This window comes from Scopulibacillus daqui (assembly GCF_016908855.1).
Lineage (GTDB): Bacteria > Bacillota > Bacilli > Bacillales > Sporolactobacillaceae > Scopulibacillus_A > Scopulibacillus_A daqui.
This window is the reverse complement of record NZ_JAFBER010000008.1, coordinates 1-113,773: the sequence shown is the minus strand read 5'-3', so window position 1 is coordinate 113,773 and position 113,773 is coordinate 1. Positions and strand designations below refer to the sequence as shown.

The following is a 113,773-nucleotide window of genomic DNA, read 5'->3' as shown; positions in this document are numbered from 1 at the left end:
ATATTATTACATCATCAATATAAATCAACGGGATATCAGTTGGGTTAAGGAGTAGAAGCTATTACTCCTACCCCAACATTTGACGTAGAACCAAAAATCAATAGGACATCAGTTAGATTTAGGGCAGGAGCTATGACTCCTGCCCTTACTTTTGAAATAAGCTTGTCTCTTACTCTTACTTCCACCAGCGGTCAAACATTGTCGCGGGCAATTGCCGTTTATGTTCAGAAGCTATGTATCGCTTTTCAATCTTTTCGGCAATGTTTTTGGAAACTTCTTTTCCTTCAAGATAGTTATCAATATCTTCATAAGTGAGGCCAAGTTCAAATTCATCAGTTTGCCCTGGCTTTTCATCCAGGAGGTCAGCAGTAGGCGTTTTTAAATACAAGCTTTCCGGGGCGCCGAGTTCTTGTAACAATGATCGGCCTTGCCTTTTAGTCAGGCCGGACAAAGGCAGGATATCCGCACCGCCGTCGCCGTATTTTGTGAAGAAACCCGTCACTGCTTCTGCGGCATGGTCTGTGCCAATAACGAGCAGGTTATGCTGGCCCCCGATAGCATATTGGGCAATCATTCGCATTCTAGCCTTTACATTGCCCTTATTAAAGTCAGTGAGCTTTTCTTTCATTGCTTCCGGAAAGTACCTTTCAAAAGCATCAACAGGTGAGGCAATATTAAATTCAACTGCTTCGTCTGCCTCTATAAAGCTGAGTGCCTTTTGAGCGTCACTTTCATCATGCTGGGTGCCATATGGAAGACGTACAGCAATAAATTTTGCATCATAACCTTCATTTCTGCATTCTTCAACCGCCAATTGTGCAAGTCTCCCTGCAAGCGTAGAATCTTGCCCCCCGCTGATGCCGAGAACAAATCCTTTTGCTTTTGATTGTTTTAAGTAATCCTTTAAAAATTGAATCCGTTTGCGAATCTCTGCTTTCGGATCAATAGATTTTTGGACGTTTAAAGCTTTCATAATGTCTTCTTGCAGCGACATATTTAAAACCTCCTATTGATATAATGAGTGACTCTTAATATATTCATAACAGGATTCAGGGAGCAGATACCGCGGTTCTCCGCCGCGCGAGAACTCTTCTCGGATGTATGAGGAAGATATCTCCATAGCAAGCCCTTTATCGATGAGATGAAATCTTGTACCGTCATCATGGTTTCTTAACAGCGGTGAATGGGAAATGGTTTTTAACATATCGATGCCATCCCGAGCCATCACAATAAATTTATTATTCGCGATCAGCTCTTCAGCAAATTTCCATTCTCCATTAGCTATATCAACTAATAAATCAGCACCCATGATGAAAAATAGTTCATCTTCTGGATACTCTTTCTTAAAGTGCTCCATTGTATAATAAGTGTAGATTTCCCAAGCGTTTTGATGTAATTCATAGTCATTAGCCGTAAATTTAGGATTATCGGCTATCGCAAGTTTAATCATGTTCCAACGGTGTTCGTCAGCCGTTTTCATTGTTTTATCCGTACGATTGCTTGAGCAAGGCAAGAAGATAACTTTATTTAATTTGCAGCGGTGTGCAATTGTGCTTGCCGTCCACAAATGAACATTCGTAATAGGGTCAAAACTGCTTCCGTATATTCCGATTTTAGCCATTGGACAGTCCCCCTTATTTTAACCTTTTTCTTATCCGGGTCCAATAAATTGCTTTTATATCTGTCTTTTCAACGTGATTGATATCATTTTTGGCTTAACTGTGCGATTTTTTCTTTAACCTCATCAATTTTCTTCATTTTGTTGTCCCAGCATGTTTGGCTTAAATCAACCGGGTATTCTTCTGGATTCAATATTCGTTTGTATTCATCCCATAAAATAGTAAGGTTTTCTTTTACATAGTCTTGAATATCTTGAAGATCCGGACATTCATAGACCAGCTCTCCGTTAGAAAAAATATCTTGATGAAGTTCTCTTGCTTCGAAATCTGTAACGAATTTGCTGATAAAGGTATGAGTAGGGTGAAACATTTTCAGTCGATCTTCTTCCTGAGGTTGTTCATATTCCATTGCAATATAATCGCCCTCGGATTTATCATTATGTGTATTAATAATGCGGTAGACTTTTTTCAGTCCCGGTGTTGAAACCTTTTCCGGATTCGCGCTGATTTTGATAGTATCGGCCATATCGCCATTGTCATCTTCAATCGCTACAAGCTTATAAACGGCGCCAAGAGCCGGCTGATCATAGGCGGTGATTAACTTTGTCCCTACACCCCAAATATCAATTTTGGCGCCTTGGGATTTTAAATGCATAATCGTTTGTTCATCCAAATCATTTGATGCAATAATTTTTGTATCTTTAAAACCAGCCTTATCAAGCATTTTCCTGGCTTCCTTAGACAAATAAGCTAAATCTCCGCTGTCAAGGCGAATCGCTTTGAAATTGATTTTATCTCCAAGTTCTTGAGCAACTTTAATCGCAGCAGGTACGCCGGACTTTAAAGTATCATAAGTATCAACGAGAAAGACACAATCTTTATGGCAGCTGGCATATTTACGGAAGGCTGTATATTCATCCCGATAAACTTGAACCATTGCGTGAGCATGAGTGCCTGATACCGGAATGCCGAACATTTTTCCTGCCCTCACATTAGAAGTGGCATCAAAACCGCCAATGTATGCTGCTCTTGCTCCCCATAAAGCGGCATCCATTTCTTGTGCTCTTCTGGATCCGAATTCAATGGCCATTTGGTCTCCGATAACTTGCTTAATGCGAGAAGCCTTTGTTGCGATGAGCGTTTGATAATTAATGATATTTAGAATCGCTGTTTCAATCAGCTGGGCTTCAACAAGCGGGGCTTCAACACGCAAAATAGGTTCATTGCCGAAAACAAGTTCGCCTTCTTTCATTGAACGGATGGTGCCGGTAAAACGGAGTTCTTTTAAATAATTCAAAAACTCATCGGGATAACCTAATTCATCCCTTAGATATTCAATATCTTCCTCTGTAAAACGCAAATTTTTCAGGTACTCAATAACTCTTTCAAGACCGGCAAAGACGGCATAGCCGTTTTTAAAAGGCAAGCGGCGGAAATAGACTTCAAAGACTGCTTTTCTGTTATGCATATTGTCTGACCAATAGGCCTCTGACATATTGATTTGATAGAGATCAGTATGAAGAGCCGTTCCATCATCTAGATACCTTTTATTCATTGATATACCCCCGATTCATATCACTTTAGCGTTTAAACAATGTTTAAAATGATCTAATGCCCATTGATGGCCTTCCTTGTTAAAGCTTGCGACTGCTTTTTCATGAATAACAATAGAAAAACCTTTATTATAGGCATCAACAGCAGTGTGCAATACACATATATCAGTGCAGCATCCTATGAGGTGAACCTTTGTGATGCCTCTTTCACGTAATTTCATGTCCAAGTCTGTCCCTGCAAAAGCACTGTAACGTGTTTTATCCATCCAGTAAACATTGCTCTTCTCCTTATATTTTCCATATAGTGTGCCCAGCATGCCGTATAATTCCCTGCCTTTTGTGCCTTCAATATTATGCGGCGGGTATAATTTGTTCTCGGGATGATACTTGTCATCTTTCTTATGGCAATCGACAGCAAAGACAACATAATCGCCGCTCTCAATAAATTGCCTCGTAATAGAGGTTATTTCCGTCTCTATTCTTTGTCCTGGTTCGCCGCATGTTAAAGCGCCTTCTTGGTCAATAAAATCATTTGTATAATCAATAACAATTAATGCTTTTTCCATCTTAACCCCTCCAGAAAATGATTAGACTAATAGCGCGCGGTATAAATGGGTTTAACAATATCCATATCGATAAAACGGTACAATTGTGTTGGTTTCTTCGATGTTCTAGTTGTTGTTTGACCTTTGGCTTCTTCTAAAAATGGCAGTGTTTTAATTTTTCGTGCAAATGCCTGGTCACTCGAAATCGCCGGGTCATTGGAGACTGTCAGAAGCACCGCTTGCAATTCAGAATAGGTGAAAAGCTCCGGCAAAAAGTTTTTTGCCGCGGTTGTTTGCAGCAAGTCATTTTTTATCATTTTGAAAGCATCTGAAACAATCATTTTATGATCAAAGGCCAAATCCATTTGCTTAATGTCATTTAATGAAAAAAGTTCAACCTCGGCCGCGTCATCATTCGCTTTTCTATCGGCCAAAAAGTGTTCTGGGACAACGGCATAATGGGCATTTGATATAATCCAGCCGCGGGGATCTCTTCCCGGTGTATCATAAACACCGAAGTGCTTAAGATGGACATGGCGGACACCGGTTTCTTCTTCAAGCTCCCGTTTGGCTGCTTCAAAAGCTGTTTCGTTCGGTTGGACAAACCCTCCAGGCAGCGCCCATTTATTTGCTTCAATATTAGGATTGCATTCTGAATCGGTTTTCGAACGCTTAATAAGCATTAATTTGAGTGTCATTTTGGGCGGCTTATAATTCGCAGTCTGACTGGTAATGGTAAAGACAGCAATATCAGATGTATAACCGTCCGGTGTTTTGTATTTGCTCGGATTATACTGTTTAAGGGCATCCTGGTTTGCCATTGATCTTCCTCCTGCCGTTCATGTTAGTACAAATGCGGAATTAATATTTAACAAAATGTTAATTGTTAAATGCATTATAACCGATTTTGATGATAATTAAAAGATAATTCCCAAAAATTTTTATAAGCATTTTTGAGCAAATGATTCAACAATCATAAGCGAAATTTGATAAGGTTAAACTATCCTTTAGTAACTTTTTAGGAGGGATTCGTGTGATCAAAGGCTTATCCGATCGTGTTGTTTTACATAACGGTGTTGAAATGCCCCGATTCGGGCTGGGGGTCTATAAAGCACAAGAAGGCAAGGAAGTCGTTAATGCGATTAAGGCAGCCGTAAATGCCGGCTACCGAAGCATTGATACAGCGGCTTTTTATCAAAATGAATCAGGCGTTGGCGAAGCGATTAAAGCCGTCGATGTTCCTAGGGAAGAATTATTTATTACGACAAAAGTATGGAATGACAGACAAGGGTATGAATCAACATTGTCTGCGTTTAAAGAAAGCCGTGAAAAGCTCGGCTTAGACTATATTGATCTTTATCTTGTTCATTGGCCTGTGGGAGGCAAATATAAAGAAACTTGGCGCGCGCTTGAAAAACTTTATAAAGAGGGCTACGTTAGGGCGATTGGTGTTTGCAACTTTAAGCCTCATCATTTAAAAGACTTGCTGGCCGATTGTGAATATAAACCTGTCGTTAATCAGATTGAGCTGCATCCGCGGCTGACTCAAGAGGAAACACGCGCTTTTTGTCATGATCATCAAATCAAGATTGAAGCCTGGAGTCCATTGATGAGAGGGCGTATTTTTGATCACCCGGTCTTAACAGACATAGCTAAGAAATACGGCAAGGCACCTGCACAAGTCATTTTGCGGTGGGATTTGCAGCATGACTTCATTACCATTCCAAAATCCGTTCATGAACATCGGATTAAAGAAAATGCGGATATCTTTGATTTTGAATTAACGCAAGGCGAAATGGACCGCATTGATGCCTTAAACAATAATGAACGGACAGGCCCTGATCCTGATGAATTTGTATAATTGATATAAAATCATTTAAGGGTATATATCGTACAAATGAAGGCATTTCCTTCTTATTTTGAAGGGGGTGCCTTTTTAATTTGCAAAAGTTGTGATAAGAATAACGGCAATGAACAAGGTCATATTAAAGAAGAAAGGAGGGACCTGAAAAATGAGCAATCCGAGAAGACATCCGGGACATTTTGCTCCGCATCATCTTGGGGAACAACCAAGAGCTGCTCACAGCAACAAAGGAAAGAAAATGGCCAACAAAACCGATGAAGAACCGAATTATATTCCTCCAAAAGGGAAGTAGGGGGTGAATATATGGATAAGAAGAAACAGCATGAAAAAGAAAAAAATGAACCGACAATGGCCGCTGGCTTAGATGATGATGAAGAGTTAAGCACAAGTGCTTCAGAAGAAGAAGTTGATAAGGGTGAATATACGCGCGTTATTCGGCTGACTGAAGATGCTGATATGGCGCCTGAATAAAACCTAAAGCGTCCGTAATAACGGATGCTTTAGGTTTTAAATGTTTCAATGAATTTTTCAGCAGCTTTTGAAAGATGGTTATCATTGCGCCACATGACAACAGGTTCCGATTGAAGAGATGTTTTGCTCGATAATTCTAAGATGCGCAAATGATGATTATAAGCCATGTGAAATTCAGATTTAGGAATAATTGTGATGCCGACACCCGCAGTCACAAGTGCTATAACGGTTGATACATCAGGGCATTCTGCGATCACGTTTGGCTTGAAACCTGATTCATAACACTCCTTAAAGAGGCTCTCAAACATACTTGTCCCTTTAATTCTTTTGAGCATAAGGATTGGGTAAGGAGCAATGTCTTTTAATTCAATCTTGTTTGAGAGGAAATTGGCCTGCCATTTAGCTGGCACAACAACAATAAAAGGTTCTTTTGGGAGCCTTTTGATTTGAAAATGCTGCGAATCAACGGGAAGCCGTGCAACGGCAACTTCAATATCTCTGTTTTCAAGCAGCTCTTCTAAATAATAAGTATCTCCTTGATAAATTCTGAAATACAGATCGGGGTGGGCCTCCCTTAATTGCTGTATACGATCAGGAATATAGGACATGCATGCAGACGCCGCACCTATCGATAAAGTCCCTCGAACGCCTTCGCCAAGCTCTTGGATCTCGCTTTTTGTCTCGTCCATCAAATTTAATAAATGGACCGCCCGTTGATAAAGAATTTTTCCGGCTTGAGTCAGTTCAAGCTTTTTAGCATGGCGGATGATTAAGGCAGTTCCTAATTCTTTTTCTAAGGCTTTAAGCGATTGGCTGAGCGGCGGCTGCGCCATATGAAGAATTTTGGCTGCCCGTGTAATTTGTCCCTCTTCGACTATTGTTCGAAAATAATGAAGTTGTTTGATATCCATAAAAAGCCACGTCCTGATTTATTTATATATTTTATATATGCAAATATTATTATATAGATATTTTTCATATTCTTAAACCTTTGATACGATAAAAATGCGGAATTGAAAAAGAGATGGGATGATATTCATGCGGATTATTGTTGGCATATCTGGTGCGACTGGCGCCGTTTTGGGCATTCGCATTCTGGAATTTCTTCGCACAGCAAATATTGAAACACATCTAATTATTTCAAAATGGGGAAAGGTCAACATTGGACTGGAAACACCGTATTCTGTTTCTGAAGTTGAACAGCTTGCCAGTTTCGTTTATGACCCGGGAAATCAAGCCGCAAGTATATCAAGCGGTTCGTTTCGGGCTGACGGCATGATCGTCGCCCCATGCAGCATGAAGTCACTGGCATCGATTAGAACGGGTCTTGCAGATAATTTATTAACTCGGGCGGCTGATGTGATTTTAAAAGAGAGAAAGAAATTGGTCCTTTTAACACGTGAGATGCCATTGAATGATATCCATTTAGAAAATATGCTGGCTTTATCAAGAATGGGCGCCACCATTCTTCCGCCTGCGCCTGCCTTTTACAATAAGCCTGAGACGATTGACGATATTGTCAATCACATTGCTGTGAGAACGTTAGATCAATTTGGCATTGATAGTCCGGAAGCAATAAGGTGGAACGGCATTCGGAACAAATAACGCGAATGATGAGGAGGGACATGTATGGCTTATCGAGATTTTAGAGACTTTCTAAAGACATTAGAAAATGAAGGCCAACTGTTGAATATTAATGAAGAAGTGATGCCGGAGCCGGATCTGGGTTCGGCGGCGAGGGCTATTAGTAATTTGGGAGATAAAACTCCGGCACTGTTATTTAATCGCATTAATGGGTATCATAACGCCCGGATTGCTATGAATGTCATTGGCTCATGGCCTAACCATGCTTTGATGATGGGACTGCCGAAAAATACACCGCTTAAAGAACAATTTTTTGAATTTGCCAAAAGGTACGGCCAATTTCCAGTGCCTGTTCAAAGAGAAGAGACAGCGCCGTTTCAAGAAGTTGAAATCACAGATGATATTAATTTATTTGATATTCTGCCATTGTTCCGCCTAAACCAAAGCGACGGCGGATTCTATATTGATAAAGCGGTGGTTGTTTCCTGTGATGTGGAAGACCCTGATCACTTCGGGAAGCAAAATGTAGGGATCTATCGCCTCCAAGTCAAAGGGAAAGACCGTCTCGGCATTCAGCCGGTACCGCAGCATGATATTGCGATACATCTCCGCCAAGCAGAAGAACGCGGAGAAAATTTAAAGGTTGCGATTGCCTTAGGAAATGAACCCGTCATTACGACAGTAGCGGCAACGCCATTATTATACGATCAATCCGAATACGAAATGGCAGGCGCTATTCAAGGGGAACCCTATAAAATCGTAAAAGCCAAAGACACCGACTTGGATCTCCCATGGGGAGCAGAAGTCGTTCTTGAAGGAGAAATTATCGCCGGAGAGCGGGAGTTTGAAGGTCCATTTGGTGAATTTACCGGCCATTATTCAGGCGGACGCAGTATGCCGATAATAAAAATTAACCGTGTTTGCCATCGCAAGAATCCAATTTTTGAATATTTATACTTAGGCATGCCATGGACCGAAATCGATTATATGATGGGGCTTAATACATGTGTGCCGCTCTATCAGCAACTTAAAGAGGCATTTCCAAATGAAATTGTTGCAGTTAACGCTATGTATACTCACGGCCTTTTAGCTATTATTTCAACAAAAAGCAGATACGGCGGTTTTGCAAAAGCGGTCGGCATGCGTGCTTTAACAACACCTCATGGATTGGGCTACTGCAAAATGGTCATTGTCGTTGATGAGGACGTTGATCCGTTCAATTTACCGCAGGTGATGTGGGCGCTATCAACAAAAATGCATGCGAAACATGACGCCGTTATCATTCCTGACTTATCTGTTCTTCCTCTTGATCCGGGCTCTGAGCCTGCCGGCATCACGCACAAAATGATTTTGGATGCGACAACTCCAACAGCACCTGAGACTAGAGGCCATTACTCACAACCGTTAGATTCGCCTTTGGAAACAGAAAAATGGGAGAAAATCCTAAAGGTCATGCTGAATAAATAGAAGGAGAGTGTTAGGAATGAAAACTTGCCCGCGATGTGAATCGAAAAAGACAGAAACGGTATCACAGTCACCGGTAAAAGGCGCTTGGGAAGTCTATTTATGCCCGGTTTGTATGTTCACTTGGCGCTCATCTGAACCTGAGAGCATTACAAATCCTGAAAAATATAACAAAGCTTTTAAAGTTGACCCGCAAGATATCCCGCATGCAGCTAAAGTGCCGCCTGTTCCAGAAAAAAGAGCATAACACGATTGAGTTTAAGCTAGTCTTGGAAAAGGCTGGCTTAAACAATAAAGTGTAACTTTCATCAGCGGGGGCTCATCCCCGACTGACGGTTAGTGAAAGCTTTGCGACCGGGATAAGGAATAGAAAGGATTGAAAGTCTTGAGTTTGAATGCAAAGCAACTTCCTGCGAACCTATATGAATTGCTAAATGGAGAAAACCTCGCCGATAAACAGCATGAAGCGATGATGCTGTTAACAATGGATGAAAGCATGTGGCCGCATACCGCTATGATCAGCGTCGGAGAAATCATAGCTATAACGCCAGAAAGGCTGAAACTTAGTCTATGGCCTAATACAACGACAACAAATAATATCATAAGAACAGGTAAGGCAGCTTTTGTTGTGTTTTTTGATGGGGCTGCTCATTATGTCAAGCTTTCCTTAGAAAAACTCCCGGAATTAAAAGGGGCAAAATACCATCGCGAACGTTTTGCCGCAGATATCGTTTCTTATAAGGGCGACATGGCCAAATATGCGGCAATCACTTCGGGCATCCAAATTGAACTTAAGGACCCTGACACGGTGATCAAACGCTGGGAGGAAACGATTGCAGAATTAAAATATTAAAAAGTAACCCGTTAAAATTGGGTTACCCTTTTTTTATAACCTTATATTCTTCATGTGAAAGGACAGTCCGCGGCTCGAGATTTAATTCATTGAAATTATCCATGCAGGTGAGATCCGCAATCACTGTATTATTAAATACAGAAATAACCTTAGCTTGTAAGCCGTTCCAAAATTCAATAAGATCGTTTATTTCAGCCTTTTGCATGTTGATTCGCCCCTTTAAAATTATTCCTGCCCACACTCTATACCCTTTTTTGAAAGAGTTGAAACATGGTTTCATAAAAACTTTAGCAAAAAATGTATATTTAATAAAGGGGTTTCATAGCAAAACAATAGGACTCACTAAGCGGTGAGTCCTAAATGTATTATTCAATTTCTAATGTATTGTCGGGTTTAGGATATTTCGGCCCTCTTATTTCAAGAATACCATTGTGATACCTTGCCCGTGTTTTTTGTTTGTAAATGCTGTATGGTAAAGCAACAATGCGCTCAGCCCTCTGGAATCTTCGTTCTCTCCGAAAGAAGTTATTGACATCGTTATTTTCTTCTGTTTGCTGCTCATCCACAACAGATATTCTTAGGCGGTCGCCCAGCGGTTCAATATGAATGTTTTCTTTATTAACGCCGGGAATTTCTGCTTTTACAACCCACTCTGAATCCGTTTCGTATAAATCAACGGGGAAGTACGACATAAATGGTGCTGCCGCCTGCTGGAAAAAAGCATCTATTGAGTCGAGAATGCTTCTATGCGGCTCATTTGCAAAAAAGTTGTCGAATTTCTTTATAAAATCATGTGGAAAACCGCTTGCTGGTTTGTCAGGAAGATGATTGTTATTATTATCCATGGTTATCCTCCCTTGTGATAAGTTTCTCAACAATATCTTATGGGAAGAGGATAATTTTGGTATGGGCAATGCCCTAATATAAACTTCGAATGGGTACGTCATCAGGCAGCTTAAAAGGGTTTTCTTTATTTATGCGATCATAGAACATCATGCCGTTTAGATGGTCAATTTCATGCTGAATGACAATCGATGCATAATCTTTTAACTTTATTTCTAACATTTTGCCGTTTTCATCATAAGCCTTTACTTTAATTCGTTCGTACCTGGGAACAAAACCGGGGACGCTGCGGTCAACAGACAAGCACCCTTCGCCTTGCGGCAGATATATCATACTGACCGAATGGCTGATGATTTTAGGATTAACTAACGCATATTTGTGCAGCCGGCCTTTTTCATCGTTGAAGTAAGCTGTAAACATGCGCTTATTTAAGCCGAGCTGATTGGCTGAGAGTCCAACTCCCGGCCTCAATTGATATCGTTCAGCCAATTCCGGATCCTGGCTATCTTTCAGAAATTGCATCATATTAAATAATATTTGCTTATCTTCCTCTGAAGGGGGAACAGGCACTTCATCCGTTACCGTTCGCAAAATCGGGTTTCCTTCTCGGACAATATCCTTCATTGTGAGCATATTTTTCCCTCCTTTTGCCTATAAATCAATAAAAACATCATCCTGAGATTATAAAATGCCTGATCATTAGCAATCATAATTAATGATGTTTATGATGATGAACTGAATGATTGGGGAGAAACAGACTTTGTTAAGCCTTTTAAATCTCTTAAAAAAACATTATCTTATAGTGATCGGCATCATGCTTCTTTTATTATACTTGTCTCCTTATGTCATTTTGGGAGAAGATGCTCATATCAGGGTCCATGACAATCTTGATTCCAATGTGGCATGGTATAAAGTGCTTGCTGACAGCGGCAAATTATTCGGCGGCGTTCATGAAAAAATCCCCAACATTATGAATGGCCTTTCAAGGAATTCGCTTGAACCAGACTTTAATATACTGGTTCTTCTTTATTTCATTTTTAAACCGTTTACAGCCTATGTGATGAATGAATTCTTGATGCGTTTTCTTGCTTTTTTCGGCATGTATTTACTGTTGAAAAGGCATTTTATCAAAGAAGATAAATATTTAATCATTGTTGCCGGGACGGCGCTTGCTTTTGCGGTTTTGCCTTTCTGGCCATCCGGCGGCGGATCAATTGCCGGTCTGCCTCTTGCGCTTTATGCCTTTTTAAATATTAGAAACAGGCAAGGCTCAAAGATTGATTGGTTAATCGTGATTTTACTTCCATTTTATGCGAGTTTCGTGTTAAGTTTTGCGTTTTTTTTAGCTTGTATGGGCGTCTTTGGGCTTATTGACTGGATCAAAACGAGGCGGTTTCATTATTCATTTTTTTCAGCTATCGTGATCATGACTATTGTATTTTTATTTGTAAACTATCGCATTATTTATGAAATGTTTTTCAGCCCGGAATTTATATCGCATAGGGAAGCCTTTAACCGAGGCAATTGGAGTGCTGTTATTTCATTAGCGATTGCTATTGGTGTTTTTATTTTTGGACAGACTCATGTTATTCGTCTGACGCACTATATTGTGCTGCCGGCTATTATCGCGGCTTTTATCATCGCTCACAGAAAAAAGGTTAATGTCCGTTTGTTAAAATATTTATTTTTGCTTAATCTGCTTTTTTCATTCATTTTTGGGTTGTATTGTTGGGGCGGGCTAAAAAAAATAAAGGAAAAATGGAGTATTTTTGAAACCTTTAATTTCGGCCGCTTTCATTTTCTTGAGCCGCCGGTTTGGTATATTTGTTTTGCTTTGGCATTGATCGTTATTTGGCAGTCGACCAAAAAATTTGGGAAACCCATTGCGCTGTCCCTTCTTTGTGCTCAAATTATTCTTTTGTTTTTGTTTAATGACGAATTAAAGTACCGTTATTTCCATTACCCGTCATACGCTGAATTTTATTCAAAGCCTTTGTTTCAAGACATCAAGAAATATATAGGGAAGGATCCGGCCGATTACCGGGTCGTCAGCATTGGCATTCATCCGAGCATTGCTCAATATAACGGCTTTTATACTTTGGATGGTTACGTGGTCAGCTACCCGTTGGCGTATAAGAAAAATTTCAGGGAAATTATTGCCCCAGAACTGGCAAAAAACCAGTCAATCAGAAGATATTTTGACAATTGGGGGAGCCGCGCTTATATCTTTACAGCAGAACTGGGCAAGCATTATATGTATGATGGCGGACGAAAAAAGATTCATCATCTCGATCTTAACACAGACGCATTAAAGCGAATGGGCGGGAGCTATATTCTATCAGCTGTCCGGATTCTGAATGCCAAGGAGGAGAGGTTAACCCTTTTAAGATCATTTCAGAATAAAGCATCGCCTTGGAAAATTTATTTGTATAAAGTGGAATAGCTGTTAAACGGAAAGAGCATGACAGTCTGAAAAAAGTTTTATATTTTCTATTGTATTTGCTAATCATAAGAATAATATAAACACTTAGGGCCAATTGGGGAGAGCACATGATACAGCGGACTTGTAAAAGTCTTTTAAGGAGGATATGAACATGGAAGAACAAGAGCAAATTTTGCAGCGTGCCATCGATGCTGCAGAGCAGGCGCGGCAATCGTGCGAGAAAGCCAAATTAAAGGGAGATCCCCGTCTGATTGAAAAAGCCGAAAAGCAATCGCATGAAGCACAAATGCTTCTTCTAAAAGCAACAACTCAGTGTGAAGGGGATGACTCTATTCAGGAAATAAAGAAAGCGAAGGATGAGCTGGCGGAATTGCAATTTTCAATGCTGGATCTAAAAGAGGAATAATGAAAAAGCTGACTGTGAAGGTACAGTCAGCTTTTTCATTAATAAGCCAAGCTAAATAGCCCTTTAATATGTGACAAGTAGCGAACATTACTAGCTTCTTTCATAAGGGATGCCGGAAGTCCTTTAAGCGGTGTAGAGTTGCCGCCGATAATAGCAACGGCGTCTTTGCGTCCTAAGCTTGCAAGCGTTCCGGAATTGACAAACTTAAATGATTCAAATGCTTTGTTTTCTAAGTATGCGTATAAATTGTAGCCGATAAGCTCGCCCATTTGCCAAGCAATCTGTGCAGTTGGCGGATAAGGACGGTCATTCGGGCCAAAGAAAACAGCGCTGTCGCCAGCTACAAATACATCTTTGTGCGACGTTGATTGCAAGTATTCATTAACTGTTGCCCGTCCGCGGTTTACTTCAAGGCCTGATTCACCTATTAGAGGATTACCTTGTACACCGCCTGTCCAAACGAATGTATTGGCTTTAATTTTTTGGCCGTCTTTTAATTCAATCACATTGCCGTTAACTTTTGTAACAGGAAGCCCAGTTAGGAACTTCACACCGCGTGCTTCAAGACTTGTTTGGGCACGCTCGATTAATTCATCCGGTAAAACAGGAAGGATTTTTGGACCTGCTTCAACAAGCATCAATTTCACGTCTTCAGGATTGATGCCGTATTTTTTCGCAAGCTTAGGCATTTCATCAGCGATTTCGCCAACGAGTTCAACGCCGGTGAGTCCGCCGCCGCCAATGAGAATAGCGGCATCTGCTTCATCTTTTGTTTCAGCGTATTTGCGAATTTTTTCGTTAATATGGTTAAATATCTTGTTTGCGTCATCCGCAGATTTTAATACCATGCTGTTTTCTTCTAGTCCCGGAATGCCGAAATAAGCTGTTTGGCTTCCTAAGGCCACAACGAGTGCATCATAAGTTAATGTTGTGTTATCAGATAGTTTTACTTCTTTGTTGTCTACAGAAAATGATTCAACTTTAGCGATTTTAAGATCAATATCTTTTCCTTTGAAAAGTTTCTCTAATGGCAGTGCAATCGCCTGCTCAGAAACATTCCCTGCTGCGAGGCGGTGCAATTCTGTGATGATTTGGTGTGTCGGATACTGATTAACGACTGTTACTTTGGCTTCTGATTGGCTGAAATATTTGCGTACATTTAGAGCAGCAAGAACGCCGCCGTAACCAGCGCCTAAGATGACAATTTGTTTTGACATAGTATTATCTCCCGTCTTTTTCTAATTAAGTATCGAAAATAAATTATTTGTTGTTTTCACGAGCTGCAGAGATTTGAAGATAAGCATTAATGAAACGGAAGAGTTTCTGTACTTGCGGGTCTTTGATCATTTTAATCAGACCAAAGAGACCGATCACTTCATTGCTAACCTCTGCGCGGTCTTTTGCTTCGATAGCTGTTGCTGCGATGTTTTTCACCGAATCTTTCACCGGATCGGCAATTTCTTTAATTGCGCCTACAGTATCATTCTTTAATACTTCGTCGGTAGTGAGTGATTGAGCAAGATCATAAGTCTTAGTTAGAATGTTGACGAGTTCAGTCAACTTTGGAAGCTGCTCGACTAAGACAGTTAAAGATTCCTGAACTTCAGGTTTTAACAGCTGGTCAAGCACATCAAGTTGTTTTAGGTTTGCAGACGAATTAACTGCTTCTTGTTCAGGTTTTGCCTGAGTAATTGTTTCTGACATATCCGATTCTCCTCTACGTTAAGCACAGCTTAAATTTTGGAAGTTTAAGGGGCTTCCAAGGACCTCTGAAGACTTAATAGTTCATAAAAAATCTTGTGAAGGACTTCACAAGCATCCATAAAAAATAATATACCTAATTTTATAAACTATCAATACTTCTGCTTGATTTTACAAGAAAAGGGATAACAGCGGAAAGCAAAAAATGGTTCATTTAAAAGTTTTTCTCTTCCTATTTAATTGTGAACCTGCGCGCTGATGCCCAGCGGCCCGGCATCTGTTTTTCTATATTTTCCCTAATGCTGTATACCCGTACAGCTGGCCTTTCCGCTTACATTAGGGAAAACTTAGGCATTTGAGCCAGGTTAGACTGTTCTGTAAAATAATAAATAACATGAGATCAGAAAAAGGTGTTTGTATGCAAAATGTTATAGTCATAGGAGCAGGTATTCTTGGCGCCTCGGCAGGTTATCATCTTGCTAAAGGCGGGGCAAACGTTACGATAGTTGACCGTCAAGACCCGGGCCAGGCCACAGACGCTGCTGCAGGGATTGTCTGTCCCTGGCTTTCGCAAAGGCGGAATCAAGCCTGGTATCGGCTGGCAAAAGGCGGGGCAAGATATTATCCGGAACTGATTAAAGAGCTTGAAGCATGCGGCGAAACTGATACAGGGTACGCGCGGGTTGGCGCAATAAGTATTCATCAAGATGAACAAAAGTTAGAAAAGATGGTGGAAAGAGCGATAAAACGCCGCCAAGACGCACCGGAAATCGGCGAAATCACTCAACTGACGCCTGAGGAAACACGGGCATTGTTTCCGCTGTTAGCCGAAGGATACGGCTCTGTACATGTCAGCGGGGCGGCGAGAGTCAATGGACGCGCCCTGTGCCGGTCTCTGATACATGCCGCTGAAAAATACGGGGCTTCTGTGATTCGCGGGCATGCTGAAATCGTCTGCAAAAATAATGAGCTAACAGGTGTTAAGGTGGACGGTGAGATACTGGCTGCCGATAAAGCGGTCATTACAGCAGGTGCTTGGGCGAAAGACCTTGTTAAGCCATTAGGAATACATTTTCTGGTGACGTCACAGAAAGCGCAAATCGTTCATCTTCATTTGCCCAATACTGATACAAGCCAATGGCCGGTTGTTATGCCGCCGAATGACCAGTACCTCTTAGCCTTTGACGGCGGCCGGATAGTGGCGGGCGCTACACACGAAAATGATGCCGGACTTGATTGCCGGGTGACAGCGGGCGGACTTCATGAAATCTTTGATAAAGCTTTTGCTGCTGCGCCGGGATTGGCTGACAGTACAGTAATAGAAACGAGAGTAGGATTCCGTCCGTTCACCCCGGGATTTCTGCCTGTCATTGGTGAGCTGCCGGGATATAAGGGGATATTAGCTGCCAATGGACTGGGCGCTTCAGGACTGACAGTCGGACCTTATTTAGGAGCTGAGCTGGCGAAACTTGCTCTTGGCGAACCATTAGAAATTAATCTTAGTGACTATGATGTGGCTGGAGCTATCGAAGGAAAATCCAGCGCTAAATAATGCCCTGTTTACCATTAGGTTAAAACAGCCGGATTCACGCCTTTTTACGAGGATATCAGGCTGTTTTATTTGATGTTCTTCGATTATGGCAATCCTTTCTTCCGGGCAAGCGCTGTCTTTGACATCTGCGCGTGAACGCCTTTCCGTCTTATTAACGGTTTTGATTTAAAGTAAGAGAATAAATAACAGCCAATAATGACGATTGCACTCCCGAAGACCTGTATCCATGTCATTTGCTCTCCTAATAATAGAAAAGCTAAGACAGCTGTAAAAATTGGATTGAAATTCAAGAAAATGCCCGAAGCTGAGGCGCCTAATTTTTGGACCCCTATATTCCAAAATACCATGCATAGGACTGTAGAGACGACGCCTGTGTATAAAAGGGATTCAATAAAAGAAGCGTTAATATGTGATATTGTAAAATCAGACAAATTAAATGGAAGAAGAAATATAAGCCCGAATAGGCCAGAGTATAATGTCGACATCATGGGCGATGTCTTTGTCGTTGCCCATCTTGAACACACTGAATATATCCCCCATATGCCGACAGCTGCCAGCATCCATAAGTCGCCTTCATTAAAATGCAGTGAAAGTAAAAGGTCTATGTTTCCTTTGGAGAGAACAAGAATAACGCCAGAAAATGACAGAATCATAGATACAGCCTGCAAAATATTTATTTTTTCTTTTAAGAATAAGAAAGAAAAAGCAGCGATTGAAATGGCATTTAATGTTGAGATTAATCCGACATTAGTTGCGGTTGTCCTTTCCAATGCCCAAAATTGAAAAAGATTGAATAGGACAACCCCCGTGATGCCCATGAATGCTAAGGGAAGAATGGCATCTCTTGGCGGTAAGATCCGTTTTTCTTTTCGCCATACAATGGGAAAAAGACAAACAACGGCAATGATCCATCTTAAGCTCGTTAAGGTTGCCGGCGAAGCGTGGCCAACCAGCGACTTTCCAACGACAAAGTTTCCTCCCCATAATAGGCTTGTTAACAGCAGCAATAAATAATAGAAAATCTCCATGGACCTGACTCCTTTTCATATGTCGCTCAAAAATGAAAAACATTGAAACTGCAAGGTGCAATGAATTAGAATGGTTATATATTTTTTAAATAATTTTAACACTTTACGATGTTTTGTTTTGTTGAATAACATAAATTCAAAATAAAATTAAACAAATGATATTAAAAATTTAGTTATCTTCATTTTCTTGGGCGAAAAAGCGCTGTTTTTCGAAGATTTGAAAGGGGAGAATAAAGCTGGAATCATTCGTAAGCAAAGAATTGGATGATGTTGACATTCAAATTTTAGATGCGCTGCAAAAAGAGGCGCAATTAAGCAATGTGGAGCTGGCACGGCGTTTAAACTTATCTCCGCCGGCCACGCATGCCAGGGTAAAAAGATTAGCCGGCAACGGTTTTATTGACCGCCAAGTGGCCATTTTAAATCGAGAAAAGCTTGGTTTCGATCTGTTATGTTTTATTTTTGTGAGTACGAATATTCATCAAGCTGAAAAGCTCGAAGTGTTGGAGAAAGAATTAAAGTCTATGCCGGAAGTATTGGAGTGTTATTGTTTAACGGGGGATTATGACTATCTTTTAAAAGTTGCAAACAAAGATCGGAAGGAATTAGAGGCGTTCATCAGGAAATTAAACAGGCTTGGCATCACAAGAATTCAAACAAGCTTGGCACTAAGGGAAATCAAATATTCAACGGTTCTGCCAATAAATGAACCTCATCATCCCTATGACTAATAAATAAGCGGCCTGCTCCGGGGACGGCTGCTTTGATAATAAATAATGTGATGTTGCGAAAAAGCACTTTTTTGGATACATTTATCTAAAGAGGTGCTTTTTGGTTAACTATTAAAATACCGTCATTAATTAATAGAATGATGATTTTGTTTATACGTAAGTTACAAAATTGACGGGGGGTGGGGAAAGCGATGCAAGAACCGCAACAAAGGATTTCGCCGAATGCGGTAAAGGTGTGGCGGATCAAATCTGCCATAGAATGTGTCATTGGATTTTGCATATTAGGAGTGCTGTTATATCTGCACAATCATTATCATTGGCCAAATTGGACAGCAGTGGTTCTTTATGCTCTTGTCGTTTCAGCCTTGTTTTATTACGCTGGAGAAATATTATTTTTTCCTGTTTACCGTCAACGGACTTGGCGATATGAGATTGATGAGAATTACATTCAATTAAAACACGGAGCATGGAAAAAAACACACTTAATGATCCCAATGACAAAGGTTCAATTTGTGAATACAAGACAGGGGCCGCTGCTGCGCCAATACGGCTTGGCTGCAATCGAGATTGGGACGATGGCCTCGACCCATAAAATACCGGCTATCCCGGAAAGAGAAGCGGAAGAGCTGCGGTCGAGTATCGCATTTTTAGCGAAAGTGACTGAATCTGATGAAGAGATAGGAGTTTCATTAAATAATGAACAAAGTTCGTAACGATATGCATAAAGCCCGGCGAATGCATCCGTTCTGGATAATTTCTTCAATCTTTGCTTCCGCTAAGGAATTTCTTGTCCCATCTGTCATGGTTTTTATGATTCACATGGGCTCAGATTCTATCATTATGAATCTTGTAAAATTCGGATTGATTCTCTATTTGATTTACGTTGTGATTTCCGTATGGCTGCACTGGCGGCGTTTTAAGTATTATTTTACAGATAAAGAATTGTATATTCATGAAGGACGTTTCATTGTGGAGAAGCGTATTATTCCATTAGAGCGCATTCAAAATGTCCAACAGAATACTTCCTTTTTTCATCGAATATTCAACCTTACGTCTCTTACCCTTAATACCGGGGCGAGTGGTAATGAGTCTTCTGTCAATCTTGAAATGATTACTCGTCAGGAGGCTGTGCGAATACAAGATTATTTGAACTCTCGTGCCGGAAATAAAAAAGAGCAGCCGGGCGAAGAACATTCAGCAGATGACGCTTTACGAAAGGTTCATTATGAGATGACGTGGAAGCAAATGATGGCAGCGTCCTTCACATCATTAAGTTTATTTGCGCCTGCTCTTGTGCTGTTCGCCCTTTATTCTAAAATAGATGATTTATTTTCCATCGAGGGGTATATAAGCGAGATGATTCATTTCTTTGGAAAGTCATGGTATTTATCGGCATTCGGCGCTGCAGTTCTGTTGGCTGTCATGATATTTCTTTCGATGGGAAAGAACTGTATTCAATATGGACTATTACGAGTAACGTCGGATCAACAGCGGATTTATATTGAAAAGGGGGTTTTTAACCGTACTGAATTTTCAATTTCAAAGAAGAAAGTGCAAGCCATTAAGTTTAGTCAAACTTTTCTGCAAAGATGGTTTGGTTTTGCAAAGGTTGAACTTGTGAGTGCCGGCGGTGTCGGAAAAGAAGAAATCGAAGTCGCAAGTACAATTTTTCCCTTTATCGCTAAAAAGGAAGCTTGGCCGTTATTATCAGAAATCCTTCCATTAATTGAATTTAAATCAGAAATGACAAAACTGCCAAGATCCTCCCTTTTTGTCAAACTATTGCGTCCAAGCTATTTATGGATCATTGGGACTATAGCAGTGCTATACTTTTGGCCGTTATTATGGTATATCTCGCCTGCGTTGTTGATTTTTATTGTTATTTATCGTATTTTGAACTATTTTAACAGTTATTATGTCCTGAACGGGCCTTATATTCAACTTCAAACAGGTGCCTTTTCAACTGAATTATTTTTAACGACACGAAGAAAAATTGAGGAATTAGAAGTCAGTGACTCATGGCTGCAGCGTGCATTTGGTCTTGCTTCCTTGAAAATATCAACACGGGCCAAGCCCATCCATGTGTCAGCCATTTCCGATATTCCTAAAGAAATGGCAATCAAATATTACAAGTGGTACGCCAACCGGTGATCGGGTATTTTTACTATATTTAGAACAAATCAATAAAAAGTATAAAAGGCCGGTATTTTGTCCGACCTTTTATAACGAAACCATGCTATCATTTGGCTCAGCAAAAATGATCCTTAGAATTTGGATTAGACATGCCAAACAGCGGGCGAAGGTAAAGCGCTGCATAAGATCCGATCAAAGCCATGATCATCCAAACCCACCCATGGAGGCTGAATGATGATATGCCGCTGAAGTAGGCGCCAATGTTGCAGCCGAAGGCAAGCCTTGCGCCATAACCCATAAGCAGGCCGCCGATAATAGCGGCAAGAGCCCGGCGCAATGTGATTTTTTTCAAAAGGAATAAGCCGCCGAGTGTTGAGGCTAGAAAGGCGCCAATAAGGATGCCGAAGTCCAAAACACTTGTGGAGTCGGTGAATATGGATTGGTGAAGGCTGGCCGCCCGGCCGCCTGACCAATAACCCCATTGCGATACATCAATACCCAAAGCGCTTGCGATTTTTGATCCCCATAATGCAAATCCTGAAGTGATTCCCCATGGTGATCGTCTAACCATTAGAACAGCAGCATTAAGTACAGCTAATACAATCGCTGCGATCCATAACGGCCATGATCCGCGGAAAATCCGTTTCCATCCTGAGGCTGTCGGCAAAGGCTTGACCCTTGGCGGCCGCCGTTTCTTTTCAATCCATAGTGTCAACAATGTTATGAACCCAAATATTATGATTTGAACGGCCCATGCTCCGAAATATCCAAGGCCGGTGCTTGTTGCAAGAGAAATTGGCTTAAATGACGGCATCTGATTGACCCAGAAGTCGAAATGCCAAGCGCCGATGACGGATCCTGCGATAAAGGCGATTAAAGTCAAAAACATTTCCGAACGGCCGCCGCCAACAGCGTAAAGGGTGCCGGAAGCACAGCCGCCGCCCAGCTGCATGCCTATGCCAAAGATAAAAGCACCGAAAATTAAGCTCGTGCCAACTGGGGAAACATCTCCTTTCGGGTGACCGCCGAAGAAGCTGATGCCTGTCGAAAGGATAATGGCAAATAAAGTACTGGAAATGACCAGCATTAACATATGAGCTCTGATTCCCTCACCGTTGCCTACTGACAAAAGTCTGCGAAATGCTGATGTAAATCCGAATCTCGCATGAAATAATGTATAGCCTAATAACAAGCCAATCCAAAGCAGTATACCTTGCCTTATGCCGCCGATTGAAATAGAAAAAAAGCTTAAAATGATAGTAATCAGTGCAGCGGCAATAATTAACATCGTTTGCGGAGAACCAAGGCTGTTCGTTTGCTTTTTTATCGGCTGTTGTTCTTGATGCTTCTGCAAATGATGATGAACGGCTGCCAATTAAATCACCCCATTCCTATGAAATTAGTAGGATTTAATATTTTATACCATCATACACGATTTTGTGTCAATAATAAATAATTATCTTCGTTCGAAAATAGGGAAAATTTTTTCGGGTGGCCAGGCTGGGAGATTACAGAGAAGCGGCCCCTCCCCAAATATGGAAACGAGCCGCCTCAACACCTCTGCGTCTTTAAAATCTTAGACCTTTATATCTGCTTCTTTTTCATTCAGTTTGGCTTTACTTCGTGACGGTGAAAATCTTGGAAAACCAACCAATATGGAGATAGAGCCGCAAATCCCAATAAGAATAGGGTAAAAGGAATAAGCCATGATGCTTACGGGCGAAATAGAGGCTAATCCAGCGGCAGCCAGAAGCTGTGCGCCATAAGGGATAAAGCCTTGCCAGCAGCACGAGAAAATATCCAATAAGCTTGCTGACTTTCGCGGGTCAATCTGATATTTATCTGAAATATTTTTCGCCAAAGGCCCCGCGATAATAATTGAAATGGTGTTATTGGCTGTAGACAAGTTTGTCAGGCTGACCAATCCTGCAATACTAAATTCAGCACCTTTTTTCGATTTAATTTTGCGCGTCACAATATATAACAGGTAGTCTATGCCGCCGTTATAACGGATGATTTCTACTGTACCGCCGATCAAAATAGCCAGCATCGCCATGGTTTGCATGTTCGTGACGCCGTCGCCGATTTTTTGTAAAAGGCTTAGCCAATGGTAGCTGCCATTAAATAATCCGATTGCACCGGCAAAAATAATGCCTCCAGTTAATACAATCATCACGTTCACGCCGCACAATGCGGCAATTAATACAGCCAAATAAGGCAGAGTCTCCAAAATATTAAAATGATGCTTAGCTACTTCTGCATGGCCGCCCATTGTTAAGAAGGCCAAGATGACAATGGTTATAATAGCTGCCGGCAGAACGATAAAGAAATTGGTTTTAAATTTATCACGCATCTGCGTATTTTGGGTACGAACAGCCGCAATCGTTGTATCGGAAATAATGGACAAGTTATCGCCGAACATGGCTCCGCCAATCACAGCTGCCATTGACAAAGCTATTGAGATGTCGGTCTGGTGGCTGATACCGATGCCAATCGGCGCTAGCGCAACGATTGTTCCCATTGAAGTCCCCATAGACAAAGAAATGAAACAGCCTATAACAAATAAGCCGACTATGAGAAGGTTTTGCGGCAAAATCGACAGCGTTAAATTGACTGTGGATTCAACAGCACCCATGCCTTTAGCCACTTCTGAAAAAGCGCCTGCTAATAGGAAAATAATCACCATTAAAATAATATTAGGATGACCGGCGCCTTTACAAAAAATTTCAACCTTATCATTCAAAGGAGCCTTCCGATTCATAGTCAAAGCAACGCCCGCCGCAATAAGAATGGCTACAATGACCGGCATTTTATTAAAATCGCCGGATATGATGCCTGTCCCGAGAAATAAAACTAAAAATATAATAAAAGGCAGCAGTGCTATAGGATTTCCCTTGCTTTTTTCCATTCATCATCACCTCTCTGATCATGTTGTCTTCTATGCAGGTTTGAGAGGCCATATAAAAAAGACCTCATCTTGCCAATAAGAAGAGGTCTTATAAAGTATATAAGAAACACTCTTCTTATCTTCCAAGCCTTGAGCTTGCTGGATTTGGCACAGCACTCTCTATGGAGTCCGCTGCCGAGACTTCATCGGGCCAGTCCCTCTGTCTCTCTTGATAAGAAGATGAATTGTTAAGATATTCAAAAAGTTAGAAGAAAGTGACTTGCTTTTTCTGCTTGAAAACAAATGATGATTTCATTTTTACTATCTTACAATAAAGCGTTTAAGCCGGATTGTCAATGGAAAAATTTTCATGTTCAAAAAGATTTATTGTCTTTCATACTTATTTCTTATCTGTTTTAAAAAAGTTAAGAGAAATATATAAAGTGCTGGGAAATCTAGTATAATAGAAAATAAGCTGAACAAGTACATAGGTTATGAGATCAGGTGCTCCATGCTTTGCTTGGAGCTTAAAAGGGAAGTTTGGTGAAAATCCAGCGCGGTCCCGCCACTGTGAATGGGAAGCAGTCTAAGAACGCCACTGTATGATAAGCGCTTAGTCATTATTGAGCGCCATATGGGAAGGTTTAGGCTGCGATGACCATGAGCCAGGAGACCTGCCTGATTTCAGAACACCAATGGCCTACGCGGATAGGGGAGGTGTTGTTTAGAACAGGGCGCATGGTCTGATGATAATCGGATTTTCTTCTGTTTAAAACACACGGCACATCTCCGGTAAGCAGGGAGATGTTTTTTTCATGTCTTTAAAAGAAAATAGGAGGGATTTCAGTGAAAAAAAGATTGCTGGCATTTTTCTTAACATTGATGGTCATCCTTGGCGTATTAGCCGGATGCGGAACAACAAATCAGGATCAAAAGGCCGATAAAAGCAGTCAAGGGCCAAAACAAGAACAAACGGCCTTTCCGGTAACGATCAAAGATGGCCTTGGCGAAAACGTAACGATTAAGCATAAGCCGAAAAGAATTGTTTCAATCATTCCGAGCAATACGGAAATTGCCTTTGATTTAGGTCTAGGCAAGCAAATTGTCGGTGTGTCCGATTTTGATAATTATCCTAAAGCCGCTCTTAAAAAGACTAAAATCGGCGGCCAAAAAATGAATGTAGAAAAGATTATCTCATTGAAACCAGATCTCGTCTTAGCCCATGCCTCGTCAGCGAACAGCAGCCGTGACGGTATAAAGCAGCTTCGCGAAGCGGGTATTCCAGTCCTTATTGTCAATGATGCGGAAAGCTTTAATCAAGTCTATCAATCTATTCAAATGATTGGAAAGGCGACAGGGACAAGCCATAAGGCCGATCAAATCATCAGCGATATGAAAGCCAAAGTGGCGTCTATTAAAGAAAAGGCGAATAAAGTGCCAAAAGATAAAGAGAAAAAAGTCTATATTGAGATTTCTCCGGCACCGGATATTTATACGGCCGGTCAAGGCACCTTCATGAATGAAATGCTGAATCTCATTCATGCGAAAAATATTGCTGCTGACAAAAAAGGCTGGGTCAAGTTATCAGATGAATCTATTGTTAAGGAAAACCCGGATGTTATTTTAGCAACATACGATCAAAAAAGTGCTGTTAAGAACTTGTTGAAACGTTCAGGATGGGGCAACGTGGCAGCGGTTAAAAACAAGCAAGTCTATAGTGTGAACAGTGATCTTGTGAATCGTCCTGGGCCGCGATTAGTGGACGGCTTAGAACAAATGGCACAAGTGATTTACCCTGATGCATTTAAGAAATAAGCCCGGCTTAGAAACGGCCGCCGGTATTTGCGGCGGTTATCAAATGTTGTGTGAGCAGCTTATTGATGAAGCCGGAACAGATACAGGGGAGATAAATAAAAAGGTTCATGGTTTGGGACTTATTCCAGCTGTCACCCGCTTTCAACTAAATAAAAGAACCATCAGGTCAACAGGGGCTGTGCATCCCAAAACAGGGTTGCCGGCCGTCCCTATTGAAGGTTATGAGGTTCATCTCGGCAGAACAGATCCGCTTGATGCCAATATGACTGGGACTCCCTTTGTGTTGTTAGAAGCCGGCAAAACTGATGGCGTTTGTATTGATCAGGGGAGAATCATCGGCACTTATTTTCATCATCTATTTCATAATGATGAATGGCGGACAGTATGGCTGAACAAGCTCCGCAAGAAAAACGGCTTGCCGGAGCGTCCGTATCATCAGTCTCGCCGATCGGGTGAAAATTCATTTGATCAGCTGGCAAGACATGCAGAAGCTCATTTAGATATTGATTATTTAATCGATTTGGCTGTCAAAAGGGAGAACATTTGACGAAAAAATGGCTTGAGCGATAATCATCGGCTTGTGTTTTTACGGCATTTCCCATTCATCAAGCCATTAACCTCAGCAATAGAAATATCCGTCGGGTTATTCAAGTTCATTAACGGTTGGTTTGATGTGAGCGCTGCCTTTTTCTCATATCGGGATCGGGATAAGCGTCTGGCATTTAGGCATCCATTTAAATGTCCCGAGTCCTAATCTTGCTTCACAAGCGATTAGCGTTATAAAGAGACAGCTGCCTCTTTCCCAGGAAATAAATGAATTGTGTCGAAACAGTTAAGAGAGAGTCAATTTGGCGATTGAGAGGGAGCGGCTTACGGAGAATAGAAAGATATTGCAAATTATAGGCGGCTGGCGTTGCCAAAATGCAGCGAAAAGCGGGCTAGAGTCAATGTGGTCTGATTTGGAACCCGCAGCAAATTTAAGGATATAAATAGACAAGAGGTGATCAAATGAAAATTTATACTCGAACCGGCGATAAAGGGAAAACAGGGCTGATCGGCGGAAGGGTTGACAAGGATGATGTCCGTGTTGAAGCTTATGGCACTATTGATGAAGTGAACAGCTTTGTCGGCAAGGCGATGACAGAGCTTGATAGAGAGCGATTTCAGGATGTATTAGCAGATCTTGAAAGCATTCAGCATGAATTGTTTGATTGCGGCGGTGATTTAGCCAATGTAACGTCCCATCGTGTTTATAAGCTAAAAAAGGAATCTATTGATGAATTGGAAAAACGAATTGATCAATTTATTGAAGAAGCGCCTGATGTCGAGCGGTTTATTCTTCCCGGCGGCACAAGCGCAGCGGCAACGATTCATATTGCAAGAACAGTGACAAGGCGTGCAGAACGCTTGATCGTTAAATTAATGAAGACGAGCGATGAAGCGCCGCCGTTAGTACTCGCTTATATTAACCGGTTATCGGATTACTTCTTTGCCTTAGCCAGAGTCATTAATTTCAGGTTAAATGTCAAAGATGTTGAATACGTTCGCAGCGCTAAAGTGTTCAGGGACGGCAAACGAAAGGATAAGGAATATTAAGCGAAGCGCCGGGCAGAAAAACATTTGTTTTTAGTGAAAGGTACCGAACCGCTTTTTTAACACAGCTGACATTAAATCATTTGGAATAAGCATATTTTGCTGCATCCCCTGAGGTTCTTATTTTATCGCCCCTGAAAAGGAAGTTTGCTTTGATACGTTATAGATTTTTCGCTTCTGCTGATTGATAACGGTTGATGCCGGGATTTCTCTGCTGTTTAAAATCCCGGCAGTTTCAATAGTTATAATCCTTCCAAGGCCTTCATTTTTCATAGTTTCACTCATCATAGAATGGCTTTTCGGAAACCCTCTAACCTCTGTCCCAAATTCATCATGACCCTATTTAATTAATAAAGGCAAAAAAAAAGAGGGCTGTTGATTAGCCCAAAAGAATGTATATTGAACGGCGGGGGAAAACCGTTGTAGTTATAGTCTGGCCAAGTTTCATAGATTTATACATAAAAAATAAGATTTATTGAGACGCGCGTTCAATCATTGATCATAATGATACTTACACATGTGATATATTGGGATATATAGCTCGTATACGGTTAACAAGCCCCTTAGATGCAAAAAATATATATGAGTTAAGTTTTGTACATAAAGGAGTTATTGCTTTGACAAACCATCATTCAACGGAGAAAAGGAAATCTGAACATATAGACATTGCTTTGACGAAACAAGTGTCAGGGCGGGGGATAACGACCGGATTGGAAAATTATCGGTTCATTCATCAAGCGTTGCCGGAAATTAATTTTAACGATATCGATATTTCAACGGCATTTTTAAACAAAAAAATGAAAGCGCCCCTCGTGCTGAGTTCGATGACCGGCGGAACGGAAAGAGCTTGGAAAATTAATTTAAATTTGGCTGCCGCAGCTGAAAAAAGAGGCTGGGCGGTCGGTACCGGCTCTGTCCGTGCCGCTTTTGAAAACCCCGAGCTTTCTTATACATACAATATGAGGAAAGCGGCACCGTCTATCCCGATTTTTGCAAACCTGGGTGCCGTTCAATTAAATAAAGGATATGGCATAGATGAGTGCCGCCGTACTGTAGATATTGTACAAGCGGATGCACTTGTGCTGCACCTTAACAGCATGCAAGAAGTCTTTCAAACAGAAGGTGATACAGACTTTAGTCATTTACTGGAAAAGATTGAAAATATTTGTATGGCCCTTGGAGTTCCTGTAGGCATTAAGGAAGTAGGTATGGGCATTAACGGACAGCTGGCTAAGCAATTGTTTGAATCCGGTGTGTCATTTGTTGATGTTGCAGGCGCGGGCGGAACGTCTTGGATTCAAGTTGAAAAGTTTCGTTCAAAAGATCCTATCCGCATTCAGGCTGCTGAAGCATTCTATGATTGGGGCATTCCTACTTCGGAATGTATTGTCAGTGTGCGGGAGCATATCTCTGAAAGCAAAAAAACATTGATTGCAAGCGGAGGGCTGTCAACAGGCGTTGATGCTGCAAAAGCCATAGCATTGGGTGCTGACCTGGCGGGGTTTGGCAGATCGATTTTACGGGATGCCGCCGAATCTGAAGAAGCCCTTGACCAGACCCTTGAACGAATTGAAATGGAACTTAAAATTGCAATGTTTGGCATCGGCGTTAAGAATATAGCATCGCTGAAATCAACTCCTCTTATAAAAAAGATTGTTTAAAAGCCGCCCTTATTGGAAAGGATTGTGATTAAAATGTTAGTTTAGCAATCTTTTTCGAAAGAGGTGAATATTTATGGCAACGCATACTGTGCGTTTAATAGGCTTTATATTTCTTGTCATTGGCATTGTCGGATATTTTGTTCCGTTTGAAGGGCTTTTCTCACTAACGTTAAACCACAATATGGTGCATTTGCTTTCTGGTCTCATTATGCTGTTGAGCACGAGCAGCGAAGCGCGCAGCTCATTATCCGCAAAAGTCTTCGGCGGTCTTTACCTGCTGATGTTTTTGGCGGGTCTATTTACCCAAAACATGATGGGTATGAGGCTGCTTCCGGCCGATACAATTATGCATTTCATTATAGCTTGCGTCTTATTGTTTGCCGGCTTTAAATCAGCTGGCCTTACAAGAAATAAAACCAAAGATACTTCTATGTAATAAAATAATCTGGCTGGCCTCTTTCTCATCTTGAGAAGAGGCTTTTGTTGATGATTGAGATATATCCCTTGAAATCTGCCTTTGTTTGGGAATGCATCCCATTTTATATTAACCCTTTTAAAAATAAACTTCTCTATGTTATGATATTAAAAGATCTTGCTATTAAACATTTAGATATATGCCGGCTAATATTAAGGCACCAATATATTCTTAATTGAATAGATATAAAATCCTCATCATATAAGTAAGGTGAGGTAGAGGTCGCGGTTTTTATGAGTAATGCAGAGGAGACAAAGAGAAGTTTATGAATCTGCATGAAAGGAAAAATCGCCGAAGTTTGTTCAGGTTTCTCTTACTGGACAGGCTGGGGCTGTTACCGAATAGGGACAGAACTGTCACGCGGGCAATACCCGCGTGTTGAGCTATCGATGGAAGGTATGATGAGGGTCTTCGATACCGTCGAGAGCTTCGGCGGTATTTTTTTACCCTTCTCCTTCCCAGAGTTTAAAAGTGTGTGTTCAATTTGAACACCTTCTAAAGGAAAAGGAGAGTCAAATGATGTTAATGGATGATAGTCAACCCGAAAATGAATCAAATGAGTTAAAAAGAGGACTGAAAGCTCGGCACTTAACGATGATTTCACTGGGCGGAGCTCTTGGCACCGGCATTTTCTTGGCAAGCGGCGGTGCGGTTCATTCGGCCGGACCCGGCGGTGCGCTGACAGCGTATCTTATTATCGGTATTATGGTATATTTTCTCATGACCAGCTTAGGAGAACTTGCCGCTTATATGCCGACGAGCGGTTCTTTCAGCACTTATGCTGCGAGATTTGTCGATCCGGCCTTTGGTTTTGCGTTAGGATGGAATTATTGGTTTAACTGGGCTATTACTATTGCAGCGGAACTTTCTGCGGCGACGCTGGTTATGAAATTTTGGTTTCCGCACAGCCCATCTATATTATGGAGTGCTTTGTTTTTAGCTATTATTTTTATTCTTAACTATTTATCTGTTAAATCCTACGGCGAGTCCGAATATTGGTTCGCCTTTGTAAAAGTAGCGACTGTTATTATCTTTCTTATTGTCGGCATATTAATGATCCTCGGGATTTTTCACAGCGACACAGTAGGTTTGAAAAACTTTACAATCGGTGATGCGCCGTTTCACGGCGGGATCTTGGCAACCTTCGGCATCTTCTTAGCTGCGGGGTTCTCCTTCCAGGGCACTGAACTTTTAGGTGTCAGCGCCGGTGAAAGTGCAGATCCCGAAAAAACTGTTCCCCGGGCAATGAAAAGTGTTTTTTGGCGCATACTGTTGTTCTATATATTATCGATTTTGGTCATCAGCTTAATTATTCCTTATACGAATAAAAGTCTGGCAAGCGAAAACGTTATGGTCAGCCCGTTTACTCTAGTCTTTAAAAAAGCGGGGCTTGCTTTTGCGGCATCCGTGATGAACGCGGTTATTTTAACTGCTGTATTGTCGGCGGGGAACTCTGGACTATATGCATCAACACGTATGCTTTATGCGCTGGCCAAAGAGGGAAAAGCCCCCCGTTTTCTAACAAAAGTTAACAAACGCGGCGTGCCGGTCTGGGCGCTTATCATTACTGCTTTAATTGGCGCATTTGCCTTTCTTGCGTCCATTTTCGGAGACGGCATCGTTTATACGTGGCTCCTGAATATTTCCGGGCTATCTGGATTTATAGCTTGGCTGGGCATTGCCGTCAGTCATTATCGATTCAGGAAAGCTTATGTTGCCCAAGGACGCGATTTAAATGACTTGCCGTATCGTGCTAAATGGTTTCCATTTGGACCGATATTTGCCTTTGTTGTTTGTATGATTGTTGTCATCGGGCAGAATTATAATGCTTTTCTCGGCGGACATATTGATTGGAAAGGGATATTTGTTTCATATATCGGCATACCGATCTTCTTAGTGATTTGGCTGGGATATAAGTTTATTAAAAAAACAAAAGTCATTCCTCTTAAGGAATGTGACTTTGAATCAAAAATAGACTAAGTTCTAAATGGAATGATGTGACATTAATATTCAGTTGACAAAAAAAGAATTTGTTTTATACTTTAAATATCTTAAACAACTGAAGAAAAAAACGTTTCATATATAAAGCATTCGATGAGAAAGAGAGTAGTTATTTTTTGATGCCTTAGCGAGCCGGGGATGGTGGAAGCCTGGTGCTAGAAAATAATGAACCGCACTTTCGAGAAGCAGTTTGAACGACATGATGATGTTTACTAGAATTTGCCGGGGCATCCCGTTATCAGATAAAAGAGGTTCTTCAGTTTGAAGGACTATTAGAGTGGCACCGCGGAAAATCCGTCTCTTAATGAAGAGGCGGATTTTTTATTTTATCAACTTGTATAACTTACTATGATCATAAAAAACTATACTAGACGTAAAATAAATTGATTGACAAAGGGGTGAAAGGTATGACGAAGCAAGCGAACGATATTCAGCAGACACCATCCGCTTCTTCAACTGAACTAAAGAGGGGGTTGAAAGCCCGGCATCTTACTATGATTTCTTTAGGCGGTTCAATCGGTACAGGACTATTCCTTGGAAGCGGCACTGCCATACACACGGCTGGTCCCGGCGGAGCGTTATTAGCCTATATTCTTATCGGTGTTATGGTCTATTTTATCATGACCAGTTTGGGCGAATTGGCAGCTTTTATGCCGACAAGCGGTTCATTTAGTACGTATGCCACGCGGTTTATCGATCCTTCGCTTGGTTTTGCGCTTGGCTGGAATTATTGGTACAGCTGGGCGATAACTTTAGCTACTGAGTTGTCCGCCGCGGCTCTCGTCATGAAATTTTGGTTCCCTCACAGCCCATCTTTATTATGGAGCGGGTTATTCTTGGTGATCATGTTTGCTATCAATTACCTTTCCGTTAAAGGTTACGGTGAAGGCGAATATTGGTTTGCCTTTATTAAAGTAGCGACTGTTATTATTTTTATTATTGTTGGTTTATTAATGATTTTTGGCATTATAAATGGACACACTGCCGGCTTTAAAAATTTTACAATGGGTGACGCGCCGTTTCACGGGGGAGCTTCAGCAGTATTTGCCATTTTCTTAGCGGCAGGATTTTCATTTCAGGGTACAGAATTAGTAGGTGTTGCGGCAGGAGAGAGTGAAAACCCAAGGGAAAATGTTCCGCGCGCGATTCGCAGCGTCTTCTGGCGGATTCTGCTCTTTTACGTTTTGGCGATTCTTGTGATTGGTTTAATTGTCCCATATACCAACAAGAGCCTAATGAGCGAAAGTGTCATGGTCAGCCCGTTCACTCTAGTATTCAAAAAAGCTGGACTCGCCTTCGCGGCTTCGGTGATGAATGCTGTTATCTTAACGGCAGTTCTTTCAGCCGGCAATTCAAGCCTTTATGCTTCAACGCGGATGTTATATGCAATGGCGAAGGACGGCCAGGCGCCGAAGATATTTGCTAAATTAAACAAACGCGGCGTGCCGGTTTGGTCGCTCATGGCTACAGCCATCATCGGCGCATTGGCTTTTCTAGCTTCTGTATACGGTGACGGCGCCATCTATAATTGGTTATTAAATGCTGCGGGGGTTACAGGATTTATATTTTGGATTGGCATTGCCGTCAGCCATTATCGTTTCCGCAAGGCCTATGTTGCTCAGGGATATGATGTTAATGACTTGCCATACCGTGCAAAATGGTATCCGTTCGGACCGATATTTGGGTTCGCTGTATGTTTGATTATCTTGCTCGCACAGGACTACCAAGCTTTCCTTGGAGGACATATAGATTGGATGAATCTTATTGTCGCCTATCTCGGTATCCCGCTCTTCCTTGTCTTATGGTTTGGCTATAAAATTGTCAGGAAAACAAAAGTCATCCCATTAAAGGAATGCAAGATTGATCCATATGAATATCTGTAAAAGATAATAGGGTTCATTTTTTATACGACATATAAGTGGGAGGGGAAGTTCTTGAATCATCGCTTAAAAATAGGTTTGATCGGTACTGGCGTCATGGGGAAAGGCATGGCAGGACAACTCATGTCTGCCGGCTATCATGTCAATGTCTATAACCGCACAAAGGAAAAAGCCCATTCTTTAGTAGAAAATGGCGCTGAATGGTTTCCTGCTGTAAAGTCTCTTGCAGAAGCATCGGATATTATTATAACGATGGTTGGCTATCCAAAGGATGTCGAAGAAGTTTATTTTAATAACGGCATTTTAGATCATGCAAAGCCGGGGAGCTTCGTTATTGATATGACGACATCTTCTCCGAAACTCGCTGAGAAAATATATCAGGAAGCAAAGAAGAAAGAGATTCATGCGTTAGATGCGCCGGTATCAGGAGGGGATATCGGGGCAGAACAAGGCACATTGTCGATTATGGCCGGCGGCGATGAAGCCGATTTTAATGAGATGCTTCCGATATTTCGCATCATTGGAGAAAATATTGTATACCAAGGGCGGGCCGGCGCTGGCCAGCATACGAAGATGTGCAACCAAATAACGATAGCTTCTAACATGATAGGTGTTTGTGAAGCCCTGGTATATGCTAAGAAGGCCGGCTTGGATGAAAATCAAGTATTAAAAAGCATTACCGCCGGAGCGGCCGGCAGCTGGTCATTGTCTAATCTAGGTCCGAGAATGCTGAAAGGCGATTTTGAACCAGGTTTTTACGTTAAGCACCTTATTAAAGATATAACCATTGCCCTGAATTCGGCAAAAGAAATGGGGATGATGACGCCTGGTCTTGAACTGGCAAAATCCCTTTATGAACAACTTGCAGCCATGGGAGAAGAAGACAGCGGCACGCAAGCATTATATAAATTATATCAATCTTAACCGGATCCCCCGATGATTGCTGATGATCATCGGGGCTTTTTTATTGGATATTTGAAACGGACAAGTATTGGGGTTATACTTTAGATAGTATTTATACAGGAGATGTTGTGATTGGACGGCTCATTTATCCTCGGTTTATTAGAGATTATTCTAATAAACGTTGTGTTAAGCGGCGATAATGCTGTTGTGATTGCATTAGCTTGCCGCAATTTGCCTAGCGGACAGCAAAATAAAGCGATTTTCTGGGGCAGCTTTGGCGCAATTATTTTAAGAATCGCGCTTACTTTTGCGGCTGTATGGCTGCTGGAAATTCCGTTTGTAAAGATTATCGGCGGAATATTATTAATATATATGGCCATTAACTTATTAATCGAAGAAGAAGATACAGACCTTAAAGCAAGTTCAAATATTTGGGGTGCCATCCGGACGATTGTTGTGGCGGATTTTGTCATGAGCTTAGATAATGTTGTTGCAGTCGCAGGAGCCGCCCATAATAATATTTTTCTTATTATAGTCGGGTTAGCTGTCAGCATTCCGCTCATTGTATGGGGAAGCAAGCTTCTTATGAAGTTGATGAACCGTTTCCCTATCATTGTTATAATTGGCGCAGCACTGCTTGGCTACACTTCCGGTGAAATGATCTTAGGTGATGAAGCGGTTGACCAATGGTTTATTAATCAAGGATTCCCTTATGATAAATTTCTTGAGTTGACCTTGGCAGTTGTTGTTGTCGCCGCCGGCTTGCTTTTAAATAAGAGAAGAAAGATGAAGAACGAAAATAGAAAGAAGAAAAAGCATCCTAAACTCCAAGAAAATCATTAATTATAAGCTCATATGGGACTAGCATCACAGCTGGTCCTCAATTTTTATATGAGGGGGCTGTGAATAAAAATGAAGCAGCAGTTATTGTTACATGAAAAGTGGAAAAAGGCCCTGTCTGAAACAGATCGTCATTTGGTAGAAATGATTTTTCGGAGAAGCCGGGGAAGTGATGAACTTACTTTCCAAAATATTCGTGTCGCAAAAAATTATCAACAAGATATTTTAGCTACAGTTTTAATTGAGAATTTCACTCAAAATCAAGTGTCGCTGCCATTTACGCTGATGTACTGTGAAAAGAATCGAAAAGTGGCTGAATTTCACTTTGCGGATTATCAATTGGATCTGCCGGCGTATACGAGTATGCCGTGGACATTTATATTTCCAAAGCATTGTATTCTATGCGAACCAGAGTTCTCAGATTGGCATCTGGACCTGAAAAGGTGATTGCTATGAATAAACCGCTGATAAGCAAGTGGCCTTTAAAAAAAATCGTTAATCATCGAATCATCCAAGAAGAAGAATCGATCGCTCGAGAAGTGCCGCTTACAGTTATCCTTAATGGGCAAGAATTTGCAACATTGGTTTGCTCTCCGGCGGATGTTCGAGAACTTGCCGTCGGTTTTTTAGCGTCTGAAGGCGTTATTCGTACCATTGAAGATGTTCAATCTATGTCAATAAATGAAAATCAAGGGTTTATCTATGTCGAACTGAAAAATCCTCAACCCATAGCTCCTTCTGATATGTCGAAACGGTTGATCGGATCTTGCTGCGGAAAAAGCCGGCAATTTTATTTTAAAACCGATGCAGCAACCGCCAAAACAGTGATGTCAAAGACAAAGATAACTCAAGAACAGTGTTTCCGGTTAATGAAAGCCTTGAATGCCCGTTCCGAAATATTTTTTGAAACGGGCGGCGTTCATAACGCTGCGCTTTGCCACCCGGATAAAATTATTGCAGCAAGGACAGATATAGGCCGCCATAACGCATTGGATAAATTATTTGGCTACATATTAACAAATCAATTAAATGTTAAAGACTGCGTTATTGCGTTCAGCGGCCGTATATCTTCAGAAGTACTGTTGAAGGTGTCAAAAATGGGCATCGGGATCTTATTGTCGAAATCAGCGCCGACAGATTTAGCGTTAAAAACAGCTGTAGATCTTAATATCACAGTGGCGGGATTTATTCGGGAAAGCAAGATGAATGTATATACACATTCTGACAGGATAATATGTCAATAAAGTTAAGTTCATTGACCATTGCAGGGCTTGAGAACTATAATTAGTTATGTTTCCAGAACCCATTACGAGCTTGCGGTAAGGATGATGAAAAGACATGGCGAAAGAAAAAAATAGTCTATTGGGGATACATGAAGGCAAGCTTGCCCCATGTCCTAGAAAGTTCAACTGTGTTTCCACGGAACACCCGGACTTGAATCGTAAAATGCTTCCGATTTCTTATCAATCACTCACGCTTTCACAGGCAAAGGAATTGCTCATTCATACGATAAAATCATTGCCTAAGACTGAAATTAAAGAGCAGGCTGATCAATATATATATGTTGAATTTAGAACGCCTATTTTAGAGTTTTATCATGATGCTGAATTTTATTTTGATGATCAGCAAAAGGAAATTCATTTTCGTTCAGTGTCGCGGGTAGGGTTTGCCGATTTCGGAGCAAATAAAAGGTGGATGCAATCGGTTGTTGCCCGATTTCTGGAAGCTGTTCCGGAAAATGAATAAAATGCTCATTTGCAGTTAAATTGAGATGCATCACTCACAGCTGTTCTCTTATTGAGAACGGCTTTTTTTGTATCATTTACATAAATCTATTCATAGTCTGTCTAAAAAAAGCATATATCTCTCATACCAATTTTTTCGAGGCAAGTGCCAGAGATTAACACTAATATTCATGGGATGGGAGGTTAAATTGTAAATGAAAGGAGTATTCTTTATGTCATTAGATGATACACCTTTTATAGAAGATTTCCAAACAGATGATTGGAATACTTTTTTTGACAAAAAAGACAGATATGATGTTTATGTAAATGGCGAATTTGTCGGTATGAAAAAATTGTTTAGTGGAAATGAAACGATTGATGATATAAATGACTTTTTGGCTGAACATGGATTTTCATCTTACAAAGCTGTCTGTGATGGCGATTATTATCATATTTACACCAGCCGTCATCCGGAAAAGCTTAAGGAAATCCTCAGCTTTCATTTACAAAGCAGATAAGGCCGTCTTGGACGGCCTTATAAATATATCGTTTTTCTTTCATTTTTGTGAATTTGCAGAGCTTGGCGGGATTAAATTGGAAAGAATATGATATGATGAATATGCGGCCAAACTAAAGTACCTATACAGAAGGGTGAGAGAAGTGATGTCCAAGCTCTTTATTATTTTGGGAAGCGCCTTAGCTTTTCTTTCCGTAGCACTTGGTGCTTTCGGCGCCCATATTTTGAAAGCGAAAATCGGCGAACAGCATCTCAGTGTGTTCGAAACAGGCGTTCAATATCAAATGATGCACGCCATTGGCTTAATTATAGTGGGGATTCTTTCAATGACGGCTTTCCAAGGTCAATCTTCGCTCCTAAATTGGGCGGGTTGGATCATGCTTATTGGCATCATACTGTTTTCTGGAAGTCTTTATATGCTCAGCACCACTCAAATATCTGCATTCGGTCCGATTACGCCTATTGGCGGAGTTGCCTTTCTTGTCAGTTGGTTATTGGTTATTATCGCTTTTATTAAAGGATAGGGAAAAAGGCACGTGTGTTTTACAGAAGCACACGTGCCTTTTTCTTGGTATGTTAAGAAGCTTTTTTACCGGATTTTAAAGCCAATGCAACATTTCGATGTTTCGTTTCGTCAAATTCTTTTTCGCTTTTTGATACAACAATAGCAGCAATGCCGTTTCCGATTAAGTTGACGATAGCGCGGGCTTCACTCATGAAGCGGTCAATGCCCAGCAGCAATCCTAAGCCGGCTATTGGAATGACATGCAAAGCAGAAAGCGTAGAGGCAAGGACGATGAAACCCCCGCCGGTCACTGCTGCGGCGCCTTTTGATGTCAGCATAAGAATAAGGATAATCAACAGTTGTTGTTCTAAGCTGAGCGGAACATGAAAGACTTGGGCAAGGAATACGGTTGCCATTGTCAAATAAATGCACGTGCCGTCAAGATTGAAAGAATAGCCCATCGGAATAGTCAGGCCGACAACAGATTTTGGACAGCCGAACCGCTCCATTTTATCCATCATTCTTGGCAGGACAGATTCAGATGAACTTGTACCAAGGACAATGAGAATTTCATCCTTAATATATTTTAAATAAGTCCATAAGCTAAAACCGTATAGTTTACAAATAGTACCCAGAACAATAAACACAAATAATATCATTGTGACATACATACAAATCATGACTTTTGCTAAAGGTCCGACTGTTTCCAGACCGAACTTGCCGATCGTATATGACATAGCGCCAAATGCGCCGATAGGAGCCGCTTTCATGACATAATTGATAATTTTAAAGAAAACGTCCAACAATCTATCAAACAAATCAATAATCGGCTGTCCTCGCTTCCCGAGTGCCGACAATCCAATACCGAATAAAATGGCAAAAAACAAAATTTGTAAAATGTCGCCTTTGGTGAAAGCATCAAATACATTAGACGGTACAATATGAGCAAAAAAGTCAATCCAGTTAATTTTGTCTCCTCCGCCTGACGTAAACTGCGATACATCGCCTTTTGGTATTTTATGAGGATCGATGCCTTTTCCAGGGTTGACAATGTTAACAACGATGAGTCCGATAATAAGCGCAATCGTCGTTACAACCTCAAAATAAATAATGGCTTTGCCGCCGACTTTGCCAACCTTTTTCATATCGCCCATTTTGGCAATGCCAAGCACCAAGGTCAGGAAAATAATAGGGGCAATGACCATTTTAACAGCATTAATAAATGTATTCCCAAGAACATCCAAGTGCTGGGCGAACCCAGGCCATATCAGTCCGACAATAATGCCTAATATAATAGCGGCAATGACTTGAAACGTTAAATGCTTCAGCAATTTCTTCATAAAGAAACTCCCCCCTCACTGTACATAATCAAAGCGTTAATCAAATACAGCTCTGAAATAATGATAGCGCTTTCTTACAAATTTGTGAACATTTATTTTGAATTTTTCTTGAATAACTCATTTTTTACTTAACAATGTAAACTATTATTTACATTAAGTTTAAATAATTTATAATGGTAAATAGGGCGGGAATTTTTATAGATTTTATTGTTGTCTGTCAAGTTTCAAAATTCTAGAAACGCAGTAAAAAATCTCTTAATCCCAAATCTGAAAAATTTATTCACCAGTGTAAAGGGAGGTAGCAGTACTTGTACGTGACTTCTAATGATCAGAAATTTAAAAAAACACCGGAAACCGGTTTTTTAGGACATCCCCGCGGATTATTCACCTTATTTTCAACGGAATTGTGGGAACGATTTTCCTATTATGGTATGAAGGCTCTTCTTATCTACTATATGTATGATAAACTTTCAAACGGCGGTTTAGGCATAGATCAAGGAACCGCGGCCGCCATAATGTCAGTCTATGGCTCCCTTGTCTATATGTCAGGAATGATTGGGGGCTGGATTGCCGATCGTCTGCTGGGCAACAGGCACACTATTTTCTGGGGCGGCGTCTTAATTATGACGGGGCATATAGCGCTCTCCTTTCCAGCAGGGCTTACCGCCCTATTTGTTTCAATGTTCTTTATTGTTTTAGGAACTGGCTTATTAAAACCAAACGTTTCTAAAGTTGTCGGAGATTTATATAGTAAAGAAGACACTCGCAGGGATTCCGGCTTTAGCATTTTCTATATGGGCATTAACTTGGGAGCCTTCATTGCGCCTTATATTACTGGTACATTGGGCCAAAAGGTCAATTATCATTTAGGATTTGCAACCGCAGCCGTCGGCATGGCGCTTGGCCTTATTTTCTACGTCATCACCGGGAGAAGAAGCCTTGGAGATGCCGGGCAAAGGGTGGCCAATCCTCTTAAACCAGAAGAACGCAAAAAAGTGTTAGCCAGATTTTTGATAGGTGCAGCTATCATTATTGTTTTAGCCGCTGTCGGTTATGTCACACATACATTGACGGTTAAAGCGTTCACTAACCTGATTAGTATATTAGGCATTGTGATTCCGATCTGTTATTTTGTTGTGATGCTGGTCAGCAAGAAAACAACAGCTGAAGAAAGATCGCGTCTTTTGGCTTATATCCCGCTGTTTATAGCTTCTGTTATGTTTTGGTCTATTCAAGAACAAGGCTCTGTTATTTTGGCCATCTACGCGGATAACAGGACACAATTGGATTTATGGGGCTTTCATATTCCTTCTTCTTGGTTCCAGTCTCTAAATCCAGTATTTATCATTATTTTTTCGCCAATTTTTGCACTATTGTGGTTAAAGCTTGGGAAACGTCAACCCGTTACGCCTAATAAATTTTCGCTGGGGTTAATTTTATCCGGCATATCTTTCTTAATTTTGCTAGTGCCGGCAATCATGTATGGGACAGATCATTTGGTCAGCCCGCTTTGGCTTGTGCTGAGTTTCTTGCTTGTTACATTTGGCGAGCTGTGCTTATCCCCGGTAGGATTATCGGTCACAACAAAGCTTGCACCTGCCGCATTTTCGGCGCAAACCATGAGTTTGTGGTTTTTATCCAATGCAACAGGACAAGCGATTAATGCAAAAATCACCCCATTATATAATAGCCATACAGAAATCACCTATTTCGGCACTATCGGGGCAATCGGAGTGCTGTTAGGCATTATTCTTTTATTTGTTGCGCCAAAAATTCACAAGCTCATGCGCGGATTAAATTAATTAACGGTAAAGGCATGAACGGATATTGCTTCGTTTATGCCTTTTTATTATATTAAAGGTTCGCTCAATGAATGAACGGATCCCCGAACGAAAGAAAATAAAAACCGCCATAAATGTGAACGGCGGCTCATAAATAAGACCGTATGGATGTGAAAAATTTGACCATTTGGTTATTTGCGGAAAAAAAGAAACTGTTTAAACGCGAACATTCATATGATCAAGTCAATCATTTACAAGCGGTTATATGGCGGCTGTTGAGCTTTATTTATTCATAAGGATAAGAATAGTTCATAGGGCCTTGGAAAGTAACGTAGTCTACATAGACCATTGGAATCAAATAACGTGTGCCTGTATTGGTGTCATTAATAATCACGTGGTCGCGTCCGGCAGCCTCTACTTCACCGCGGAAGACTTTAGCATTCCATTCTTTGTTGTTTTCAAAGGTACAATATACAGATGCGACTTTTTCTAAGTTAAGTCTTAAAATATTTTCAATAAATGATTGTTCGGTGGTTGGTATGACGGCTGAAGGTGTTGCGCCGGCATATGGCAAAGCTCCTTGGCCTCCTGGACCGGCATAGGATACGCCCGGCGGCTGCGCTCCTTGATAACCAGGGCTTGGCGGACCGCCTTGTGTCATTTGTCCGCCTTGATATTGGGAGCTTGGCATCATTCCTGCACTCGGATATGGTCCATGAGTCTCAGCTCGCACAGGAGGGCCAAAGCTGTCGCCTCCCGGGTAAGCCGAGGAACCGTAAGGCCAGCTTCCGTAAGGGGATGATGGTTGATAATTCATGACATTCACTCCTTATTTTTCAAAGTGGATAACGGTTGTTTGCCTTCACTTAATACTCACATTCAACTCTATGAACATTTTTATGACAGGGGGGCTTATTTATGACAAAAAAAAATCCCCCTCAATTTTTAGAGGGAGAGCATCCAGAATTTTATGAGTGTGATAAGAAAGTGTCATTTCGGTCCGTTTTCTAAACCGTCATCATTTGTGAAAAGCGTTCTTTGTTAAGAAGCACGCCGACATAGAAAGCGCCAAATTCCCCGTAACGGGCACTGACTTCATCGAAGCGCATCTCATAGACTAGCTTTTTAAATTGAAGAACATCTTCAGCAAATAAGGTCACACCCCATTCCCAGTCATCGAAACCTACCGAACCCGTAATAATTTGCTTCACCTTGCCGGCATAGCTTCTGCCGATTAAACCATGGCTTTTCATGAGCTCACGGCGCTCATCCATTGACAGCATATACCAGTTATCATTGCCTTCACGGCGCTTGTCCATTGGATAAAAGCAAATATGCTGCGCTTGAGGCAGAATCGGATGTAAGCGGGCTTTAATATGCGGATTTTGCATAGGATCTTCATCTGACTTTCCAGCCAAGTAGTTGCTTAATTCGACAACAGAAACGTATGAATAAGCCGGGATTGTATACTCGGCTAATTTTGTTTTATTAAATGCGGTTTCAATGTCATTTAATTCAGCCATTGTTGGTCTGAGCCACATAAGCATAAAATCTGCTTTTTGTCCGACAATGGAATAGAAAGCATAACTGCCTTCTTTATTTTGTTGTATAAGGTCCCATTTATCCAAAAATTGATGAAACTCTTGAAGAGCTGCTTCACGTTCGTTGCTTGAGAGCCGTTTCCAAGCGGTCCAATCTATCGAACGAAAATCATGTAAACAATACCAGCCATCTAATGTTTGAGCCGCTTCACTCATAGTTGTCACTCCTTTAGTCAATTTCTTAATCTAAATATATCATAGACAAAGGCTTCCTTGTAAAAACGGCGCCTTTTGTTTTTGTTTTGTCAAAAACAGGGTGGCTGTGTCTTCAAAAATTCAAGTATTAAGAAAAATAGGAATTGGGAAGGTAAACGATTTCATCTGCCTTTTTTGGTTTATAAAAACAATGATAAAGTGTATTCTAATGGTAGTGAGATTTACGAGGAGGAAGAATGATGACTCAAATGTTTGAGGATATGAAAGACCAAGTAAAAAAAGCGCAGCCAACGATTGTTTTTCCAGAAGGCGGTGACCAAAGGATCGTTGATGCGGCTGTTCGTCTGGCTGAAGAAAAAGTGATAAAACCAATCTTAGTTGGTGAAAAAAGCCAGTTTGATCATAAAGTACAAGAATTAGAAAAAGCCGGACAGCTTGAAGTGCGCCATCCTCATGATGATTCCGGTTTTGAAGAACTCGTTCAAAAACTTGTGGAAAGAAGAAAAGGGAAAACGTCAGAAGAAGAAGCAAGAAAATGGCTTCAAGATGAAAATTATTACGGCACAATGCTTGTTTATACTGGACAAGCTGATGGATTAGTCAGCGGAGCCGCTCATTCAACAGCTGATACAGTTCGCCCGGCACTGCAAATTATTAAAACAAAGCCCGGCGTTAAAAAAACATCCGGTGCTTTCATTATGGTTAAAGGCAATGAAAGGCTCGTTTTTGCCGATTGCGCCATTAATATCGCTCCCGACAGCAACGATCTCGCTGAAACGGCGGTCGAAAGCGCTAAAACGGCAAAAGCCTTCGGTATTGAACCGCGTGTCGCTATGCTCAGCTTTTCAACAAAAGGTTCAGCTAAGGCTCCTGAAGCTGATAAAGTGGCTGAAGCGACAAAGCTTGTTAAGGAAAAAGCACCTGAACTTCTTGCCGACGGCGAAATTCAATTTGATGCCGCTTATGTACCAGAAGTAGCAGCAAAAAAAGCGCCGGATTCACCGCTTAAAGGGCAAGCCAATGTGTTTGTGTTCCCAAGCCTTGAAGCAGGAAATATTGGTTATAAGATGGTGCAGCGCCTCGGCGGTTATGATGCTGTAGGTCCAATTCTTCAAGGACTTAATCAGCCTGTAAATGACCTTTCAAGAGGCTGCTCCGCAGAAGATGTTTACAACTTGGCTTTGATTACAGCTATGCAAAGCATTGCTGAATAAAAAAACCCGTTGATTGGCAAGCAGTCAGACAGCGAATCCGGGGTCTTCTCGAAACAGGCGTCACTGAATCGTGGCACCTGTTTTTTTAAAACCACCCGAATAAAAAGTGCAGAGATGATAATTGTTTGTTTAATTGTCATCCATTTTATAGTCTATCTTCTCTGCAATAAACCTTTATTAAAGCAAACAAAATAAATAGAACGGCGGCAATCGTTAACAGCATCTCGGACGTTATACGGGGCGTCGCCATTTTATATTCCGCAGGTGCCGCTTTCAGTCTGTTTTTCTTTACTGTTTCGAATATTTGTGCTAATTTAAGTCGTGACTGTCCCAATAACAGACGCTGCCGACGGACGTTAAAAAAATCAAGTCAAGAGGAGGTATAATGGTGGAACACATTGTCAATGGAAAGGCCATTATTGATTTAATTTCAAATCTTACAGCCATCCCCAGTCCCTCAGGAAATACGGAACGAGTGATCCGCTATGTTAAGGAATACTTTAACAGCCTTGGCATTGAGACACACCGCAACAATAAGGGCGGTCTTTTACTTACAATAAAAGGCACCGACGATACAAAACATCGGTTTCTGACTGCGCATGTTGATACACTTGGTGCAATGGTCAAAGAAATTAAATCAGACGGCAGATTAAGGCTGACAACAATCGGCGGGTTTCCATGGAATTTTGCAGAAGGTGAATATTGTGAAGTTGAGACCGCAGAAGGGAAACGTTATACAGGCACCATTTTAATGCATCAAACCGCTGTCCATGTCTATAAGGATGCCGGTAAAGCGGAGCGCAATGACGAAAATATTGAAGTTCGTATTGATGAAAAGGTCGCAAATAAAGAAGAGACCGAAGCCCTCGGCATACGCACGGGCGATTTTGTTTCGTTTGATCCGCGTTTTTCCTTTACTGAAAGCGGCTTCGTAAAATCAAGGCATTTAGATGATAAGGCGAGTGTAGCAGTGTTAATGCATGTGATCGCAAAACTAAAGGAAAAGCAAATTAAACTGCCATATACGACACACTTCTTAATATCTAATAATGAGGAAATTGGATACGGCGGTAATTCTAATATTCCGGAAGAGACAGTTGAATATTTGGCGGTTGACATGGGAGCGATCGGCGATGGTCAGGAAACTGATGAGTACACGGTATCCATTTGTGCAAAAGATGCCAGCGGACCTTATCATTACGGTTTAAGAAAACACCTTGTTAAACTGGCGGAAAAATATCATATTAATTATAAAATTGACATTTATCCATTCTATCAATCAGATGCTTCAGCGGCAATCAGAGCAGGCTATGATTTTGTACACGGATTAATCGGTCCGGGAATAGACGCTTCGCACGCTTATGAAAGAACCCATCAGGATTCCTTATGCCATACGGGAGACTTGATTTATTATTACTTACAATCCGAATTGGCCTGAAAAAGATTTATACCCGCCTAAAGCGGGTATTTGTCTTTAAGCTGAACTTTCAGCGCATGATTTCTAGAAGCTGAACGCCTTTTCATTGCGGTCAATCATTCGTTCATAGCTCTCTTCAAAGCGTTTGACTTCTTCTAATGTCAGTTGCGAAGGTATAACTTGGCTTGACGATTGCAATGTTTGGTAAAAAAGCATCATCACTTTGCCAACATCAAGCGGTTTGCCAGTTAACTCCGATAAAGAAGCCATGGTTTCAGGCTGAATCACAGGGTATTCGAAATGGGTTTTCTCGCCTTGTAAACTTCTTTTGTAAAATTCCCCAATGAGAGCTGCCCGCTGTGAGCCGCTGCCGTCAACGCATATATAAATCTGTACAGCAACACCGCGGCGAAGCCGGCGCTGCGATATGCCGGCAAACTTTTTGCCGTTAACACTTAAATCATAACGTCCCGGGCAATATGATCCAATAATTTCTCTTGCTTCAATCTTTAAATGGTAAGGTTCAAGCATTTTATCTATTAATGACACCATTGCCTCATAACCTTGGTCAATAGAAATGCGGCGGTTTTTTTCAGGGAAAATTAAAGAAATATTTAAAACACCTTCATCAAGAACTACGGCCAGCCCCCCGGAGTTGCGGACAACGTAATGATACCCTTGAGATGCTAAATAATCTAATCCATCCTTGAGATGGGGAAGCTTCGTATCTTGAATCCCTAATATAATCGTATCATGATGTACCCATGTTCTGGCTGCACAGCTGGAATTTCCGCTGCCGACCGAGTAGCAAAGCGCGTCATCTATGGCAAAGGATTGCTTAGCTTCAAAGCTTGGTCCGAGTGTTGTTTGATCAATCACCCGCCATTGAGGTTGATAAAGTATGGCATCCATGTCAATTCTCCTCGTCTCACTAATATCCGCACATATTATACCATGATTGATCAAGCAAGTTCATAAACATGACAAAGCGCTTTTGTCGAAAAAAATTCATGATTAGCCGTTTGGCCGGTCTGGACGTTTTTTTGCATCAATCTAAAATGCAAAAGCTGAAACAGCCATTTAAAATTTATTTTGAACAAGCTATAATAATGACATGTTTAGACAGGATGTGAGTTCAATGTCTCAAAAGTTTGCTGAGCTTGATGAAGTCAAGGTGTTTAAAGATCCCGTTCATCGTTATATTCATGTAAAGGATCGGTTAATTTGGGAACTCATCGGTACGCCTGAGTTTCAAAGGCTGCGCCGTATCCGCCAATTAGGGACAACCTTCCTAACGTTCCATGGTGCCGAACACAGCCGTTTCGGCCATTCGTTGGGGGTGTATGAAATTACGAGACGCATCATTGAGGTTTTTGACGGGCATCCGCAATGGCATCCTGATGAACGTTTGTTATGTTTGTCGGCGGCGCTCCTTCACGATATCGGCCATGGCCCTTTTTCGCATACGTTCGAAAAAGTCTTTGATACTGACCATGAAAAGTTCACCCAAGAGATTATTTTGGGCGATACTGAAGTCAATCGGGTATTGAGAAAGGAAGACCCTGATTTTCCGAAGAAGGTAGCCGAAGTCATCGCGAAAACGTATGGAAACAAACTTGTTGTCAGCTTGATTTCAAGCCAAATTGACGCTGACCGTATGGATTATTTGCTTCGTGATGCTTATTATACTGGCGTAAGCTATGGAAACTTTGACTTGGAAAGAATTTGGCGCGTGATGCGTCCTTATGATGACCAAGTGGTGATTAAACAAAGCGGCATGCATGCGGTTGAAGACTATATCATGAGCCGGTACCAAATGTATTGGCAAATCTATTTTCATCCTGTCACACGCAGTGCGGAAGTTATTTTATCCAAAATCCTAAAACGGGTAAAATCATTATATTTGAAAGGATATGAATTTAAACAGCCGCCGATTGCGCTTATTCCGCTTTTTAAAAACCAATTATCGCTAAAGGATTATTTAAAGTTAGATGAGTCGGTGATCATGTATTATTTTCAAGTTTGGCTGGACGAAGAAGACCAGATATTACAAGATCTGTGCCAGCGGTTTATCAACAGACGGTTATTTAAATACATTGAGTTCAGCCCAAACAAATATTTCGATATATTTTCCGATCTTCGCGAAGCCTTTTATGAAGCTGCGATTGATCCTGACTATTATCTTGTCGTTGATTCATCTTCAGACTTGCCGTATGATTTCTATCGGCCGGGCGAAGAAGAGGAGAGACTGCCGATACATTTGCTGATGCCTGATGGCACACTGCGGGAATTGTCACGCGAATCAACGATTGTCGAAGCGATTTCCGGAAAGATGCGAACGGACCATAAACTTTATTATCCCGCTGATTTTATTGAAGATATGTCTCATCATCAGGCGGCAAAGAAAAAAATTAAGGACCTTTTAAACTATTAAGGGAGGCTGTCATTTAATGCTTGAGGATCATGCCAAGCTTGTTTCTTTACTTAACCTGGCCGGAGAGGTTGTCGGCAGAAAAAAACTGCAAAAAATCGTCTACATATTAAAAAAGCTGGACTATCCGTTTCAGGAAAAATACCAATTTCACTTTTACGGGCCTTATTCGGAAGAGCTGACATTTAGAATAGAAGAATTATGCAATCTCGGGTTTATCAATGAGATAAAGGAAACGAAAGGGGGATACCATCAATACCGCTACACGTTAACGGAAGAAGGCAGCGAGTTCTTATCCCGCTATCAAATTAATATGCCTAAACTGTGTGAGTTTATAAAAGACTTAAACGATCAAAATTCAAAGTTTCTCGAGCTGGTCTCAACGATACTTTACTTTAATAACCTTTCAAAAGATGAGATCGTGAATAAGGTTAAGGTTGTAAAGAAAAAACAAAATTACAGCGATGGCGATATCCAGCAGGCTTTCGCATATATAGAACAGCTGAAAAACAAACAATCAGCCAGTTAACGTCGTTAATTGGCTGATTGTTTTTTATTGATCTAGGCATAATTGATCCGGCATAGGTTATACATGAAGGCCGAGATTTCCCGTCTTATTAGGAATCAGGGTTCAACTCGTTAAGCACAGCTTTTCTTTGGAGGTGAAACGGTATGTTAAGAGAAGAACCGCAAAGCTTAACACAAGAGCAAATGGTTTCTGCAATTAGATATGGACTGACAAAGACGCAGACGCCAAAGAAAATCATTATTGTCGGCGCCGGTATGGCGGGTCTAGTCGCTGCCTCTTTACTTAAGGGAGCGGGCCATCATGTAAAAATCCTTGAGGCTTCTGATAGAGTCGGCGGACGCGTCTATACGTTACGCACGCCGTTTTCAAATGGACAATATGTTGATGTCGGCGCTATGCGTTTTCCTAATGTTCACTTATTAACCATGGCCTATATCAATAAGTTCCGCCTGCCGGTTAATCACTTTATTAACAGTACACCGAATGACATCATCTATGTTAATGGGATAAAGGTCCGTTCAAAATTATACAGCCGAAATCCGGATATTCTAAATTATCCGGTTTCATTGAATGAAAAGGGAAAGACAGCCCAACAGCTCATAAGATCGGCAATCCAGCCGATTTTAAACTTTATCAGGCAAGATCCCAAACGGAATTGGAACATTGTTATTCATGATTTCGACAAGTATTCATTAGAAGCTTTTTTGCGGCATAATCCTGTTGGTGCTCCGATGTCTCCGGGCGCATCAGAAATGATAAAAGTCTTAACAAGTGAAGAAGGCGCCTCAGAAATATCGCTGATGGAAACGCTGAGAAAATATATGATTTTTTCAGCGCCTGACCTTCATTATGTTGAAGTTGCAGGGGGAAATGACCGCCTTGCCAAAGCGTTTCTTCCCGAATTAAAGCGTGATATATTATTCCGGCACAAAATGGTGAAAATCAAACAAGACGATCGTCAAGTCACTATTCATGCCAGACATACAAAGACGCTGCAACCCTATCAAATCAGCGGAGACATTGCGGTTATAGCCGTTCCATTTTCAGTCTTGAGGTTCGTTAATGTCGAACCGAAGCATTCTTTTTCTCATCACAAATGGAAAGCAATTCGGGAACTTCATTATGAGCCTTCTGCCAAAATGGGCATTCAATTTAAAAGGAGGTTCTGGGAAGAAGAAGGTATGTTCGGCGGCAAAGTAACGACCGATCTTCCCATTCGTTTTGTAAAGTATCCCAGTCATGGATTCGGTCAAGATAAGGGTGTTGCTTTAGCCAGTTATACACGCGGAAACGATGCCTTAATTTGGGATAGTATAAGCCAGGAAGAGCGTGTCATTCAAGCTTTAAAGGAGCTTGCGGCCATTCATGGCAAAGGCATCATTCATGATTTTGAAGCAGGGGCAGCCCACAGTTGGGTGCAATACCCCTATTCCGCCGGATCTTTCCCGAAGTTTAAACCTGGACAAGAAACAGAACTATTCCCTTATATTCAAATCCCTGAAGGAAGGGTCCACTTTGCCGGAGAGCATACGACAACAACGCACGGCTGGGTGCAGGGAGCGATAGAATCAGGAATAAGAGCGGCATATGAAGTTAACGAACGCCGGGATTAGACCTGAAAAACAAAAAACCATCTCCATTAATGGGGAGATGGGGAATGCCTTTAATTACCTAAAATCTTCTTAAAAAACCGCTTGTTTTGCTTTTGTGCGAGGCTTGCGGCCGCTTCTAAGTTAGATTCTTGCCATTTTGTTAATGAGCCCATGATTCGTTCTTCGCATGCTTCTAATTGTTTTGCGATGGTCTGGTGATGTTTATTAAGCGCTTGAGCTAATTCTTTCTTTAAGTTTTGGTTATCATTGTAAAGCACCTGTATCAGTTCAAACATTCTTTCATGGTGTTCTTTGTGCTGCGATAATTCTTCATAAATTTTGGGTACCGGGTTTTCTTTAACGGGAGAAGAAGAGGGCTGAAGATTTTGGCTTTGATTTTGATCCTGAACCTGATCTTGATCTTGATCTTGATCTTGATCTTGATTTTTCCCAATGACCGCTTTTATCGCATTTTCTAAAGTCATGCCTTGTTCTTTACTAATGACCTTGATTTGCTCCATGATTGTAACGTCATGTTCAAGAAATTCACGCTGATCATGTTCGTTCCGATGAAACTGGTATCCATTCTCCTCTAGCAGCCGGGCATATTTTCGAACCGTCCCTTCCTTAATGCCGATCATATTCGCGACTTCCCGCGTCCAGTAAAAGCGTTCCTTTCCTTTTGTGCCGTTGGACATGACGGCTCACCTCCTATTATTTAAATATTCTAAAAGGAGTTTCGATTCCCTTTGTCTAATATTAGACATTAATGTTGGATTGAAAAAAAGATTATAGGGACTTTTGTCTAATCGCAAAAAGGGGATAATGCGTCATGTTTACATTTAAAGTTGATGAACAAATTGAGTTAAGGCTGCTGGAAGACAATGATGCCGAACCGTTGTTTGCTTTAGTTGATAAACAGCGTTCTTACTTAAGAGAATGGCTGCCGTGGGTTGACGGTGTAACATCAGCGGCAAATTATAGTTCGACAATTAAAATGTGGCGGAAACAATTTGCCGATAATGACGGATTTCAAGCCGGCATACTTTATCAACAAGAACTTTGCGGGATGGTCGGTTTTCATTCTTATCATTGGGCCAACCGCAGCACTAGTATCGGATATTGGCTTTCTAAAGACTTCCAAGGGAAAGGCATTATGACAAGAGCCTGCCAAGCAATCATCCGTTATGCGTTTTCGTCGCTTCATATGAACAGAATCGAAATACGTTGTGCAGAAGAAAACCATAAAAGCAGGGCTATTCCAGAAAGACTTGGTTTTAAAAAGGAGGGAACGGTCCGTGACGGAGAATTTTTGTATGACCATTTCGTTAATACAATCATTTATAGTTTATTAAAAGAGGATTGGAAAAAGTTACAACAGAAGTCTTGAGCGGTCATATATTGACATCTTCCACTGTTGATTTTATACTTAAACGCATAAAAGCATAGAAGCACAAAAGCGATGAAACATATCGAGTAGCTTGTTGCGAGTCAGCAGAGAGAGACTTAGTGGCCGGTGCAAACTAAGGACAGCAGCAGGCGAAATACAAATGTGGAGCTGGATGATTCCCGGACATTCCGTTAACAAAAATGAGAGAGCCTGATTGATGTGAACGCACTGTTCCGAAGCATCTTGAAAGGCTAACGTTGGGTGGTACCGCGATACAATTCGCCCCGATCAATGGATCGGGGCGTTTTTTATAGACATCAGAGAAGGATACTTAATTTGAGAGGAGTATAAGAAAGTGAAGAGAAAACCAAATGGCTGGGCAGCCGTGTTACTGGCAGCCGTCATGTTAGCTTTGTTGATGGTAAGCCTCATAGGTTTGAAAACACAGGCCCATCTTCCGCTTTTAGGATGCATCATACTCATTTCGCTGTTCGCTGTTTGGCACGGCGCGAAATGGAAGGATATAGAAAAAGGATTAATAGACGGTATTGCCAAGGGTCTTATCCCTATTATGGTATTGGCATTAATAGGAATTTTAATTGGGGTTTGGATGGCCAGCGGCACGGTCCCATATTTAATATATATCGGCTTTGCATTGATTAACCCAAAGTGGTTTTTAGTAACAGCATTATTAACAACAATGCTCGTTTCTACTTTTACAGGCAGTTCTTTTACAACAATTGGTACTGTCGGGGCAGCGTTAATGGGCATTGGCCTCGGGTTTGGCATTCATCCAGCTTTATGTGCCGGAGCTGTGATTTGCGGGGCATGCTTTGGCGATAAAATGAGTCCGTTGTCGGATACAACAAATTTTGCTCCTGCTGTTGCTGGCATCGATATATTTACTCATATTAAGCATATGGTTTGGACAACGCTTCCGGCAATGATCATTTCTTTTATACTATTTCTGATATTAGGGGAGCATTCTTCGGCACATGTTTCTATGCAAGATATCGTTTCAGCCCAGCAAGCATTGGCTGCTCATTTCCGCCTTACATGGCTCGTTATGCTATCGCCGTTAGTCGTGGTGATATTGGCATTTAAAAGGATGCCTATTCTGCCTGTTCTTATTACTGGAATCGTAACAGGCTGCATAACAGCGCTGCTTGTCCAAAAAGGCGTCAGTGTCAGTGAACTAATGGCAGCAATGCAAAATGGATTTCATCTTAACAGCAAGAATGAGATGATCACAAACATTGTCAACAGAGGCGGACTTGAGTCGATGATGAACTCTATTTCCCTTATATTTATTGCGCTGGCCTTAGGCGGTATAGCTCATAACATCGGACTCATTGATTTAATGATTAACGGCTTTATCACAAAGTTTAAATATAAGGGCCATTATGTTACAGCAGCTGCTTGTTCTTCCATCAGCGTTAATCTTATCACCGGTGAACAATATTGTTCGATATTACTTCCAGGGCAAGCTTATAAAAAGGCTTTTGAAAGTAAAGGCATTCCTTTGAAAACTTTATCGCGGTCGCTTGAGGATGGAGGTACATTAGTCAACCCGCTCATCCCATGGGGCGTCAGCGGCGCCTTTTTCTCTCAGGCGCTTGGGGTTTCTGTTGCTGAATACTTGCCGTACGTCTTCTTCCTGTATCTTTGCCCAATATTTACGGTTTTGTATGCGTACTTGCCAAAGCTTCGTACGCATGCCTTATATGGAACGCCAAGTGTAACTCAAAAATAATCGGGTATAAATATAATAAAGAAAGTCTTGAAAAGGAAGGATGCGCCATTAAGAAGATCATGATCTCTTCACTTGAAAGAATAGGCGATAAAACGCCGGTTAGGCAAATCAAGCCTGTATCCGGCGGGGCGATCAATGAGGCTTTTATGATAGAAACAGAAGCTTGCCGCTATTTTATTAAGCTAAAAACCGGTGCACCGCGCCATTTTTTTAAAAGAGAAGCTGAAGGATTAAATCTTATAAAATCAACTCATACAATACGGGTGCCGGAAGTCTTCGATTATTGTGATGCTGACGATAAGGAAAATGATGGGATTTTAGTTTTGCAATGGATTGAAGGCAAAGCAGATAACCATACTGAATTAATGCTGGGTCAGCAGCTGGCTCGGATGCACCAGCATGAGGCTGAATTTTACGGCATTAAAACACAAACTTATATAGGTGAATTGAAGCAATATAATGGGTTGTTTTCGTCTTGGAGCAATTATTACCGTGAACAGCGCCTTTTTCAGCAAATTGAATTAGGAAAACAACGCGGGACGATAAAAAATCATAGGTATAAAAGGCTTATAGCATTATTGGATCATTTAGACCGCTACTTGTCTGATCATGTTCCAGCCAGCTTGCTTCACGGCGATCTGTGGGGAGGCAACTGGATGGCGGGCCCTGAAGGAGAGCCTTATCTGATCGACCCGTCTGTATTTTATGGAGACAGGGAGATGGATATGGCATTCACTGAAGTGTTTGGAGGATTCTCGTCAGAATTTTACAATGCTTATCAAGACGTTTACCCTTTGCCAGAAGAATATAAGGATAGAAAACCGTTATATCAACTCTATTATTTGCTTGTCCATCTTAACTTATTTGGAGAAAGTTATGGCTCAAGCGTCGATCGTATATTAGATTATTATGTTTGATCATGATAACCGGCTGTCATTTCAGATGCAGCTGGTTATTTTTTGTTCAGCTATACATAAGAGCCGGCAAGTTTCTTTTGTTGAAAAAGATATGATCGGGCGTTTTTTAGTCGAAGCAAGCGGGATTTTGGCATAAATTATTTCCTAGGGAATAATTTATAGGAACACCAGTTCTAATTTACTATTTCATATTTGTGAAAATATGTTACTATTAAAATTAACAGCGGGTCTATTAGAGTGTGGTATCCCCAAATTGAAAGGGGGTGTCACTATTATATGACGGCTTATCAAGTCATGACATTAATGATCAGCTTTGGTTCGTTAATTGTTGTTATTATGAACAGCAAAAAAAAGTAACCCCATGTTAAACATAGGGTTACGGGATTGACGATTACTGCTCTAATATAAGAGCCGCTGTATGGAGGTCAAAGGTGTGGCAGCACCTTTGGCCGTTTTTTAGTCATTATAACACAATTTAAGCTTTGATAAAATGAAATCCATTGTGACAAATTCATGCCTGCCCCCTTGTATAGACAGACCGATCATTTCCGGCAGAAAGAGACCGTATGAACACCCTGTGAGCGTATAAATGCGATGTTCAGTGCTATGAGTTTTACCCATTCACAGGATATGGCATAATAAGATATAAGAAAAATAAAATAAGGATCGAAAATAAATATATAGTTGCGGAATATAGGAGGGCATAGGATGGATATTTTCGAAAATAATAAGAAAAATTCTGGATTCAATATTTTGTCTGGGAATTCAACATCAGGCCACGGCGGTTTTGGTGTAGGCGTCATTAATCTGGATAATATTTCGCCTGTGATCATTGACGTAGAAGAGGGAGAAGCTTTTGTTGATCTTGGGGCGCTTCATGCAAGAAGCAAGGTTGAAAGGAGGATTCGCTTTTCGCCGGATAAAGAAACAGCTGAAGGGGGCAAGCTGTACTGGCTTGTCTGGGTTAATACTGAGGGCAGTGAAGCGGGGCCTTATTATGCCGGCGCCGGAGCCGCTGATATGATTATTAACCGTGAAACACGCAGAGGCTATAAGCTTCTTCCGGATCATGTCAATAAAATGGACAAAGCTTTAAAAGGCAAAGTAGCTGTTGATCACATGGATGAAAAATCAAAGAAAATATTGCGCGATTATCTTATGAATTTTGACAAAGGCATGTGGGAAAGAGCCAATGAAGATTTGAAAAGACAGCTGGATGTTTAACAGCTGCGAGCTGCGCGAGTTTCTAACACCATGAATAGAAAGCGCCCTGAGAAACCTCAGGGCGCTTTCTGTTAATGAAACCAATGAAACCACCTATTGAAAAATCCTTTATGTTTTTTGCGGCCATTTTCAGGTCCTTTCTCTTTATAGCATCTATGACTGTACTCGTTAGGCGCCGTACCTTTTAAGTAATACGTGTAGCGGGCATTAGGGCATCCTTTTGCTGCAAGCTTGCCGTTTTTAGGGTCCACTAATCTGCGGACAACCCCTTTGGGCGGTTTGAAGCTGTTTTTTGGCTGCCCTTCCAAAGCGGATTCTGTAAAGTGTGCCCATATTTTTTTTGCGTAACCTGAATCGGGGTAGGTACTTATCGATTGGCCTTTGTCATATCCGACCCATACAGCGGATACTAAGCGCGGGGTAAAGCCAATCATCCAGCTGTCCGCAGCCGTTGATCCTGATTTTCCGGCGACTTTATGCGTTAATATATGAGCAATACTTGCACCAGTAACTTTGGAATAGCCGTTAAGTTTCTTATCGAATACACCAGTCATTAATTGAGAAAGTACAAAGGTTGCGGCTTTATTAAGCACTTGTTCTTTTTTTGGATGCCATTCGTAAATGGTCTCTCCTTTTTGGTTGACGATTTTTGTAATGTAATGCGGTGTTACCCTGGCACCGCCGTTAGCAAAAGCGCTGTACCCCTTCGCCATTTCAAGAACGCTGACGGGTTGGGATCCGAGTGCCAGAGACGGGATGTCAGCTAAAGGCGCTTTAATCCCTACCTTTCGCGCCGTTTTGACTAATTGATCCATCCCGATTGATAAGTGGGCCTTCACTGCATAAATGTTATCGGATAAAGCCAACGCCTGTGCTAAAGTAATCGGACCGTTGGCATAGTAGCCGCCAAAATTGCTCGGAGCGTATTTAGATTTTCCTTTATTGTAAGTAAAGGTTGTCGGTTCGCTGCGCAGTGTCGTTGAAGGTGTAAAACCGTTTCTTAATGCCGCATAATATAAAAATGGTTTAAAAGAAGACCCGGGTGATCTCATTGCTTGTACGGCACGGTTATAAGAACTTTTGTGATAATCGCGGCCGCCGACCATGGCTTCAACAGCCCCATTTTGCGGATTCATGGCAATGACGGCTGTTTGAATATCTGAAGCAGGATTAATCACTTGTTTAACCCAGTATTCCGCCTTTTTTTGCATATTGCTGTTTAAAGTGGTATAAACTTTAAGTCCTCCGGCAGCCAATGTTTTTTGATCAATATGCAATTGATTTTGTAAGACGCTTTCGACCGCATCCTGAAAATAGGGTGCTGTTCTGTTCATAGGTTTATGCTTATGAACGAGGCGGATGGGTGCGTGAAAGGCTGAATTCGCCGCTTGTTTCGTGATATATCCGTTGTTTACCATCGATTGAAGCACGATTTTTTGCCGCTGTTTGGCTCTCTTGAAATTATGGTATGGCGAATAGTAACTCGGCCCTTTTGGAATGCCCGCAAGTAAACTAGCCTCGCTAAGCGTTAACTCATCCGCGTTTTTATTAAAATAATATTTTGCCGCCGCTTCTATGCCATAAGCCCCGTGGCCATAGTAGATTGTATTTAAATACCCTTCAAGAATTTGATCTTTTGAGTAATTCATCTCTAGTCTCATCGTATACAGGGCCTCGGTTAATTTTCGCATCCACGTCTTTTCGTGGTCCAGATATAGGTTTCTCGCATATTGCATGGTGATGGTGCTTGCGCCTTGCTGTTTTGAAAAGGATTTGACATCGGCGAGCACTGCACCTGCCAAGCGCTTGAGATCGAAGCCATGATGCTGATAAAAACGTTTATCTTCAATGGAAAGGGTAGCATTCACTAATGATTTTGAAATATCATCCATATGAACCCAGGTTCGGTTTTGGTTTTCGTGTTCAACTTTGCCGATCAAATAATGATTTGCATCATAGATTCGGGTTGTTTGCGGCACCTTAATAGGTGGCGGCCCTTGTATTTTGGCAAAACCCCAAAGGCTTAATATGAAAAAAAGAAATAAAAATAAACAGCCAATGCCCGCTGTTATCAGCCATTTTAATATCGTTTTTGCTTTTTTCTTGTGTTGATCAGTGACCAGTTCCATAGCGGGTCTCCTCTTTTTATTTATCTTGTATTTTTAGAAGGTTTGTCGCGGTGAACAAAGTCAGCCATTGCTTAAGTTTTCTGCTTGGCTGTCTTTGTACATTGGATTAAGATCATTTAAGTAGTATTATTATGGTAAAAAGAAGCCCCTTCTAAACATATAGGCGGACGCGCATTTAAAGTGGCATTTTGTCCTTGCTTTTTAAGTGAATTCAACTATACTTTTTTTGTATTGTTGTAACGTTAAAGCCTGTAGTGTTTAAATATTTATTAAGAAAGGATCATTAAACATGGAATTATGGTTTACAGAAAAACAAACCGACAAATTTGGAATTACAGCTAAAATTAAGCGGACATTACATACCGAACAAACACCTTTTCAAAAGTTAGACATGATTGAAACTGAAGAATTTGGCAATATGCTGACGCTTGACGGTATGGTCATGACAACCGAAAAAGATGAATTTGTTTATCATGAAATGGTTGCGCATGTTCCTTTGTTTACTCATCCTAATCCGAAGCATGTGCTTGTCGTCGGCGGCGGGGACGGCGGCGTTCTTAGAGAAATTGTTAAGCATCCCGAAGTAGAAAAAGCAACATTGGTGGAAATTGACGGGAAGGTCATTGAGTATTCAAAAAAATATTTGCCGTCGATTGCATCTGCTTTCGATCATGAGAAAGTGGAAGTTAAAGTCGATGATGGGTTTATGCATATTGCCGAAAGCAGAGATGCCTACGATGTTATCATGGTTGATTCAACTGAACCTGTAGGTCCTGCGGTTAAATTATTTGAAAAGGGTTTTTATGAAGGGATTTCTAAAGCGCTCAAAGAAGACGGTCTGTTCATAGCCCAAACAGATAACCCGTGGTTTAAGGCGGATCTTATTACGAAAGTCTTTAAAGATGTTAAGGAAATTTTCCCAATTACAAGACTCTATACGGCTAATGTGCCAACCTATCCAAGCGGCCTTTGGACATTTACAATCGGTTCTAAAAAATATGATCCGCTTAAAGTTCGTGAAGACCGCTTCCATGACATTGAAACCAAGTATTATACAAAAGAGCTCCACAAAGCTGCTTTTGTTCTCCCAAAATTTGTAGATGATTTAATAAAGTAAGGAGCGTTAGACATGGAATTTTTTGATGAAGCCTATTCAGGGAAAGTATTCATCATGAGCCGCCACAATTATAAAGATGCTGATATTGTCATATACGGCATGCCGATGGATTACACGGTCAGCTTCCGTCCTGGTTCCCGGTTCGGCCCTAATCGCATTCGTGAAGCTTCGATTGGTTTGGAAGAATATTCTCCATATATGGATAAGCATTTGGAAGAAATTAAGTATTTTGATGCTGGGGATATGCTGCTGCCATTCGGCAATGCGGCGCGAAGCCTTGACATGATTGAACAGTATGTAGATAAGCTTTTAGAAGACGGTAAGTTTCCAATCGGTCTTGGCGGTGAACATCTCGTGACATGGCCGATCATTAAGGCGATGTATAAAAAATATCCGGATATGGCTTTGATTCATATTGACGCTCATGCAGATCTTCGCGAACAATATGAAGGAGAAACATTATCCCACTCAACCCCGGTGCGAAAAATTTGCGGCTTAATTGGTCCTGATAATGTCTATTCATTCGGCATTCGTTCGGGTATGCGTGAAGAATTCGCTTACGCAAAAACATCCGGTATGACAATGGAAAAATTTGAAGTGGCTGAACCGCTGAAGAAACATTTGCCGAAACTCGCGGGCCGTCATGTGTATGTAACGATCGATATTGATGTCTTAGATCCGGCCTATGCACCTGGAACGGGGACTGCTGAAGCGGGCGGTATATCATCGAAAGAATTGCTTGAAGCAATAATGTTAATTGCCCAGTCTGATTTAAAAATTATCGGTGCTGACCTTGTTGAAGTCGCTCCGGCTTATGACCCAACTGAAAAAACACAAATTGCAGCCAGCAAGTTCATTAGAGAAATCCTTCTAGGATGGACAAATAAAAAATAAATCCCGCCGACCGGCGGGATTTATTTCGCTTAAAAGCACGGAATTAGGAACTGCCGAAAGTGGATGAAGGATATGCTTTGCTGCGCTGATTAATGCATCGGTTATTGGATTAAAGCTCATATCTTAGCAATGTTTTAAGTCCTTAAAGGACTTTTTGCAGACGAATTTTATTGTACATTGCCTATAATATTTACTATAATATTATAGTTAAAGTGTATATAGGAGTGTTTAGAAACTAGCATGCACGATGTGAAAATAGTTTTAGACAGCAAAATGGTATATGAAAAAGAAGGCCATACTGAAGAGACAACAATTGAAATAACTGGTCAAGTGATAATAAAAAATAATGTCTTATTTTTGCGATATGATGAAACAATGGATGATATAGGAACGATAAATAACACTGTTAAAATAAAAGATGATGAAGCCGTTATCATTAGGAAGGGCGCTGTTTCTATGAGGCAGCCTTTAAAGAAGGGCAGTGTCACTGAAGGTACATATCATCATCCATACGGCAAGATGTTAATGACGACAAAAACAAAGACATGTCAATGTTCATGGAACGAAGATAAGAAACAAGGGCTGATTAAGATTGACTATGAATTCGCGATGCAGGGTCAGCATGTCGGTCTTTGCCAATTGATTTATAAAATAGGAGGGATATCATGACAGTTGTAGAAAAAGTTAAGCAGCAATTAAAAACAGAAATTGCTGAATCTGTAGTTAAAGCAAATTTGGCTGAAGCATCGCAGCTCCCGGATGTCATTTTAGAAGTTCCAAAAGAAAAATCTCACGGGGACTTTGCGACAAATATGGCGATGCAGCTTGCTAGAATTGCCAAAAAAGCGCCAAGGCAAATTGCCGAAGAAATGGTAGAGCACTTCGATTTAGAGAAAGCCAATATTAAAAAGATTGAAATTGCCGGACCTGGATTTATTAACTTCTTTTTAGATAATCAGTATTTAACTGACCTTATTCCTAATATTCTTAAAGAAGGCGAAGATTACGGCCGCTCTCAAGCAGGCAGCGGACGCAAAGTGCAAGTTGAATATGTTTCTGCAAACCCGACAGGAAGCTTGCATCTTGGACATGCCCGCGGCGCCGCGGTAGGGGACTCGCTTTGCCGTATTCTTGACAAAGCAGGGTATAAAGTCAGTCCTGAATATTATACAAATGATGCCGGGAAACAAATTGAAAATCTTGCTTTATCTATTGAGGCAAGGTATTTTCAGGCGCTTGGACAAGATAAGGAACTTCCTGAGGACGGCTATTTCGGCTCTGATATTGTCCAATTAGGAAAACAGCTAGCTGAAAAGCACGGGGACGAATATGTAAACATTGACGAACGGGAACGCATTAACGTTTTCAGGCAAATCGGCGTTGAGAAGTTAATGGAAAATATTAAGAAAGATCTCGGTGATTTTCGCGTTAATTTTGATGTCTGGTTCTCCGAAGAAAGTTTATACCAATCAGGCGAAATTGAAGCTGTTCTTGAAAAATTAAAGAAAAACGGCCGCACGTATGAAAAAGACGGGGCGCTATGGTTTGAATCGACTAAATTCGGAGACGATAAAGACCGGGTTTTAATTAAGAGCGACGGTTCTTATACTTATTTGACACCGGATATCGCCTATCATTTAAATAAGCTGGAACGCGGTTTTGATCAGTTGATTAATATTTGGGGAGCGGATCACCATGGTTACATTCCTCGGATGAAAGCGGCTATTGAAGCGCTTGGCTATGACCGTGACCGCATGGAAGTACAGATTATTCAGCTGGTCAGCTTATATAAAGACGGCGAGAAAATGAAAATGAGCAAGCGTACGGGGAAAGCTGTGACGCTGCGGGAACTCATGGAAATGGTCGGCGTCGACGCGATGCGCTATTTCTTCGCGATGCGGAGTTCTGATAGTCATCTTGACTTTGACATTGATCTTGCAGTATCAACTTCTAATGAAAATCCTGTCTACTATGTTCAATACGCTCACGCCAGAATTTGCAGCATGTTAAGGCAAGCTGAAGCGTATAGAGATATGCCTATCGAGGAAGTTAATCTTAACCTGCTGACAAGCGAAAAGGAAATTGATTTGCTTAAGAAGCTTGGGGAATTTCCTGAAGTCGTTGTTGAAGCTGCTGAGCGCTTGGCTGTCCAGCGTGTCACCAATTATGCTTTTGAATTGGCTTCAACGCTTCACAGTTTTTATAATGCAGAAAAGGTTCTTGATGATTCAAATAAAGAGTTAAGTGCCGCAAGAGTGGCGTTGATGAAAGCTGTTAAAACAACATTATATAACGCGATGTCACTAATCGGCGTGTCCGCACCTGAAAAAATGTAATGATTGAAAGCCTCTTGTTCTAAGAACAGGAGGCTTTTTTGCATGACACTGGCTGTTTTAGCAGACAATAAAACAACTTAAGAAGGAGCATAACGCATCAGGTTACAAACATCGATAAGGTATATTGGAGGTTTTCTGGATGCCTTTTTTTGAAACAAGTTCAGGGGTAAGATTGTATTACGAAAGACACGGACAAGGCAAGCCATTGATTTTTATCCATCCGCCATTATTAGGCCACGTCATTTTTAAATATCAAAAAATATTAAGTGAGAAATATCAAGTTATTCTATATGATTGCCGGGGGCATGGACAAAGCACATATCAAAAAGGCGATGATGTCATAAAAGATCATACTGTTGACTTATATGAATTAATCACACATCTAAATTTAGAGAAGCCGATCATCGTCGGTTATTCAAATGGCGGCTTTATTGCCATTAACTATGCGCTGGAATATCCCGATAAGATAGGTGCAATGATTTTATCGGGAGGGTATCCTGAGGTTAGGACAGGGCTTTTGGCTTTTGAATATTATGCCGGCATATGGCTGATGAAACGGCGCTATAAGCATTTTCTCAGCCGTTTATTAGCTAAAACGCATAAAATAACCGATGAAGATGAAGCGATTATTTATCGCTATTCAATGATGGCAGACATTGAAGCTGTTTTAGATTTATATCAATCCGGTATTCGCTACAGTAAAATGGATCAGCTTTACCGCCTGAAGGAATTGCCTTCGCTGCTGGTCTACGGAACAATAACCAAGCACATCTATAAGCATAAAATGTATTTTGAAAACAGAATGAATCAATTGGATGTCGTAAAAATTTCCCGAGCAACACACCAAATTCCGACAAGATTTCATAAGTCTTTCAACAGTGCCATTGATCAATTTTTAAGCCGCTTTCATTAAAAAATTCCTCTCTTTTCAGGAGGAATTTTTTATGGTGAGTTTTTCTGCAATCAGTATGATTTTACAGCAATGGCGCTAACGCATTCGACAACACTGTTTTTCCTTTTTCAAAAATAGAGCGGTTATTGACGTCGGAAAGCGTCACTTCGGTCGACTTTGTAAAATCAATCTTAACCATATTTTCAATTTCTTTAATGACATCCCTATCATAAATAAATCCGCTGATTTCATCATTCCAAATCAGGCTTCTCATATCAAAATTGGCTGCACCGATGCAGCAGCATGCATCATCAAAAATAAAAGCTTTAGCATGGTAGAACCCTTGATAAAAATGATATACTCGGCCGCCTTTTTCAAGCAATGGTTTCAAGTAATGATATGACGCGGGCTTAACAAACGGATGATCCTTTTTTGAAGGGAGAAGGATGGTAATGTTAACACCTTGCGATAATCGTTCAAGCAATGCCTGCTGCAGCTTTTTGCTCGGGATGAAATAGGGCGATCCAATAATAATGGATTGCTTTGCCTTTTGGATCTGTTCAAGCAGAGCCTCTTCCAATTGCCTGCCATCCGTTGCAAGAAGGGTCATGGCAACCGGACCTTTTTCGAGCTGAGGATAGAGATTCGGCCCTTCAATTTTTTCTTTGGCCGCTTGTTTCCAGTCTGAAATGAACTGTTCTTGCAGATCCCTAACGCCTTCACCTTCAATTTTTAAATGATAATCGCGCCATAGACCTAATTGAGGCTTTTTGCCAAGATATTCATCCCCGATATTAAACCCGCCAAAATAACCTGTTTTTCCATCGATTACGGTAATTTTCCGATGATTCCTTCTGCTTAACGAGTAAAAGTAAAAAGGAAAATAGGTTTTTGCTGAAAAAGCAAAATGGATACCGTTATTTTCTAAACGTTTAACCGCCTTTTTTGGAAAGGCATGGTTTGCAACGGCATCAATGAGAAGGCAGATCTTGACACCGGATTGGGCTTTCTTAATTAAGAGATCGATAAATTCTTGTCCGATGGTATCATATCGGAATATAAAAAATGACATATGTATATGATCCTTAGCATTTTCAATATCTTTTTTCAATGAGTCATAAAAATATCTGCCTTCCATAAACAGTTCCGTATAACAAGAACTATCCTTTGGGCTGTACAGCTTTGCTTGCCTGTGCTTTACTTTAAAACCTAAATAAAGGTCGAGAATGATGCCTAATATGATTAATATGATGAGAACAGCGATAATCGCTAAAATCACTAAAAATGCCATTGAGAGAGGATCCTCCTCTGTTTTCTCTTATGTTTAGATTATGGTATTAAATGATTTTTTATCCAAAATCAGCTTAAATATTAAATCATAAGCCAACCCCTGGTATATGTCAGGAGTTGGCTTTCATTCAATCAATTTTTGTATCGGCATATATCCCGGAATGGAGGCGGATAAAGCGGTAGACATGAGTGACGATAACTTTTAGAATGGCATAACCGGGTACGGCCAAAATAATGCCGATGATTCCGAAAAGATTGCCCGCGGTCAAAATAACAAAGATGACTGTAATGGGATGAACATGCAAGCTTTTGCCCATCACTTGCGGTGATATGACTTTGCCTTCGAGCAGCTGAACAATAACCCAGACTATCGCTAATTTCAAAACCATAAAAGGCGACGTTACAAAGGCTATGACGAGGGCTGGCGAAATCGCAATAATTGGACCCAGATAAGGGACAACATTCGTGACCATAGCGATGACTGCTAATAATAAAGCATAAGGCAGCCCGATAATCAGATAACCAATAAATAGCAATATCCCTAAACAAACAGCGACAAAAATTTGCCCGCGAATATACGCGCTTAATGCATGGTTCATATCCCCTAAAATCTCTTTTGCCTCATCTTGTGATTGATTGGGCAGAAATTTGACAATGTATTCAGGAAGTTTCTTGCCATCCTTTAACAAATAGAAGAGCAAGAAAGGGAAGACGACGATAGATAAAATCACTTCAGTAAGTGTGCCGACAAAGCTGACGATGCCTTGAGAGAAATTTGAAACATATTTGCTGAGATCGCCGGATATATTTTTTGCTATTTTACTAATGTCGGAGTTTATGGATGCTCCGGCTTTTTCGACAAGTCTGCTTTGCGTCACATCCTTGATAAGGCTTTGCACTTCTCGGGTCAATCTAGGAATATTATCGATTAGACTTTGTATTTGATCGCTTAAAGGCGGAATAACGGAGCCGATAATCAATGCAATAATCCCGATGATGATGAGATATAATGCCAAAATAGATATGATTCTTTTAATGCCTATTCTTTCTAAGACATTAATAATGGGATTGAACAGGTAGAAACAGACGCCGGCTAATAAAACAGGTAAAAAAATCGTTTCTATAAAAATCATGACCGGTTTTAAAATAAAAACGATTTTAGATAAAGAAAAAATAGTGATACTCATGATAAAAATAATCATGACCCACACAACAAATTTATTATTTAAAACTTTTTCTCTGAAAAATGTTCCTTTTCTAGGCTCCAACCCTTTCACTCCTTATATTTAGAAATATTGAGTGTACCGTATAGTAAGCATTATATCCCCATTCTACTCATAAACTCCAGTATATAAAATAAAAAATGACCAATTTTGTAAAGAAAACTCGGCTGGTGAAAAATCTCAAAGAAAGTGATGAGACAGTCCTATTCCTGAAAATAAAAGAGACTGTATTGAAAAAATATTTCTGTTTCTTTAAAGGAAATAAGGCCGCTTGCTTCGAAAGATTAATATGACAGTTAAAAAATAAAGTGCCGATAAGCTATATAGAAACGATGGAAGAATTCAAGGAAGATGCTATTCGAAATCTCGATGCGAAATGTGAACGCTTAAATGCTTTTGATTTTTAAGAGGCTGCAAATGATCCAAGCTATTCCTATTTAAGGAGTGTGGATGCATGAATGTTTTAATGAAACAGTATAATTGGGTTAGTTCTACAAGGGAGCAATTATTTAGATACTGCGAGACATTGAATCCTGCTGATTATATAAAGGAATTAGGGGAATTTGGAGGCAATTCAATTCGAAACCTCCATGTGCATGTCGCAGAATGTTATCAATCATGGCTAGGAATTTTCGGATTAAAGAAGAATATTACTCTTGTTGAACCTTCTTCTGTAAACAAAGTCCAAGAAATTCGTCAAATTTTTAATGAAATAAACAATCTTGTTTATGAATTTATTAATAAGTTCGAAGGGAATTGGGATTATATCCTTACTGGTTATGTACCTTGGAGTCATCAAGAAGAGGGGCTAACAGCTATGTGGCTTTATACACATACTATTACTCATGAATTTCATCATAAGGGGCAAATTGTCTCAATGGGGCGGCAGTTAGGCTATATTCCTTTAGACACAGATCTTATTGCTCCATCTGAACTTAAAAAGTTTAACATCGATTTGTATTGAAGGGGATGCCATATATATCAAAGACTTTCGGAGGTTTGTCCCTGAATCGGCTGAAGATAAAATATCTGCTATTCAAGAAAAGTATTTAAAAATACTGACTGAATGCTCACTCATTTTTGAAAATATGTTATAATTGGTGACAGAAAATTTTATCCATTCCGAATCGTTTGTTTCAATCTTTGGGATAGGAAGGAGAGGGCTCATGAATTCATTACTTATCGTTAATTGGGTGGCTTCCTTGATTGTAATCGCTTACGGTGTTTATCTGTTTGCCCATGTTTTGAAAACGCGATACGAATTTATCAAATTAGGCAAAAAAGCAGAATGGGAACAAACAATGAAAGACAGGTGGAAGGCCATTGGCGTTTACGTCTTTGGGCAGAAGAAACTGCTCAAAGATAAGAAAAGCGGCATCATGCATGTCATGATGTTTTATGGATTTATCCTTGTTCAATTCGGCGCCATTGATTTAATTTGGAAAGGACTTGCTCCGGGTTCCCACTTACCGTTTGGACCGCTTTATCCGGCTTTTAAATTGCTTCAAGAAATTGTTGTTTTAATGATTCTTGTTGCGGTTATTTTTGCTTTTTACAGGAGATATATTGAGAAGCTTGTCCGTTTGAAGCGCGGTCTAAAAGCCGGACTGGTTTTGATATTTATCGCAGGTCTCATGATTTCTGTATTATTGGCAGACGGTATGGAGATCATTTATCAGCATGATAACTATACTTGGATGCAGCCAATGGCTTCTGGCATCGCTTATATTTTTCATTGGATCAGTCCGCTTGCTGCACACGTTGTCTTTTATGTCGCTTGGTGGGTGCATTTACTGATCTTATTAACATTCCTTGTCTATGTACCGCAATCAAAGCACGCCCATTTGATTTTCGGGCCGGTCAACGTGTTTCTCGGACGCACTCATAAAGTTGGGCGTTTAAAATCTATTGACTTTGAAGATGAAACACAAGAAACTTTCGGTGTTAATAGCATTGAAGAATTTACGCAGAAACAGCTTGTTGATTTGTATGCATGTGTCGAATGCGGCCGCTGTACGAATATGTGTCCGGCGACGGGGACAGGTAAGATGCTCTCGCCAATGGATATCATTGTTAAGCTTAGAGATCACTTAACCGAATACGGGGCGGCGGTGACCTCAAGGACGCCATGGATGCCTGCCTATGCTTTTGCCAATACAAAAGCTAACCAATTAGCGGCTGCATCAAGCGTAAGCAGCCGGCAAGAAACAGCCGCTGCCGGGATTGTCTCCGGGGGCATTATCGGCAATGTTATAACGGAAGAGGAGCTGTGGTCTTGTACAACTTGCCGAAACTGTGAAGACCAATGTCCGGTCATGAATGAACATGTAGATAAAATTATTGACTTAAGGCGCTACTTAGTTCTTACAGAAGGCAAGATGGACCCTGATGCACAGAGGGCGATTACTAATATTGAACGACAAGGCAATCCATGGGGGCTTAACCGCAAGGAACGCGAGAATTGGCGCACAAGCCGTGATGATATTGAAGTGAAAACAGTTAAGGAAATGGAAAAAGCAGGGGAAACATTTGAATATCTGTTTTGGGTAGGCTCAATGGGTTCATATGATAATAGGAGTCAGAAAATTGCTTGTTCTCTGGCAAAGGTTATGAATGAGGCTGGTATATCTTTTGCTATTTTAGGAAATAAGGAGAAAAATTCTGGGGATACACCGCGCCGGATTGGCAACGAGTTTTTATTCCAAGATCTCGCTCAGAAAAATATCGATTTATTTAAGAAACACAATATCAAGAAAATCATTACAGCAGATCCTCATGCATACAACACATTTAAAAATGAATATCCTGAATTCGGTCTTGAAGGCGTTGAAGTGTACCATCATACTGAGCTGATTGACCAATGGATCAAGGAGGGCAGAATTACTCCTCAATATGAAGTGAAAGAACGTATTACTTACCATGATTCTTGCTATCTTGGCCGTTATAACGAAGTTTATGATCCGCCGAGGGAAATTTTAAAGGCCATTCCGGGTGTGGAATTAGCAGAAATGAAGCGGAATCATGACACCGCCATGTGCTGCGGTGCCGGCGGCGGCATGATGTGGATGGAAGAACGTACAGGAAACCGCGTCAATATAGCGAGAACTGAGCAGGCTTTAGAAGTAAAGCCAACAGTTATCAGCAGCGCCTGTCCATACTGTTTAACGATGATGAGCGACGGGACAAAAGCAAAAGAAGTAGAAGATCAAGTTGGCACTTACGATATTGTGGAATTAGTGGAAAGGTCAATTATTCCGCCTGATGAAGCGGTGTAGAAGCCCCTTGCTCAGGGGTTTCCTTTTCAAAGTGATATTGAGCGAGCGTTCAATCGGTAATCAATTCTGATTATGTAAACCACATACAAAATAAAGGGGGAAGTCATGTGGCAAAAACAGTCATTGTCAGTGCGGCACGAACACCTTTTGGGAAAATAGGCGGGAGGTTATCCTCTTTGTCAGCCGCAGAGCTTGGAGGAATATCAATCAAAGCTGCGGTAGAAAGGGCACAAATTAAACCTGAACGAGTCGAAGAAGTCATTATGGGTACGGTGCTTCAAGGCGGCCAAGGGCAAATTCCGTCGCGGCAAGCCGCCCGTCATGCCGGCCTGCCGTGGACAGTCAGAACGGAAACGATTAATAAAGTATGCGCTTCGGGATTAAGAAGCGTCACGCTGGCCGATCAAATCATTCGCTCCGGCGACGCCAGGGTGATTGCTGCCGGAGGTATGGAATCTATGAGCAATGCGCCGTATGTACTTCAGGAAGCGCGCTTTGGACATAAGATGGGCAACATGCCGTTAATAGATTTAATGGTTCATGATGGGTTGACCTGTCCGTTTAATCATCTTCATATGGGGATTTATGGTTCGGAAACAGCAAAAGCCTATAACATTTCAAGAGAAGAGCAAGATAAATGGGCGCTGCGCAGTCATGTGAGGGCGGCCAAGGCGATTAAAGAAGGCAATTTTCTAGAAGAAACCGTTCCTGTCGAAGTTCCGCTCAAGCGCGGCCAATTAATAACTGTTGAAACGGATGAATCGGTAAGAACTGATACAACATTGGAGAAGCTGGCGGCTTTAAAACCCGCTTTTAGCAAAGACGGCACTGTTACTGCCGGGAATGCGCCAGGCGTTAATGACGGGGCCGGGGCCTTCATATTAATGGATGAAGACCATGCCAGACAAGAAGGGCTGCAGCCGTTAGCCACTATCCTTTCACATGCAGCCATTGCGGTGGAGGCTAAGGATTTCCCTGAAACACCGGGACTTGTCATTAATGAATTGTTAAGAAAATCAGGCAAAAGTCTAGATAGTATTGATTTGTTTGAAATTAATGAGGCTTTCGCTGCGGTTGCTTTAACGAGCCAGAGAATAGCTGATCTTGATCCGGAGAAAGTCAATGTGAATGGCGGGGCAGTCGCGCTTGGCCACCCTATTGGCGCAAGCGGTGCAAGAATATTAATGACATTAATATTTGAGCTGAAACGCCGCGGCGGGGGACTAGGAATAGCCTCAATATGCAGCGGCGGCGGTCAAGGCGATGCGATTTTAGTTGAAGTCTAGAAAATCATACATTAATTAAAAAGACGTAAAATTCCGTGTTGGAAAAGGAGAGATTACTCATGAATATTAAAAAAATAATGGTGATCGGTGCCGGGCAAATGGGCGCCGGCATTGCCCAAGTATGTGCGGTCTCCGGTTATGACGTTATTTTGCATGATACGAATGCTGAAGCGTTAGATCACGGTTTTAAAGGCATTGAAAAACGGCTGGCTCGCGACGTTGTCAAAGGGAAATTATCTGAAGATGATAAGCATGCCTCAATACTTCGGATAAAGAAAACGGATGCCATTGATGAAGCGGCAAATTGTGATCTCGTCATTGAAGCCGTTGTTGAAAATATGGATGTCAAAACAAAGATATTTTCGCAGCTTGATCAAATAGCGCCAGCGCATGCGATTCTTGCCACGAATACATCTTCCTTGCCGATTACAGAAATTGCTGCAGCCACGAAGCGCCCCGATAAAGTCATCGGCATGCATTTTATGAATCCGGTGCCTGTCATGAAGTTAGTCGAAGTGATTCGCGGACTGGCGACTTCTGATAAAGTGTTCGAAACGATTAAGCAAACGGCTGAATCACTAAATAAAACAGCAGTTGAGGTGAATGATTTTCCGGGATTCGTATCTAACCGTGTCTTAATGCCAATGATTAATGAAGCGATTTACACTGTTTATGAAGGGGTTGCTGAACCGGAAGCTGTTGATGAAGTGATGAAGCTCGGGATGAATCATCCGATGGGCCCTTTGACACTTGCTGATTTTATTGGTTTGGATACGTGCCTTTATATCATGGAAACGCTTCATGAAGGTTTTGGCGACGATAAGTACCGACCGTGTCCGCTCCTTAGAAAGTACGTTAAAGCCGGATGGCTTGGAAAAAAATCCGGGCGGGGTTTTTATTCATATTCTAAGTAAAGGCGGGTGTCTGATGGATTTACTTTTTACAAAAGAACAAGAAATGATGCGAAAGATGGTTAAAGATTTTGCTGAAAAAGAAATCGCCCCTTTCGTTGACAAAATGGAAGAAGAGGATATTTTTCCATTAGATATTGTTAAAAAGATGGGAAGCCTCGGCCTTTTAGGCATTCCGATCCCTGAAGCCTACGGCGGATCAGGCATGGATTTTATCTCTTATATTATTGCGATTCATGAATTATCTAAGGTTAGTCCAACAATCGGCGTTATTATGTCCGTTCATACGTCTGTCGGCACAAATCCCATCCTTTATTTTGGAAGCAAAGAACAGAAAGAGACTTACATTCCGAAGCTTGCATCAGGAGAATATATTGGCGCCTTTGCTGTTACTGAACCTGGCTCAGGCTCGGATGTATCCGGCTTAAAAACAAAAGCTGTCCGAAACGGCGATCACTATTTATTAAACGGTTCCAAAGCTTTTATTACTAACGGCGAAGCGGCTGATACATTTGTAACCTTTGCCAAAACGGATCCCGAGAAAGGAAAGGACGGGATTACCGCGTTTATTGTCAAAAAAGGAACTGAAGGCTTTTCGATCGGCAAGAAGGAAAAGAAAATGGGGCTGAACGGCTCCAGCACTGTTTCGCTTAACTTCGATCATGCTAACGTTCCAAAAAAAGATCGTCTGGGAGAAGAAGGTCAAGGATTAAAGATTGCTCTGGGAAACCTTAATGTTGGCCGCATCGGAATTGCAGCTCAGGCGCTTGGCATAGCTGAAGGCGCATACAGTCATGCGGCAGCCTACGCAAAAAGCCGCGAGCAATTTGGCCAATCAATCGGAAAACAGCAAGCGATCGGCTTTAAACTCGCTGATATGGCAGCAAATATTGAAGCTGCCAAACTATTAGTCTACCAAGCGTCATACCTCGTTCAAACCGGGAAGCCTTGCCGCAAAGAAGCATCGATGGCCAAACTGTTCGCCTCCCGAACGGCTGTTCAAACGGCTATCGAAGCTGTGCAAATATTCGGAGGCTACGGTTATACAAAGGATTATCCGGTAGAACGATACTTTCGCGATGCCAAAGTCACCGAAATTTATGAAGGAACAAGTGAAATTCAACATCTAGTCATCAGCAAGCAATTATTAAGCTAATTTATCCACAGTTTCTGGGATCAGGCCTAAAAACTGTGGATAACATCTGGAAGGTGGAACAATATATGAATTTTCAACTTACGGAAGAACACGAAATGCTTAGGAAAATGGTGCGGGATTTTGCTAAAAAGGAGGTAGAACCGACGGCTGCTGAACGTGATGAAGAGGAACGCTTTGATCGAAGCATTTTTAACAAAATGGCTGAATTAGGTTTAACGGGAATACCTTGGCCTGAAGCCTATGGCGGCATTGGCTCGGACTATTTGAGCTATGTCATAGCGGTAGAGGAACTGTCGCGGGTTTGTGCTTCTACAGGCGTAACACTGTCTGCACATACGTCGCTCGCAAGCTGGCCGCTGTACAAATTCGGCACAGAAGAGCAAAAGCAAAAATATCTTAAGCCGTTAGCGCAAGGCGAGAAAATAGGTGCCTATGGTTTAACAGAACCTTCATCCGGCTCAGATGCCGGTGCAATGAAAACGACAGCAAGAAAAGACGGCGGCGGTTATATCTTGAATGGCACGAAAATTTTTACAACAAACGGCGGCGAAGCAGAAATTTACATCGTCTTTGCCTTGACAGATCCTGAATTGAAGCATAAAGGAGCAAGTGCCTTTATTGTTGAAAAAGGAACACCAGGTTTTTCTTTTGGCAAAAAGGAGAAAAAATTAGGCATTCGATCATCGCCGACATTAGAATTAATTTTTGAGAATTGCTGGGTGCCAAAAGACAACCTTCTCGGCAAAGAGGGGGAAGGGTTCAAGATTGCGATGATGACTCTGGACGGCGGCCGCAACGGCATCGCTGCCCAAGCGGTTGGAATTGCTCAAGGGGCGCTTGATGCGGCGGTCAACTATGCAAAAGAACGTGAGCAATTCGGAAAGCCAATCGGACGCTATCAAGGTATTAGCTTCAAACTCGCCGATATGGCAACAAAAGTAGAAGCTGCTCGTCTGTTAACCTATCAAGCGGCATGGCTGGAGGGAGCAGGACAACCGTACGGGAAGGCGTCGGCAATATCGAAACTTTTCGCTGGAGACACAGCAATGCAAGTCACAACTGATGCGGTCCAAGTATTCGGCGGCTATGGCTATACGAAAGATTATCCTGTCGAGCGTTATATGCGCGATGCGAAAATTACCCAAATCTATGAAGGCACTAATGAAATTCAAAGACTGGTTATCTCAAGGTATTTATTAAAAAATTAAGGGGATCAGTTCCTGTCTGGCGTCTAAGTAATCCCCATTATTCACTTTATCCACAATTTCACGGGGGCAGACCCATTTTAAGGGGGACGTGATGGAAGAAAAGAAAAGTGTAGCAACATCTGTGAAAAGCGAGGAGCTTATCCAAAAACGGCGTAAACAGCTTATTAAGGCAGCCGTCAAGCTCATTACTGAAAAAGGATTTCATAAAATGACGACAAGGGAAATTGCTAAGGCTTGCGGGTTCAGCATTGGAACGCTGTATGAGTATATTCGCTCTAAGGAAGATGTCCTTTACCTTGTCTGTGATTACATTTATGAGCAAGTCAGCACCCGGCTGAAAGAAAACGTTGATTTAACCGGCGACGGGCTCCAATGTCTGCGTGACGCTATAGCGACTTTTGTTGCGGTCGTCAATGATATGCAAGATGAAATTCTTATTATGTATCAAGAAGTAAAATCATTAACACGCGACGCATTGCCTTATGTCTTAAATAAAGAATTAGAGATGGCGGCTATATTCGAAGATATTCTTAAATTTTGCATCAGTTCCGGGCAGCTGAAGCTAACGGATAAAGAAATTAAATTGTATGCTCATCATATTCTCGTTCAATGTCAAATGTGGGCATTCCGCCGCTGGGCATTCAAAAAGGACTATTCAATCACGGAATTCCAAGATATGCAAATCAAAGTGTTGTTATTCGGATTAAGCCATATTGAAAAGCATCCATTCTCTATAGAAGGGGAGAAGAATAACCATGTCGGAAGTACAGGTCTATAAACCGAAAAATCACGTTCGCTTTGTGACGGCATCAAGTTTGTTTGACGGACACGATGCTGCAATTAATATCATGAGAAGGATTTTGCAATCAAGCGGTGCCGAAGTCATTCATCTTGGCCACAACCGGTCTGTTGAGGAAGTGGTTCAAGCGGCCATTCAAGAAGATGTCCAAGGCATTGCTATTTCCAGCTATCAGGGCGGTCATATTGAATATTTCAAGTATATGTATGATTTGCTGCAGGAAAAAGGCGCTTCCCATATTCGCATATACGGCGGCGGAGGCGGTGTCATTATTCCCAAGGAAATAAAAGAGCTGCATGATTACGGGATTTCAAGGATTTTCTCGCCGGATGACGGCGCAAAATACGGTCTGCAAGGCATGATTAATATCATGCTCGAAGAGTGTGATTTTCCAACGGTCACGTCTTTGAATAATGAGATTGAACTGGCCCAAAAAGGCGATTTTATGTCGATTGCTAGATTAATTACCGTTGCCGAGAACGGTGTTAAGACTTCTCAAGAAATATCTGCAGCGCTTGATGAGATTAAATTATCTTCACCATTTAAAGACACCCGGCAAGCGCCGCCCGTGCTTGGCATTACGGGAACCGGGGGCGCAGGTAAAAGCTCCTTGACTGATGAGTTAGTGAGAAGGTTTATTAACCAGTACCCTGATAAGAAGATTGCTATTCTTTCCGTCGACCCGACCAAACAAAAAACCGGCGGCGCACTGTTAGGGGATAGAATCAGAATGAACGCTATCCATCATCCGAATATTTATATGCGCTCGCTTGCAACAAGACATTCGAAATCTGAGCTGTCCGCAGCGACGCAGGATGCCCTTGAAATCGTAAAAGCAGCCCCGTTTGATTTGATTATTGTTGAAACGAGCGGGATTGGCCAAGGCGATGCGGAAATTACCGAGATTTCAAACGTATCAATGTACGTGATGACCAGTGAATACGGCGCCCCTTCACAATTAGAGAAAATTGATATGATCGATTATGCTGACTTAATCGTCATCAACAAATTTGACCGCAAAGGCTCCGAAGATGCCTTGCGTGACGTAAGAAAGCAATACCAAAGAAGCCATATGCTGTTTAATTCTCCGTTAGAGGATATGCCAGTGTACGGTACAATCGCCAGCCAATTTAATGACTACGGGACCAATCGGCTGTTCCGGGCTCTTATGGAAACGATCAATGACAAATGCCAGCTCGAACTGCCCGTCCCAAAGACAACGGATTTAACGGTTAAGCAGCAAAGTGTGATTATTCCTCCAGAACGGTCGCAATATTTGTACGACATTGTCAGAACGGTCAGAGACTATCATCAATTTGTAAAAGAACAGGTAAACATTGCTCGGCGTGCCTTTCAAATTGACGGAACTATCAAAGTTTTGGGAGAAGAGCAGGCAGATATCAATGCCATCGAACAGATGGAAAGCCTAAAACAGAAATGGCTTGAAAAACTTCATCCTGAATCAAGGAAAATATTAGCCGGATGGGATGATCTAAGAAAAAAATACGCCGGTAAGACTTTCACATCTATCATTCGCGGCAAGGAAGTCGTTACTGAAATAACAACAAAAAGCTTGTCAGGGTTAGATATTCCTAAAGTCGTTTTACCAAAATATGAGGACTGGGGCGAAATTCTAAAATGGGTTTACAAGGAAAATGTCCCAGGATCATTTCCATTCACTGCCGGGGTCTTTCCATTCAAGCGAAAGGGCGAGGATCCAAAAAGGCAATTTGCGGGTGAAGGCACACCGGAAAGAACGAATAAAAGATTTCATTATTTATCAAAAGATGATGATGCCAAACGGCTGAGTACTGCCTTTGATTCTGTGACGTTATATGGTGAGGACCCTGACCGCCGGCCGGACATCTACGGCAAAATCGGCGAGAGCGGTGTCAGTGTTTGTACCCTTGATGATATGAAAAAGCTTTATGACGGTTTTGATTTGTGCGCACCGTCAACATCGGTATCGATGACTATTAACGGCCCTGCCCCGATCATCCTTGCTATGTTTATGAACACTGCGATCGACCAGCAGCTGAAACGATTTGAAGAAGAAAACGGCCGCAAACCTAACCAGACAGAAGCCGAAGAGATTAAGGCACGCACGTTATCAACAGTTCGCGGTACGGTGCAAGCGGATATTCTTAAAGAAGACCAAGGGCAAAACACTTGTATTTTCTCTACTGAATTTGCTTTGCGCATGATGGGCGATATTCAGCAATATTTTATCGATAACCGTGTAAGAAATTATTATTCTGTATCAATTTCCGGCTATCATATTGCTGAGGCGGGTGCTAATCCTATTTCACAGCTGGCTTTCACATTAGCTAACGGATTTACTTATGTAGAATATTATCTTAGCCGCGGCATGCATATTGATGACTTTGCCCATAATTTATCCTTTTTCTTCTCGAACGGCCTTGATCCAGAGTATTCAGTGATCGGCCGCGTTGCAAGGCGCGTTTGGTCAACGGTAATGCGCCGAAAATACGGAGCAAATGAACGGAGTCAAAAGTTAAAATATCACATCCAAACATCAGGACGGTCGCTTCATGCTCAAGAAATTGACTTTAATGATATTAGAACGACACTTCAAGCGCTTATGGCCATTTACGATAATTGCAACTCGCTTCATACCAATTCTTATGATGAAGCGATAACAACGCCATCAGAAGAATCAGTCCGAAGGGCAATGGCCATCCAAATGATTATTACTAAAGAACTTGGTTTAGCCAAAAATGAAAATTCCTTGCAAGGGTCATTTATAATAGAAGAGCTGACTGATCTTGTCGAAGAAGCTGTTCTCAGCGAATTTGAACGAATCAATGCACGCGGCGGCGTTCTAGGCGCAATGGAAGTTCAATATCAGCGAGGGAAAATTCAGGACGAATCAATGCTATATGAAATGAAAAAACATTCCGGCGAACTTCCAATTATCGGTGTGAATACGTATCTAAATCCTAACAAAGAAGAAGAGAAAGAATTGGAACTTACACTGGCCAGGGCAACAAAGGAAGAGAAAGAACAGCAAATTAAAAATCTTAATGCCTTCCAAAAGGCTCATGAATCCGAAGCGGAACAAGGCATTGAAAAATTAAAAACAACGGCACTTGAAGGAGGCAATATTTTTGCCGAACTAATGGAAACTGTCAAAGTTGCAAGTCTTGGACAAATCACGCAAGCTTTATATGAAGTTGGAGGAAAATATCGCCGGAATATGTAAGAGATAGATGGAATTAAAATGAGGCGGCTTCGTTCCTAATAAACGAGGTCCGCTATTTTTCTTTATTTTTTCTAAAATGTAGCATACTCGCTCGTTTTTTGTTTATAATGGTTGATATGTACAAGGGCATGTTCAAAAGGGCTTTTTGAACATCTTCTTAGCTAACGGACGGAAAGGGTGTTAATTCTTATGACGGAGCAACAACTGTCTCATGATAAGCCAATGATAGAAAGAGTTTACGATATCTTAGAAGAAGCTAAACAGCCAAGAAACTTCTATGAATTAGCTGACCAAATCGTTGGAAACGAACTTTCAGATGAAGAAAGGGTAGAAGCGCTTGCAAGGCTTTTTACAGATATGAACCTTGACGGGCGTTTTCTTAACATCGGAGAAAATTCCTGGGGTTTAACAAGCTGGTATCCGATTGAACAGCGTGAAGATGTAGCGCTGCACCTGACTTCTAAAAAGAAAAAGAAAAAACAAGAAGACGATGACTTCGATGATTATGATGTACTCGATGAAGACCTTGATGAAATAGACGAAGATTTTGATGAAGAAGATTTTGATGAAGAAGATTTTGATGAATACGCAGATTACGACGATGATGATGACGATAAAGATGTAGATCATGATTTAGTTGAAGACGAAGATGAAGACTATGCAGAGGACAATGAGGAAGAAGGCAAATAGTATAAAAAGGTAGTTGCCTCATCCCGCATACTTTGGTAAAATCACTTTTGGGCTATTAAATTATAGGACGAAAGAAAACAATCTTTATAAACGAAAGCAGGCCCTCTCAACTATAGGGAGCGGGTGTCTGCTTTTGTTTTTTTTATATGGTCATTTTTTGAGCATAATAAAGCAAAAAGGGGATGAATGGTCTTGGCAAAGTATATTTTTGTTACCGGCGGTGTTGTGTCATCACTTGGTAAAGGTATTACTGCGGCTTCATTGGGCCGTTTGTTAAAAAATAGAGGCGTTAAAGTAACAATTCAAAAATTCGATCCGTATATTAATGTTGACCCGGGCACTATGAGTCCTTACCAGCATGGTGAAGTGTTTGTAACTGACGATGGCGCTGAAACAGACTTAGATTTGGGCCATTATGAACGCTTTATTGATATTAATCTAAATAAGAACAGCAATGTCACAACAGGAAAGATATATTCAACTGTTTTGAAGAAAGAACGCCGCGGTGATTATCTAGGCGGAACTGTCCAAGTTATTCCGCATATAACAAACGAAATCAAAGAACGAGTTTTCAGAGCTGCAAGAGAAACTCATGCCGATGTGGTTATCACTGAAATTGGCGGAACAGTTGGCGACATTGAAAGTTTGCCTTTTCTAGAGGCTATTCGTCAGATTAAGAGCGATGTTGGCATTGAAAATGTTATGTATATCCACTGTACATTAATCCCTTACCTAAAAGCTGCAGGCGAAATGAAAACCAAGCCGACGCAGCACAGCGTTAAGGAATTGCGCAGCCTTGGCATACAGCCAAACGTCATTGTGGTAAGAACAGAAGTGCCTGTTTCTCAAGAAATGAAAAGCAAGATCGCTTTGTTCTGTGATATTGATGAAAAAGCGGTAATCGAAGCGAGAGATGCTGACACATTATATCAAGTTCCGCTTGATCTTCAAGAGCAAAATCTTGACGACATTGTATGCAAGCATTTAAAACTTAAATGTGCGCAAGCGGATATGAGTGAATGGAATAAGCTGGTAGACAAAGTGCTGAACCTTAAAAAGTCAGTGAAAATTGGCTTGGTCGGAAAATATGTTGAACTTCAAGATGCCTATTTGTCAGTTGTTGAAGCATTGCGGCATGCCGGCTATGAATATGATGCCGATATTGATATTAAATGGATTAATTCAGAGCATCTTAATGATAAAAATGCTGAAGAGCAGCTGTCGGATGTCAATGGTATATTAGTGCCGGGCGGATTTGGAGACCGCGGTATTGAAGGAAAGATTACGGCTATTAAATATGCGCGTGAGAACCGTGTGCCGTTTCTAGGCATATGTCTGGGCATGCAGCTGGCATCTGTTGAATTTGCGCGTCATGTTCTAGGGTTGGAAGGCGCTCATTCATCAGAAATCAACCCTTCTACGCCATATCCGATTATCGATCTGCTTCCGGAACAAACGGAAGTTGAAGATATGGGCGGAACGCTGCGTCTAGGCCTTTATCCATGCAAAGTCAAGGAAGGCACCAAAGCTTATGAAGCTTACCAGGAGCCTGTCATTTATGAGCGGCACCGCCACCGTTATGAATTTAATAATGAATACAGGGAAGCGATGGAGGAAAAAGGTTTCGTCTTTTCCGGCTTGAGCCCTGATGATCGTTTAGTAGAAACTATTGAAATTAAAGATCATCCTTGGTTTGTGGCTTCCCAATTCCACCCAGAGTTTAAGTCGCGTCCAACTCGTCCAGAACCGCTGTTCAGAGGGTTTGTTGGAGCAGCAATGAATCATTAAAAGGGTTTCTTAGGGGAATTTGAGGTTTAAACCATATTATGAATGGGAAAAAGCATGATGCAGGGGAATATTGTTGAGGATTATGTCCTATTTGGGAGAATAGGGAAGCCTGTGAGGAAAGACCCATTCCTCAATAGTATAATTCCCCCTCGATTCCCTAAATCCCTTTAAAAAACCTAAATTTTTTACATGTTTAGTAAAGCTCTTGTTCATCAAGCATGTCTATCGTTGTAAGATAAACAGCTAAATAGGCGTATAGGGAGGCCATTGAGGACGGTTTCCCTATTTTTTTGTCGTCATTCAATGGTACAATAGGCCTATTTTTGCCGGTTTGAATGACAATATCTACATATTCATAACCGTTTTCCCCCGCATTTTCAAAAATGCCTATGACCGGGCAGCCCTTATTTTTTAATTCTCTGGCAAGCGACAAAGCTTCTTCTTGATTGTTTTCATTTGCAGCAATTAAAACAGCATCCATGGGTTCTATATCTTGATTTTTAAGGTATTCGGCTTTAGGCAGCTTGTTTTCGCCTTCAACCGCTTCGACAGCCACTGATTGATAAGAGCCTAAACCATGGACAATAATTTTTCCATCTGAAATGACAGCCTGGGCAAGCAGCCGTGCACTGTCTTCAATGTCGTTTTCATTATTCTTTTGTATATCATTAAAGACGCCCAATAATTGTGTAGTGAAAATTTTCAACATCGTTAAAACCCCTTTCGACTTTATTATAGGTTATCAGCCCTGATTTTGTAAGAACGGCGGATGGTTCATTTTTGTTCGATCGTCTTAAAAATGGTTCATCATCATAATGATAGACTTTAAACATTCTCCGCGCAGGAGCACCGAGCAGGGCTTCACGAAAATACTGCGATCTGCGACGAGAACCGGCCACGCTTCTCAGAATAAGCAGCGGCGCAGGAGCACCCGCCTTTTTTTGCGACGAGCTTTGTAAAGCTTCTCTGAATTTCTTCGCGCAGGAGCAGGAGATTTTAAATGAGAAGCGAATTAACCGTGTAGTGGCTTTTGGCTTAGTTTGTCATTTTTATACATATAATAGATGATCATTTTAAAAACCAAGGTGGGGAGAAATACAAATGGTTGGTGCAGAAAATAGTAAAATTTTAATCGTTGATGATCAATTTGGCATTCGGATTTTGCTGAATGAAATTTTTCAAAAAGAAGGCTATAAAACATATACGGCCGGCAATGGCGTTCAAGCTTTAGACATTGTAGAAAAAGAAGAACCAAAGCTTGTTATTCTCGATATGAAAATACCAGGAATGGATGGGCTGGAAATACTTAAAAGAATTAAAGCCAAAAACAGCGGCATCAAAGTTATTATTATGACAGCTTACGGAGAACTTGATATGATCCAAGAAGCCATTGATAACGGTGCTATTACACACTTTGCAAAACCGTTTGATATCGATGATGTATTGAAAGCGGTTCAAAAAGAATTACCATTATAAAAGGAGCATATGAGATTATTTTTAACCCGATTTTATGGTATGCTATACATGTTGAGTCGAAGGAGCGAAACAATAATTATTGTTCCTGTGCCTCTTCTTTTAACTGACAGCAGGTTGCAGCTGACAGTTGAAAGAAGTTTGTAAATATAAAGGAGGGTTACATATGCCTTTAGTTTCAATGAAAGAAATGCTTGAAAAGGCGAAAGCCGAAAAGTATGCAGTAGGTCAATTTAATATCAATAACTTGGAGTTTACTCAAGCGATTCTTCAAGCTGCTGAGGAAGAGAAGTCACCAGTTATTTTAGGTGTTTCCGAGGGCGCTGCAAGATACATGGGCGGTTTTAAAGTGACTGTTGCAATGGTTAAAGCGCTAATGGAGGAATTTAATATTTCTGTTCCTGTAGCCATTCACCTCGATCACGGTTCATCTTTCGAAAAATGTATGCAAGCCATTAATGCAGGATTTACATCTGTGATGTTCGACGGTTCACATTATCCGCTTGAGGAAAATATTGCCTATACTAAGAAAGTTGTCGACGCTGCTCATGCAGTAGGCGTATCTGTTGAAGCTGAACTCGGCCGCATCGGCGGACAAGAAGATGATCTTGTTGTTGAAGATGCAGAAGCAGCATATGCTATTCCATCAGAATGCGAAAAGCTTGTTAAAGAAACTGGCGTTGATTGTTTTGCTCCTGCGCTGGGTTCTGTTCACGGACCGTATAAAGGCGAACCTAACCTAGGTTTCGAGCGCATGGAAGAAATCAACAACCTCGTAGGTATTCCGCTTGTTCTACACGGCGGTACAGGTATTCCTACAAAAGATATTAAAAAGGCTATTTCACTTGGCCACGCAAAAATTAATGTAAATACTGAAAACCAAATTGCATCTACAAAAGCAGTAAGACAAGTGCTTAATGAAAAACCAGATTTATATGACCCAAGAAAATATCTAGGGCCGGCCCGCGATGCTATTAAAGAAACAGTTATCGGCAAGATGCGTGAATTCGGCTCATCCGGCAAAGCATAAAATCACAAGGTTTCAAAAAGTGTGAAGCGCAGCAAGATGTTCCAGCGGAAGAAATCTGCTTATGGAAACAAACTGAAATAAACTCGTTTTGTCAGCATCTGTTACCCAGACTTTTTGACCGCGGCCTTTCCGGAACTTAAATAAAAAATCGATACATTATAGCGAATGCCCAAGCGTCCGCTATATGTTATCGATTTTTAATCTTTCTGCTACATGAAATCCAATGAATTTGAGAACCATAAAAAAGAATATGATTCTCTTATGGATTGATATGAACTAAATTTACCAGGGGGCAATGATAGTGAAATTCTTTATAGATACGGCAAATATTGACCAAATCCGTGAAATTAACGATTTAGGTGTTCTTTCTGGTGTGACGACTAACCCTTCTCTTGTTGCCAAAGAGGGTGTTGATTTTCATGATCGTCTTCGTGAAATCACTTCAATTGTAAAAGGCTCTGTCAGTGCCGAAGTTGTATCAACTAAAGCTGAAGACATGATTGAAGAAGGCAAAAAGCTTGCAGCCATCGCACCAAATATTACTGTTAAAGTACCGATGACTCAAGAAGGCCTTAAAGCTGTCCATGCTTTTGCCAAAGAAGGTATTAAAACAAATGTTACGCTGATCTTTTCAGCTAACCAAGCATTGCTTGCAGCCCGCGCCGGCGCAACTTATGTATCGCCGTTTGTCGGCCGCTTAGATGATATTGGACAAAATGGCATAGAGCTTATTGCACAAATTGCTGAACTGTTTGATATCCATGGACTTGATACAGAAATCATTGCTGCTTCTATCCGCCATACTATGCACGTCACAGAAGCTGCAGAAGCAGGCGCACACATTGCAACCATTCCGCATAAAGTATTTATGCAAATGATGAAACACCCATTAACCGATAAAGGGCTAAGCGACTTCTTAGCTGACTGGGAAAAATATCAAAATCGATAAAGATAGTAGTAGTAGTGCACCTCTTTTTAGAGGTGCCCTGCATTTTTTTTATTTATCTAACATCTTAAATTATTTGAATTTACATGTTAGAATAAAAATCGGTCCATAATAATTAGTGTAATGAAAATCTGGTCAAATAGACTGACACGGAAAAGGAGTTTATCATGGAGAAATTAATGATTGAAGGCGGTCATCGTCTCAAGGGAACCATCCAAGTAAGCGGTGCCAAAAATAGTGCTGTTGCGTTAATACCTGCTGCCATACTTGCGAATTCAACGGTGACAATCGAACAACTTCCAAACATTTCCGATGTCCGTACTCTTTGTGAGCTTTTAAAAGAAATAGGCGGTAAAGTAGTGTATGAAGGACATACATTAACTATTGATCCTTCTCAAATGATTGATATGCCATTGCCCAATGGTCCTGTTAAGAAACTGCGCGCTTCATATTATTTAATGGGAGCTATGCTCGGGCGTTTCAAAAAGGCTGTCATTGGTTTGCCGGGAGGATGCAACCTTGGCCCGCGCCCCATTGATCAGCATATAAAGGGATTTGAGGCGCTGGGAGCTTCTGTAACCAATGAACAGGGAGCTATTTACTTGCGTGCAAAGGAATTAAGAGGTGCGCGGATTTATTTAGACGTTGTCAGTGTTGGTGCAACAATTAATATCATGCTGGCTGCGGTCAGGGCTAAAGGGCGGACAATTATTGAAAATGCGGCAAAAGAACCAGAAATTATTGATGTAGCTACACTCCTGTCAAGTATGGGTGCAAAAATTAAAGGTGCAGGAACAGATGTGATCCGTATTGACGGTGTTGATGAGCTGCATGGTTGTCGCCATTCAATTATTCCTGATCGTATCGAAGCTGGTACATATATGATTGTGGCTGCGGCAATGGGCGACCGTGTTCTTATTGATAATGTGATTCCGCGGCATTTAGAATCATTAACTGCCAAGCTCAGAGAGATGGGCATAACAGTCGATATTTATGATGACCAGATTGCGGTTTCGCGTCAAGTAAATGAATTAAAGAGCGTTGACATTAAAACCCTCGTATATCCTGGCTTTCCAACGGATTTGCAACAGCCTCTGACCAGTTTGCTTACACAGGCTAAGGGAACAAGCATTGTAACAGACACTATTTATGGTTCGAGATTTAAGCATATCGACGAATTAAGGCGGATGAGCGCTGAAATGAAGGTGGAAGGCAGATCCTCAATTATTACTGGACCGACAGGATTACAAGGAGCCAAGGTGAAAGCAACCGATTTAAGAGCCGGCGCTTCGCTTGTTGTAGCTGGCTTAATGGCCAATGGAATTACAGAAGTGCTTGGCGTTGATCACATAGATCGCGGGTACAGCCAACTGGTAGAAAAATTGCAGGGAATAGGTGCTAACATATGGCGCGAAGACCTGGATCTTCATGAAATTGAAGAAATAAAAGCCAGCAGTTAAAGAAACCTTGGCTGGCGCAAACCTGGGGGAATGCATCCTCTGCAACATATTTGAAGAGGCGTCAGCGTTTCAGCTAAAGCTGCAAAGAAACTTTTCCGTGTTTAAATGCTGCTTTAGCGCCGGCTTATATTTTCTGGCTTAACCGATGCAAACTCGTCAGCGAGTCTGATTTTCATTTGAAATAGCATAAGAGATACAGCATTTGTACAAAAAAGAGGATAAACCGGACACCATTTTATAGGTTGTGGTTATAACAAGGGGTGACTTTTGTGGAAAGAAGTCTTTCGATGGAACTTGTAAGAGTAACTGAAGCTGCTGCGTTAGCCTCCGCGAGTTGGATGGGGAGAGGAAAGAAAGAAGAAGCTGACAATGCGGCAACTACCGCCATGCGCAATGTATTTGACACCGTTCCCATGCAAGGGACTGTTGTTATTGGCGAAGGAGAAATGGACAATGCACCGATGCTGTATATCGGCGAAAAGCTGGGAACCGGCGTCGGGCCGAAAGTAGACGTTGCCGTTGATCCATTAGAAGGCACTAATATAGTCGCGGCCGGTACTTGGAATGCGCTTGCAGTTCTTGCTGTTGCTGAACAGGGCAATCTTTTGCATGCACCGGATATGTATATGGATAAATTGGCTGTTGGGCGTGAGGCTGTCGGGCAAGTTGACATCAATGCTCCTATCATCGATAATTTGAAAGCCGTTGCAAAGGCTAAGAATAAGGACATTGAAGATGTCGTGGCTACTGTTCTTGACCGTGAACGCCATGCCCGCATTATTCATGAAATACGTGAAGCCGGCGCCAGAATTAAATTAATTCCGGAAGGTGATGTGGCAGCTGCCATTAATACCGGCTTTGATGATACAGGCGTTGATATTTTGTTCGGTGCTGGCGGTGCTCCGGAAGGCGTGATCGCAGCCGTTGCTTTAAAATGTTTAGGCGGGGAAATACAGGGCCGTCTATTGCCTCAAAACGATGAGGAAAGAGAACGCTGCAAGAAGATGGGCATTGAGGATCCGAATCAAGTGCTTCGCATGGATGACCTTGTGCGCGGAGATGATGCGATATTTGCGGCCACAGGCGTCACAGACGGCGAGTTGTTAAAAGGCGCCCGGATTCATGGGGCAAGGGGAACAACGCATTCGCTTGTTATGCGCGCGAAATCGGGAACAGTACGATTTATAAAAGGTTCGCACAGTTTGATCAAAAAGCCTCATTTAGTTATAAAAGAAGATTAATTTGGGTTATTTTTCCTGAATAAAAGGCACTAGCATTAGCTGGTGCCTTATTGAAATTATAATTGAACAAGAGTATAATAAGTCCCGCATATAAATAATCTATTTGGAATATTACCCGATTTGATTAAAACTTAAAGATGTGGTAAGAATAATGAGTAATTCAATGGACTTTCTTTATACAGCTCCTTAATCTCTTCCTTTCCTTTTGAAAGAGTCCTTCATGTGCCGTTCATTCATTTTTAGTTTTTATACTATCAGAAAATATATCTTGGCAACATAAGAAGCAGGCTCAGTGCAGCCGCTAAGACAAGGAAGATAGTATAAAGTCGTAGCAAAAGGGAGACTGCGCGGAACAGAGTGAGCCATGATACTCTAAAGTTCTTGGCAGCTGCCTGTGCATTTAAGGCTTGGCACCAGCCAAGTTTTCTTTAAAATCAGTGAAGTGTGGTGTCATAATGGGAGTAACATTAGCAGAATTAGAAAATATGAAACTTAAAGATTTATATGAGCTTGCACGCAATTATAAAATTTCTTATTACAGTAAGCTTACAAAACGGGAACTTATATTTGCGATTTTGAAAGCGCGCGCTGAACAAGACGGTTTTTCATTTATGGAAGGTATTTTAGAGATTATCCCGTCTGAAGGATTTGGTTTTTTAAGACCGATTAATTATTCGCCGAGTTCAGAAGATATTTACATTTCTGCTTCGCAAATCAGAAGGTTCGATTTAAGAAACGGTGATAAAGTTTCCGGAAAGGTTCGTCCCCCGAAGGAGAATGAACGTTATTACGGATTGCTTCATGTGGAAGCGGTTAATGGAGAAGATCCTGATACATCAAAAGAACGGGTTCATTTCCCGGCACTAACGCCTCTATATCCGGAAAAGAAGATGGTTTTAGAAACAGATGAAAAAAGCATTTCGACTCGGATTATAGATATGATCTCACCTGTAGGATATGGTCAGCGCGGTTTGATTGTGGCACCACCTAAGGCAGGCAAGACAATGCTTTTGAAACAAATAGCCAACAGCATTTCAACCAACCATCCTGATGCGGAGCTCATCGTCTTGCTTGTTGATGAACGTCCGGAAGAAGTTACTGACATTGAACGTTCAGTCAAAGGTGATGTCGTCAGCTCAACATTCGATGAAGTTCCCGAAAATCACATAAAAGTATCAGAATTAGTTTTAGAGCGAGCCATGCGTTTAGTTGAGCATAAAAAAGATGTTGTTATTCTAATGGATAGTATTACTCGATTGGCGCGTGCTTATAATTTAGTTATTCCGCCGAGCGGAAGAACGCTGTCCGGCGGGATTGATCCGGCCGCTTTTCATCGTCCGAAGCGTTTCTTTGGAGCAGCTCGAAATATTGAAGAAGGGGGCAGTTTAACAATACTGGCCACCGCATTGGTAGATACAGGGTCCCGTATGGATGATGTTATTTATGAAGAATTTAAAGGGACAGGCAATATGGAGCTGCACCTTGACCGACGCTTAGCTGAGCGCCGCATCTTCCCTGCGATCGATATCCGCAGATCCGGGACAAGAAAAGAAGAAATGCTTATTGACAAAAATCACCTTGATAAGCTCTGGGTGATGAGAAAAACAATGGATGATTCGGCTGATTTTGTTGAACATTTTTATAAACGAATCAAGCAAACGAAGTCTAATGAAGAGTTTTTTGCCTTATTTGATAAGGAAAAAAGCGGCGCTCTAAAATAATCATTACATTTTTTTGAGCGGGTTATAATTTTAAATCTTTGTCAGGGATATCATTGAGACGAAAACAAGGGTTTTTAGACACTTTTTGGTATCCCCTTGAAAACAGGCAATGATCTTGTTATACTAGATGCTAGTTGTGATTAAACTCTGGTTTGAGATAAAATCAGGGCGAAAAGGAGATGAGTAGAATGAAGCAAGGAATCCATCCTGAATATCATAAAGTTACTGTAAAATGTTCTTGCGGTAATGAATTTGAAAGTGGTTCCGTGAAAGAAGGTCCGCTACGCGTAGAAATTTGTTCTGAATGCCATCCTTTCTACACTGGCCGTCAGAAATTTGCTGATAAAGGCGGACGTGTTGATCGCTTTAAGAAGAAATATAACCTTAAATAATTTTTGTCATTCATACAGGCAAGCTCTTTTCTTGCCTGTTTTTTCATATACTTAATCTTTGTTAACAGCTACATGTCATTTTTTTTAACTTATACTTACGGAGTGTTATGTAAGAAAGGATGCTTGTCATGCAATTGACAAATCAAACGGGCTGGATTGAATGTATTTGCGGAAGCATGTTTTCCGGAAAGTCGGAAGAACTGATTCGCCGCGTGCGCCGTGCCAGTTTTGGTAAGCTGAAAATCCAGGTATTTAAGCCTGCTATAGACAATCGCTATGCTGAGGAGGCAGTTGTCTCGCATACTGGCAATTCTGTAAAAGCCCTTCCGGCAAGCACGTCTGAAGAGATTTTCTCCAGGGTAGAAAAAGATACTCAGGTCGTTGCTATTGATGAAGTCCAATTTTTTGATGAGGGTATTGTTGATGTTTGCGGAAAGTTGGCTGACAGCGGTGTTCGGGTTATTGTCGCAGGTTTGGATCTCGATTTTAAAGGAGAGCCGTTTGGCGCTGTCCCGGAATTAATGGCAGCCAGCGAAACAGTGACTAAATTAAATGCTATTTGTATGGTTTGCGGATCGCCTGCAAGCCGTACACAACGTTTGATTAATCATCAGCCGGCATCTTATCATGATCCAGTTATTCTAGTCGGTGCCTCTGAATCATATGAAGCAAGGTGCAGGCATTGTCATGAAGTGCCGGGAAAGCCCCAATCCAAAAGAAATAAGCTGGCAGAAGAAATGGTATAAGAGAAACTCGCCGATTGGCGAGTTTTTCCTTTTGATAGAAATCCTTACTTAAATCGCCTCGCCGCTTGCTGTATAGGATCCCAGACGCTGTTAAACGGCGGAGCATAAGAAAGATCTAAATTCTCTAAATCAGTGATTGTCAGACCGCTGTATAATGCTGCTGCAATGACATCTGTCCGTTTGGCCGCGCCGTTTCTTCCGATAACTTGGCCTCCGAGCAATTTTTTAGTGCCTTTTTCCGCAATAAGTTTAACCCATAATGGTGTCTTTCCCGGGAAGTATCCGGCGATATCTGTCGATTTAATTTTAACGGCCTCAAAATCGTATCCGAGCTTGGCGGCATCTTCTTCTGTTAAGCCGCTTCTGCCAAGTTCCAGATCAATAAATTTAATGATAGATGTTCCTGTAATGCCTGCAAACGGCCGTCTTTCGCCAATCATATTCATTCCGGCGATGCGCCCCATTTTATTAGCGTTTGTGCCGAGCGGTATGTAATCGTAGGCCTTTTTTAGCCGGTGGTATTGAAGCGCGCAATCACCGGCAGCATAGATATTTTCTGCGCTTGTTTCCATATATTCATTGACTTTAATAGCATTCTTAATGCCCAGTTCAACAGGTGTATGTTCAAGGAAAGATGTGTTTGGCGCAATGCCGGCGGCGGCGACGGCAATGTCCGCTTTATATGATCCTTTATCTGTTTCAACAGCTTGGACAAACTCATCGCCTTTAAATTCTTGGACTTCTTCGTTTAAAATAATTTTTATCCCCTTATTTGCTGCCTCTTCATGAATCAGCTCAGACATATCCGAATCGAAGACTTTGATTAACCGGGAACCTCTGTCGATCATTGTAACTTTAAGTTTCCGTTTATAAAACGCTTCTGCAACTTCGAGCCCGATATATCCCCCGCCAATAATCACAGCGTGCTGAACATCCCTTGATAATCCTTTTATCATTTTTTCTGCGTCAGATATTGTTTTCAAAGTATAAATCCCTTTAAAGTGTTTGCCGCTCCAATCTGGGAACACGGGGTCGGCTCCGGTTGCGATTAATAACTTATCGTAAGAAATACTGAAGGGTTTATGATGTTCAACTGTTTTTCCTTTGACCTGTTTTGCTTCAGCATCTATTTCTGTTACTTCATAACCGCATCTTGCATCAATCCCGTATTTATTTCGAAAAGTATCTATAGAACGGGCAATCAGTTTTGAAGAAGACGTGATATCTTGACCGATCAAATAGGGGAGGCCGCACTGGCTGTAAGAGTAGATATTGCCCTTTTCCAGGGTGATTACCTTTGCGTGTTGATCATGTCGAATAATTTGCATAGCAGCGCTCATGCCTGCCGCATCTCCGCCGATGATGACATATTGCATGTTGTTCCCCGCTTTCGCTTTAGTTTTACAGAATTAAAACGCTTTTATAAGAGTGTAATACTTAAATGGCAAATAAACAACTTAGGCAGCTTTGACTGGCTGCAAACCCTATAATATAATGAATATATTATAATGGTTGTTCAAATTTGAATACGTATTTATTGGTATAGGAAGAAAATGAGGTGAAGACGGTGCTTGAACGTTTACAGTCACTTGAAGACCGTTACGAAAAATTAAACCAGCTATTATCTGACCCGGATGTCATTAGCGATACAAAAAAACTTCGTGAATATTCGAAGGAACAATCTGACCTTGAGGAAACGGTGCAAACCTTTCGCCGATATAAGGACGTCGAAGACCAGCTGAAGGATGCAAAGGAAATGCTTGAAGAGAAGCTGGATAACGACATGAAGGAAATGGTCAGATTAGAAATCGCCGAGTTAGAGGAAGAAAAAGAAAGCTTAGAAGAGAAATTGAAGGTATTGCTTATTCCTAAGGACCCTAATGATGATAAAAACGTTATTGTTGAAATCAGAGGCGCTGCCGGCGGTGATGAAGCTGCTTTATTTGCGGGCGATCTGTTCAAAATGTATTCCCGCTATGCGGAAGCGCAAGGGTGGAAGACTGAAGTTATCGAAGCAAGCCCAAATGAAGTCGGCGGCTACAAAGAAATTATATTTATGATTAACGGTACGGGAGCATATTCCAAACTTAAATATGAAAACGGCGCCCACCGCGTACAGCGTGTGCCGGAGACAGAATCAGGCGGGCGTATCCATACCTCTACGGCAACAGTTGCTGTACTCCCTGAAGCCGAAGAAGTTGAAGTTGACATTAATGAAAAAGATATTCGTGTGGATACATTTGCTTCGAGCGGACCAGGCGGACAAAGCGTTAACACGACGATGTCAGCGGTTCGCTTAACACACGTTCCGACGGGTATTGTCGTCTCATGCCAAGATGAGAAGTCGCAGATCAAAAATAAAGAAAAAGCAATGAAAGTGCTTCGGGCAAGAATATACGATAAGTTCCAAAAAGAAGCACAGGAAGAATATGCGGCGCACCGCAAATCAGCAGTTGGAACGGGTGACCGTTCTGAACGCATCCGCACTTATAATTTCCCGCAAAGCCGTGTCACCGATCACCGGATTGGTCTAACGCTGCAAAAGCTTGATCAAATTCTTGAAGGCAAACTTGATGAAATCATCGATGCATTAATCGTTGATGAACAAGCGAAGTTAATTGAACAGGCGGAAGCACAATGACAATGAAGATATATGAAGCCCTTAATTGGGCTTCTTCTTTTTTAAAAGAACACAATAGAGACGAAAATGCGGGAGAATATTTGCTTTGCCGCCGGTTAGGAATAAGCCGAACCGAGTTATTAATAAATATAAGGGAATCTTTATCGCTTGAAGATCAACAATGGTATGAGAAGAAAATCCATGAGCATGCTGCCGGCATTCCTGTCCAATATATCATTGGTTCTGAATGGTTTTACGGACGGGAGTTTAAAGTGACGCCGGATGTCTTGATACCTCGGCCGGAAACGGAAGAGCTTGTTCAAGGTGTCTTGAAAATGGCAGACACCGAGTTTCCTAAAGGAAAAACATTAAAAGTATGTGATATCGGAACCGGAAGCGGGGCGATTGCTGTCTCGCTCGCGCTGGAAAATCCCAATTTGGATGTTTATGCAGTTGATATCTCTCAAAAGGCATTATTTGTTGCGAAAGAAAATGCAGCAAAGCTTGGCGCTAACGTTAATTTTGAACAAGGCAGTTTTCTTGAGCCGTTTTTAGGGAAACAAACCTTTGATATTATTGTTTCAAACCCCCCGTATATTGCCGATGAAGAGCTTGTCGGGCTGGACAGCCTTGTTAAAGACTATGAGCCTGTTCTGGCATTGTCGGGAGGCGCTGACGGTCTCGATTGTTACCGGAAAATTATTCGGCAAATTCCGCAGGCGGTATCATCCAAACTGATTCTTGCTTTTGAAATAGGCGCTGAACAGGGAAAAGTGTTATCGGAAATGGCGGCGTCAGCCTTTGGCAGCCAGCTTCGCTCAATAACTGTTCAGAAGGATATTAATGGGAAGGATAGAATGGTTTTCGCGGTTATAGAGAAGGGTTAAAGGCATGGGAGCCGCTGCTGGTTATTGAATAACATTATCCTTTATGTCTGGCAAATGCCGAGAAGCGGCAATGTGCTTTCTGCAAAGTCTATTCGAAGAAGTATAGCCAGCTTCTCGTTCAGCTCGAACCCTATTCGAGAAGTGTCGCTTGTTGTTGAACGTTTTGATGTTTGTTTTGTGATCATCCCGTCAACACTATGTTGTGAAAGGGGCGGGATGGTTATGAAACATCGTTTAGCACTTATCATTACTTTTTCTCTTATTCTATTTATTATGTTTATGCAGTTTGAGCAAAATCTATCAAAAGCAAATGAATCAGTCAGAATTCCTGATAAAGCTATTCGTCTTAGAATATTAGCGAACAGCAACAGTGCCAATGATCAAGCGGTTAAGCGTCAAATTCGCGATGCTGTTAATGCGAATATTAACGGTTGGGTCAAAAACTTGAAATCATTTGATCAAGCGAAGCACGTGATCCGTTCGCATATGGATGATATCAATACAACGGTGCAGCATCAATTGGACGACATGCACTTGCATGAAAATTTCACAGTAAAACTTGGTCCGGCTAAGTTTCCGACGAAAATGTACGGCGGTTATGTCTATCCGGCCGGTACTTATGACGCATTGGTTATTACTCTTGGAAAAGGGGAAGGCGCCAATTGGTGGTGCGTGTTATTTCCTCCGCTTTGCTTTCTGGATTTTAGCCATGGCGATGCAGTGAAGCCGGATCATCAAGGTAATCATCTTTCAAAAACAGCAGACTCTCATTTGCAAGATCAAAAAAACAACAAAGATGTTAAAGTGAAGTTCTTTATTGTCGATTGGATTGAAAGTCTTGTCCAGGCGGTCAAAGGCATGTTTTCATAAGATAGATTTTTTAACGCCTTTTTTAAATAAATAAGTCTATTTCCTCCTTATCTATCATATATATTTAATAGAATGTTCATTGATAGATTAGGAGGACTTAATATGGATACGGTTGTTTATATTGCAAAGGCTGAAGACAGGGAAAAGGTTAAGAAGTTTACGGAAAAAGCAGGTGTCAGCCTGCCGGAATCAACTGACAATATTCAGTTTTTATTGTTAATGGATAAGTCGAATGCACTCATTGGCGTCATTGGCATTGACTTAATAAATCGCGAAGCGGTCTTGCGTTCGTTAGTGATCGATGGAAGCAAATGTAAGACTGACGATATCATTTACTTTCTAAATACAGCTTTAGCTTATGCTACCAAGAAGAAAGCCACAAAGGTTTATTTTGCAACACCGGTGGGTTCTGCTTTGTTTGCGCCGTTAGGTTTTGAAGAGGTCGCTTTTTCCAATTTGCCTGAATATCTTCAAAGGGATTGGGAGCAAACTTATACAAATTATCAACAACGAATGATGTTTTTATTTAAAGAGTTATGCACATAATCAATGTGTTTATCCACAGATGTGTGAATAAGTCCACTGGCGATTGTGGGTAAACAGCAGTAAATAAAGGGGTTTTAGCAATGACAGCAACAAAGCAATGGCATGTTAATAAAAATGTGGATAACCTAAGCGGCTGTCCACAAATCCAAGAAGCTGCTGCATGCCTAAAAGGCAATGAAGTGGTGGCATTCCCTACGGAAACAGTCTATGGTCTGGGAGGGAACGCCCTCTCTGATGAAGCTATAGAAAAAATTTATAGAGCGAAAGGAAGACCAAGCGATAATCCGTTAATCGTTCATGTCGCCTCTTTGGAACAGCTGCACCAAATTTGTGACAGCATTCCTGATTCAGCTCAAAAACTGATTGATGCTTTTTGGCCCGGTCCGCTGACAATTGTTTTGCCTAAAACAGGCGCGCTGTCAAAGAGAGTCACAGCCGGTTTGTCAACGGTTGCCGTAAGAATGCCGGAACATCCTGTTGCTCACGCCATTATAAAAGCGGCAAACCTGCCGATTGCGGCACCGTCAGCCAACAGTTCGGGCCGGCCAAGCCCGACGCTTGCTTCTCACGTTTTAGATGACTTAAATGGAAAAATCGCCGGCGTCGTTGACGGCGGCGCCAGTGGCGTAGGGGTTGAATCTACAGTTGTGGATTGCACGGTTGAACCGGTTGCCATTCTTCGGCCGGGCGGTGTTACCCGTGAACAATTAGAAGCAGTTGTAGGTAAAGTAACGACTGATCCGGCCCTGAGCCAGCCTGATAAGCCTCCTAAGTCGCCTGGGATGAAATATCAGCATTATGCACCGGAAGCGCCGGTTTATCTAGTGGCGGGCGGCAAGGAAAAAATTCAGGAATTGGCGAAACTTGCTCAATCGAATCATAAGCGGGTCGGCGTGTTAACAACCGAAGAAAATAAATGTGAATACCCAATGGCCGCAGCCGTTATCGCCTGTGGAAAGCGCGCTGATCTTGCAAGCGTGGCCCATTGCCTTTATGACAGCTTAAGAGCATTTGATGAAACGCATGTTGATATAATACTCAGCGAAACATTTCCAATGAAAGGCATAGGTGCAGCGATTATGAACCGTTTATCTAAAGCGGCAGGGGGAAGAACAATAGAATAAAAATAGAACTTATCAACAATTCACAGGGTCAGACCCTGTTAGCCCCGGTTATTCACAGCTTGTTCTAATTCGCTTCGGACATGCATATTTTTTTGGTAGCGGCATGTTAAGGAGGCGGATTATGATAACGGGATGTTTAATCGGAGAAATCATTACACTGTTTTTAATGGCAACTGCCCTCGGCATGGATGCTTTTTCTATCGGCATGGGGATGGGCATGCTTGAGTTAAGGCTTAAACAAATGATGAAGATAGGGATTGTTATTGGGGTCTTCCATGTCGTAATGCCGCTTTTAGGCATGTTGGTCGGCTTTTTTCTTTCGCATCATTTCGGCAGCATAGCCGCGATGATCGGCGGCGTTCTTTTGCTTTTGCTGGGCGCGCAAATGATGCTGGCGTCACTGACGAATAAGGAAGATAAACCGCTCGTTCAGCCGATAGGTTTTGGCCTCTTCATCTTTGCTGTCAGCGCCAGCCTCGACAGCTTTTCTGTCGGCCTAAGCTTAGGAATTTTCGGTGCCCGCGTGTTATTAACGATTTTTATGTTCGGATTTATGAGTATGATTTTGACGTGGCTAGGCTTAATGATAGGACAAAAAGCCCAGCGGTTTCTCGGCAGATACAGTGAAGCGTTTGGGGGATTTATTTTATTTACTTTTGGATTAAAGATATTATTACATGCTTGGCATTTTATAATATAATAATGGACAAAGGCGCCTGTGCAGGGCGTTTTTCTTATACACTATGAAGGCTGCAACATGAAATAAAGCCTCTTTTGCAGTTTTGAATGGGCTTCTCAGAATTCTGCTGCTGAGGGAGAGCGCCATTAATCAGGCTGCTTCTCTGATGCTTGGCAAGCAAGCTTTCTTTATATTCATGGACATTTAAAAGGAGTGTTAGTGTGAAAAATATCCTGTTCGTCTGTACCGGCAATACATGCAGGAGCCCGATGGCAGAAGCTATACTGAAACATAAGGGGAAGGATATCTTTAATGTAAAATCAGCGGGAGTCTTTGCGAACAATGGCAGCCCCGCACACCCGCATGCCGTTCAAGTCTTAAAAGACAGGGATATTTCAGTTGACCACCGATCCCAGGCCCTCGATAAGTCGTTAATTGATTGGGCTGATTTAATATTAACAATGACTGAGAACCATAAGCAGTTATTATGCGGGCAATATCCTGAATCTATAGACAAAACCTATACATTAAAGGAATTTATTTTACTAGGGAAAGATGAAGAAGAGCAATGGAAACAAATAAAAAAGAAAACGGCTGATCTTTTGGAAAAACAATCGAAACTTATGAATAAAAAAGGTGATGTTAAGCCAAATAAAGACCAAGCTGAAAGGGAAAAAAAATTACGGGAAAGTATTGAAAAGGATATGGAGATAGTGCGAGAATTAGAAGCGAAGTTTCCTAATCTGGATATTAACGATCCTTTTGGAGGGTCTGTTGAGGATTACGAACAAGCTTGCAGGGAAATTGAAGATTTAATTGAAAAACTTGTGAAAAACTTCTAGTCAGAAAGGGCGAATCCAATTGGCGGACGAAATCCAAGATATCCAACAACGACTTGAAAAAGTACTGGACGACTTGAACAGAGCCATGCCTCTGAATCATGAACATTTATTAGTTGTTGGAGCAAGCACAAGTGAAGTAATTGGTGAGCATATCGGGACATCAGGAACTGTTGACGTGGCTCGTGCCATATATAAAGCATTGGTTAAATTCCAAGAAAAAACAGGCGTGCAGTACGCTTTTCAATGCTGCGAGCATTTAAATCGGGCGCTGGTCGTTGAGCGAAGCGTTGCTAAAGAAAGGCATTTAGATTTAGTAACGGTCGTACCCGTTCGGTCAGCGGGAGGTTCAATGGCTGCTTATGCTTATAATAATTTAAAGGATCCCGTTGTTGTTGAATCTGTTAAGGCGGATTGCGGCATCGATATAGGGGATACATTTATCGGCATGCATTTAAAAGAGGTCGCGGTTCCTGTCAGAAGTACGATTCGAGAAATTGGCCATGCCCATGTCACAATGGCGAGAACGCGTCCGAAACTGATAGGCGGGGAGCGCGCTGTCTATCCGGAAAAAGAGAAAATCAATCATTTTTAGAACTTTTAATTATTTAAAAAACTGTTAATAAATCGGCTATTTTTATAGAATGAGTTGTGTTAATATAATGGGTGACAAGATTCGTGAAAGGGGCCGTTGCAATGGAAGCCATTAAAGAGCAAGATTCGAAGGTTTACGAAGCGATTCAGCAAGAATTAAATCGTCAGCGAGACAAAATTGAACTTATTGCATCTGAAAATTTTGTAAGTGAAGCAGTCATGGAAGCTGCTGGTTCTGTTTTAACGAATAAATATGCAGAAGGTTATCCCGGCCGCCGCTACTACGGCGGTTGTGAACATGTTGATATTGTAGAGGATTTGGCAAGAGAACGTGCAAAGGAATTATTCCAAGCAGAACATGTTAACGTGCAGCCCCATTCTGGTGCACAAGCCAATATGGCTGTTTACTATACCATTCTTGAACATGGTGATACGGTTTTAGGAATGAATTTATCCCATGGCGGTCACCTGACACACGGAAGCCCTGTGAATTTTAGCGGTAAACAGTACAATTTTGTTGAATACGGCGTTGATAAAGAAACGCATCGCATCGATTACGCTGATGTTCTTCGAAAAGCCAAAGAACATCAACCAAAGCTTATTGTCGCTGGAGCCAGCGCATATCCTCGGGAAATTGATTTCAAACGTTTCCGCGAGATTGCGGATGAAGTGGGCGCCTATTTAATGGTTGATATGGCCCATATCGCTGGTCTTGTAGCTGCCGGCTATCATCAAAATCCAGTACCGTATTCGCATTTTGTAACAACAACAACTCATAAAACTTTACGCGGCCCGCGCGGCGGCATGATTCTTTGCAAAGAAGAATTCGCGAAGCAAATAGACAAGGCTGTATTTCCAGGACTGCAAGGCGGCCCGCTCATGCATATTATTGCTGCAAAAGCTGTTGCATTAGGTGAAGCGCTTAAGCCTTCATTTAAAGAATATACTGATCAAATTATCAAAAACGCTCAAGCATTTGGCCGAAAATTACAAGAAGAAGGACTCGAACTTGTTTCAGGCGGCACTGACAATCACCTTGTCCTTCTAGATGTCCGCAACTTAAATATGACAGGCAAAGACGCTGAGAAGGTGCTTGACGCTATTGGTATTACAACCAACAAAAATACCATTCCGTTTGACCCGGAAAAACCATTTGTCACCAGCGGCGTGAGAATGGGAACTGCGGCTGTAACATCCCGCGGCTTTAAAGAAGAGGATATGGAGGAAATTGCCTCAATTATTGCCTTTACACTAAAGAACCGCGAAGACGATAAAGCTTTAAGTGAATCAAAAGAGCGCGTGCTCGCTTTGACGAAGAAGCATCCTTTATATAAAAATCTATAAGTGATATCCGAAAAGGAGGTCTAAAAAGGCCTCCTTTTAAAAATGAAGTTGAATCCTTATCTTGTTTTGTGTAAAATTTGTCGAGAGAGAATTGTAGAGGAGGATTTGATGGGACAAGTAAATGTTTTAGATCATCCATTAATTCAACATAAACTGACGCATATTCGTGATTATCGGACCGGGACGAAAGCCTTTCGTGAACTTGTCGATGAAGTTGCAACATTAATGGCTTTTGAAATTACCCGTCATTTGCCGCTTGAAGAAATTGAAATAGAGACGCCTGTTTGTAAGGCCAAAGCTTATCAATTAGCAGGCAAGAAACTGGGTATTATTCCAATCTTGCGTGCCGGTCTTGGCATGGTAGACGGCATGCTTAACCTTATTCCTGCTGCAAAAGTCGGCCATGTCGGCTTATATCGGGATCCTGAAACATTGAAGCCCGTCGAATACTACTGCAAACTGCCATCAGATATCCAAGAAAGAGAGTTAATCGTTGTTGACCCAATGCTGGCAACAGGCGGCTCCGCTTCCGCTGCATTAACGCTTCTGAAGGAAAAAGGTGCGGTTAATATGAAACTGATGTGCCTGATCGCTGCCCCGGAAGGCGTTGAACAAGTTAAAAAAGATCACCCTGATATTGACATATATCTGGGCGCGCTGGACGAAAAGTTAAACGAACACGGTTATATTGTTCCTGGCCTGGGTGATGCAGGGGACCGCTTATTTGGGACAAAATAAGGTTCAGGACTAAATAAACCGGATCTTTTTGAGAATTCTATCAGAGGATTATTCAGGAATGAAGAAAGTAATGTTTCCGCGGTTTTTGAACGCTATTTAAGGACAAGCGGCTGCTTTTTTATGCATTGCTTGTCTTTTATTTAGCGGCTTGTTTGACGTTCACATTTCCGTCGCATTTACCAAAAATAAACGCTATGAAAAATAATAAATTTCATTAATAATATAAAAGTGGAGGTTTAATTGTGACAAACCTGGGAACCTTATGAAACTTTTTTGAACAGATTCTTTTATAGTGTTGACAACAAGATAGCGCTTTCGATACGATTAACTAGGGTTAGGAAAATTTGAAAACAGCTTAAATTTTACCTTTAAAAAGCCCTATAAAGCGAAGAAATATTTCGTGAGTTTTTAAGCTTTTGCGGGTTAACGCTATATGAGCTGACTGTGTTTACGAATGCATACAATATACGAATAACTCGATGAAAAAGATTTATTAGTGTGTGTTTAAAGTATGTTGTAATGTCGCATTTGTCTCTATATTCTGCATTCGCTTCTAAATTGCGCGCTTTTCGAAACTTACCTCACTCACCATCCTTAAAGTAAAGTTACCTTAAGCGTTTAGATGCTAACTTAAGGGAAGGGGTGTCTTGTGAATAAGAAATCAAAAGACCCTTGGCGCATGGTCGGTCTGACAGGAATGCTTGGATTTGAAATTTTCGCCTTTATTTACGGCGGAATTTGGTTAGGCCGTTTTCTAGATGCTCATTATGGTACAGCCCCAATTTGCGTCGCCGTCGGCAGCATCGGCGGCATGATTATCGGCATTGCAAGCGCAATATTCACTTTAATTCATTTTATAAAGGATGAGCAAGGTGACAAATGAATTGATTCGATCTTGCCGAATAACGATTATCCTTTCAAGCTGTATTCTGATTTTCTTAATTTTCCTATGGTTTTTAATTCCAGCCAAATCTATCATTGCCGGCTTTATCATTGGCGGATTAATCAGTTTTTATAATGTGTTCCACATGGCATATCGCGTCATGCTCGCTGGCAAACTGGCAGCTTCAGGATCTCAGAAGCTCGTGGGACTCAAGACATTAAGCCGAATAGCGGTAGTTATATTTGGCATTATATTGGCGTGCCGTTTTCCTGAATGGATCGACTACCGGTCTCTTCTATTGGGATTGCCGCTGGGTCTCATAGTCATGATCGTCTCTGCGGGTTTCTACTATATAAAAAAATCCACTTAATAGTGCGTGTTTTAAACACTATTTAATTAATCTTTTATTATATGAAGGGAGGGATGTTCATGGAACTGACTCCGAAGATAAAGTTCCTTGGGATGACGTTTGATGTAACGGTAATGATTGGCACTGTTGTTACAGCAATTATCGTACTATTGATTGTGTTTTTGTTATCCCGCGGCAGGAGCATGAAGCCGCGCGGCGCACAAAACGTCATGGAGTATGTGATTGAATTTATACGGGGCATTACGAATATGATGCTGGAAGCTAAGAAAGCGGAAAAATACCTTAGCTTTGCGATAACCACTTTCCTTTTCGTATTAATTGCGAACATGCTGGGTGTTATCGTGATGGTAAATTCTGAAGTGCATGGTGCAATCCCTTCGCTTGGCATTACTGAAAAGGCACTAAAAACAAGCCATGAAATCAGTTGGTTTAAATCGCCGACATCTGATATTAATGTTACTGTGGCGATGGCGTTTGCCATTGCATTATATGCCCATTTCTCAGGATTATTCAAAAGTCCGAAGCGGTATTTTGCCCATTATTTCCAACCGTACGCCTTGATGTTCCCGCTGCATCTGATTGATGAATGCGCAAAGCCGGTTACGCATGCTGCGCGGTTGTGGGCAAATATCTTTGCAGGTGAAGTGCTCATTCTGATCCTGCGTGAAGGTATTCCATATTTAACAGCCGTACCAATGTTCCTATGGATAGGCTTTTCGGTCTTTGTCGGCTGTATACAGGCCTATATATTTACTGTTTTAGCTATGGTATACATCTCGCAAAAAGTAGCAGATGAACATTAATCCATTGATTGACTTTATTTATTAATAACAGGGAGGAATTTTCACATGAGTTTAGCAGTTATTGCTGGTGGTATTATGATCGCATTTGGTGCCCTTGCGGCAGGTATTGGTAATGGTATTCTATTTAGTCGTTATCTTGAAGGAATCGCTCGTCAGCCAGAAGCACAAGGCAAGCTTTTCGGACAAGCCATGATCACGCTTGGTCTTGTTGAGGCGCTGCCGATTATTTCAATCGCCTTCGGTATTCTAGTACTCTTTGGTGTTATATAAGATAATTAATTCAGCAGGGGGAGAATCTTGCCCCCGCTTTCTTTGTACACCGGGACGCTGATTCAAATCGTTATGTGTCCATAGGATTCCCGGGCTAGTTGAACAACCAACTTAATTGAAGGGAGTGGCAAGCGTGCTTGATTTCCATTTTGGAACAATGTTGTTTCAATTGATTGTCTTTTTAATCTTAATGATTATCATAGGAAAATTTGCTGTTCGTCCAATGATGGGCGTTATGAAACAAAGGCAAGATTATATAGATAATGAAATCTCTGCTGCAGAAGCGAATCGAGCAGAAGCAGAAGCGTTACTAGCAAAGCAAAAAGAAGAGCTTAACCGCGTGCGCGAAGAAGCAAAGGATATTATTGAACGCGCTAAACGCCAGTCAGAAAATGAAGGGCAGAAAATTATCGAAGACGCAAGAGCTCAATCTGAACGCATGATCGAACAAGCAAAAGAAGAAATTGAAAGCGAACGAGAAAAGGCTATTGCATCGATTCGCGATGAGGTGGCTGAGCTCTCTGTCATGCTTGCTTCTAAAGTGCTTGAAAAAGAAGTGGACGCGAAATCACACGATAAAGAGATTAATCAATTCTTAAAACAGGTAGGGGATCGTCTATGAGCGAAGCCGTGGCGGAACGCTACGCTCGCGCCTTATTCGAGGTTGCAAAGGAACGCGAGACGGTCGATGCTGTTGAAGAGCAATGTCAATTAGTAGGAACGACGATTAATCAACATCGTGAATTAAAAAGTGTCCTTTCACATCCACAAATCGATTCTAAAGATAAGAAAGCCATTATAGAGCAAGTTTTTAAGAAAGAAGTTAACGAAGAAGTCGTTAATCTATTAAAAGTGTTGATTGATCATCATCGCGAAGGCATCTTCAATGACGTTGTAGATGAATTTACAGCGATGGCCAATCAACATAGAGGAATTGTTGAAGTCGTTGTTACGACAGCGACACCTCTCAAAGAAAAAGAAAAAGAGAAATTGGCTGAGACTTTGGGCCAAACTTTAAATAAAAAATTAAGAATTAAGACCAAAGTAGACCCAGATGTTATCGGTGGGCTTTTGGTTCGTATTGGAAATCGCCTGTATGACGGAACAATGGCCGGTAAACTGGCTAGATTCAAACAGGAACTTAAAGTAGCTAGATAGGGGTGAATGTTTTGGGCATTAAAGCGGAAGAAATTAGCTCGTTAATTAAGCAACAGATTGAAGATTATCAATCTAAAGTTCAAGTAAGCGATGTTGGCACCGTTATTCAAGTCGGTGACGGTATCGCCCGCGTTCATGGTCTTGATAACTGCATGGCCGGCGAACTTGTAGAATTCGCTAACGGTGTCATGGGAATCGCTCAAAACCTTGAGGAAAGCAATGTAGGTATCATTATTTTAGGACCATATAAAGATATCCACGAAGGTGATGAAGTTAAAAGGACAGGCCGCATTATGGAAGTTCCTGTCGGTGAAGAACTTCTTGGCCGTGTGGTTAACCCGCTTGGTCAGCCTATTGACGGGAAAGGGCCGATTAATACAACAAAGACGCGTCCGATTGAAAGTCCGGCACCGGGCGTTATGGACCGTAAGTCCGTTCATGAACCTTTGCAAACAGGGTTAAAAGCTATCGATGCATTAATTCCGATTGGCCGCGGACAACGTGAGCTGATTATTGGTGACAGACAAACAGGTAAGACGTCGCTTGCTATTGACACGATTATTAATCAAAAAGATCAAGATGTTATTAGCGTATATGTAGCGATTGGACAAAAGGAATCAACAGTAGCGGGTGTTGTAGAAACGCTTAGGGCTCATGGCGTGCTTGAAAAGACAATTGTCGTTTCAGCGAGCGCTTCTGAACCGGCTCCGCTTTTATATCTCGCGCCATATGCCGGGGTATCAATGGGCGAGGAATTTATGTATAACGGCAAACACGTGTTAATCATCTATGATGATTTATCGAAACAAGCGGCCGCTTACCGTGAATTATCCTTGCTGCTTCGCCGTCCGCCGGGTCGTGAAGCTTATCCAGGGGATGTTTTCTATCTTCATTCAAGACTTTTGGAACGCGCTGCAAAGCTTAGTGATGCGAAAGGCGGCGGTTCTTTAACAGCACTTCCTATTATCGAAACCCAAGCAGGGGATATTTCAGCTTATATCCCAACGAACGTTATTTCAATCACTGACGGACAAATATTCCTAGAATCAGACTTGTTCTATTCAGGCGTTCGTCCGGCGGTTAATGCAGGTCTTTCCGTATCGCGTGTCGGCGGTGATGCGCAAATCAAAGCGATGAAAAAAGTTTCAGGCACTTTGAAACTTGACCTTGCTTCTTTCCGTGAACTAGAAGCATTCGCTCAATTTGGTTCTGACTTGGATAAAGCAACATTGGCGAAGCTGGAACGCGGTCAAAGAACGGTAGAGATTTTGAAGCAAGATCTTCATAACCCGTATCCGGTAGAAAAGCAAGTAGCTATTCTTTATGCGCTGTCACGCGGATTCTTAGATGACATTCCATTAGAAGATGTACAGCGCTTTGAAGCGGAATACCTTGCTTATATGGATGAAAATCATCAAGACTTGCTGAAACACATTAAAGAAACAGGTCAGCTGCCTAACGAAGATGATTTCAAAGAAGCCATTAATGCATTTAAGAAAACATTTGTTGCATCGGATAAATAATGCGTTGATGACCCCAATGCAGTCTAAAGGTGGTGAATCGAAGTGCCCTCAATGCGTGATATAAAGTCGCGGATCACTTCAACAAAGAAAACCCGTAAAATCACTAAAGCCATGGAAATGGTTTCTGCAGCTAAATTAAATCGCGCTCAAGAAAATGCGAGATCATATACCGAGTATACGGATAAATTACAAGATGTCGTAGCCGGGATAGCAGCTGGGGGCGGGGGAGCCGTCAAGCATCCAATGCTTGATTCCCGCCCTGTTAAGAAAACGGGTTATCTTGTCATTACAGCTGATCGCGGATTAGCAGGCGCCTACAACAACAATGTGCTGAAATATGTGCAAGAATTGATATCAGAACGCCATAAATCAAGTGAAGAGTATACAATCATTGTTGTCGGGAAAATGGGATTAAAGCATTTTAACAAACGTCATATGCCTGTAGCGGCAAGTGTCGTTGGTTTGCCTGACCAGCCGTCTTATGATGACGTAAAGGCGCTAGCGAAAAAGGCTGTCGATCTGTTTGCGTCTGAAGAAATTGATGAGCTTTACATGATTTACAATCACTTTATCAGTGCAATTACACAACAATTGACAGATGTTAAGTTATTGCCTTTAACAGATCTTGATACATCAGGCCAAAAGCTAAATTACGAGTATGAGCCGTCAGCTGAAGAAGTCTTAGAAAATTTGCTGCCGTTGTATGCTGAAGGGCTCATTTACGGTGCGCTTCTTGATGCAAAAGCGGCAGAACATGCTGCCCGAATGACAGCCATGAAGAATTCGACTGACAATGCTAATGAATTGATTTCTCAATTAGAACTATCTTATAACCGTGCACGTCAAGCGGCGATTACACAAGAAATCAGTGAGATCGTCGGCGGTGCAGCGGCGCTTGATTAATGTGATTAATCAGTGATGACAGGAGGGAATACGATGAATAAGGGTGTCGTAACTCAGGTAACTGGGCCGGTTGTAGACGTCAAGTTTGAACGCGGTCATCTCCCTGAACTAAACAACGCACTTAAAATTAACTATAAAGCCCAATCATCCAGTGAAGTAGATATTAAGTTAACGCTTGAAGTTGCCCTTCACCTTGGAAATGATACAGTACGTACCATTGCAATGGCGTCAACTGACGGTGTTGTACGCGGTATGGAAGTTGAAGATACCGGCGCACCGATTTCAGTGCCTGTCGGTGAGGCAACGCTCGGACGTGTGTTTAACGTATTAGGTGAACCGATTGATTTAAAAGAAGATGTGTCTAGCGATGTACGCAGAGATTCAATTCACCGCGAGGCGCCTTCTTTTGATGAATTAACGACAAAAACAGAGGTGCTTGAAACAGGCATTAAAGTTATCGACCTGCTTGCACCTTACGTTAAAGGCGGTAAGATCGGTCTGTTTGGCGGCGCCGGTGTTGGTAAAACCGTCTTAATCCAAGAACTTATTAATAATATTGCACAAGAGCACGGCGGTATTTCCGTATTTGCTGGCGTCGGCGAACGGACACGTGAAGGTAACGACCTTTATCACGAAATGAGTGATTCAGGCGTTATTAGCAAAACAGCAATGGTTTTCGGCCAAATGAACGAACCGCCTGGCGCACGGATGCGTGTTGCGCTTACAGGTCTTACAATGGCTGAATACTTCCGTGATGAAGAAGGTCAAGACGTGCTGCTCTTTATCGACAACATTTTCCGTTTTACTCAAGCGGGTTCAGAAGTATCAGCGCTTCTCGGGCGCATGCCTTCTGCCGTAGGTTATCAGCCAACGCTTGCAACGGAAATGGGTCAGCTTCAAGAAAGAATTACATCTACAAAGAAAGGTTCTGTTACATCTATTCAAGCGATTTATGTGCCTGCGGACGACTACACGGATCCCGCGCCGGCAACAACATTCGCACACTTGGATGCTACAACGAACCTTGAACGAAGCTTGACTGAGATGGGTATCTATCCAGCGGTTGACCCGTTAGCATCAACATCACGTGCTTTGGCGCCTGAAATTGTTGGCGAAGAGCACTATAGTGTTGCCCGTCAAGTTCAAGAAACGCTTCAAAGATATAAAGAACTTCAAGATATTATCGCTATCTTGGGTATGGATGAATTGTCTGACGAAGATAAACTGATTGTTAACCGTGCACGCCGAATCCAATTCTTCTTATCACAAAACTTCCACGTGGCGGAACAATTTACAGGACAACCAGGTTCTTATGTACCATTAAAAGAAACGATCAAAGGCTTCAAAGAAATTCTAGAAGGCAAATATGATGATCTTCCTGAGGATGCTTTCCGTCTTGTAGGCCGTATTGAAGAAGTAGTAGAAAAAGCAAAAGAAATGGAAAAGGCTGTTCAAGGTTAATAATAGGGGCGTTCAAATTGAACATCCTTTAAAGCATTGACCCAAGGAGACGAGCCCAGTTTCCCGAACTGCCGTAAGCGCATCGGGAAGAAGGCGGTTCGTCTATGAATATGCTATGGGGCAGGAGCACTTTACTTCTGTTTTAACCAGGAGGGCTTAATCAAATGAACACCATCCAAACAGATATTGTTACACCTGACGGCAAAGTGTTCGAAGGGGAAGTTCACATGGTCTGTGCAAGAGCAACAACCGGTGAGATTGGCATATTGCCAAACCATATGCCGCTTGTTGCACCGCTTGAAATCAGTACAGTACGCTTAAAAAGCTATGGTGAAACGGTATATGTAGCGGTCAGCGGCGGCTTTATCGAAGTTCGTCCTGATCATGTGACCATTTTGGCTGAAGCCGCAGAATTGAAAAAGAATATTGATGTAGAACGTGCCAAGCAGGCTAAGGAGAAGGCGGAAAGCCGTCTGTCTCAGCTTGAAAAAGGCACTAAAGAGTATGAAGAAGCATTGCAAAGTTTAAAGCGTGCGGAAAATCGCTTGAACACTGCTGGTCAAAAATAAATCACGTAAAAAACCGTAAGCAAAAAAGCTTGCGGTTTTTTACTTTTCTCGGGACAATAATCCCTAACACTTGGGAACCTTTTGGTGATATGATAATACCAGTCAATACGAAAAAAGACTGTTGATAAAATTCATTAAACCGGTCAAATGAAAAAATTGTCACAAATTTGTTAGTTATTTTTGTAAAAACTTATCTTACTCATTCGAAAGAATGAAAAAAATATGTTAACATAATAAGGTAAAATAATGTTTGTTTTTGGGGATAGGGAATAACCTGAAAGGTGGGTTGCAAATTATTGTTTAATTTTGGTGTCCAATCTGCTTTGCATTTAATTGTTCATATCATCGCATTAATTGCCGTATGGTGGGCAATCCAATGCGTGAAACTGGACCTGTTTGTACATAACCCAAGAGGTCCTAAGGCAAGACTTCTGCTTATATTTATAACCATTGCCATCAGTTATCTTGTGGCAGAATTCTTCTTAGACTACTTTGGCTGGTCTCTTAATCTTCCGCAAATATACAATCGCTAAAAAGATGTTGGAAGGGAATTTTTGGACATCAAAGTGTCGTTTCATGCACTTTTTTGACTAGAAGTTTCACGTATGTCCTGCCTCTCCCTGGCTAGACTAAAAAACAGGAGAGGGGTTGGCCGATGTGAAAAAGTCTAATATCACAGCTTTACTTTTTATCATTATTTTTTTCTTTGGTGCTTATTCTCACAGCACAGCTCAATCAAGAAACTATCAAGCGTCTTTTAAGCAGCTTGAAGATATGGTTGATGCAGTTAAAGAGCAGAAGGCGGAAGTATCTCATTGGTCTTTATACGCAAGAGAAATATCTTATCCATTCAAGCGCCCGGAGGATTTTTATGAACAGGCTGGCCATTTTAAGGAGAGCTTGCCTGAGTATAAATGGCAGTCTATAACAAAAGAACAAGGGACTTATCAACTGACAGGTTATCGCATCATCCCGAATACGAAAGCCAAAGAAAGTGTTTCTTTCTTTGCTTACCCCCAAAATAACCAATACAAAACGTATATAATATACGAAGTTCAGGGCAATGAGTGGAACCGGAAAAGCTGGCGATTCAATTCCAGAGAAATCGCAACCAAATTGTCAAAAATTTTTAATGGAAAAGAGACAATATTCTCTTGTGTTAATGGCAAATACAGTGGTAAAATGAAAGCTGGTTTATTAAAAAGAACTGAACAAGTTTTGGCCCATTTTTCGGCTGAAAAAGTTGAACAAGATAATGAAAAAACGTTTGTATCAGTTTCTGCATATAATAGATATTGGAAGGACTCGATCGAAACAAATCAGCGAAAAATGAATCTTCAGGTGGCGTTGAGAACTGTTGGGAATGCCTCTACGATTACTATAGGCACACCAATTATCACGTCTGAATATTAATAAATAAAAAAGATTAGGCGAGAACGAACCATAACTCCTATCATTCAAGATAAGCAAATGGAGTTACGAAATTGGACGCGGAGGGGAATATGTTGGAGAATATCATTGTTCGTGGCGGGAAGCGCCTATCAGGCACTGTAAAAGTTGAAGGCGCAAAAAACGCTGTGCTTCCCGTAATTGCTGCATCAATATTAGCACATAAGGGCACAAGTACAATATATAATGTTCCTGCACTTGCGGATGTTTATACGATTAAAGAAGTACTTAAACATTTAAATGCGGATGTTTCTTATGAAAATAATACAATCACTGTTAATGCCCAAGGTGACTTATTGACCGAGGCACCTTTTGAATATGTTCGTAAAATGAGAGCTTCTTCATTGGTGATGGGACCGCTTTTGGCCCGCGTTGGCCACGCAAGAATTGCTATGCCTGGCGGTTGTGCCATTGGTTCTAGACCAATAGATCAGCACATTAAAGGCTTTGAAGCAATGGGTGCAAAGGTTAACTTTGGCAATGGTTTTATAGAAGCTAGTGTAAATGGCCGTTTAAAAGGTGCAAACATTTATCTTGACTTTCCGAGTGTAGGGGCTACCGAAAATCTCATGATGGCAGCTGTTCTTGCTGAAGGAGAAACAGTACTTGAAAATTGTGCTCGTGAACCGGAAATTGAAGATCTGGCCAATTATTTAAATGCAATGGGTGCAAAAGTGACAGGCGCCGGAGACAGCACGATCCGCATTACCGGCGTAAAGGCATTAAAAGGCGTTGAACATAGCATTATTCCGGATCGTATTGAAGCGGGCACATTTATGATTGCTGCTGCTATTACTGGAGGCAATGTCCTAGTTGAAGGGGCTCGTGCAGCGGATTTACGTCCTTTAATTGCTAAGCTTGAAGAAATGGGCGTTATTATTAATGAAGAATTGAATGGCATTCGCGTTAATGGACCGGATATTCTAAAACCAGCTGATATCAAAACAATGCCTCATCCAGGATTTCCGACTGACTTACAGTCGCAAATGATGGCATTGCTTCTAAAAGCAAAAGGATCGTCAGTCATTACCGAGACTGTCTTTGAAAATCGTTTTATGCATGTTGAGGAATTCCGGCGCATGAATGCGGACATCAAAATCGAAGGAAGATCGGCTATCATTAATGGACCGTGCCAATTACAGGGCGCAGAAGTGTCTGCAACAGATCTTCGTGCCGGAGCTGCCCTGGTTATTGCCGGATTGATTGCAGACGGTGTGACGAGAGTTAATGAATTGAAACACATTGACCGCGGTTATGTTGATTTTGCAGGCAAGCTGCAAAGGTTAGGCGCTGACATTAAGAGAATCGAAGCTGAAGAAAAACTTACAAAAGAACCTGTCAATAATCTTCCTAAGTTGAATATGAAACCTAAATTTGCATAAGGTAAAACAAGGAGCCGTTACAAAGCGGCTCTTTTTTATATGTTAAGTCTTTTAGGTTAAATGACTCCCCACAACCATTTTATGATACATATCGCATTTTAGACCATAAATGATCGCCCATTCATTAAAATGTCAATATTGGTCAGGTATGTTCTAAAGGCTTGTCCTCTGCCATAGGCTAGTACCATATTCATCTAATGATATTGGGGAGGGCAATGCATGAAACGACCTATCATCATCTTAGCTGTACTAGTCACCGTTGTACTGATCATACCATCACTGATTGTATTTCCATTTGAACACCATGCAGATTCGGCAGATCCAAAGAAAAAAACTCACAAGCCCGGCGGAATAGACATGTCCTATAAAACGGCCCCAACGTCGCCTAAAATGAAAGAAGACCCGGCTGTTACTGTCTCTGTCTACAGGTCAAGCGAGAATAAAGTTGAAAGTCTGCCGCTCCATGACTATCTGGTTGGGGTTGTAAGCTCTGAGATGCCGGCCGACTTTGATATTGAAGCGCTTAAAGCACAGGCGCTAACCGCACGAACTTATATTGTCGGCCATCTTCTGGCGAAAGACAGCATTCATTTGCCAAAAGGAGCTGAGGTTACGGATACAACAATGGATCAAGCTTTCGAAGACAGATCCGATCTGAAAAGGTTATGGGGACCTGATTACGATAGGAAAATCAAAAAAATAGATAAGGCAGTCAGCGATACCGCTGGGCAAATTTTAACTTATGACGGGAAACCAATTACAGCTTCTTTTTTCTCAACAAGCAACGGCTATACCGAGAATGCTGAGGACTATTGGAACCGCCCTTATCCTTATTTAAAAAGCGTGCCAAGCCCGTGGGACAAAAACTCACCGAAATATAAGACAAAAACAACGATAACGGTAGGGGCGCTGGAATCTGAATTAAATGTTGCAATCCCTAATCAAAACGGAAAAGTGGGGCAAGTGCTGCAGATTACCCCTGGACATCGTGTTGGAAAGATAAAAATCGGCAATAAAATATTTACTGGAAGACAAGTCAGAGAAAAGCTGAAATTGAATTCAAGTGATTTTACGATGGTAAGGGACGGAGACAGCATAAACGTTGAAACAAAAGGTTACGGCCATGGGGTTGGGATGAGCCAATACGGCGCCAATGGCATGGCAAAGGAAGGGAAAAGCTATAAAGATATTGTTGCTTATTATTATAGAGGTGTAAAAATTTCGAGTATGGAACCCTTTATGAAAGAGATAACTTCAAGATAAGCATTTAATAGGAAAACGGCGGTGCCAAGGAGGAATAGCCCTTGGTCGCCATTTTTCGTATGGAGCGCTATTTCTGCTTATTGATTTAAGGTGCAGTAAGGAATGTTTTAAAGTAAACAGAAAGATATTTAAAAATAATAGAGTTGTCGAAAAATATTTAACACTTTTTTGCCTGTCTATGTATATATCACACCGAATCTGATCAGAATGGTTCGTGAGGTGATAAACATGACGGATAAAAAAGATCCGAAAAATTTGCGTGAAGAAGCTGCAAAATGGCGTTTGCGCAAGTTAACTAGAAAACGTTGGTTTCTTCCAGCTGTCTATCTTGGTGTTGCTGCTTTAATTTTGACCGGTGCTTTAGTATTTCAAAAGGATGGTATGCATCATCAATCCGGGGAGAAACATCAGGCTAACAATATAGCAATCAACAAAAAAGATAAAAACGCTGTACCGGTTAATAGTATGAAAGAAAACTTTAAATGGCCTGTAGAAGACAGAAATGCTGTTAATGTCGTTCAACCATTCTATGATCCAAAAGCTTCAGAAGAAGAGCAAGCAGCCGCCCTAGTAAATTATAATCATTCCTATACGCAAAATACCGGAATAGATATTGCAGCCAAAGGTAATAAATCTTTTGCGGTAACGGCAGCAATGAGCGGGAAAGTTGTAAAAGCGGAAAAAGATAATTTGCTGGGAAATGTTGTAGAACTTCAGCACAAAAACGGCGTTACAACAGTTTATGAAAGCTTAGCTTCAATGTCTGTTAAACCTGGAGAAACCGTTTCTCAAGGTGAGGAAATTGGCAAGGCCGGTCAATGCGAGTTTAATAAAGACGCTGGCGTACACGTCCATTTCGAAATCAGAAAAGATGGCGTCGCTGTTAATCCGGAAAAATACTTTTCAAAAGGATTATCAAGTCTGGATAATGTCAATAAAACAAACAGCAGCATACCAAGAAAAGAAATGCCTAAGAAACCAGAAGGCAAAGATAACAATGAAAATGTTACACCGAATAAAGACAACAATATGAAAAATCCAAATGAAAGCAAAAAAGGATCAACTGATCAAAGTTCAGATAACAGTGATGTATCTTCGTCTAATGCTGGATAAGAAGACACACAACACAAACGGTTTATCCTTTATCTCATTCTAGTCGCCATAAGGCGGCTTTTTTTTTACTTTTCCCATGTTTATATATTCCATGCATGATTTAATATTCCTTCTTTTATGCTTTAAAAAAATGGCATGATGTTTTATTTAGGAACAGGCTGGCAATAATATTTTTTATAAAAAGGAAGAAGGGGCGGAATCTATTAGATGAAAAGATTAACTCAACATCTTATATTAATTATGGGTTTCTTTCTTATGACAACAACAGCCTTAACCGCTTGCTCAAATGGCAATAAAGGGAACAACACGGCTAATCATGTCGATAATAACGGCTACCGCAAGCAGAACGCCGGCTATAACACAATATATAACAACACAGCCCGAAATCAAAATGGGAGTCAAGTTGATTTGAGGAATTACTCCAAGGATCCTGATATAAATACAGGAAGCGAAGATTTTGATGTAATCGGAAAGTATGTTAAAGAGAACAGCAGCGTCATTGTATTAAATATTGACGGCCGCAACATATATATTAAAAAGGCACCTGGATTTAGAAAGGACTTAAAAGGTTTTAAAGGCGGACTGAAAGACAGGGAAGTTGACGTAGAAGTGACTCATAATAACCAGCTTGCCAAGTCGCTTGAACCAGCGCCTATGACTTTGGCCGATCAGGACGGTGTCTATGAACACAAAACCGGCGGTGATGTTAAGGTTATTGGAAAACTTATAGCTATTGATAAGACTCACGTCAGCATCCAAGTGCCGAATGGAATAAAGACTTATGCCAAAACGTCAGACTTTAAAGTACATACTGACGGAAGAGGCGTCCATTTAAAAGGTAAAATGGTCCGGATTAAAGTGAATAAAAAAGGCAAAGTGAAAGAACTTAAATATAATTGGATTGACCAAAGATAATATGGAGCCGCCTCCGGCTCCTTTTTTATGCTTATTTTGGATCATTCATGATTTTTTTAGAAATTAGCGGGAATACTACTTTTGAAAATGAACTGAGCTATATATTAAAGGAGTGGAAACATTTCATGAAGAAAATGCGTAAACAACTCTTATTGGTTGTCAGTGTTTGTCTAATGCTCACTTTAGTTTTAGTTGGCTGTAACACAGCGAACAAGCAGAATAACAAAGATAATGCGCCAACTAAACAAACCGCCAAAGACCAAAATGGCAAAACAGTGGATTTGCGGAAGTATTCTAAGGCTGATGATAAAAATAAGAAAAACGCCGATTTTAATATTACTGGAAAGTACATTAAAGATGACAGTAAGGAAGTTGAGCTCAATATTAACGGCGATGATGTCCACGTTAAAAAAGCCGCCGATTTTAAAAAGAACCTTAAAGGATTTAAAGGTAATTTAAAAGACAAAAAAGTTGATGTCGAAGTCACTCATGATAAGCAGCAGGCCAAATCACTTGAACCAACACCTATGACTTTAGCTGACAAGAACGGCATTTATGAACGTAAAAACGATGGGTCTTACAGTGTCATCGGCAAATTGCTGACCAGTGATAAAACCCACATCAGTGTTCAAGTGCCAAGCGGCAAGAAAACTTATACTAAGACCTCAGACTTTAAGCAAGATACTAACGGACACAAAGTTAACTTAACCGATAAGCAGGTTAGACTTGATATTGATAAAGACGGCAAAGTAAAAGAACTTAAATACGATTGGGTCGACCAAGAATAGAGTATATAGGAGCCATTAATTACAATGGCTCCTATATATTAAGGTTTATGAGGGTAACCCAAGCGCTTTGCATGTATATATTTGATAAAGATATAATCTAATCTTAGTAAAAAATAATTGTTGACTTTATATACTTTAGGTGATAAGATAATAAATGTCGCTATAAAGCGGCTTTAAAAATTAACTTAAAACCAATTAATAATAACAAAAAAGTTATTGACACTAACTTACTAAAATGTTATTATTAATAACGCCGCTTCAAAAGAAGCAAAACAAAAGCGAAAGACAACAAAAAAGTTGTTGACAAGACATTCGCAACTTGATATAATGAAAAAGTCGCTGTCAAACGGCAAAGACTTAAAAATAACGATTGTTCTTTGAAAACTAAACAAAAGCCAAGCGTGATTGAAAGGGCAACTTTCAAAAACAGCTAAGGATCATAACGATTAAAAGTTTAACTGTTTCACAGTTTTTATAAAGGATGTTCAACATCCATACTTTATTGAGAGTTTGATCCTGG

The 113,773-nt window shown here is 41.3% G+C and carries 116 protein-coding genes, 3 riboswitches and 2 other annotated features; of the genes, 89 read left to right on the top strand and 27 right to left on the bottom strand.

Going from position 1 to position 113,773, the window contains the following annotated elements:
- Positions 1-175: 175 nt before the first annotated feature.
- From nadE to JOD45_RS08135, 5 genes are all read right to left on the bottom strand, one after another.
- Positions 176-994 carry an ammonia-dependent NAD(+) synthetase gene (nadE, locus tag JOD45_RS08155; RefSeq protein ID WP_205003392.1) on the bottom strand — a complete coding sequence of 273 codons (819 nt, stop codon included), beginning with the start codon at positions 992-994 and terminating at the stop codon, positions 176-178.
- Positions 995-1,006: 12 nt separating this feature from the next.
- Positions 1,007-1,621 (bottom strand): nicotinate (nicotinamide) nucleotide adenylyltransferase, encoded by a 615-nt coding sequence (gene nadD / locus JOD45_RS08150; RefSeq protein WP_205003391.1) that lies wholly within the window; start codon positions 1,619-1,621, stop codon positions 1,007-1,009.
- A gap of 83 nt (positions 1,622-1,704) precedes the next feature.
- A complete protein-coding gene (locus tag JOD45_RS08145; RefSeq protein WP_205003390.1) occupies positions 1,705-3,174 on the bottom strand; it encodes a nicotinate phosphoribosyltransferase in 1,470 nt (489 codons plus the stop codon).
- A gap of 15 nt (positions 3,175-3,189) precedes the next feature.
- Positions 3,190-3,738 (bottom strand): cysteine hydrolase family protein, encoded by a 549-nt coding sequence (locus JOD45_RS08140; RefSeq protein ID WP_205003389.1) that lies wholly within the window; start codon positions 3,736-3,738, stop codon positions 3,190-3,192.
- Positions 3,739-3,764: 26 nt separating this feature from the next.
- Positions 3,765-4,538 carry an NUDIX hydrolase gene (locus JOD45_RS08135; protein ID WP_205003388.1) on the bottom strand — a complete coding sequence of 258 codons (774 nt, stop codon included), beginning with the start codon at positions 4,536-4,538 and terminating at the stop codon, positions 3,765-3,767.
- Between the two features lie 215 nt (positions 4,539-4,753).
- Between JOD45_RS08135 and JOD45_RS08130 the strand changes: the two genes are divergently transcribed.
- The 3 genes from JOD45_RS08130 (at position 4,754) to JOD45_RS08120 (ending at position 6,052) form a co-directional block, all read left to right on the top strand.
- Positions 4,754-5,578, top strand: coding sequence for an aldo/keto reductase (locus JOD45_RS08130; RefSeq protein WP_380897857.1), 825 nt, complete (start codon positions 4,754-4,756; stop codon positions 5,576-5,578).
- 151 nt (positions 5,579-5,729) lie between these two features.
- Positions 5,730-5,873: an acid-soluble spore protein N gene (gene sspN / locus JOD45_RS08125; protein ID WP_205003386.1), complete on the top strand. Its 144-nt coding sequence runs from the start codon at positions 5,730-5,732 to the stop codon at positions 5,871-5,873.
- A gap of 11 nt (positions 5,874-5,884) precedes the next feature.
- Positions 5,885-6,052: a hypothetical protein gene (locus JOD45_RS08120; RefSeq protein ID WP_205003385.1), complete on the top strand. Its 168-nt coding sequence runs from the start codon at positions 5,885-5,887 to the stop codon at positions 6,050-6,052.
- A 29-nt stretch (positions 6,053-6,081) separates the two neighbouring features.
- On the opposite strand, the gene JOD45_RS08115 is transcribed toward JOD45_RS08120, so the two are convergent.
- Positions 6,082-6,963: a LysR family transcriptional regulator gene (locus tag JOD45_RS08115; protein ID WP_205003384.1), complete on the bottom strand. Its 882-nt coding sequence runs from the start codon at positions 6,961-6,963 to the stop codon at positions 6,082-6,084.
- A gap of 127 nt (positions 6,964-7,090) precedes the next feature.
- Here JOD45_RS08115 and JOD45_RS08110 point away from each other — a divergent pair, with 127 nt between their 5' ends.
- The 4 genes from JOD45_RS08110 (at position 7,091) to JOD45_RS08095 (ending at position 9,953) form a co-directional block, all read left to right on the top strand.
- Complete coding sequence (locus JOD45_RS08110) at positions 7,091-7,657, top strand: UbiX family flavin prenyltransferase (protein WP_205003383.1); 567 nt, start codon at positions 7,091-7,093, stop codon at positions 7,655-7,657.
- A 24-nt stretch (positions 7,658-7,681) separates the two neighbouring features.
- Complete coding sequence (locus JOD45_RS08105; protein WP_205003382.1) at positions 7,682-9,103, top strand: non-oxidative hydroxyarylic acid decarboxylases subunit C; 1,422 nt, start codon at positions 7,682-7,684, stop codon at positions 9,101-9,103.
- 16 nt (positions 9,104-9,119) lie between these two features.
- Positions 9,120-9,347 carry a non-oxidative hydroxyarylic acid decarboxylases subunit D gene (locus JOD45_RS08100; RefSeq protein ID WP_205003381.1) on the top strand — a complete coding sequence of 76 codons (228 nt, stop codon included), beginning with the start codon at positions 9,120-9,122 and terminating at the stop codon, positions 9,345-9,347.
- A 144-nt stretch (positions 9,348-9,491) separates the two neighbouring features.
- Entirely contained in the window at positions 9,492-9,953 is a 462-nt protein-coding gene (locus tag JOD45_RS08095) for a pyridoxamine 5'-phosphate oxidase family protein (RefSeq protein WP_205003404.1), read from the top strand.
- A gap of 22 nt (positions 9,954-9,975) precedes the next feature.
- On the opposite strand, the gene JOD45_RS08090 is transcribed toward JOD45_RS08095, so the two are convergent.
- From JOD45_RS08090 to def, 3 genes are all read right to left on the bottom strand, one after another.
- On the bottom strand, positions 9,976-10,158 hold the full coding sequence (locus JOD45_RS08090; protein ID WP_205003380.1) for a YkvS family protein: 183 nt from the start codon (positions 10,156-10,158) through the stop codon (positions 9,976-9,978).
- Between the two features lie 160 nt (positions 10,159-10,318).
- Positions 10,319-10,798, bottom strand: coding sequence for an Hsp20/alpha crystallin family protein (locus tag JOD45_RS08085; protein WP_205003379.1), 480 nt, complete (start codon positions 10,796-10,798; stop codon positions 10,319-10,321).
- 73 nt (positions 10,799-10,871) lie between these two features.
- Positions 10,872-11,429 carry a peptide deformylase gene (gene def / locus JOD45_RS08080; protein ID WP_205003378.1) on the bottom strand — a complete coding sequence of 186 codons (558 nt, stop codon included), beginning with the start codon at positions 11,427-11,429 and terminating at the stop codon, positions 10,872-10,874.
- 106 nt (positions 11,430-11,535) lie between these two features.
- On the opposite strand from def, the gene JOD45_RS08075 reads away from it, so the two are divergent.
- On the top strand, positions 11,536-13,239 hold the full coding sequence (locus JOD45_RS08075) for a DUF6044 family protein (protein ID WP_275583937.1): 1,704 nt from the start codon (positions 11,536-11,538) through the stop codon (positions 13,237-13,239).
- Positions 13,240-13,390: 151 nt separating this feature from the next.
- Entirely contained in the window at positions 13,391-13,645 is a 255-nt protein-coding gene (locus tag JOD45_RS08070; RefSeq protein WP_205003376.1) for a hypothetical protein, read from the top strand.
- A gap of 38 nt (positions 13,646-13,683) precedes the next feature.
- On the opposite strand, the gene JOD45_RS08065 is transcribed toward JOD45_RS08070, so the two are convergent.
- Entirely contained in the window at positions 13,684-14,862 is a 1,179-nt protein-coding gene (locus JOD45_RS08065; protein WP_205003375.1) for an NAD(P)/FAD-dependent oxidoreductase, read from the bottom strand.
- 43 nt (positions 14,863-14,905) lie between these two features.
- Positions 14,906-15,349, bottom strand: coding sequence for a helical membrane plugin domain-containing protein (locus JOD45_RS08060; protein WP_239549149.1), 444 nt, complete (start codon positions 15,347-15,349; stop codon positions 14,906-14,908).
- A 415-nt stretch (positions 15,350-15,764) separates the two neighbouring features.
- Here JOD45_RS08060 and JOD45_RS08055 point away from each other — a divergent pair, with 415 nt between their 5' ends.
- On the top strand, positions 15,765-16,898 hold the full coding sequence (locus JOD45_RS08055) for an NAD(P)/FAD-dependent oxidoreductase (protein WP_205003374.1): 1,134 nt from the start codon (positions 15,765-15,767) through the stop codon (positions 16,896-16,898).
- 83 nt (positions 16,899-16,981) lie between these two features.
- Here the strand turns inward: JOD45_RS08055 and JOD45_RS08050 are convergent, their stop codons facing one another.
- Entirely contained in the window at positions 16,982-17,926 is a 945-nt protein-coding gene (locus JOD45_RS08050) for a DMT family transporter (RefSeq protein ID WP_205003373.1), read from the bottom strand.
- A gap of 236 nt (positions 17,927-18,162) precedes the next feature.
- Here JOD45_RS08050 and JOD45_RS08045 point away from each other — a divergent pair, with 236 nt between their 5' ends.
- The 3 genes from JOD45_RS08045 to JOD45_RS08035 all read left to right on the top strand — a co-directional run bounded on the left by JOD45_RS08045 (position 18,163) and on the right by JOD45_RS08035 (position 20,808).
- Complete coding sequence (locus tag JOD45_RS08045) at positions 18,163-18,657, top strand: Lrp/AsnC family transcriptional regulator (protein ID WP_205003402.1); 495 nt, start codon at positions 18,163-18,165, stop codon at positions 18,655-18,657.
- 179 nt (positions 18,658-18,836) lie between these two features.
- On the top strand, positions 18,837-19,370 hold the full coding sequence (locus JOD45_RS08040) for a PH domain-containing protein (protein WP_205003372.1): 534 nt from the start codon (positions 18,837-18,839) through the stop codon (positions 19,368-19,370).
- Positions 19,354-20,808: a PH domain-containing protein gene (locus tag JOD45_RS08035; RefSeq protein WP_205003371.1), complete on the top strand. Its 1,455-nt coding sequence runs from the start codon at positions 19,354-19,356 to the stop codon at positions 20,806-20,808. Before JOD45_RS08040 ends, JOD45_RS08035 begins: the two co-directional genes overlap by 17 nt.
- A gap of 97 nt (positions 20,809-20,905) precedes the next feature.
- On the opposite strand, the gene JOD45_RS08030 is transcribed toward JOD45_RS08035, so the two are convergent.
- Both JOD45_RS08030 and JOD45_RS08025 read right to left on the bottom strand, forming a co-directional pair.
- A complete protein-coding gene (locus JOD45_RS08030; RefSeq protein ID WP_239549148.1) occupies positions 20,906-22,165 on the bottom strand; it encodes a YeeE/YedE family protein in 1,260 nt (419 codons plus the stop codon).
- 201 nt (positions 22,166-22,366) lie between these two features.
- Positions 22,367-23,698, bottom strand: coding sequence for a Na+/H+ antiporter NhaC family protein (locus JOD45_RS08025; protein ID WP_205003370.1), 1,332 nt, complete (start codon positions 23,696-23,698; stop codon positions 22,367-22,369).
- A gap of 112 nt (positions 23,699-23,810) precedes the next feature.
- A riboswitch (SAM riboswitch) is annotated at positions 23,811-23,916 on the bottom strand.
- A 246-nt stretch (positions 23,917-24,162) separates the two neighbouring features.
- Positions 24,163-24,373: riboswitch (cobalamin riboswitch) on the top strand.
- Positions 24,374-24,559: 186 nt separating this feature from the next.
- Here JOD45_RS08025 and JOD45_RS08020 point away from each other — a divergent pair.
- The 3 genes from JOD45_RS08020 (at position 24,560) to JOD45_RS08010 (ending at position 27,088) form a co-directional block, all read left to right on the top strand.
- The gene (locus tag JOD45_RS08020) at positions 24,560-25,492 is read left to right on the top strand and encodes an ABC transporter substrate-binding protein (protein WP_205003400.1); all 933 of its coding nucleotides are present in this window, start codon (positions 24,560-24,562) and stop codon (positions 25,490-25,492) included.
- Complete coding sequence (locus JOD45_RS08015) at positions 25,476-26,039, top strand: cobyric acid synthase (RefSeq protein WP_205003369.1); 564 nt, start codon at positions 25,476-25,478, stop codon at positions 26,037-26,039. The genes JOD45_RS08020 and JOD45_RS08015 overlap by 17 nt, the downstream gene beginning before the upstream one ends.
- A gap of 461 nt (positions 26,040-26,500) precedes the next feature.
- Positions 26,501-27,088: a cob(I)yrinic acid a,c-diamide adenosyltransferase gene (locus JOD45_RS08010; protein ID WP_205003368.1), complete on the top strand. Its 588-nt coding sequence runs from the start codon at positions 26,501-26,503 to the stop codon at positions 27,086-27,088.
- A 117-nt stretch (positions 27,089-27,205) separates the two neighbouring features.
- Here JOD45_RS08010 and JOD45_RS08005 read toward each other — a convergent pair whose 3' ends face one another.
- A complete protein-coding gene (locus tag JOD45_RS08005) occupies positions 27,206-27,373 on the bottom strand; it encodes a hypothetical protein (RefSeq protein ID WP_205003367.1) in 168 nt (55 codons plus the stop codon).
- A gap of 329 nt (positions 27,374-27,702) precedes the next feature.
- Between JOD45_RS08005 and fni the strand changes: the two genes are divergently transcribed.
- From fni to JOD45_RS07950, 11 genes are all read left to right on the top strand, one after another.
- Positions 27,703-28,746 (top strand): type 2 isopentenyl-diphosphate Delta-isomerase, encoded by a 1,044-nt coding sequence (gene fni, locus JOD45_RS08000; protein WP_205003366.1) that lies wholly within the window; start codon positions 27,703-27,705, stop codon positions 28,744-28,746.
- Positions 28,747-28,819: 73 nt separating this feature from the next.
- Complete coding sequence (locus JOD45_RS07995) at positions 28,820-29,182, top strand: DUF4383 domain-containing protein (RefSeq protein ID WP_205003365.1); 363 nt, start codon at positions 28,820-28,822, stop codon at positions 29,180-29,182.
- 247 nt (positions 29,183-29,429) lie between these two features.
- Positions 29,430-29,615, top strand: a riboswitch (Lysine riboswitch).
- A 125-nt stretch (positions 29,616-29,740) separates the two neighbouring features.
- Positions 29,741-31,201 carry an amino acid permease gene (locus JOD45_RS07990; protein ID WP_275583936.1) on the top strand — a complete coding sequence of 487 codons (1,461 nt, stop codon included), beginning with the start codon at positions 29,741-29,743 and terminating at the stop codon, positions 31,199-31,201.
- Between the two features lie 105 nt (positions 31,202-31,306).
- Positions 31,307-31,527, top strand: a binding site (T-box leader).
- A 102-nt stretch (positions 31,528-31,629) separates the two neighbouring features.
- The gene (locus JOD45_RS07985; RefSeq protein WP_205003363.1) at positions 31,630-33,105 is read left to right on the top strand and encodes an amino acid permease; all 1,476 of its coding nucleotides are present in this window, start codon (positions 31,630-31,632) and stop codon (positions 33,103-33,105) included.
- A gap of 51 nt (positions 33,106-33,156) precedes the next feature.
- The gene (locus tag JOD45_RS07980) at positions 33,157-34,026 is read left to right on the top strand and encodes an NAD(P)-dependent oxidoreductase (protein ID WP_205003362.1); all 870 of its coding nucleotides are present in this window, start codon (positions 33,157-33,159) and stop codon (positions 34,024-34,026) included.
- Positions 34,027-34,137: 111 nt separating this feature from the next.
- Positions 34,138-34,848, top strand: coding sequence for a TerC family protein (locus JOD45_RS07975; protein WP_205003361.1), 711 nt, complete (start codon positions 34,138-34,140; stop codon positions 34,846-34,848).
- A gap of 69 nt (positions 34,849-34,917) precedes the next feature.
- Entirely contained in the window at positions 34,918-35,292 is a 375-nt protein-coding gene (locus tag JOD45_RS07970; RefSeq protein ID WP_205003360.1) for an SLAP domain-containing protein, read from the top strand.
- Positions 35,247-36,089 (top strand): formate dehydrogenase accessory sulfurtransferase FdhD, encoded by an 843-nt coding sequence (gene fdhD, locus JOD45_RS07965; RefSeq protein ID WP_420825887.1) that lies wholly within the window; start codon positions 35,247-35,249, stop codon positions 36,087-36,089. Before JOD45_RS07970 ends, fdhD begins: the two co-directional genes overlap by 46 nt.
- A 94-nt stretch (positions 36,090-36,183) precedes the next feature.
- Positions 36,184-36,591: a DUF1499 domain-containing protein gene (locus tag JOD45_RS07960; protein ID WP_205003359.1), complete on the top strand. Its 408-nt coding sequence runs from the start codon at positions 36,184-36,186 to the stop codon at positions 36,589-36,591.
- Positions 36,592-36,802: 211 nt separating this feature from the next.
- The gene (locus JOD45_RS07955) at positions 36,803-37,087 is read left to right on the top strand and encodes a hypothetical protein (protein WP_205003358.1); all 285 of its coding nucleotides are present in this window, start codon (positions 36,803-36,805) and stop codon (positions 37,085-37,087) included.
- A gap of 145 nt (positions 37,088-37,232) precedes the next feature.
- The gene (locus JOD45_RS07950; protein WP_205003357.1) at positions 37,233-37,610 is read left to right on the top strand and encodes a DUF423 domain-containing protein; all 378 of its coding nucleotides are present in this window, start codon (positions 37,233-37,235) and stop codon (positions 37,608-37,610) included.
- Positions 37,611-37,662: 52 nt separating this feature from the next.
- Here the strand turns inward: JOD45_RS07950 and dctA are convergent, their stop codons facing one another.
- Positions 37,663-38,931, bottom strand: coding sequence for a C4-dicarboxylate transporter DctA (dctA, locus tag JOD45_RS07945; protein WP_205003356.1), 1,269 nt, complete (start codon positions 38,929-38,931; stop codon positions 37,663-37,665).
- 314 nt (positions 38,932-39,245) lie between these two features.
- Between dctA and JOD45_RS07940 the strand changes: the two genes are divergently transcribed.
- Positions 39,246-40,733 carry an oligopeptide:H+ symporter gene (locus tag JOD45_RS07940; protein ID WP_205003398.1) on the top strand — a complete coding sequence of 496 codons (1,488 nt, stop codon included), beginning with the start codon at positions 39,246-39,248 and terminating at the stop codon, positions 40,731-40,733.
- Positions 40,734-40,876: 143 nt separating this feature from the next.
- Positions 40,877-41,008: a hypothetical protein gene (locus JOD45_RS16755; RefSeq protein ID WP_275583935.1), complete on the top strand. Its 132-nt coding sequence runs from the start codon at positions 40,877-40,879 to the stop codon at positions 41,006-41,008.
- Here JOD45_RS16755 and gerQ read toward each other — a convergent pair.
- The gene (gene gerQ / locus JOD45_RS07935; RefSeq protein WP_205003355.1) at positions 40,999-41,529 is read right to left on the bottom strand and encodes a spore coat protein GerQ; all 531 of its coding nucleotides are present in this window, start codon (positions 41,527-41,529) and stop codon (positions 40,999-41,001) included. The two genes, JOD45_RS16755 and gerQ, sit on opposite strands and share 10 nt — an antisense overlap.
- A gap of 190 nt (positions 41,530-41,719) precedes the next feature.
- Positions 41,720-42,469: a hydrogen peroxide-dependent heme synthase gene (gene hemQ / locus JOD45_RS07930; protein ID WP_205003354.1), complete on the bottom strand. Its 750-nt coding sequence runs from the start codon at positions 42,467-42,469 to the stop codon at positions 41,720-41,722.
- A 239-nt stretch (positions 42,470-42,708) separates the two neighbouring features.
- Between hemQ and pta the strand changes: the two genes are divergently transcribed.
- Entirely contained in the window at positions 42,709-43,683 is a 975-nt protein-coding gene (gene pta, locus JOD45_RS07925) for a phosphate acetyltransferase (RefSeq protein WP_205003353.1), read from the top strand.
- 145 nt (positions 43,684-43,828) lie between these two features.
- Here pta and JOD45_RS07920 read toward each other — a convergent pair whose 3' ends face one another.
- On the bottom strand, positions 43,829-44,017 hold the full coding sequence (locus JOD45_RS07920; protein ID WP_205003352.1) for a hypothetical protein: 189 nt from the start codon (positions 44,015-44,017) through the stop codon (positions 43,829-43,831).
- A gap of 63 nt (positions 44,018-44,080) precedes the next feature.
- Here JOD45_RS07920 and JOD45_RS07915 point away from each other — a divergent pair, with 63 nt between their 5' ends.
- Positions 44,081-45,121, top strand: a complete 1,041-nt coding sequence (locus JOD45_RS07915) for a M42 family metallopeptidase (protein ID WP_338056052.1) — start codon at positions 44,081-44,083, stop codon at positions 45,119-45,121.
- 63 nt (positions 45,122-45,184) lie between these two features.
- Here JOD45_RS07915 and lipL read toward each other — a convergent pair whose 3' ends face one another.
- Complete coding sequence (gene lipL / locus JOD45_RS07910) at positions 45,185-46,012, bottom strand: octanoyl-[GcvH]:protein N-octanoyltransferase (protein ID WP_205003350.1); 828 nt, start codon at positions 46,010-46,012, stop codon at positions 45,185-45,187.
- 226 nt (positions 46,013-46,238) lie between these two features.
- On the opposite strand from lipL, the gene JOD45_RS07905 reads away from it, so the two are divergent.
- The 3 genes from JOD45_RS07905 to JOD45_RS07895 all read left to right on the top strand — a co-directional run bounded on the left by JOD45_RS07905 (position 46,239) and on the right by JOD45_RS07895 (position 49,673).
- A complete protein-coding gene (locus JOD45_RS07905) occupies positions 46,239-47,534 on the top strand; it encodes an HD domain-containing protein (protein ID WP_205003349.1) in 1,296 nt (431 codons plus the stop codon).
- Positions 47,535-47,550: 16 nt separating this feature from the next.
- Positions 47,551-48,060 carry a YwgA family protein gene (locus JOD45_RS07900; protein ID WP_205003348.1) on the top strand — a complete coding sequence of 170 codons (510 nt, stop codon included), beginning with the start codon at positions 47,551-47,553 and terminating at the stop codon, positions 48,058-48,060.
- A gap of 143 nt (positions 48,061-48,203) precedes the next feature.
- Positions 48,204-49,673 carry a flavin monoamine oxidase family protein gene (locus JOD45_RS07895; protein ID WP_205003347.1) on the top strand — a complete coding sequence of 490 codons (1,470 nt, stop codon included), beginning with the start codon at positions 48,204-48,206 and terminating at the stop codon, positions 49,671-49,673.
- A gap of 50 nt (positions 49,674-49,723) precedes the next feature.
- Here JOD45_RS07895 and JOD45_RS07890 read toward each other — a convergent pair whose 3' ends face one another.
- On the bottom strand, positions 49,724-50,350 hold the full coding sequence (locus JOD45_RS07890; protein ID WP_205003346.1) for a MerR family transcriptional regulator: 627 nt from the start codon (positions 50,348-50,350) through the stop codon (positions 49,724-49,726).
- A 134-nt stretch (positions 50,351-50,484) separates the two neighbouring features.
- Here JOD45_RS07890 and JOD45_RS07885 point away from each other — a divergent pair, with 134 nt between their 5' ends.
- From JOD45_RS07885 to JOD45_RS07870, 5 genes are all read left to right on the top strand, one after another.
- On the top strand, positions 50,485-51,042 hold the full coding sequence (locus JOD45_RS07885) for a GNAT family N-acetyltransferase (RefSeq protein WP_205003345.1): 558 nt from the start codon (positions 50,485-50,487) through the stop codon (positions 51,040-51,042).
- A 63-nt stretch (positions 51,043-51,105) separates the two neighbouring features.
- Positions 51,106-51,332, top strand: a binding site (T-box leader).
- Between the two features lie 65 nt (positions 51,333-51,397).
- Positions 51,398-52,795 carry a Na+/H+ antiporter NhaC gene (gene nhaC, locus JOD45_RS07880; protein ID WP_205003344.1) on the top strand — a complete coding sequence of 466 codons (1,398 nt, stop codon included), beginning with the start codon at positions 51,398-51,400 and terminating at the stop codon, positions 52,793-52,795.
- Positions 52,796-52,854: 59 nt separating this feature from the next.
- On the top strand, positions 52,855-53,712 hold the full coding sequence (locus JOD45_RS07875) for a fructosamine kinase family protein (protein ID WP_205003343.1): 858 nt from the start codon (positions 52,855-52,857) through the stop codon (positions 53,710-53,712).
- 276 nt (positions 53,713-53,988) lie between these two features.
- Positions 53,989-54,069, top strand: a complete 81-nt coding sequence (locus JOD45_RS16950; RefSeq protein WP_380897862.1) for a putative holin-like toxin — start codon at positions 53,989-53,991, stop codon at positions 54,067-54,069.
- 351 nt (positions 54,070-54,420) lie between these two features.
- The gene (locus tag JOD45_RS07870) at positions 54,421-54,936 is read left to right on the top strand and encodes a YwhD family protein (RefSeq protein ID WP_205003342.1); all 516 of its coding nucleotides are present in this window, start codon (positions 54,421-54,423) and stop codon (positions 54,934-54,936) included.
- A 71-nt stretch (positions 54,937-55,007) separates the two neighbouring features.
- On the opposite strand, the gene JOD45_RS07865 is transcribed toward JOD45_RS07870, so the two are convergent.
- Entirely contained in the window at positions 55,008-57,065 is a 2,058-nt protein-coding gene (locus JOD45_RS07865) for a transglycosylase domain-containing protein (protein ID WP_205003341.1), read from the bottom strand.
- Between the two features lie 289 nt (positions 57,066-57,354).
- Here JOD45_RS07865 and speE point away from each other — a divergent pair, with 289 nt between their 5' ends.
- The 5 genes from speE (at position 57,355) to JOD45_RS07840 (ending at position 62,325) form a co-directional block, all read left to right on the top strand.
- A complete protein-coding gene (gene speE, locus JOD45_RS07860) occupies positions 57,355-58,182 on the top strand; it encodes a spermidine synthase (protein ID WP_205003340.1) in 828 nt (275 codons plus the stop codon).
- Positions 58,183-58,194: 12 nt separating this feature from the next.
- Positions 58,195-59,076, top strand: a complete 882-nt coding sequence (gene speB / locus JOD45_RS07855) for an agmatinase (protein ID WP_205003339.1) — start codon at positions 58,195-58,197, stop codon at positions 59,074-59,076.
- A 240-nt stretch (positions 59,077-59,316) separates the two neighbouring features.
- Positions 59,317-59,745 carry a YwiB family protein gene (locus JOD45_RS07850; protein ID WP_205003338.1) on the top strand — a complete coding sequence of 143 codons (429 nt, stop codon included), beginning with the start codon at positions 59,317-59,319 and terminating at the stop codon, positions 59,743-59,745.
- Positions 59,742-61,412, top strand: coding sequence for an arginine--tRNA ligase (gene argS, locus JOD45_RS07845; RefSeq protein WP_205003337.1), 1,671 nt, complete (start codon positions 59,742-59,744; stop codon positions 61,410-61,412). Before JOD45_RS07850 ends, argS begins: the two co-directional genes overlap by 4 nt.
- 139 nt (positions 61,413-61,551) lie before the next feature.
- Positions 61,552-62,325 (top strand): alpha/beta fold hydrolase, encoded by a 774-nt coding sequence (locus JOD45_RS07840; RefSeq protein ID WP_205003336.1) that lies wholly within the window; start codon positions 61,552-61,554, stop codon positions 62,323-62,325.
- Positions 62,326-62,386: 61 nt separating this feature from the next.
- On the opposite strand, the gene cls is transcribed toward JOD45_RS07840, so the two are convergent.
- Both cls and JOD45_RS07830 read right to left on the bottom strand, forming a co-directional pair.
- Positions 62,387-63,595 (bottom strand): cardiolipin synthase, encoded by a 1,209-nt coding sequence (cls, locus tag JOD45_RS07835; RefSeq protein WP_205003335.1) that lies wholly within the window; start codon positions 63,593-63,595, stop codon positions 62,387-62,389.
- Between the two features lie 127 nt (positions 63,596-63,722).
- Positions 63,723-64,862: an AI-2E family transporter gene (locus JOD45_RS07830; RefSeq protein WP_239549146.1), complete on the bottom strand. Its 1,140-nt coding sequence runs from the start codon at positions 64,860-64,862 to the stop codon at positions 63,723-63,725.
- 409 nt (positions 64,863-65,271) lie between these two features.
- On the opposite strand from JOD45_RS07830, the gene JOD45_RS07825 reads away from it, so the two are divergent.
- The 10 genes from JOD45_RS07825 (at position 65,272) to JOD45_RS07780 (ending at position 79,153) form a co-directional block, all read left to right on the top strand.
- Positions 65,272-65,781 (top strand): DinB family protein, encoded by a 510-nt coding sequence (locus JOD45_RS07825; protein ID WP_205003334.1) that lies wholly within the window; start codon positions 65,272-65,274, stop codon positions 65,779-65,781.
- A 202-nt stretch (positions 65,782-65,983) separates the two neighbouring features.
- Positions 65,984-68,092 carry a (Fe-S)-binding protein gene (locus JOD45_RS07820; protein WP_205003333.1) on the top strand — a complete coding sequence of 703 codons (2,109 nt, stop codon included), beginning with the start codon at positions 65,984-65,986 and terminating at the stop codon, positions 68,090-68,092.
- A 107-nt stretch (positions 68,093-68,199) separates the two neighbouring features.
- A complete protein-coding gene (locus JOD45_RS07815) occupies positions 68,200-69,378 on the top strand; it encodes an acetyl-CoA C-acetyltransferase (protein WP_205003332.1) in 1,179 nt (392 codons plus the stop codon).
- 59 nt (positions 69,379-69,437) lie between these two features.
- Positions 69,438-70,292, top strand: a complete 855-nt coding sequence (locus tag JOD45_RS07810; RefSeq protein WP_205003331.1) for a 3-hydroxybutyryl-CoA dehydrogenase — start codon at positions 69,438-69,440, stop codon at positions 70,290-70,292.
- A 13-nt stretch (positions 70,293-70,305) separates the two neighbouring features.
- Entirely contained in the window at positions 70,306-71,445 is a 1,140-nt protein-coding gene (locus JOD45_RS07805; RefSeq protein ID WP_205003330.1) for an acyl-CoA dehydrogenase, read from the top strand.
- 65 nt (positions 71,446-71,510) lie between these two features.
- Entirely contained in the window at positions 71,511-72,653 is a 1,143-nt protein-coding gene (locus tag JOD45_RS07800) for an acyl-CoA dehydrogenase (RefSeq protein ID WP_205003329.1), read from the top strand.
- 91 nt (positions 72,654-72,744) lie between these two features.
- On the top strand, positions 72,745-73,431 hold the full coding sequence (locus tag JOD45_RS07795; RefSeq protein WP_205003328.1) for a TetR/AcrR family transcriptional regulator: 687 nt from the start codon (positions 72,745-72,747) through the stop codon (positions 73,429-73,431).
- On the top strand, positions 73,409-76,675 hold the full coding sequence (icmF, locus tag JOD45_RS07790; RefSeq protein ID WP_205003327.1) for a fused isobutyryl-CoA mutase/GTPase IcmF: 3,267 nt from the start codon (positions 73,409-73,411) through the stop codon (positions 76,673-76,675). The genes JOD45_RS07795 and icmF overlap by 23 nt, the downstream gene beginning before the upstream one ends.
- Positions 76,676-76,864: 189 nt before the next feature.
- Positions 76,865-77,365, top strand: coding sequence for a DNA-directed RNA polymerase subunit delta (gene rpoE, locus JOD45_RS07785; RefSeq protein ID WP_205003326.1), 501 nt, complete (start codon positions 76,865-76,867; stop codon positions 77,363-77,365).
- 192 nt (positions 77,366-77,557) lie between these two features.
- Positions 77,558-79,153 (top strand): CTP synthase, encoded by a 1,596-nt coding sequence (locus tag JOD45_RS07780; protein WP_205003325.1) that lies wholly within the window; start codon positions 77,558-77,560, stop codon positions 79,151-79,153.
- A 193-nt stretch (positions 79,154-79,346) separates the two neighbouring features.
- On the opposite strand, the gene JOD45_RS07775 is transcribed toward JOD45_RS07780, so the two are convergent.
- Complete coding sequence (locus JOD45_RS07775; protein WP_205003324.1) at positions 79,347-79,862, bottom strand: DUF2529 family protein; 516 nt, start codon at positions 79,860-79,862, stop codon at positions 79,347-79,349.
- 392 nt (positions 79,863-80,254) lie between these two features.
- Here JOD45_RS07775 and JOD45_RS07770 point away from each other — a divergent pair, with 392 nt between their 5' ends.
- The 8 genes from JOD45_RS07770 (at position 80,255) to JOD45_RS07735 (ending at position 88,162) form a co-directional block, all read left to right on the top strand.
- A complete protein-coding gene (locus tag JOD45_RS07770) occupies positions 80,255-80,629 on the top strand; it encodes a response regulator (protein ID WP_205003323.1) in 375 nt (124 codons plus the stop codon).
- A 163-nt stretch (positions 80,630-80,792) separates the two neighbouring features.
- A complete protein-coding gene (fba, locus tag JOD45_RS07765; RefSeq protein ID WP_205003322.1) occupies positions 80,793-81,656 on the top strand; it encodes a class II fructose-1,6-bisphosphate aldolase in 864 nt (287 codons plus the stop codon).
- 301 nt (positions 81,657-81,957) lie between these two features.
- A complete protein-coding gene (gene fsa, locus JOD45_RS07760; protein WP_205003321.1) occupies positions 81,958-82,605 on the top strand; it encodes a fructose-6-phosphate aldolase in 648 nt (215 codons plus the stop codon).
- Positions 82,606-82,769: 164 nt separating this feature from the next.
- Positions 82,770-84,062 (top strand): UDP-N-acetylglucosamine 1-carboxyvinyltransferase, encoded by a 1,293-nt coding sequence (locus tag JOD45_RS07755; RefSeq protein WP_205003320.1) that lies wholly within the window; start codon positions 82,770-82,772, stop codon positions 84,060-84,062.
- Between the two features lie 269 nt (positions 84,063-84,331).
- Positions 84,332-85,303, top strand: coding sequence for a class II fructose-bisphosphatase (glpX, locus tag JOD45_RS07750; RefSeq protein WP_205003319.1), 972 nt, complete (start codon positions 84,332-84,334; stop codon positions 85,301-85,303).
- Positions 85,304-85,758: 455 nt separating this feature from the next.
- Positions 85,759-87,024: a transcription termination factor Rho gene (gene rho / locus JOD45_RS07745; RefSeq protein WP_205003318.1), complete on the top strand. Its 1,266-nt coding sequence runs from the start codon at positions 85,759-85,761 to the stop codon at positions 87,022-87,024.
- A gap of 188 nt (positions 87,025-87,212) precedes the next feature.
- Positions 87,213-87,416, top strand: a complete 204-nt coding sequence (gene rpmE, locus JOD45_RS07740) for a 50S ribosomal protein L31 (protein WP_205003317.1) — start codon at positions 87,213-87,215, stop codon at positions 87,414-87,416.
- A gap of 128 nt (positions 87,417-87,544) precedes the next feature.
- Positions 87,545-88,162 carry a thymidine kinase gene (locus JOD45_RS07735; protein ID WP_205003316.1) on the top strand — a complete coding sequence of 206 codons (618 nt, stop codon included), beginning with the start codon at positions 87,545-87,547 and terminating at the stop codon, positions 88,160-88,162.
- 44 nt (positions 88,163-88,206) lie between these two features.
- On the opposite strand, the gene JOD45_RS07730 is transcribed toward JOD45_RS07735, so the two are convergent.
- The gene (locus JOD45_RS07730; RefSeq protein ID WP_205003315.1) at positions 88,207-89,538 is read right to left on the bottom strand and encodes an FAD-dependent oxidoreductase; all 1,332 of its coding nucleotides are present in this window, start codon (positions 89,536-89,538) and stop codon (positions 88,207-88,209) included.
- A gap of 182 nt (positions 89,539-89,720) precedes the next feature.
- Here JOD45_RS07730 and prfA point away from each other — a divergent pair, with 182 nt between their 5' ends.
- Both prfA and prmC read left to right on the top strand, forming a co-directional pair.
- Positions 89,721-90,803 carry a peptide chain release factor 1 gene (prfA, locus tag JOD45_RS07725; protein WP_338056049.1) on the top strand — a complete coding sequence of 361 codons (1,083 nt, stop codon included), beginning with the start codon at positions 89,721-89,723 and terminating at the stop codon, positions 90,801-90,803.
- Positions 90,804-90,805: 2 nt separating this feature from the next.
- On the top strand, positions 90,806-91,669 hold the full coding sequence (gene prmC / locus JOD45_RS07720) for a peptide chain release factor N(5)-glutamine methyltransferase (RefSeq protein WP_205003396.1): 864 nt from the start codon (positions 90,806-90,808) through the stop codon (positions 91,667-91,669).
- A 41-nt stretch (positions 91,670-91,710) separates the two neighbouring features.
- Here the strand turns inward: prmC and JOD45_RS07715 are convergent, their stop codons facing one another.
- Positions 91,711-91,854: a hypothetical protein gene (locus JOD45_RS07715; protein ID WP_205003405.1), complete on the bottom strand. Its 144-nt coding sequence runs from the start codon at positions 91,852-91,854 to the stop codon at positions 91,711-91,713.
- A gap of 37 nt (positions 91,855-91,891) precedes the next feature.
- Here JOD45_RS07715 and spoIIR point away from each other — a divergent pair, with 37 nt between their 5' ends.
- The 25 genes from spoIIR to JOD45_RS07590 all read left to right on the top strand — a co-directional run bounded on the left by spoIIR (position 91,892) and on the right by JOD45_RS07590 (position 113,253).
- Positions 91,892-92,539 carry a stage II sporulation protein R gene (gene spoIIR / locus JOD45_RS07710; protein WP_239549144.1) on the top strand — a complete coding sequence of 216 codons (648 nt, stop codon included), beginning with the start codon at positions 91,892-91,894 and terminating at the stop codon, positions 92,537-92,539.
- A gap of 102 nt (positions 92,540-92,641) precedes the next feature.
- Positions 92,642-93,085: a GNAT family N-acetyltransferase gene (locus JOD45_RS07705; RefSeq protein ID WP_205003313.1), complete on the top strand. Its 444-nt coding sequence runs from the start codon at positions 92,642-92,644 to the stop codon at positions 93,083-93,085.
- An 80-nt stretch (positions 93,086-93,165) separates the two neighbouring features.
- A complete protein-coding gene (locus JOD45_RS07700) occupies positions 93,166-94,209 on the top strand; it encodes an L-threonylcarbamoyladenylate synthase (protein WP_205003312.1) in 1,044 nt (347 codons plus the stop codon).
- A 121-nt stretch (positions 94,210-94,330) separates the two neighbouring features.
- Positions 94,331-94,909, top strand: a complete 579-nt coding sequence (locus JOD45_RS07695; RefSeq protein WP_205003311.1) for a manganese efflux pump MntP — start codon at positions 94,331-94,333, stop codon at positions 94,907-94,909.
- Between the two features lie 200 nt (positions 94,910-95,109).
- Entirely contained in the window at positions 95,110-95,730 is a 621-nt protein-coding gene (locus JOD45_RS07690) for an arsenate reductase/protein-tyrosine-phosphatase family protein (RefSeq protein WP_205003310.1), read from the top strand.
- A gap of 19 nt (positions 95,731-95,749) precedes the next feature.
- The gene (locus tag JOD45_RS07685) at positions 95,750-96,322 is read left to right on the top strand and encodes a TIGR01440 family protein (RefSeq protein ID WP_205003309.1); all 573 of its coding nucleotides are present in this window, start codon (positions 95,750-95,752) and stop codon (positions 96,320-96,322) included.
- A 101-nt stretch (positions 96,323-96,423) separates the two neighbouring features.
- Positions 96,424-97,665: a serine hydroxymethyltransferase gene (locus JOD45_RS07680; RefSeq protein ID WP_205003394.1), complete on the top strand. Its 1,242-nt coding sequence runs from the start codon at positions 96,424-96,426 to the stop codon at positions 97,663-97,665.
- Positions 97,666-97,773: 108 nt separating this feature from the next.
- Positions 97,774-98,403, top strand: coding sequence for a uracil phosphoribosyltransferase (gene upp / locus JOD45_RS07675; RefSeq protein WP_205003308.1), 630 nt, complete (start codon positions 97,774-97,776; stop codon positions 98,401-98,403).
- A gap of 649 nt (positions 98,404-99,052) precedes the next feature.
- Positions 99,053-99,286, top strand: a complete 234-nt coding sequence (locus tag JOD45_RS07670; RefSeq protein WP_205003307.1) for an AtpZ/AtpI family protein — start codon at positions 99,053-99,055, stop codon at positions 99,284-99,286.
- Complete coding sequence (locus JOD45_RS07665) at positions 99,267-99,656, top strand: ATP synthase subunit I (protein ID WP_205003306.1); 390 nt, start codon at positions 99,267-99,269, stop codon at positions 99,654-99,656. Before JOD45_RS07670 ends, JOD45_RS07665 begins: the two co-directional genes overlap by 20 nt.
- Positions 99,657-99,715: 59 nt before the next feature.
- On the top strand, positions 99,716-100,459 hold the full coding sequence (gene atpB, locus JOD45_RS07660) for a F0F1 ATP synthase subunit A (RefSeq protein ID WP_205003305.1): 744 nt from the start codon (positions 99,716-99,718) through the stop codon (positions 100,457-100,459).
- Positions 100,460-100,504: 45 nt separating this feature from the next.
- Positions 100,505-100,729 carry a F0F1 ATP synthase subunit C gene (gene atpE / locus JOD45_RS07655; RefSeq protein ID WP_205003304.1) on the top strand — a complete coding sequence of 75 codons (225 nt, stop codon included), beginning with the start codon at positions 100,505-100,507 and terminating at the stop codon, positions 100,727-100,729.
- A 133-nt stretch (positions 100,730-100,862) separates the two neighbouring features.
- The gene (atpF, locus tag JOD45_RS07650; protein WP_338056047.1) at positions 100,863-101,351 is read left to right on the top strand and encodes a F0F1 ATP synthase subunit B; all 489 of its coding nucleotides are present in this window, start codon (positions 100,863-100,865) and stop codon (positions 101,349-101,351) included.
- Complete coding sequence (locus JOD45_RS07645) at positions 101,348-101,887, top strand: F0F1 ATP synthase subunit delta (RefSeq protein ID WP_205003303.1); 540 nt, start codon at positions 101,348-101,350, stop codon at positions 101,885-101,887. The genes atpF and JOD45_RS07645 overlap by 4 nt, the downstream gene beginning before the upstream one ends.
- An 11-nt stretch (positions 101,888-101,898) precedes the next feature.
- Positions 101,899-103,410, top strand: coding sequence for a F0F1 ATP synthase subunit alpha (atpA, locus tag JOD45_RS07640; RefSeq protein ID WP_205003302.1), 1,512 nt, complete (start codon positions 101,899-101,901; stop codon positions 103,408-103,410).
- A 42-nt stretch (positions 103,411-103,452) separates the two neighbouring features.
- Entirely contained in the window at positions 103,453-104,313 is an 861-nt protein-coding gene (atpG, locus tag JOD45_RS07635) for an ATP synthase F1 subunit gamma (RefSeq protein ID WP_205003301.1), read from the top strand.
- 33 nt (positions 104,314-104,346) lie between these two features.
- A complete protein-coding gene (atpD, locus tag JOD45_RS07630; RefSeq protein ID WP_205003300.1) occupies positions 104,347-105,774 on the top strand; it encodes a F0F1 ATP synthase subunit beta in 1,428 nt (475 codons plus the stop codon).
- 164 nt (positions 105,775-105,938) lie between these two features.
- Positions 105,939-106,343, top strand: coding sequence for a F0F1 ATP synthase subunit epsilon (locus tag JOD45_RS07625; RefSeq protein WP_205003299.1), 405 nt, complete (start codon positions 105,939-105,941; stop codon positions 106,341-106,343).
- Positions 106,344-106,639: 296 nt separating this feature from the next.
- Positions 106,640-106,876, top strand: coding sequence for a DUF1146 family protein (locus tag JOD45_RS07620; protein WP_205003298.1), 237 nt, complete (start codon positions 106,640-106,642; stop codon positions 106,874-106,876).
- Positions 106,877-107,000: 124 nt separating this feature from the next.
- Entirely contained in the window at positions 107,001-107,756 is a 756-nt protein-coding gene (locus JOD45_RS07615) for a YwmB family TATA-box binding protein (protein ID WP_338056051.1), read from the top strand.
- Positions 107,757-107,848: 92 nt separating this feature from the next.
- Positions 107,849-109,174, top strand: coding sequence for a UDP-N-acetylglucosamine 1-carboxyvinyltransferase (murA, locus tag JOD45_RS07610; RefSeq protein ID WP_205003296.1), 1,326 nt, complete (start codon positions 107,849-107,851; stop codon positions 109,172-109,174).
- Between the two features lie 219 nt (positions 109,175-109,393).
- Positions 109,394-110,437, top strand: coding sequence for a stage II sporulation protein D (spoIID, locus tag JOD45_RS07605; RefSeq protein WP_205003295.1), 1,044 nt, complete (start codon positions 109,394-109,396; stop codon positions 110,435-110,437).
- A 228-nt stretch (positions 110,438-110,665) separates the two neighbouring features.
- The gene (locus tag JOD45_RS07600; RefSeq protein WP_205003294.1) at positions 110,666-111,550 is read left to right on the top strand and encodes a stage II sporulation protein SpoIIQ; all 885 of its coding nucleotides are present in this window, start codon (positions 110,666-110,668) and stop codon (positions 111,548-111,550) included.
- 207 nt (positions 111,551-111,757) lie between these two features.
- Entirely contained in the window at positions 111,758-112,465 is a 708-nt protein-coding gene (locus tag JOD45_RS07595; protein WP_205003293.1) for a hypothetical protein, read from the top strand.
- A 125-nt stretch (positions 112,466-112,590) separates the two neighbouring features.
- Positions 112,591-113,253 carry a hypothetical protein gene (locus JOD45_RS07590; protein WP_205003292.1) on the top strand — a complete coding sequence of 221 codons (663 nt, stop codon included), beginning with the start codon at positions 112,591-112,593 and terminating at the stop codon, positions 113,251-113,253.
- Positions 113,254-113,773 lie beyond the last annotated feature (520 nt).

Excerpts from the sequence above, each read along its gene's own strand:
- JOD45_RS07850 (WP_205003338.1), top strand. The coding sequence starts at position 59,317 with ATGCACGATGTGAAAATAGTTTTAGACAGCAAAATGGTATATGAAAAA.
- JOD45_RS07595 (WP_205003293.1), top strand. The coding sequence starts at position 111,758 with ATGAAAAGATTAACTCAACATCTTATATTAATTATGGGTTTCTTTCTT.
- JOD45_RS07840 (WP_205003336.1), top strand. The coding sequence starts at position 61,552 with ATGCCTTTTTTTGAAACAAGTTCAGGGGTAAGATTGTATTACGAAAGA.
- JOD45_RS08010 (WP_205003368.1), top strand. The coding sequence starts at position 26,501 with ATGAAAATTTATACTCGAACCGGCGATAAAGGGAAAACAGGGCTGATC.
- dctA (WP_205003356.1), bottom strand. The coding sequence starts at position 38,931 with ATGAAGAAATTGCTGAAGCATTTAACGTTTCAAGTCATTGCCGCTATT.
- JOD45_RS08035 (WP_205003371.1), top strand. The coding sequence starts at position 19,354 with ATGAACAAAGTTCGTAACGATATGCATAAAGCCCGGCGAATGCATCCG.
- speB (WP_205003339.1), top strand. The coding sequence starts at position 58,195 with ATGGAATTTTTTGATGAAGCCTATTCAGGGAAAGTATTCATCATGAGC.
- JOD45_RS08135 (WP_205003388.1), bottom strand. The coding sequence starts at position 4,538 with ATGGCAAACCAGGATGCCCTTAAACAGTATAATCCGAGCAAATACAAA.
- upp (WP_205003308.1), top strand. The coding sequence starts at position 97,774 with ATGGGACAAGTAAATGTTTTAGATCATCCATTAATTCAACATAAACTG.
- atpB (WP_205003305.1), top strand. The coding sequence starts at position 99,716 with ATGGAACTGACTCCGAAGATAAAGTTCCTTGGGATGACGTTTGATGTA.
- JOD45_RS07735 (WP_205003316.1), top strand. The coding sequence starts at position 87,545 with ATGCAATTGACAAATCAAACGGGCTGGATTGAATGTATTTGCGGAAGC.
- JOD45_RS07730 (WP_205003315.1), bottom strand. The coding sequence starts at position 89,538 with ATGCAATATGTCATCATCGGCGGAGATGCGGCAGGCATGAGCGCTGCT.
- JOD45_RS08145 (WP_205003390.1), bottom strand. The coding sequence starts at position 3,174 with ATGAATAAAAGGTATCTAGATGATGGAACGGCTCTTCATACTGATCTC.
- JOD45_RS07890 (WP_205003346.1), bottom strand. The coding sequence starts at position 50,350 with ATGTCCAACGGCACAAAAGGAAAGGAACGCTTTTACTGGACGCGGGAA.
- JOD45_RS07960 (WP_205003359.1), top strand. The coding sequence starts at position 36,184 with ATGGCGAAAGAAAAAAATAGTCTATTGGGGATACATGAAGGCAAGCTT.
- JOD45_RS07800 (WP_205003329.1), top strand. The coding sequence starts at position 71,511 with ATGAATTTTCAACTTACGGAAGAACACGAAATGCTTAGGAAAATGGTG.
- JOD45_RS07810 (WP_205003331.1), top strand. The coding sequence starts at position 69,438 with ATGAATATTAAAAAAATAATGGTGATCGGTGCCGGGCAAATGGGCGCC.
- JOD45_RS07600 (WP_205003294.1), top strand. The coding sequence starts at position 110,666 with ATGACGGATAAAAAAGATCCGAAAAATTTGCGTGAAGAAGCTGCAAAA.
- JOD45_RS07695 (WP_205003311.1), top strand. The coding sequence starts at position 94,331 with ATGATAACGGGATGTTTAATCGGAGAAATCATTACACTGTTTTTAATG.
- JOD45_RS08090 (WP_205003380.1), bottom strand. The coding sequence starts at position 10,158 with ATGCAAAAGGCTGAAATAAACGATCTTATTGAATTTTGGAACGGCTTA.
- rho (WP_205003318.1), top strand. The coding sequence starts at position 85,759 with ATGGGAGTAACATTAGCAGAATTAGAAAATATGAAACTTAAAGATTTA.
- JOD45_RS07950 (WP_205003357.1), top strand. The coding sequence starts at position 37,233 with ATGTCCAAGCTCTTTATTATTTTGGGAAGCGCCTTAGCTTTTCTTTCC.
- JOD45_RS07715 (WP_205003405.1), bottom strand. The coding sequence starts at position 91,854 with ATGATCACAAAACAAACATCAAAACGTTCAACAACAAGCGACACTTCT.
- JOD45_RS08110 (WP_205003383.1), top strand. The coding sequence starts at position 7,091 with ATGCGGATTATTGTTGGCATATCTGGTGCGACTGGCGCCGTTTTGGGC.
- JOD45_RS07900 (WP_205003348.1), top strand. The coding sequence starts at position 47,551 with ATGCTTGAGGATCATGCCAAGCTTGTTTCTTTACTTAACCTGGCCGGA.
- JOD45_RS08015 (WP_205003369.1), top strand. The coding sequence starts at position 25,476 with ATGCATTTAAGAAATAAGCCCGGCTTAGAAACGGCCGCCGGTATTTGC.
- JOD45_RS07590 (WP_205003292.1), top strand. The coding sequence starts at position 112,591 with ATGAAGAAAATGCGTAAACAACTCTTATTGGTTGTCAGTGTTTGTCTA.
- pta (WP_205003353.1), top strand. The coding sequence starts at position 42,709 with ATGACTCAAATGTTTGAGGATATGAAAGACCAAGTAAAAAAAGCGCAG.
- JOD45_RS07875 (WP_205003343.1), top strand. The coding sequence starts at position 52,855 with ATGATCTCTTCACTTGAAAGAATAGGCGATAAAACGCCGGTTAGGCAA.
- JOD45_RS07705 (WP_205003313.1), top strand. The coding sequence starts at position 92,642 with ATGGATACGGTTGTTTATATTGCAAAGGCTGAAGACAGGGAAAAGGTT.
- speE (WP_205003340.1), top strand. The coding sequence starts at position 57,355 with ATGGAATTATGGTTTACAGAAAAACAAACCGACAAATTTGGAATTACA.
- JOD45_RS08020 (WP_205003400.1), top strand. The coding sequence starts at position 24,560 with ATGGTCATCCTTGGCGTATTAGCCGGATGCGGAACAACAAATCAGGAT.
- fba (WP_205003322.1), top strand. The coding sequence starts at position 80,793 with ATGCCTTTAGTTTCAATGAAAGAAATGCTTGAAAAGGCGAAAGCCGAA.
- JOD45_RS07820 (WP_205003333.1), top strand. The coding sequence starts at position 65,984 with ATGAATTCATTACTTATCGTTAATTGGGTGGCTTCCTTGATTGTAATC.
- JOD45_RS08075 (WP_275583937.1), top strand. The coding sequence starts at position 11,536 with ATGATTGGGGAGAAACAGACTTTGTTAAGCCTTTTAAATCTCTTAAAA.
- JOD45_RS07865 (WP_205003341.1), bottom strand. The coding sequence starts at position 57,065 with ATGGAACTGGTCACTGATCAACACAAGAAAAAAGCAAAAACGATATTA.
- JOD45_RS07905 (WP_205003349.1), top strand. The coding sequence starts at position 46,239 with ATGTCTCAAAAGTTTGCTGAGCTTGATGAAGTCAAGGTGTTTAAAGAT.
- JOD45_RS07665 (WP_205003306.1), top strand. The coding sequence starts at position 99,267 with ATGAGCAAGGTGACAAATGAATTGATTCGATCTTGCCGAATAACGATT.
- lipL (WP_205003350.1), bottom strand. The coding sequence starts at position 46,012 with ATGGATGCCATACTTTATCAACCTCAATGGCGGGTGATTGATCAAACA.
- JOD45_RS07680 (WP_205003394.1), top strand. The coding sequence starts at position 96,424 with ATGGAAGCCATTAAAGAGCAAGATTCGAAGGTTTACGAAGCGATTCAG.
- JOD45_RS07870 (WP_205003342.1), top strand. The coding sequence starts at position 54,421 with ATGGATATTTTCGAAAATAATAAGAAAAATTCTGGATTCAATATTTTG.
- JOD45_RS07645 (WP_205003303.1), top strand. The coding sequence starts at position 101,348 with ATGAGCGAAGCCGTGGCGGAACGCTACGCTCGCGCCTTATTCGAGGTT.
- JOD45_RS07700 (WP_205003312.1), top strand. The coding sequence starts at position 93,166 with ATGACAGCAACAAAGCAATGGCATGTTAATAAAAATGTGGATAACCTA.
- JOD45_RS08100 (WP_205003381.1), top strand. The coding sequence starts at position 9,120 with ATGAAAACTTGCCCGCGATGTGAATCGAAAAAGACAGAAACGGTATCA.
- rpmE (WP_205003317.1), top strand. The coding sequence starts at position 87,213 with ATGAAGCAAGGAATCCATCCTGAATATCATAAAGTTACTGTAAAATGT.
- JOD45_RS08005 (WP_205003367.1), bottom strand. The coding sequence starts at position 27,373 with ATGATGAGTGAAACTATGAAAAATGAAGGCCTTGGAAGGATTATAACT.
- nadD (WP_205003391.1), bottom strand. The coding sequence starts at position 1,621 with ATGGCTAAAATCGGAATATACGGAAGCAGTTTTGACCCTATTACGAAT.
- fdhD (WP_420825887.1), top strand. The coding sequence starts at position 35,247 with ATGCGAACCAGAGTTCTCAGATTGGCATCTGGACCTGAAAAGGTGATT.
- JOD45_RS16950 (WP_380897862.1), top strand. The coding sequence starts at position 53,989 with ATGACGGCTTATCAAGTCATGACATTAATGATCAGCTTTGGTTCGTTA.
- hemQ (WP_205003354.1), bottom strand. The coding sequence starts at position 42,469 with ATGAGTGAAGCGGCTCAAACATTAGATGGCTGGTATTGTTTACATGAT.
- JOD45_RS07795 (WP_205003328.1), top strand. The coding sequence starts at position 72,745 with ATGGAAGAAAAGAAAAGTGTAGCAACATCTGTGAAAAGCGAGGAGCTT.
- spoIID (WP_205003295.1), top strand. The coding sequence starts at position 109,394 with ATGAAACGACCTATCATCATCTTAGCTGTACTAGTCACCGTTGTACTG.
- prmC (WP_205003396.1), top strand. The coding sequence starts at position 90,806 with ATGAAGATATATGAAGCCCTTAATTGGGCTTCTTCTTTTTTAAAAGAA.
- JOD45_RS08140 (WP_205003389.1), bottom strand. The coding sequence starts at position 3,738 with ATGGAAAAAGCATTAATTGTTATTGATTATACAAATGATTTTATTGAC.
- JOD45_RS07805 (WP_205003330.1), top strand. The coding sequence starts at position 70,306 with ATGGATTTACTTTTTACAAAAGAACAAGAAATGATGCGAAAGATGGTT.
- gerQ (WP_205003355.1), bottom strand. The coding sequence starts at position 41,529 with ATGAATTATCAACCATCATCCCCTTACGGAAGCTGGCCTTACGGTTCC.
- cls (WP_205003335.1), bottom strand. The coding sequence starts at position 63,595 with ATGGCATTTTTAGTGATTTTAGCGATTATCGCTGTTCTCATCATATTA.
- JOD45_RS07995 (WP_205003365.1), top strand. The coding sequence starts at position 28,820 with ATGGCAACGCATACTGTGCGTTTAATAGGCTTTATATTTCTTGTCATT.
- JOD45_RS07775 (WP_205003324.1), bottom strand. The coding sequence starts at position 79,862 with ATGTTGAAAATTTTCACTACACAATTATTGGGCGTCTTTAATGATATA.
- JOD45_RS08060 (WP_239549149.1), bottom strand. The coding sequence starts at position 15,349 with ATGTCAGAAACAATTACTCAGGCAAAACCTGAACAAGAAGCAGTTAAT.
- rpoE (WP_205003326.1), top strand. The coding sequence starts at position 76,865 with ATGACGGAGCAACAACTGTCTCATGATAAGCCAATGATAGAAAGAGTT.
- JOD45_RS08120 (WP_205003385.1), top strand. The coding sequence starts at position 5,885 with ATGGATAAGAAGAAACAGCATGAAAAAGAAAAAAATGAACCGACAATG.
- JOD45_RS07770 (WP_205003323.1), top strand. The coding sequence starts at position 80,255 with ATGGTTGGTGCAGAAAATAGTAAAATTTTAATCGTTGATGATCAATTT.
- atpD (WP_205003300.1), top strand. The coding sequence starts at position 104,347 with ATGAATAAGGGTGTCGTAACTCAGGTAACTGGGCCGGTTGTAGACGTC.
- icmF (WP_205003327.1), top strand. The coding sequence starts at position 73,409 with ATGTCGGAAGTACAGGTCTATAAACCGAAAAATCACGTTCGCTTTGTG.
- JOD45_RS08070 (WP_205003376.1), top strand. The coding sequence starts at position 13,391 with ATGGAAGAACAAGAGCAAATTTTGCAGCGTGCCATCGATGCTGCAGAG.
- argS (WP_205003337.1), top strand. The coding sequence starts at position 59,742 with ATGACAGTTGTAGAAAAAGTTAAGCAGCAATTAAAAACAGAAATTGCT.
- spoIIR (WP_239549144.1), top strand. The coding sequence starts at position 91,892 with ATGAAACATCGTTTAGCACTTATCATTACTTTTTCTCTTATTCTATTT.
- JOD45_RS16755 (WP_275583935.1), top strand. The coding sequence starts at position 40,877 with ATGGATGTGAAAAATTTGACCATTTGGTTATTTGCGGAAAAAAAGAAA.
- JOD45_RS07895 (WP_205003347.1), top strand. The coding sequence starts at position 48,204 with ATGTTAAGAGAAGAACCGCAAAGCTTAACACAAGAGCAAATGGTTTCT.
- JOD45_RS07755 (WP_205003320.1), top strand. The coding sequence starts at position 82,770 with ATGGAGAAATTAATGATTGAAGGCGGTCATCGTCTCAAGGGAACCATC.
- JOD45_RS07955 (WP_205003358.1), top strand. The coding sequence starts at position 36,803 with ATGTCATTAGATGATACACCTTTTATAGAAGATTTCCAAACAGATGAT.
- JOD45_RS08115 (WP_205003384.1), bottom strand. The coding sequence starts at position 6,963 with ATGGATATCAAACAACTTCATTATTTTCGAACAATAGTCGAAGAGGGA.
- JOD45_RS07625 (WP_205003299.1), top strand. The coding sequence starts at position 105,939 with ATGAACACCATCCAAACAGATATTGTTACACCTGACGGCAAAGTGTTC.
- JOD45_RS08025 (WP_205003370.1), bottom strand. The coding sequence starts at position 23,698 with ATGGAAAAAAGCAAGGGAAATCCTATAGCACTGCTGCCTTTTATTATA.
- def (WP_205003378.1), bottom strand. The coding sequence starts at position 11,429 with ATGCTCACAATGAAGGATATTGTCCGAGAAGGAAACCCGATTTTGCGA.
- JOD45_RS08105 (WP_205003382.1), top strand. The coding sequence starts at position 7,682 with ATGGCTTATCGAGATTTTAGAGACTTTCTAAAGACATTAGAAAATGAA.
- sspN (WP_205003386.1), top strand. The coding sequence starts at position 5,730 with ATGAGCAATCCGAGAAGACATCCGGGACATTTTGCTCCGCATCATCTT.
- JOD45_RS07990 (WP_275583936.1), top strand. The coding sequence starts at position 29,741 with ATGTTAATGGATGATAGTCAACCCGAAAATGAATCAAATGAGTTAAAA.
- nadE (WP_205003392.1), bottom strand. The coding sequence starts at position 994 with ATGTCGCTGCAAGAAGACATTATGAAAGCTTTAAACGTCCAAAAATCT.
- JOD45_RS07970 (WP_205003360.1), top strand. The coding sequence starts at position 34,918 with ATGAAGCAGCAGTTATTGTTACATGAAAAGTGGAAAAAGGCCCTGTCT.
- JOD45_RS08050 (WP_205003373.1), bottom strand. The coding sequence starts at position 17,926 with ATGGAGATTTTCTATTATTTATTGCTGCTGTTAACAAGCCTATTATGG.
- JOD45_RS08065 (WP_205003375.1), bottom strand. The coding sequence starts at position 14,862 with ATGTCAAAACAAATTGTCATCTTAGGCGCTGGTTACGGCGGCGTTCTT.
- JOD45_RS08085 (WP_205003379.1), bottom strand. The coding sequence starts at position 10,798 with ATGGATAATAATAACAATCATCTTCCTGACAAACCAGCAAGCGGTTTT.
- JOD45_RS07885 (WP_205003345.1), top strand. The coding sequence starts at position 50,485 with ATGTTTACATTTAAAGTTGATGAACAAATTGAGTTAAGGCTGCTGGAA.
- JOD45_RS08055 (WP_205003374.1), top strand. The coding sequence starts at position 15,765 with ATGCAAAATGTTATAGTCATAGGAGCAGGTATTCTTGGCGCCTCGGCA.
- JOD45_RS07985 (WP_205003363.1), top strand. The coding sequence starts at position 31,630 with ATGACGAAGCAAGCGAACGATATTCAGCAGACACCATCCGCTTCTTCA.
- JOD45_RS07825 (WP_205003334.1), top strand. The coding sequence starts at position 65,272 with ATGAATGTTTTAATGAAACAGTATAATTGGGTTAGTTCTACAAGGGAG.
- atpE (WP_205003304.1), top strand. The coding sequence starts at position 100,505 with ATGAGTTTAGCAGTTATTGCTGGTGGTATTATGATCGCATTTGGTGCC.